Origin of the sequence: Georgenia sp. H159, assembly GCF_035607575.1 — a bacterium.
GTDB lineage: Bacteria > Actinomycetota > Actinomycetes > Actinomycetales > Actinomycetaceae > Oceanitalea.
Genome location: NZ_JAYDZY010000009.1, coordinates 57,167 through 167,315, shown reverse-complemented (window position 1 = coordinate 167,315; position 110,149 = coordinate 57,167). Strand labels below are relative to the sequence as shown.

115 protein-coding genes, 4 tRNA genes and 1 other RNA gene (2 of these 120 cut by a window edge) are annotated in these 110,149 nt (G+C 73.3%); 78 read left to right on the top strand and 42 right to left on the bottom strand.

The genetic code is table 11. From position 1 onward, the window contains the following. The 7 genes from VR894_RS14450 to VR894_RS14420 form a co-directional block, all read left to right on the top strand. On the top strand, nt 1-80 hold the 3' end of the coding sequence (locus VR894_RS14450; RefSeq protein WP_324652634.1) for an LpqB family beta-propeller domain-containing protein. The gene continues 1,636 nt to the left of window position 1, outside the view; 80 of the gene's 1,716 nt are visible here — the last part of the coding sequence; its start codon lies off the left edge, out of view; its stop codon occupies nt 78-80. 149 nt (nt 81-229) lie between these two features. Beyond that, entirely contained in the window at nt 230-1,021 is a 792-nt protein-coding gene (locus tag VR894_RS14445; protein ID WP_324652632.1) for a ComF family protein, read from the top strand. Between the two features lie 152 nt (nt 1,022-1,173). Continuing rightward, complete coding sequence (hpf, locus tag VR894_RS14440; protein WP_324652631.1) at nt 1,174-1,824, top strand: ribosome hibernation-promoting factor, HPF/YfiA family; 651 nt, start codon at nt 1,174-1,176, stop codon at nt 1,822-1,824. Between the two features lie 73 nt (nt 1,825-1,897). Then, a complete protein-coding gene (locus VR894_RS14435; protein ID WP_324652630.1) occupies nt 1,898-3,127 on the top strand; it encodes a winged helix-turn-helix domain-containing protein in 1,230 nt (409 codons plus the stop codon). Between the two features lie 134 nt (nt 3,128-3,261). Then, nucleotides 3,262-6,270: a preprotein translocase subunit SecA gene (secA, locus tag VR894_RS14430; RefSeq protein WP_416380851.1), complete on the top strand. Its 3,009-nt coding sequence runs from the start codon at nt 3,262-3,264 to the stop codon at nt 6,268-6,270. A 176-nt stretch (nt 6,271-6,446) separates the two neighbouring features. Then, nucleotides 6,447-7,634: an LLM class flavin-dependent oxidoreductase gene (locus VR894_RS14425; protein WP_324652626.1), complete on the top strand. Its 1,188-nt coding sequence runs from the start codon at nt 6,447-6,449 to the stop codon at nt 7,632-7,634. Between the two features lie 25 nt (nt 7,635-7,659). Then, complete coding sequence (locus tag VR894_RS14420; RefSeq protein WP_324652624.1) at nt 7,660-8,277, top strand: FMN reductase; 618 nt, start codon at nt 7,660-7,662, stop codon at nt 8,275-8,277. 88 nt (nt 8,278-8,365) lie between these two features. On the opposite strand, the gene VR894_RS14415 is transcribed toward VR894_RS14420, so the two are convergent. Then, nucleotides 8,366-8,851, bottom strand: a complete 486-nt coding sequence (locus VR894_RS14415; RefSeq protein WP_324652622.1) for an Rv3235 family protein — start codon at nt 8,849-8,851, stop codon at nt 8,366-8,368. A gap of 10 nt (nt 8,852-8,861) precedes the next feature. Beyond that, nucleotides 8,862-9,689, bottom strand: a complete 828-nt coding sequence (locus VR894_RS14410) for a LysM peptidoglycan-binding domain-containing protein (RefSeq protein ID WP_324652620.1) — start codon at nt 9,687-9,689, stop codon at nt 8,862-8,864. Between the two features lie 158 nt (nt 9,690-9,847). Here VR894_RS14410 and VR894_RS14405 point away from each other — a divergent pair, with 158 nt between their 5' ends. After that, complete coding sequence (locus tag VR894_RS14405; RefSeq protein ID WP_324652619.1) at nt 9,848-10,357, top strand: DUF2642 domain-containing protein; 510 nt, start codon at nt 9,848-9,850, stop codon at nt 10,355-10,357. Nucleotides 10,358-10,366: 9 nt separating this feature from the next. On the opposite strand, the gene VR894_RS14400 is transcribed toward VR894_RS14405, so the two are convergent. Continuing rightward, the gene (locus VR894_RS14400) at nt 10,367-10,582 is read right to left on the bottom strand and encodes a helix-turn-helix domain-containing protein (RefSeq protein WP_324652617.1); all 216 of its coding nucleotides are present in this window, start codon (nt 10,580-10,582) and stop codon (nt 10,367-10,369) included. Nucleotides 10,583-10,722: 140 nt separating this feature from the next. Between VR894_RS14400 and VR894_RS14395 the strand changes: the two genes are divergently transcribed. From VR894_RS14395 to VR894_RS14385, 3 genes are all read left to right on the top strand, one after another. Beyond that, nucleotides 10,723-11,370, top strand: a complete 648-nt coding sequence (locus VR894_RS14395) for a hypothetical protein (protein ID WP_324652616.1) — start codon at nt 10,723-10,725, stop codon at nt 11,368-11,370. After that, on the top strand, nt 11,367-12,662 hold the full coding sequence (locus VR894_RS14390) for a hypothetical protein (RefSeq protein ID WP_324652615.1): 1,296 nt from the start codon (nt 11,367-11,369) through the stop codon (nt 12,660-12,662). The genes VR894_RS14395 and VR894_RS14390 overlap by 4 nt, the downstream gene beginning before the upstream one ends. Before the next feature lie 90 nt (nt 12,663-12,752). After that, the gene (locus tag VR894_RS14385; RefSeq protein WP_324652613.1) at nt 12,753-13,235 is read left to right on the top strand and encodes a DUF6912 family protein; all 483 of its coding nucleotides are present in this window, start codon (nt 12,753-12,755) and stop codon (nt 13,233-13,235) included. A gap of 24 nt (nt 13,236-13,259) precedes the next feature. Here the strand turns inward: VR894_RS14385 and VR894_RS14380 are convergent, their stop codons facing one another. From VR894_RS14380 to VR894_RS14370, 3 genes are read right to left on the bottom strand one after another with little or no spacing between them, the layout of a single operon-like run. Continuing rightward, on the bottom strand, nt 13,260-16,259 hold the full coding sequence (locus VR894_RS14380; protein ID WP_324652611.1) for an SMC family ATPase: 3,000 nt from the start codon (nt 16,257-16,259) through the stop codon (nt 13,260-13,262). Continuing rightward, nucleotides 16,259-17,491 carry an exonuclease SbcCD subunit D gene (locus tag VR894_RS14375; RefSeq protein ID WP_324652609.1) on the bottom strand — a complete coding sequence of 411 codons (1,233 nt, stop codon included), beginning with the start codon at nt 17,489-17,491 and terminating at the stop codon, nt 16,259-16,261. The genes VR894_RS14380 and VR894_RS14375 overlap by 1 nt, the downstream gene beginning before the upstream one ends. A 54-nt stretch (nt 17,492-17,545) precedes the next feature. Beyond that, a complete protein-coding gene (locus VR894_RS14370) occupies nt 17,546-18,052 on the bottom strand; it encodes a DUF1992 domain-containing protein (protein ID WP_324652607.1) in 507 nt (168 codons plus the stop codon). Between the two features lie 89 nt (nt 18,053-18,141). Between VR894_RS14370 and VR894_RS14365 the strand changes: the two genes are divergently transcribed. Continuing rightward, entirely contained in the window at nt 18,142-18,738 is a 597-nt protein-coding gene (locus tag VR894_RS14365; protein ID WP_324652605.1) for a DUF664 domain-containing protein, read from the top strand. Between the two features lie 233 nt (nt 18,739-18,971). On the opposite strand, the gene VR894_RS14360 is transcribed toward VR894_RS14365, so the two are convergent. From VR894_RS14360 to VR894_RS14340, 5 genes are all read right to left on the bottom strand, one after another. Continuing rightward, nucleotides 18,972-19,712, bottom strand: a complete 741-nt coding sequence (locus VR894_RS14360) for an alpha/beta hydrolase (protein ID WP_324652603.1) — start codon at nt 19,710-19,712, stop codon at nt 18,972-18,974. A gap of 69 nt (nt 19,713-19,781) precedes the next feature. After that, nucleotides 19,782-20,585 (bottom strand): histidinol-phosphatase, encoded by an 804-nt coding sequence (gene hisN / locus VR894_RS14355; RefSeq protein WP_324652601.1) that lies wholly within the window; start codon nt 20,583-20,585, stop codon nt 19,782-19,784. Nucleotides 20,586-20,647: 62 nt separating this feature from the next. After that, nucleotides 20,648-21,691, bottom strand: a complete 1,044-nt coding sequence (gene rsgA, locus VR894_RS14350) for a ribosome small subunit-dependent GTPase A (RefSeq protein ID WP_324652599.1) — start codon at nt 21,689-21,691, stop codon at nt 20,648-20,650. 10 nt (nt 21,692-21,701) lie between these two features. Next, complete coding sequence (gene aroA, locus VR894_RS14345; RefSeq protein ID WP_324652597.1) at nt 21,702-23,039, bottom strand: 3-phosphoshikimate 1-carboxyvinyltransferase; 1,338 nt, start codon at nt 23,037-23,039, stop codon at nt 21,702-21,704. A 58-nt stretch (nt 23,040-23,097) separates the two neighbouring features. Continuing rightward, nucleotides 23,098-23,613: a DoxX family protein gene (locus tag VR894_RS14340; protein ID WP_324652595.1), complete on the bottom strand. Its 516-nt coding sequence runs from the start codon at nt 23,611-23,613 to the stop codon at nt 23,098-23,100. Between the two features lie 203 nt (nt 23,614-23,816). Here VR894_RS14340 and VR894_RS14335 point away from each other — a divergent pair, with 203 nt between their 5' ends. After that, nucleotides 23,817-24,518, top strand: a complete 702-nt coding sequence (locus tag VR894_RS14335; RefSeq protein WP_416380846.1) for a sigma-70 family RNA polymerase sigma factor — start codon at nt 23,817-23,819, stop codon at nt 24,516-24,518. After that, on the top strand, nt 24,515-24,793 hold the full coding sequence (gene rsrA / locus VR894_RS14330) for a mycothiol system anti-sigma-R factor (protein WP_324652593.1): 279 nt from the start codon (nt 24,515-24,517) through the stop codon (nt 24,791-24,793). Before VR894_RS14335 ends, rsrA begins: the two co-directional genes overlap by 4 nt. Before the next feature lie 52 nt (nt 24,794-24,845). Here rsrA and VR894_RS19135 read toward each other — a convergent pair whose 3' ends face one another. After that, on the bottom strand, nt 24,846-24,920 hold the full coding sequence (locus VR894_RS19135) for a 50S ribosomal protein bL37 (protein ID WP_416380850.1): 75 nt from the start codon (nt 24,918-24,920) through the stop codon (nt 24,846-24,848). Between the two features lie 122 nt (nt 24,921-25,042). Here VR894_RS19135 and VR894_RS14325 point away from each other — a divergent pair, with 122 nt between their 5' ends. Further along, a complete protein-coding gene (locus VR894_RS14325) occupies nt 25,043-26,020 on the top strand; it encodes a zinc-binding dehydrogenase (RefSeq protein ID WP_324652592.1) in 978 nt (325 codons plus the stop codon). 7 nt (nt 26,021-26,027) lie between these two features. Here VR894_RS14325 and VR894_RS14320 read toward each other — a convergent pair whose 3' ends face one another. After that, nucleotides 26,028-26,651 carry a hypothetical protein gene (locus VR894_RS14320; RefSeq protein WP_324652591.1) on the bottom strand — a complete coding sequence of 208 codons (624 nt, stop codon included), beginning with the start codon at nt 26,649-26,651 and terminating at the stop codon, nt 26,028-26,030. 224 nt (nt 26,652-26,875) lie between these two features. On the opposite strand from VR894_RS14320, the gene smpB reads away from it, so the two are divergent. From smpB to ssrA, 4 genes are all read left to right on the top strand, one after another. After that, the gene (gene smpB, locus VR894_RS14315; protein WP_324652589.1) at nt 26,876-27,391 is read left to right on the top strand and encodes an SsrA-binding protein SmpB; all 516 of its coding nucleotides are present in this window, start codon (nt 26,876-26,878) and stop codon (nt 27,389-27,391) included. After that, entirely contained in the window at nt 27,388-29,256 is a 1,869-nt protein-coding gene (locus VR894_RS14310; protein ID WP_324652587.1) for a DUF2207 domain-containing protein, read from the top strand. Before smpB ends, VR894_RS14310 begins: the two co-directional genes overlap by 4 nt. A 73-nt stretch (nt 29,257-29,329) precedes the next feature. After that, nucleotides 29,330-29,752 carry a hypothetical protein gene (locus VR894_RS14305; RefSeq protein ID WP_324652586.1) on the top strand — a complete coding sequence of 141 codons (423 nt, stop codon included), beginning with the start codon at nt 29,330-29,332 and terminating at the stop codon, nt 29,750-29,752. Between the two features lie 83 nt (nt 29,753-29,835). Further along, nucleotides 29,836-30,202: a transfer-messenger RNA gene (gene ssrA / locus VR894_RS14300) on the top strand. Nucleotides 30,203-30,268: 66 nt separating this feature from the next. Here the strand turns inward: ssrA and VR894_RS14295 are convergent. Then, nucleotides 30,269-31,144: an alpha/beta hydrolase gene (locus VR894_RS14295; protein ID WP_324652585.1), complete on the bottom strand. Its 876-nt coding sequence runs from the start codon at nt 31,142-31,144 to the stop codon at nt 30,269-30,271. A gap of 138 nt (nt 31,145-31,282) precedes the next feature. On the opposite strand from VR894_RS14295, the gene VR894_RS14290 reads away from it, so the two are divergent. Next, the gene (locus VR894_RS14290; protein ID WP_324652583.1) at nt 31,283-31,987 is read left to right on the top strand and encodes a formylglycine-generating enzyme family protein; all 705 of its coding nucleotides are present in this window, start codon (nt 31,283-31,285) and stop codon (nt 31,985-31,987) included. Here the strand turns inward: VR894_RS14290 and VR894_RS14285 are convergent. Beyond that, a complete protein-coding gene (locus tag VR894_RS14285) occupies nt 31,972-32,556 on the bottom strand; it encodes a GNAT family N-acetyltransferase (RefSeq protein ID WP_324652581.1) in 585 nt (194 codons plus the stop codon). The two genes, VR894_RS14290 and VR894_RS14285, sit on opposite strands and share 16 nt — an antisense overlap. A gap of 61 nt (nt 32,557-32,617) precedes the next feature. Here VR894_RS14285 and VR894_RS14280 point away from each other — a divergent pair, with 61 nt between their 5' ends. Together VR894_RS14280 and VR894_RS14275 are read left to right on the top strand one after the other, a co-directional pair. Next, the gene (locus VR894_RS14280) at nt 32,618-33,496 is read left to right on the top strand and encodes a DUF72 domain-containing protein (protein WP_324652580.1); all 879 of its coding nucleotides are present in this window, start codon (nt 32,618-32,620) and stop codon (nt 33,494-33,496) included. Continuing rightward, a complete protein-coding gene (locus VR894_RS14275; protein ID WP_324652578.1) occupies nt 33,493-33,906 on the top strand; it encodes a pilus assembly protein CpaE in 414 nt (137 codons plus the stop codon). Before VR894_RS14280 ends, VR894_RS14275 begins: the two co-directional genes overlap by 4 nt. 3 nt (nt 33,907-33,909) lie before the next feature. Here VR894_RS14275 and VR894_RS14270 read toward each other — a convergent pair whose 3' ends face one another. Next, nucleotides 33,910-34,692 (bottom strand): DUF1206 domain-containing protein, encoded by a 783-nt coding sequence (locus VR894_RS14270; protein WP_324652577.1) that lies wholly within the window; start codon nt 34,690-34,692, stop codon nt 33,910-33,912. 333 nt (nt 34,693-35,025) lie between these two features. On the opposite strand from VR894_RS14270, the gene VR894_RS14265 reads away from it, so the two are divergent. Beyond that, on the top strand, nt 35,026-35,952 hold the full coding sequence (locus tag VR894_RS14265) for a CAP domain-containing protein (RefSeq protein ID WP_324652575.1): 927 nt from the start codon (nt 35,026-35,028) through the stop codon (nt 35,950-35,952). Nucleotides 35,953-36,134: 182 nt separating this feature from the next. Then, nucleotides 36,135-36,362, top strand: coding sequence for an ECF-type sigma factor (locus VR894_RS14260; protein ID WP_324652573.1), 228 nt, complete (start codon nt 36,135-36,137; stop codon nt 36,360-36,362). Nucleotides 36,363-36,381: 19 nt separating this feature from the next. Here the strand turns inward: VR894_RS14260 and VR894_RS14255 are convergent, their stop codons facing one another. Genes VR894_RS14255 through VR894_RS14245 form a run of 3 tightly spaced genes read right to left on the bottom strand, consistent with a single transcriptional unit; the run spans nt 36,382 to nt 38,629 of the window. After that, nucleotides 36,382-37,416: a Gfo/Idh/MocA family oxidoreductase gene (locus VR894_RS14255; protein WP_324652571.1), complete on the bottom strand. Its 1,035-nt coding sequence runs from the start codon at nt 37,414-37,416 to the stop codon at nt 36,382-36,384. Next, nucleotides 37,416-38,450 carry a Gfo/Idh/MocA family oxidoreductase gene (locus VR894_RS14250; RefSeq protein WP_324652569.1) on the bottom strand — a complete coding sequence of 345 codons (1,035 nt, stop codon included), beginning with the start codon at nt 38,448-38,450 and terminating at the stop codon, nt 37,416-37,418. The genes VR894_RS14255 and VR894_RS14250 overlap by 1 nt, the downstream gene beginning before the upstream one ends. After that, nucleotides 38,447-38,629, bottom strand: coding sequence for a hypothetical protein (locus VR894_RS14245; RefSeq protein ID WP_324652568.1), 183 nt, complete (start codon nt 38,627-38,629; stop codon nt 38,447-38,449). The genes VR894_RS14250 and VR894_RS14245 overlap by 4 nt, the downstream gene beginning before the upstream one ends. A gap of 70 nt (nt 38,630-38,699) precedes the next feature. On the opposite strand from VR894_RS14245, the gene VR894_RS14240 reads away from it, so the two are divergent. The 15 genes from VR894_RS14240 (at nt 38,700) to VR894_RS14170 (ending at nt 52,634) form a co-directional block, all read left to right on the top strand. After that, the gene (locus tag VR894_RS14240) at nt 38,700-38,834 is read left to right on the top strand and encodes a hypothetical protein (protein ID WP_324652567.1); all 135 of its coding nucleotides are present in this window, start codon (nt 38,700-38,702) and stop codon (nt 38,832-38,834) included. A gap of 110 nt (nt 38,835-38,944) precedes the next feature. Continuing rightward, a complete protein-coding gene (locus VR894_RS14235; protein WP_324652564.1) occupies nt 38,945-39,925 on the top strand; it encodes an ROK family protein in 981 nt (326 codons plus the stop codon). A 17-nt stretch (nt 39,926-39,942) separates the two neighbouring features. After that, complete coding sequence (locus VR894_RS14230; RefSeq protein WP_324652562.1) at nt 39,943-40,620, top strand: N-acetylmannosamine-6-phosphate 2-epimerase; 678 nt, start codon at nt 39,943-39,945, stop codon at nt 40,618-40,620. Between the two features lie 98 nt (nt 40,621-40,718). Further along, complete coding sequence (locus VR894_RS14225; protein WP_324652560.1) at nt 40,719-41,423, top strand: NAD(P)H-dependent oxidoreductase; 705 nt, start codon at nt 40,719-40,721, stop codon at nt 41,421-41,423. Nucleotides 41,424-41,582: 159 nt separating this feature from the next. Next, the gene (locus tag VR894_RS14220; RefSeq protein WP_110851969.1) at nt 41,583-41,867 is read left to right on the top strand and encodes an HU family DNA-binding protein; all 285 of its coding nucleotides are present in this window, start codon (nt 41,583-41,585) and stop codon (nt 41,865-41,867) included. A 155-nt stretch (nt 41,868-42,022) separates the two neighbouring features. Then, on the top strand, nt 42,023-42,808 hold the full coding sequence (gene nagB, locus VR894_RS14215) for a glucosamine-6-phosphate deaminase (protein ID WP_324652667.1): 786 nt from the start codon (nt 42,023-42,025) through the stop codon (nt 42,806-42,808). Nucleotides 42,809-42,871: 63 nt separating this feature from the next. After that, a complete protein-coding gene (locus VR894_RS14210; RefSeq protein ID WP_324652556.1) occupies nt 42,872-43,216 on the top strand; it encodes a DUF3039 domain-containing protein in 345 nt (114 codons plus the stop codon). Nucleotides 43,217-43,245: 29 nt separating this feature from the next. Then, nucleotides 43,246-45,051 carry a DEAD/DEAH box helicase gene (locus VR894_RS14205; RefSeq protein ID WP_324652665.1) on the top strand — a complete coding sequence of 602 codons (1,806 nt, stop codon included), beginning with the start codon at nt 43,246-43,248 and terminating at the stop codon, nt 45,049-45,051. A 389-nt stretch (nt 45,052-45,440) separates the two neighbouring features. Then, nucleotides 45,441-46,775 (top strand): nicotinate phosphoribosyltransferase, encoded by a 1,335-nt coding sequence (locus VR894_RS14200; protein WP_324652554.1) that lies wholly within the window; start codon nt 45,441-45,443, stop codon nt 46,773-46,775. Nucleotides 46,776-46,880: 105 nt separating this feature from the next. Then, nucleotides 46,881-47,036: a hypothetical protein gene (locus VR894_RS14195; RefSeq protein WP_324652552.1), complete on the top strand. Its 156-nt coding sequence runs from the start codon at nt 46,881-46,883 to the stop codon at nt 47,034-47,036. Nucleotides 47,037-47,155: 119 nt separating this feature from the next. Next, a complete protein-coding gene (gene clpS / locus VR894_RS14190) occupies nt 47,156-47,461 on the top strand; it encodes an ATP-dependent Clp protease adapter ClpS (RefSeq protein ID WP_324652551.1) in 306 nt (101 codons plus the stop codon). Beyond that, a complete protein-coding gene (locus tag VR894_RS14185; RefSeq protein WP_324652550.1) occupies nt 47,462-48,070 on the top strand; it encodes a DUF2017 family protein in 609 nt (202 codons plus the stop codon). A gap of 17 nt (nt 48,071-48,087) precedes the next feature. Next, entirely contained in the window at nt 48,088-48,912 is an 825-nt protein-coding gene (murI, locus tag VR894_RS14180) for a glutamate racemase (protein WP_324652548.1), read from the top strand. Continuing rightward, the gene (locus tag VR894_RS14175; protein ID WP_324652546.1) at nt 48,909-49,703 is read left to right on the top strand and encodes an MBL fold metallo-hydrolase; all 795 of its coding nucleotides are present in this window, start codon (nt 48,909-48,911) and stop codon (nt 49,701-49,703) included. The genes murI and VR894_RS14175 overlap by 4 nt, the downstream gene beginning before the upstream one ends. Before the next feature lie 258 nt (nt 49,704-49,961). Beyond that, entirely contained in the window at nt 49,962-52,634 is a 2,673-nt protein-coding gene (locus VR894_RS14170; RefSeq protein ID WP_324652545.1) for a phosphoenolpyruvate carboxylase, read from the top strand. Between the two features lie 147 nt (nt 52,635-52,781). Here the strand turns inward: VR894_RS14170 and VR894_RS14165 are convergent, their stop codons facing one another. The 4 genes from VR894_RS14165 to VR894_RS14150 are packed head-to-tail and all read right to left on the bottom strand — an operon-like array spanning nt 52,782 to nt 57,877. Further along, on the bottom strand, nt 52,782-54,350 hold the full coding sequence (locus tag VR894_RS14165) for an ABC transporter ATP-binding protein (RefSeq protein WP_324652544.1): 1,569 nt from the start codon (nt 54,348-54,350) through the stop codon (nt 52,782-52,784). After that, nucleotides 54,347-55,189 carry an ABC transporter permease gene (locus VR894_RS14160; protein ID WP_324652542.1) on the bottom strand — a complete coding sequence of 281 codons (843 nt, stop codon included), beginning with the start codon at nt 55,187-55,189 and terminating at the stop codon, nt 54,347-54,349. Before VR894_RS14160 ends, VR894_RS14165 begins: the two co-directional genes overlap by 4 nt. After that, nucleotides 55,186-56,175 carry an ABC transporter permease gene (locus VR894_RS14155; protein ID WP_324652540.1) on the bottom strand — a complete coding sequence of 330 codons (990 nt, stop codon included), beginning with the start codon at nt 56,173-56,175 and terminating at the stop codon, nt 55,186-55,188. The genes VR894_RS14160 and VR894_RS14155 overlap by 4 nt, the downstream gene beginning before the upstream one ends. 10 nt (nt 56,176-56,185) lie before the next feature. Then, on the bottom strand, nt 56,186-57,877 hold the full coding sequence (locus VR894_RS14150) for an ABC transporter substrate-binding protein (protein ID WP_324652539.1): 1,692 nt from the start codon (nt 57,875-57,877) through the stop codon (nt 56,186-56,188). A gap of 81 nt (nt 57,878-57,958) precedes the next feature. Here VR894_RS14150 and VR894_RS14145 point away from each other — a divergent pair, with 81 nt between their 5' ends. Next, nucleotides 57,959-58,540 (top strand): TetR/AcrR family transcriptional regulator, encoded by a 582-nt coding sequence (locus VR894_RS14145; RefSeq protein ID WP_324652538.1) that lies wholly within the window; start codon nt 57,959-57,961, stop codon nt 58,538-58,540. 425 nt (nt 58,541-58,965) lie between these two features. After that, complete coding sequence (locus VR894_RS14140; RefSeq protein WP_324652536.1) at nt 58,966-59,502, top strand: hypothetical protein; 537 nt, start codon at nt 58,966-58,968, stop codon at nt 59,500-59,502. A 58-nt stretch (nt 59,503-59,560) separates the two neighbouring features. On the opposite strand, the gene VR894_RS14135 is transcribed toward VR894_RS14140, so the two are convergent. Then, complete coding sequence (locus VR894_RS14135; protein WP_324652534.1) at nt 59,561-60,994, bottom strand: lipase maturation factor family protein; 1,434 nt, start codon at nt 60,992-60,994, stop codon at nt 59,561-59,563. Between the two features lie 121 nt (nt 60,995-61,115). Here VR894_RS14135 and VR894_RS14130 point away from each other — a divergent pair, with 121 nt between their 5' ends. The 5 genes from VR894_RS14130 to VR894_RS14110 all read left to right on the top strand — a co-directional run bounded on the left by VR894_RS14130 (nt 61,116) and on the right by VR894_RS14110 (nt 67,207). Next, nucleotides 61,116-62,132, top strand: a complete 1,017-nt coding sequence (locus VR894_RS14130; protein WP_324652532.1) for a LacI family DNA-binding transcriptional regulator — start codon at nt 61,116-61,118, stop codon at nt 62,130-62,132. A gap of 295 nt (nt 62,133-62,427) precedes the next feature. Then, complete coding sequence (locus tag VR894_RS14125; protein ID WP_324652530.1) at nt 62,428-63,738, top strand: ABC transporter substrate-binding protein; 1,311 nt, start codon at nt 62,428-62,430, stop codon at nt 63,736-63,738. A 71-nt stretch (nt 63,739-63,809) separates the two neighbouring features. Continuing rightward, nucleotides 63,810-64,817, top strand: a complete 1,008-nt coding sequence (locus VR894_RS14120; protein ID WP_324652529.1) for a sugar ABC transporter permease — start codon at nt 63,810-63,812, stop codon at nt 64,815-64,817. After that, entirely contained in the window at nt 64,814-65,707 is an 894-nt protein-coding gene (locus tag VR894_RS14115; protein WP_324652527.1) for a carbohydrate ABC transporter permease, read from the top strand. The genes VR894_RS14120 and VR894_RS14115 overlap by 4 nt, the downstream gene beginning before the upstream one ends. Nucleotides 65,708-65,761: 54 nt before the next feature. Continuing rightward, nucleotides 65,762-67,207 carry a GH1 family beta-glucosidase gene (locus VR894_RS14110; RefSeq protein ID WP_324652525.1) on the top strand — a complete coding sequence of 482 codons (1,446 nt, stop codon included), beginning with the start codon at nt 65,762-65,764 and terminating at the stop codon, nt 67,205-67,207. 19 nt (nt 67,208-67,226) lie between these two features. Here the strand turns inward: VR894_RS14110 and VR894_RS14105 are convergent, their stop codons facing one another. Continuing rightward, nucleotides 67,227-67,874 carry a response regulator transcription factor gene (locus tag VR894_RS14105; protein WP_324652523.1) on the bottom strand — a complete coding sequence of 216 codons (648 nt, stop codon included), beginning with the start codon at nt 67,872-67,874 and terminating at the stop codon, nt 67,227-67,229. Continuing rightward, the gene (locus VR894_RS14100; RefSeq protein ID WP_324652521.1) at nt 67,871-69,085 is read right to left on the bottom strand and encodes a sensor histidine kinase; all 1,215 of its coding nucleotides are present in this window, start codon (nt 69,083-69,085) and stop codon (nt 67,871-67,873) included. Before VR894_RS14100 ends, VR894_RS14105 begins: the two co-directional genes overlap by 4 nt. Nucleotides 69,086-69,203: 118 nt before the next feature. Between VR894_RS14100 and VR894_RS14095 the strand changes: the two genes are divergently transcribed. From VR894_RS14095 to VR894_RS14080, 4 genes are all read left to right on the top strand, one after another. Continuing rightward, the gene (locus VR894_RS14095; protein ID WP_324652520.1) at nt 69,204-69,932 is read left to right on the top strand and encodes a GAP family protein; all 729 of its coding nucleotides are present in this window, start codon (nt 69,204-69,206) and stop codon (nt 69,930-69,932) included. Between the two features lie 134 nt (nt 69,933-70,066). After that, nucleotides 70,067-70,837 carry a ribonuclease PH gene (gene rph, locus VR894_RS14090; protein WP_324652519.1) on the top strand — a complete coding sequence of 257 codons (771 nt, stop codon included), beginning with the start codon at nt 70,067-70,069 and terminating at the stop codon, nt 70,835-70,837. Beyond that, nucleotides 70,834-71,460, top strand: a complete 627-nt coding sequence (gene rdgB / locus VR894_RS14085; protein WP_324652517.1) for an RdgB/HAM1 family non-canonical purine NTP pyrophosphatase — start codon at nt 70,834-70,836, stop codon at nt 71,458-71,460. The genes rph and rdgB overlap by 4 nt, the downstream gene beginning before the upstream one ends. 50 nt (nt 71,461-71,510) lie before the next feature. Further along, complete coding sequence (locus VR894_RS14080) at nt 71,511-71,939, top strand: VOC family protein (protein WP_324652515.1); 429 nt, start codon at nt 71,511-71,513, stop codon at nt 71,937-71,939. A gap of 13 nt (nt 71,940-71,952) precedes the next feature. On the opposite strand, the gene VR894_RS14075 is transcribed toward VR894_RS14080, so the two are convergent. The 5 genes from VR894_RS14075 to VR894_RS14055 all read right to left on the bottom strand — a co-directional run bounded on the left by VR894_RS14075 (nt 71,953) and on the right by VR894_RS14055 (nt 73,720). Continuing rightward, nucleotides 71,953-72,393: a DUF3054 domain-containing protein gene (locus VR894_RS14075; RefSeq protein ID WP_324652514.1), complete on the bottom strand. Its 441-nt coding sequence runs from the start codon at nt 72,391-72,393 to the stop codon at nt 71,953-71,955. Beyond that, nucleotides 72,390-72,923 (bottom strand): NUDIX hydrolase family protein, encoded by a 534-nt coding sequence (locus tag VR894_RS14070; protein ID WP_324652513.1) that lies wholly within the window; start codon nt 72,921-72,923, stop codon nt 72,390-72,392. The genes VR894_RS14075 and VR894_RS14070 overlap by 4 nt, the downstream gene beginning before the upstream one ends. A gap of 50 nt (nt 72,924-72,973) precedes the next feature. Beyond that, nucleotides 72,974-73,055, bottom strand: a tRNA-Leu gene (locus VR894_RS14065). Nucleotides 73,056-73,076: 21 nt separating this feature from the next. Next, a complete protein-coding gene (gene bcp / locus VR894_RS14060; RefSeq protein WP_324652511.1) occupies nt 73,077-73,553 on the bottom strand; it encodes a thioredoxin-dependent thiol peroxidase in 477 nt (158 codons plus the stop codon). Nucleotides 73,554-73,644: 91 nt separating this feature from the next. Further along, nucleotides 73,645-73,720, bottom strand: a tRNA-Lys gene (locus VR894_RS14055). Nucleotides 73,721-73,901: 181 nt separating this feature from the next. On the opposite strand from VR894_RS14055, the gene VR894_RS14050 reads away from it, so the two are divergent. The 5 genes from VR894_RS14050 to VR894_RS14030 all read left to right on the top strand — a co-directional run bounded on the left by VR894_RS14050 (nt 73,902) and on the right by VR894_RS14030 (nt 78,187). Further along, entirely contained in the window at nt 73,902-74,816 is a 915-nt protein-coding gene (locus tag VR894_RS14050; protein WP_324652509.1) for a hypothetical protein, read from the top strand. Between the two features lie 385 nt (nt 74,817-75,201). Further along, a complete protein-coding gene (locus VR894_RS14045; protein ID WP_324652507.1) occupies nt 75,202-76,257 on the top strand; it encodes a YeeE/YedE family protein in 1,056 nt (351 codons plus the stop codon). 14 nt (nt 76,258-76,271) lie between these two features. Beyond that, nucleotides 76,272-76,496, top strand: coding sequence for a sulfurtransferase TusA family protein (locus VR894_RS14040; protein WP_324652506.1), 225 nt, complete (start codon nt 76,272-76,274; stop codon nt 76,494-76,496). A gap of 81 nt (nt 76,497-76,577) precedes the next feature. After that, nucleotides 76,578-77,408 (top strand): SDR family oxidoreductase, encoded by an 831-nt coding sequence (locus VR894_RS14035; protein ID WP_324652505.1) that lies wholly within the window; start codon nt 76,578-76,580, stop codon nt 77,406-77,408. A 200-nt stretch (nt 77,409-77,608) separates the two neighbouring features. Continuing rightward, complete coding sequence (locus tag VR894_RS14030) at nt 77,609-78,187, top strand: dihydrofolate reductase family protein (RefSeq protein ID WP_324652504.1); 579 nt, start codon at nt 77,609-77,611, stop codon at nt 78,185-78,187. A 6-nt stretch (nt 78,188-78,193) separates the two neighbouring features. On the opposite strand, the gene VR894_RS14025 is transcribed toward VR894_RS14030, so the two are convergent. Both VR894_RS14025 and VR894_RS14020 read right to left on the bottom strand, forming a co-directional pair. Next, a complete protein-coding gene (locus tag VR894_RS14025) occupies nt 78,194-78,736 on the bottom strand; it encodes a DUF488 domain-containing protein (RefSeq protein ID WP_324652503.1) in 543 nt (180 codons plus the stop codon). Between the two features lie 38 nt (nt 78,737-78,774). Next, nucleotides 78,775-79,101, bottom strand: a complete 327-nt coding sequence (locus VR894_RS14020) for a metalloregulator ArsR/SmtB family transcription factor (protein WP_324652502.1) — start codon at nt 79,099-79,101, stop codon at nt 78,775-78,777. A gap of 16 nt (nt 79,102-79,117) precedes the next feature. Between VR894_RS14020 and VR894_RS14015 the strand changes: the two genes are divergently transcribed. Further along, a complete protein-coding gene (locus VR894_RS14015; protein WP_324652501.1) occupies nt 79,118-79,591 on the top strand; it encodes an SRPBCC family protein in 474 nt (157 codons plus the stop codon). A 38-nt stretch (nt 79,592-79,629) separates the two neighbouring features. Here VR894_RS14015 and VR894_RS14010 read toward each other — a convergent pair whose 3' ends face one another. Then, entirely contained in the window at nt 79,630-81,186 is a 1,557-nt protein-coding gene (locus VR894_RS14010; protein ID WP_324652500.1) for an SDR family oxidoreductase, read from the bottom strand. A 71-nt stretch (nt 81,187-81,257) separates the two neighbouring features. Between VR894_RS14010 and nadE the strand changes: the two genes are divergently transcribed. Then, the gene (gene nadE, locus VR894_RS14005) at nt 81,258-82,103 is read left to right on the top strand and encodes an ammonia-dependent NAD(+) synthetase (protein ID WP_324652498.1); all 846 of its coding nucleotides are present in this window, start codon (nt 81,258-81,260) and stop codon (nt 82,101-82,103) included. A 55-nt stretch (nt 82,104-82,158) separates the two neighbouring features. Here the strand turns inward: nadE and VR894_RS14000 are convergent, their stop codons facing one another. After that, complete coding sequence (locus VR894_RS14000) at nt 82,159-83,106, bottom strand: DUF808 domain-containing protein (RefSeq protein ID WP_324652497.1); 948 nt, start codon at nt 83,104-83,106, stop codon at nt 82,159-82,161. Between the two features lie 141 nt (nt 83,107-83,247). On the opposite strand from VR894_RS14000, the gene VR894_RS13995 reads away from it, so the two are divergent. Next, the gene (locus VR894_RS13995) at nt 83,248-84,306 is read left to right on the top strand and encodes an aldo/keto reductase (RefSeq protein WP_324652495.1); all 1,059 of its coding nucleotides are present in this window, start codon (nt 83,248-83,250) and stop codon (nt 84,304-84,306) included. Nucleotides 84,307-84,378: 72 nt separating this feature from the next. Here VR894_RS13995 and VR894_RS13990 read toward each other — a convergent pair whose 3' ends face one another. Both VR894_RS13990 and VR894_RS13985 read right to left on the bottom strand, forming a co-directional pair. Further along, nucleotides 84,379-86,046, bottom strand: coding sequence for a sodium:solute symporter family protein (locus VR894_RS13990; RefSeq protein WP_324652664.1), 1,668 nt, complete (start codon nt 86,044-86,046; stop codon nt 84,379-84,381). A 5-nt stretch (nt 86,047-86,051) separates the two neighbouring features. Beyond that, on the bottom strand, nt 86,052-86,372 hold the full coding sequence (locus VR894_RS13985; protein WP_324652493.1) for a DUF4212 domain-containing protein: 321 nt from the start codon (nt 86,370-86,372) through the stop codon (nt 86,052-86,054). Nucleotides 86,373-86,634: 262 nt separating this feature from the next. On the opposite strand from VR894_RS13985, the gene VR894_RS13980 reads away from it, so the two are divergent. Genes VR894_RS13980 through VR894_RS13955 form a run of 6 tightly spaced genes read left to right on the top strand, consistent with a single transcriptional unit; the run spans nt 86,635 to nt 92,032 of the window. Continuing rightward, nucleotides 86,635-87,138, top strand: a complete 504-nt coding sequence (locus VR894_RS13980; RefSeq protein ID WP_324652491.1) for a hypothetical protein — start codon at nt 86,635-86,637, stop codon at nt 87,136-87,138. Beyond that, complete coding sequence (locus VR894_RS13975) at nt 87,135-87,461, top strand: hypothetical protein (protein ID WP_324652490.1); 327 nt, start codon at nt 87,135-87,137, stop codon at nt 87,459-87,461. Before VR894_RS13980 ends, VR894_RS13975 begins: the two co-directional genes overlap by 4 nt. Beyond that, nucleotides 87,458-89,089, top strand: coding sequence for a cation acetate symporter (locus VR894_RS13970; RefSeq protein ID WP_324652488.1), 1,632 nt, complete (start codon nt 87,458-87,460; stop codon nt 89,087-89,089). The genes VR894_RS13975 and VR894_RS13970 overlap by 4 nt, the downstream gene beginning before the upstream one ends. After that, nucleotides 89,089-90,420, top strand: a complete 1,332-nt coding sequence (locus VR894_RS13965; protein ID WP_324652487.1) for a histidine kinase — start codon at nt 89,089-89,091, stop codon at nt 90,418-90,420. Before VR894_RS13970 ends, VR894_RS13965 begins: the two co-directional genes overlap by 1 nt. Nucleotides 90,421-90,467: 47 nt before the next feature. Continuing rightward, the gene (locus VR894_RS13960) at nt 90,468-91,283 is read left to right on the top strand and encodes a LytTR family DNA-binding domain-containing protein (RefSeq protein WP_324652486.1); all 816 of its coding nucleotides are present in this window, start codon (nt 90,468-90,470) and stop codon (nt 91,281-91,283) included. 56 nt (nt 91,284-91,339) lie between these two features. After that, on the top strand, nt 91,340-92,032 hold the full coding sequence (locus tag VR894_RS13955; RefSeq protein WP_324652485.1) for a helix-turn-helix transcriptional regulator: 693 nt from the start codon (nt 91,340-91,342) through the stop codon (nt 92,030-92,032). A 25-nt stretch (nt 92,033-92,057) separates the two neighbouring features. On the opposite strand, the gene fdxA is transcribed toward VR894_RS13955, so the two are convergent. Continuing rightward, complete coding sequence (fdxA, locus tag VR894_RS13950) at nt 92,058-92,405, bottom strand: ferredoxin (RefSeq protein ID WP_324652483.1); 348 nt, start codon at nt 92,403-92,405, stop codon at nt 92,058-92,060. 135 nt (nt 92,406-92,540) lie between these two features. Between fdxA and VR894_RS13945 the strand changes: the two genes are divergently transcribed. After that, complete coding sequence (locus VR894_RS13945) at nt 92,541-93,035, top strand: hemerythrin domain-containing protein (RefSeq protein ID WP_324652481.1); 495 nt, start codon at nt 92,541-92,543, stop codon at nt 93,033-93,035. Nucleotides 93,036-93,094: 59 nt separating this feature from the next. Continuing rightward, nucleotides 93,095-94,183, top strand: a complete 1,089-nt coding sequence (locus VR894_RS13940; RefSeq protein WP_324652479.1) for a tellurite resistance/C4-dicarboxylate transporter family protein — start codon at nt 93,095-93,097, stop codon at nt 94,181-94,183. 93 nt (nt 94,184-94,276) lie between these two features. Here the strand turns inward: VR894_RS13940 and VR894_RS13935 are convergent. Then, nucleotides 94,277-94,352: transfer RNA gene (locus VR894_RS13935), tRNA-His, on the bottom strand. A gap of 74 nt (nt 94,353-94,426) precedes the next feature. Next, nucleotides 94,427-95,071 (bottom strand): oligoribonuclease, encoded by a 645-nt coding sequence (orn, locus tag VR894_RS13930; RefSeq protein ID WP_416380849.1) that lies wholly within the window; start codon nt 95,069-95,071, stop codon nt 94,427-94,429. A 217-nt stretch (nt 95,072-95,288) separates the two neighbouring features. Here orn and VR894_RS13925 point away from each other — a divergent pair, with 217 nt between their 5' ends. The 9 genes from VR894_RS13925 to VR894_RS13885 all read left to right on the top strand — a co-directional run bounded on the left by VR894_RS13925 (nt 95,289) and on the right by VR894_RS13885 (nt 105,163). Then, on the top strand, nt 95,289-96,341 hold the full coding sequence (locus tag VR894_RS13925) for a hypothetical protein (protein WP_324652477.1): 1,053 nt from the start codon (nt 95,289-95,291) through the stop codon (nt 96,339-96,341). Then, on the top strand, nt 96,338-97,942 hold the full coding sequence (locus VR894_RS13920; protein ID WP_324652475.1) for a hypothetical protein: 1,605 nt from the start codon (nt 96,338-96,340) through the stop codon (nt 97,940-97,942). The genes VR894_RS13925 and VR894_RS13920 overlap by 4 nt, the downstream gene beginning before the upstream one ends. Next, complete coding sequence (locus VR894_RS13915) at nt 97,939-98,706, top strand: ABC transporter ATP-binding protein (protein ID WP_324652473.1); 768 nt, start codon at nt 97,939-97,941, stop codon at nt 98,704-98,706. The genes VR894_RS13920 and VR894_RS13915 overlap by 4 nt, the downstream gene beginning before the upstream one ends. After that, nucleotides 98,703-99,929, top strand: coding sequence for an ABC transporter permease (locus tag VR894_RS13910; RefSeq protein ID WP_324652471.1), 1,227 nt, complete (start codon nt 98,703-98,705; stop codon nt 99,927-99,929). The genes VR894_RS13915 and VR894_RS13910 overlap by 4 nt, the downstream gene beginning before the upstream one ends. Nucleotides 99,930-100,030: 101 nt before the next feature. After that, on the top strand, nt 100,031-100,720 hold the full coding sequence (locus VR894_RS13905) for a TetR/AcrR family transcriptional regulator (protein WP_324652469.1): 690 nt from the start codon (nt 100,031-100,033) through the stop codon (nt 100,718-100,720). A 16-nt stretch (nt 100,721-100,736) separates the two neighbouring features. Next, on the top strand, nt 100,737-101,666 hold the full coding sequence (locus VR894_RS13900) for an ABC transporter ATP-binding protein (RefSeq protein WP_324652467.1): 930 nt from the start codon (nt 100,737-100,739) through the stop codon (nt 101,664-101,666). Continuing rightward, nucleotides 101,663-103,315 (top strand): polyketide antibiotic transporter, encoded by a 1,653-nt coding sequence (locus VR894_RS13895; RefSeq protein ID WP_324652465.1) that lies wholly within the window; start codon nt 101,663-101,665, stop codon nt 103,313-103,315. Before VR894_RS13900 ends, VR894_RS13895 begins: the two co-directional genes overlap by 4 nt. Nucleotide 103,316: 1 nt before the next feature. Beyond that, complete coding sequence (locus tag VR894_RS13890; protein WP_324652463.1) at nt 103,317-103,841, top strand: DUF1697 domain-containing protein; 525 nt, start codon at nt 103,317-103,319, stop codon at nt 103,839-103,841. A gap of 71 nt (nt 103,842-103,912) precedes the next feature. Beyond that, nucleotides 103,913-105,163 carry an APC family permease gene (locus VR894_RS13885; RefSeq protein ID WP_324652461.1) on the top strand — a complete coding sequence of 417 codons (1,251 nt, stop codon included), beginning with the start codon at nt 103,913-103,915 and terminating at the stop codon, nt 105,161-105,163. Here VR894_RS13885 and VR894_RS13880 read toward each other — a convergent pair. Beyond that, nucleotides 105,158-106,543 carry an MFS transporter gene (locus VR894_RS13880; protein WP_324652459.1) on the bottom strand — a complete coding sequence of 462 codons (1,386 nt, stop codon included), beginning with the start codon at nt 106,541-106,543 and terminating at the stop codon, nt 105,158-105,160. The genes VR894_RS13885 and VR894_RS13880 overlap by 6 nt on opposite strands. A 160-nt stretch (nt 106,544-106,703) precedes the next feature. Between VR894_RS13880 and VR894_RS13875 the strand changes: the two genes are divergently transcribed. Both VR894_RS13875 and VR894_RS13870 read left to right on the top strand, forming a co-directional pair. Then, the gene (locus tag VR894_RS13875) at nt 106,704-108,089 is read left to right on the top strand and encodes an MFS transporter (protein WP_416380848.1); all 1,386 of its coding nucleotides are present in this window, start codon (nt 106,704-106,706) and stop codon (nt 108,087-108,089) included. A gap of 271 nt (nt 108,090-108,360) precedes the next feature. Then, entirely contained in the window at nt 108,361-108,594 is a 234-nt protein-coding gene (locus tag VR894_RS13870) for a hypothetical protein (protein ID WP_324652456.1), read from the top strand. A 49-nt stretch (nt 108,595-108,643) separates the two neighbouring features. Here the strand turns inward: VR894_RS13870 and VR894_RS13865 are convergent. After that, nucleotides 108,644-108,716 (bottom strand) — tRNA-Arg (locus tag VR894_RS13865). A gap of 110 nt (nt 108,717-108,826) precedes the next feature. Here VR894_RS13865 and VR894_RS13860 point away from each other — a divergent pair. Beyond that, nucleotides 108,827-110,149, top strand: partial view of a hypothetical protein gene (locus VR894_RS13860; protein ID WP_324652454.1) — the 5' portion only. It continues 303 nt past the right edge of the window; 1,323 of the gene's 1,626 nt are visible here — the first part of the coding sequence; the start codon lies at nt 108,827-108,829; its stop codon lies beyond the right edge, outside the window.

Below are 110,149 nucleotides of genomic sequence, written 5' to 3'. Positions count from 1 at the left end.
CGGGAGAGCTCTACGAGCGCAACGGCCTGGGCTGGACGCTCGCCGCGACGGACGTCTACGACCCGGCGTACCCGGGCTGAATCCCCTGGCGCGGCCGGGCGCCGCGCGCGACGCGCACCACGACCGTCCCGGCCGTCGGCGCTGCTCCCCAGGCCGGTGCGGAGCCGCCGGCCACTCGTCGTCGGTGGCGGCGCCCACAGTGCGCGGACGGGCGGTGCAGCCTGGGGGCATGCCCGAACGCTCGCCCTCGGCCCGGGCACGGTGGGTCCGTGCGGTCGCCGACGGGCTCTCCCTCGTGCTTCCCACCGACTGTGCGGGCTGTGGGGCGTGGGACGTCGCGGTCTGCCCCGGGTGCCGGGACCTCGTCTCCCTCACCCCGGTCCGCAGCGACCGGGACGCCCCCATGCTCAGTCTCCCGGGCGACGCCGGGCCCCTCCTGCCGGTGTGGTCGCTCGCCGACTACGCCGGACCGGTCCGCGGACTGGTCCTCGCGTGGAAGCGGACGGGCCGCGCGGACGTCGGGCGGGTGCTGCTCGACCGGGCCCGGCGCGGCGCCCAGGTGTGGGCGCACGACCCCGACCTGCTGCTCGACGGTGACGTCGTCGTCATGCCCGCACCGTCGGGGTGGAGGCGACGGACACGCGGGTTGCTCGTCGCCGCTGACCTGGCCGACGCCGTCGCCGCCGGGATCGCAGTGTCCGGGGCGATGGAGGCCGGGCGCAGCGTGCGGTCCGTCGACGCCCTGCGACGGTCCGGTGGACGGGCCCACCAGACCGGGCTCGGGGCGCGCGCCCGCGCCCGCAACCGCACGTCCGGCGTGCGTCTGCTGGCCCCGCCGGGCCGGGAGGACGTCGTCGTGCTCGTCGACGACGTCCTCACCACCGGCGCCACGCTCGCCACCTGCGCACGGGTGCTGACCCGCGCCGGCGCGCGGGTCGCCGGGGCCCTCGTGCTCGCCGCGACGCCGCCTCCGGGGCGCGTGGGACCAACAACGCAGGTCGCCCCGGCGAACGTCGACTAACGTTCGTGTATGGACGCACTCTCGCCCCGCCGACGGACGTCGGGGGCCGGCGAGCTCCGAGGGAAGGAGGTGCCACACCACTTCCTCACCCGCCCGAGCCGGCGGGACGCATGAGAAACCGACCAGGTTTCACTCTCTCTACGGAGGTCACCATGGACATCGCTGTTGTTGCCCGTAACACCGAGGTGGCGGACCGCTTCCGCACCCACCTGGAGGAGAAGCTCCTCAAGGTGGAGCAGCTTGCGCCGCGCGCACACCGCATCGAGGTGGAGATCACCCGCGAGCAGAACCCGCGGTTGGCAGACCGGGCTGAGAAGGTCGAGCTCACGGTGGTTGACCGAGGGCCGATCATCCGCGCCGAGGCGGCTGCGGACGACCGGTACGCGGCGCTCGACCTGGCAACGGCGAAGCTCATCGAGCGTCTCCGGCGCTCGCGTGACCGGCGCAAGAACCACCACCGCCGCGGGGGCCCCACGCCCCCGGCCGCGGTCCCCGACACGCTGGCGGAGCCGGTGGAGGAGGAGCTGCCGCACGCTCCCACCCCGCCGACCGAGCCCGGGGTGGCCGTGGAGGCGCAGCTCGGTGACTCGCCGGTCATCGTCCGGCAGAAGCTCCACGACACCGTGCCGATGAGCATCGACCAGGCCCTGTACGAGATGGAGCTCGTCGGTCACCCGTTCTTCCTCTTCATCGACGAGGAGACCATGCAGCCGTGCGCGGTCTACCACCGGCACGGGTGGACCTACGGCATCATCCGGTTGAACGTCGAGGTGCACGCCGCCCAGCAGGAGGCGACCGCCTGACGACCTCGACGACGGCGGGTCGCGGCTCCGTGGAGCGGTGGCCCGCCGTCGCCGCGTCGGTCGAGCTGCGCCCATGACACGAACGCTGAGCCTCACCCAGGCACGCCGCATCGCGATCGCGGCGCAGGGCCTGGACCGCCCGCGCCCCCCGGTCGTGGTGATGCGGCACGTCAGCGGCACCGTCGAGCGGCTGGGGCTTCTCCAGATCGACTCGGTCAACGTGCTCGCCCGGGCGCACCTGCTCCCGCTCTTCGCGCGCCTGGGGCCCTACGACACCGCGCTCGTCGACCGTGCCGCGGGCCGGGCACCCCGGCGCATCGTCGAGGCCTGGGCGCACGAGGCCTCCTTCGTCCCGGTCACGACCTTCCCGCTCGTCGCTTGGACCCGACGGCGCTGGGCCGGGATGGACCCGGTGGCGCTGGAGGAGCGTCACCCCGGCCTGCTGCGGGCGGTGCGGGACATCGTCGCCGAGCGCGGCCCGCTCACCAGCCGGGCCGTCGAGGCGTACGTCGAGGACCACCACGCCCAGCGCTCCGACGGGTGGGGGTGGCGGTGGAGCGCGGCCAAGGTGGCACTCGAGACCCTCTTCGACGCCGGCGAGCTCACCGCCGCCCGCCGCAACGCGCAGTTCGAACGGGTCTACGACCTCACCGAGCGGGTGCTGCCCCCTCACGTCCGCTCGCTGTCCCCACCGGCGCCCGAGGACGCCACCCGCGAGCTCATCCGCATCGCCGCCCGCGCCCACGGGATCGGCACGGTGCGCTGCTTCGCCGACTACTTCCGGCTCGGCAGCCGCGCCACCCAGCAGGCCGTCACCGAGCTCGTCGACTCCGGTGAGCTGGTGCCCGTCACGGTCACCGGGTGGGACCGCCCCACGTGGCTGCACGTCGGGGCCCGCGTCCCGCGCCGGACGGCGGCCCGGGCCCTGCTCGCCCCCTTCGACCCCCTCGTCTTCGAGCGGCGCCGCCTCCTCGAGCTCTTCGGCATGCACTACCGGATCGGGATCTACACGCCCGCCGACCGGCGCACGCACGGCTACTACGGGCTGCCCTTCCTCCTCGGGGACCAGCTCGTCGGGTGGGTGGACCTCAAGCACGACCGCCGGGCGGGGCGGCTCCTCGTGCGGTCCGCCGTCGCGGAGCAGCCCGCCGGCCGGTCGACGTGGCCCGGGCGTGCCGTCGTCGTCGGGGAGCTGGCCGCAGAGCTCACGACGATGGCGACCTGGCTGGGGGCCGACGCCGTCGTCGTCGCCGACGACGCGGGTGGTGACCTGGCGCGTCCGCTCCGGGCGGAACTCGACTGACTTCGGCGGGCGAGCCAGGACGCTTACGATGGACGGCAGGCGTGCGCGGAGTCTGCGCGCCCGACGCCGTGCAGCGGCGCCGACTGTCGAACCGGGAGTGGAACCGCGTGCGAATCCTCAACAAGATCCTGCGCATGGGCGAGGGGCGGATCCTCAAGCAGCTGTCCGCGATCGCCGACCAGGTCAACGCGTTGGAGGAGACCGTCAGCGGCCTGACCGACGCCGAGCTGCGGGCCGAGACGGACCAGTTCAAGGAGCGACTAGCCGCCGGCGAGACGCTGGAGGAGATCCTGCCGGAGGCCTTCGCCACCGTGCGGGAGGCCGCCCAGCGCACGCTCGGGCAGCGACACTTCGACGTCCAGATCATGGGTGGTGCCGCGCTGCACCTCGGGAACATCGCCGAGATGAAGACCGGTGAGGGAAAGACGCTCGTCGCGACCCTGCCCGCGTACCTCAACGCGCTCACCGGCAAGGGCGTGCACGTCGTCACGGTCAACGACTACCTCGCCGGCTACCAGGCCGAGCTCATGGGGCGCGTCTACCGCTTCCTCGGGCTGACCACCGGTGTCGTGCTCTCCGGCCAGCGGCCCGACGAGCGGCGAGCGCAGTACGCGGCCGACATCACGTACGGCACGAACAACGAGTTCGGCTTCGACTACCTGCGCGACAACATGGCGTGGTCCACCGCCGAGCTCGTCCAGCGTGGCCACAACTTCGCCGTCGTCGACGAGGTCGACTCCATCCTCATCGACGAGGCCCGCACCCCCCTCATCATCTCCGGGCCCGCGTCCGGCGACTCGAACAAGTGGTACGCCGAGTTCGCCCGCCTCGCGACACGCCTCAAGCGCGAGACCGACTACGAGGTCGACGAGAAGAAGCGCAACGTCGGCGTGCTGGAGCCGGGGATCGAGAAGGTCGAGGACTACCTCGGCATCGAGAACCTCTACGAGTCGCTCAACACCCCGCTCATCGGCTTCCTCAACAACGCGCTCAAGGCCAAGGAGCTCTTCAAGCGCGACAAGGACTACATCGTGCAGGACGGTGAGGTCCTCATCGTCGACGAGCACACCGGTCGCGTGCTGGCCGGGCGCCGCTACAGCGAGGGCATGCACCAGGCCATCGAGGCCAAGGAGGGGGTGCAGATCAAGGCGGAGAACCAGACGCTGGCCACGATCACGCTGCAGAACTACTTCCGGCTCTACGACACCCTGTCCGGCATGACCGGTACGGCCGAGACCGAGGCCGCCGAGTTCTCCAGCACGTACTCGATCGGCGTCGTGCCGATCCCGACGAACCGGCCGATGCAGCGCATCGACCAGTCGGACCTCATCTACAAGAACGTCCAGGCGAAGTACAAGGCGATCGTCGAGGACATCGTCGAGCGCCACGCCAAGGGCCAGCCGGTCCTCGTCGGCACGACGAGCGTGGAGAAGTCCGAGGCGCTGTCGGCGCTGCTCAAGCGCAAGGGCGTCCCGCACGAGGTGCTCAACGCGAAGAACCACGCGCGAGAGGCCACCGTCGTGGCCATGGCCGGCCGCAAGGGCGCCGTCACGGTCGCCACCAACATGGCCGGCCGCGGGACCGACATCATGCTGGGCGGCAACGCCGAGCACCTGGCCGTGGAGGCGATGCGTCAGCGCGACCTCGACCCGGAGGAGAACCCGGAGGAGTACGAGGCGGCCTGGCCCGAGGTCCTGGAGCAGGCCAAGCGGTCCGTGGCCGCCGAGCACGAGGAGGTCGTCGAGCTCGGCGGGTTGTACGTCCTCGGCACCGAGCGCCACGAGTCCCGCCGCATCGACAACCAGCTCCGTGGCCGCTCCGGCCGGCAGGGCGACCCGGGTGAGTCCCGGTTCTACCTGTCGATGGAGGACGACCTCATGCGGCTGTTCAACTCCGGGCTCGCCATGCGGGTGATGGACGGCTCCGCCTACCCCGACGACATGCCGCTCGAGGCGAAGATCGTCTCCCGGGGCATCGCCTCCGCGCAGGCGCAGGTCGAGGGGCGCAACTTCGAGATCCGCAAGAACGTCCTCAAGTACGACGACGTCCTCAACCGGCAGCGCACGGTCGTCTACGACGAGCGCCGGCGGGTGCTCGAGGGCGAGGACCTGCAGGAGCAGGTCCAGGGCTTCCTCGACGACGTCGTCGGCTCGCTCGTGCGCGAGTACACGCTGGCGCCGGACTCGGGTGAGTGGGACCTGCACGCGCTGTGGACGGAGCTCAAGGCGCTCTACCCCGTGTCGATCACCGCCGAGGACGTCATCGAGGAGGCCGGCGGCCAGAACCGGCTCACCGCCGAGATGCTCGTCGAGGAGCTGCGCTCCGACATCCACCTCGCCTTCCAGCGCCGCGAGGAGGAGCTGACCCCGGACGTCATGCGCCAGCTCGAGCGGCGCGTCGTGCTCTCCGTGCTCGACCGCAAGTGGCGCGAGCACCTCTACGAGATGGACTATCTCAAGGAGGGCATCGGCCTGCGGGCGATGGGCCAGCGCGACCCGCTCGTGGAGTACCAGCGCGAGGGCTACCAGCTCTTCCAGGCGATGAATGAGGGCATCAAGGAGGAGGCGGTCCAGTACCTGTTCAACCTCGAGGTCAAGGTCCAGCAGCCCGGTGAGCCCGACGGGCAGGCGCCAGCCGGGGTGACGGCCGACGCCGCGGCGCAGACCGCCGCCGGCGCGCGTCTGGGTGCGACGGCCGGGAACGGCCTCGCACGTGACGGCGCGGCGCCTGAGGGTGCGGCGGGTGGCGGTGCCGCTCGCGAGGGCGCGGCAGGCGACGGCGCAGCAGCACAGGACGCGGCCAAGGTCAGCGGCCGGAGGGCGGGTGCCAAGTCGGTGACCGCCAACCGGGGTGGTGGAGCAGAGCTCGCCGCCGCGGCGCGCGAGGCCGCGAAGGCCGAGGACACGCCGTCCGCGTTCGGTGGCGGCCCGCAGATCGTCGGGCTCGACGAGCCGCAGCGGCCCTCGGCGCTGACCTACTCCGCACCGTCGGCCGACGGTGACAACCGCACGACGGTGCGCACCGAGGGTGCCAAGGGCAAGGCCGCCGGGAGCGGTGACGCGGCCGTGGAGGCTGCCGCCTCCGGCAGCGGGAACCGCGAGGCCCGGCGCCGCGCCGCCAAGGCCGCCAAGAAGCGCCGCTGACCCACTGCCCGGCCGCCGGTCCCCACGGGGCCGGCGGCCGAGTCGTTCCCGCCCTGCGGCGCCGGTCCGGCGGTTCGTCCGGGTGAGCCATGCCTCACCGGTCGCGGAATACTCCGTGGCCGGGGCTCGTTAGGGTCGATGTACATGCAAATGCATCGATCTGAGGGGTTGTCTCCATGCAGTTCGGAATCTTCACGGTCAGCGACGTCACGACCGACCCGACGACGGGGCGCACCCCGGACGACACCGAGCGGGTCCGGGCGATGCTCCGGATCGCGGAGCACGCCGACCAGGCGGGGCTGGACGTCTTCGCCACCGGCGAGCACCACAACCCGCCGTTCGTGGCGTCCTCGCCGACGACGATGCTCGGCTACCTCGCCGGTCGGACGAAGAACATCACCCTGTCCACGGCCACCACGCTCATCACGACGAACGACCCGGTGAAGATCGCCGAGGACTACGCGATGCTGCAGATCGTCAGCGAGGGCCGGATGGACCTCATGATGGGTCGCGGCAACACCGGGCCGGTCTACCCGTGGTTCGGCAAGGACATCCGTCAGGGCGTGAGCCTGGCGATCGAGAACTACGCGTTGCTGCGCCGGCTGTGGGAGGAGGAGGTCGTGGACTGGCAGGGCAAGTTCCGCACCCCGCTGCAGGGCTTCACCGCCACGCCCCGCCCGCTCGACGGCGTGCCGCCCTTCGTGTGGCACGGGTCCATCCGTACCCCGGAGATCGCCGAGCAGGCCGCCTACTACGGCGACGGCCTCCTGCACAACAACATCTTCTGGCCCATCGAGCACACCGAGCGCATGGTCCGGTACTACCGCCAGCGCTACGAGCACTACGGCCACGGCCGGGCGGACCAGGCGATCGTCGGGCTCGGCGGCCAGTTCTTCGCCCGGAAGAACTCGCAGGACGCGTGGAACGAGTTCCGCCCGTACTTCGACAACGCACCGGTGTACGGGCACGGGCCCTCGATGGAGGACTTCACCAGCCAGACGCCGCTGACGGTCGGTTCCCCGCAGCAGATCATCGACCGCTACGCGACGATGCGGGAGCACGTGGGCGACTACCAGCGCCAGCTCTTCCTCATCGACCACGCCGGGCTCCCGCTCACGACCGTGCTCGAGCAGATCGACATCCTGGCCGAGGACATCGTGCCGGCCCTGCGCGAGATCAACGAGTCCAGCCGCCCGGCCCACGTGCCCTCCGACCCGCCGAGCCACGCCCAGCGGGTGGCGCAGGCGCGAGCCGACGGCACGGCCGCCGGCCAGCACGTCGCCGGCGAGGACCGCTGGACCGGTCGCACCGCCGAGGACGACGCCGCCGCGACCGCCGCACGCGGCGCCTCTCTCGGCCGCTGAACACGACCCGCAGGAAGGAACCCTCATGAGTACACGCACCATTGCCGTCGTGTCGGCCGGTCTCGGCCGGCCCTCCTCCACCCGCATGCTCGCCGACCGGCTCGCCGGTGCCGCGACCGCGGCGCTGGCCGAGCGCGGCGTCGAGGCGGAGGTCGTGACCTTCGAGCTGCGCGACGTCGCGCACGACGTCACCAACGCCATGCTTACCGGCTTCCCGACCGGTGACCTGCGTGGGGTGCTGGAGACCGTCACGGGTGCCGACGGACTCATCGCCGTCACGCCGATCTTCACGACCAGCTACTCCGGCCTCTTCAAGTCCTTCCTCGACGTCGTCGACAAGGACGCACTCACCGACATGCCGGTGCTCATCGGGGCGACCGGCGGCACGCCGCGCCACTCCCTGGCCACCGAGTACGCGATCCGCCCGGTGTTCACCTACCTGCACGCCGACGTCGTGACGACCGCTGTCTTCGCCGCGACGGACGACTGGGCAGGCGAGGGGGACGACGTCAACCCGCTGCCGAGCCGGATCCGTCGGGCGGGGACCGAGCTGGCGGAGAAGATCGCCGGCCGTCCCGAGTCGGGTGAGGTGCCCGACGAGTTCGCCGACGTCCCGTCGTTCGCGGAGCTGCTCGGCCGCTGACCGGGCGGGAGCACCTCCGGTGAGGCGCCGGCGGCGCTCTGGCGCCGGTGCGGCGTGCGGCCGGGCGTGGCCGGACCAGCACCGGTGGCTACCCGATCTCCAGGGCGGTGGCCCGCCACCGCCCGCGATGGCACTCGACCCGGACGGCCGCCGCCCGGATCCGTACGCCGTCGTGCACGACGACGGCTGCCTCGTGCACTCCCGGCCGGACCTCGCAGCACCGCACCCGGCGCACCCGGGCGCACAGCGCGGGGTCCGGCCGACCGAGCACCCGCACGGCGAGGCCGGCACGCCGGGCGAGCGACTCGTAGAGCTCCGCGCTGAGCCAGCGGGCGAGCTGCGCCGTCGGACGGCTGCCGGTGAGCACCTCGACGGCGGCCCGCGCGAGCGTCGCGGCCCACGGCGCCACCGGGGGAAGGCCGGCGAGGTCGCTCGGTGACGGGTCGACGGCCTCGGCCGGCGTCTCGGCGCTGAAGCGGACCCTGTCCCAGGTGCGGGTGGCATCCGGGCCGCGCGCCGGTGCCGGGGCTGCGGGGCGGACCGCGGGAGGTGCGAGCGTCGTCTGGGCGGTCATGTCGTGTCCTTCAGTCGGGGGCCAGGAGCGTCTGGCCCGGGTGGATGAGGTCGGGGTCCGCGCCGATGACGGTGCGGTTCGTCTGGTACCACCGCGGCCACTCGGCCGCGACCTCCGAGGGAGTCGCGCACCCGCCGAGGTGCGTCGCGGCGATCGCCCACAGCGAGTCGCCCGGGCGCACGACGTGGTGGCCGACGGTGGCCGTGCCCGCGTCGGCAGGCCCGGACCGGACCACCTCGGCGCGGACGGTGTCTGGGCCGGCGGCCGGTGGACGTTCCGTGCCGACGGCCGGCTCGTCCGCGGCGAGCGGCGGGACGGGTGCAGGGCTCCGGGCGGTCGACGGCGAGGTGCCCGCGTCGGTCGCGTCGGGGTCGCCGGGACGGTCTCGCGCAAGGTCCCGCTCGAGGGGGACGAGTCCGGGCCGGAGGTCGAGCGGGACGGCGTCGTCCGACCACGGCGGCGCTGACGGGCTTGCGGGTGCGGGCGGGTCCAGCGCGCCCGCGGCCGCCGGGAGGCCCGCCAGCGCGAGTCCCGCCCCCACACCCACCACTGCGGCGCGGCGCAGGACGGGAGCGCCGACGCGGCCGACGACGGCTCGCAGGCGCCCCGCCGCCGGCCGGGTGAACCTGCTGGGAAGCAGGAGGTCGGCGAGCAGCAGCATGAGGGCGGTGACGCCGTACCAGAGTGCGACCAGCGCCCCGGTGGTCGCCGCTCCAGCCGCCACCACGTCCTCGACGCGGGACGGCGCTCGGCCGAGGATCTCCGCTGCCCAGGTGCCGAGCAACCAGGCGGTGGCCAGGCAGGGCGGTGCGAGGGTGGCGGACCCCAGGATCCACATCGCTCGGCTCCTCGGATGGTGACGCTTGATGCTGTTTGATGACGCTTGATGTGCTGTGGCACACATCGTGCTGCCGCCGCGCCCGCGTGTCCAGTGGGCCGGCGAGGGATGTGGACGGCGCCTGGTCGCGCCCGTCTGGGCGCCACTACCGTGGGGCCATGCGCTGGGAGTCCCTCTTCGACGACCTCGAGAACCAGTTCGCGCAGGCGGCTCGTGCTGTCGACGACGAGGAGGTCCTCGACCTCACCGAGGCCGAGATGGCACAGGTCCCGCTCATCGACCGCCTGCGCGCCCGGCACGGGCAGGACGTCACGCTCCGGCTGGCCGACGGCAGCGACGTCCATGGCACCGTGGTCGACGTCGCGGTCCAGTGGCTGCTCGTCGCCGACGGCTCGCGGCGGGTCCTGGTGCCCGCGGCGTCCGTCGTCGCGGCTCGGTCACTGGGGCACGCGGCCCCCCGGGCGCCCGTGGTCGAGCGGCGGCTGCGCCTGACGCACGTGCTGCGCGCGCTGGCCAGGGAGGGCTCCGCCGTGGTCGTCCGGACGACGGCGGGCGACTACCGCGGGACCATCACGCGCGTCGCGGCCGACCACGTCGACGCCGAGACCGACACCGGCACCACCGTCACCGTGGCCCTCGCGCACGTCCTCGCCGTGCTCACGCCCTGAGCGAGGGCGTCAGTCGGTGGGCTCCTCCGCGCCCGCGACGACCGACCGTGTGCGGGCGTACTGGCGCTGGATGTAGTCCTCGAGGACGACGGCCTCCACGCGCCACATCCCGCGCCCACCGACCTGGATCGCGGGCAGCTCGCCGGACCGGACGAGTGAGCGAGCCTGAGCGACGGAGATCGAGAGCTCTTCGGCGACGTCCGCGAGCGTGAGGAAGCGGGCCATGCCCCACAGTCTCTCACCGCCTGCAGCGCCGTCGCCGCAGGCTGTGCACAACGAGGACGCGGCACATCGCTGTGGAGAACCTGCCCACGACAGGCGCGGAGGGGGCACCATAGGCCCAAGCACGTCGAGGGGGGAGCCCGATGAGCGAGGACGGCGCGCAGCGTCTGCGGCGCCCCGGCTGGCGGGACCCGCGGCTGGGGGTCGGGATCCTGCTCGTCGCTGCCTCGGTCGCGCTCGGCAGCTGGGCGGTCGCCCGGGCGGATCGCACCACCGACGTGCTCGTCGCGGTCGAGGCGCTCACCCCGGGCGACCGGCTCGCCGACGCGGAGCTGCGCGCACAGGCGGTCCGGCCGGACGGGTTGGGCGACACCTACCTCTCCGCCGACGCCGATCTGCCTGGTGATGCGGTCGTCACCCGCGTGGTCGGAGCCGGCGAGCTCGTCCCCGCCGGCGCCGTCGGCAGGGCCGCCGACGTCGACGTGCGCCCCGTCGTGGTCCCGATGAGCGGGACACCGCCGAGCGGGGTGGTCGAGGGTGCCGTCGTCGACCTGTGGCTCACGATGCCCTCGGCGCCGGGGGAGCCGGAGGACGCCGAACCGCAGGCCCCGGAGGTGCTCGCCGAGAGCCTCGTCGTCGCCGACCTGCTCGAGACCGACACCCTGTTCGCGGGAGCGGGAGGGTCGGCTGTGCAGGTCCTCGTGCCCCAGGGTGCCCTGCCCGCGGTGCTCGGTGCGCTCGCGGGCGACGGGGAGATCGTCGTCGTTCCGGTGCCCGGCGGCGGCCCGTGACGACCGGCGTGCTGCTGGCGCTGACGGGGCCCGAGGAGGCGGAGCTCGTCTCGCTGCTCGACGCCCCGGACACCGGGCTGCAGGTGGTACGCCGGTGCGCGGACGTGCCCGAGGTGGTGGCCGCCGGGCTCGCCGGGCTCGGCTCGGTCGCGGTGATCTCGGCCGACCTTGCGGGGGTGGACCGGCCGGTGCTGCGCCGGCTCGCGGGAGCGGGCGTCCGTACCGTCGTCGTGGCGCCCGCGGAGGACGTGGCCCGCTGCCGGGCGCTGGGGGCGTCCGTCGTCACCGAGGCCGAGCTCGGCGCGCGCGAGTGGGCGGGCGTCGTGGGGGACCTGGCCCGCAGCGAGCGTCCCGACGAGCCGGCGGGGCCGCCGCCCGAGACCCCGGCCGAGGACGCGTCGGCTCCGCGGGGTCGCCTCGCCGTCGTGTGGGGGCCGCGTGGCTCTCCGGGGCGGACCACCGTCGCGGTCAACCTCGCCCACGAGCTGTCGGGCCGCGCCCGCACGCTCCTCGTGGACGCGGACACCGAGGCCCCGAGCGTCACCCAGGCGCTCGGCGTCCTCGACGAGACGGCCGGCATCGCGGCCGCGGCGCGACTGGCCGGGGACGGGCGGCTCGACGCCGACGCGCTACGGTCCCTCGCGCGCCGGGTGGGACGAGGTCCGCGGCTGCTCAGCGGCCTCACCCGCGCCGACCGGTGGCGTGAGCTGCCCGCGGCGTCACTCGACGTCGTGTGGGACGGGGCGCGGGCGCTCGCCGAGTGGAGCGTCGTCGACGTCGGTGCCGGGATCGACGACCCCACCGGAGGCTTCGCCGCCGGGGTGGCGCCGAGACGGCACCAGGCGACCCTGTCCGCGCTGGCCGCCGCCGATGTCGTCGTCGTCGTGGGCGCGGCCGAGCCGGTCGGGATGCACCGCCTCGTCATGGCCCTCCAGGAGCTCACCGAGGCGGGGGTGTGCGTGCCTCACGCGCAGCGGATCGTCGTGGTCAACCGGGTGCGTGGCTCCGCTGCGGGGGCGAACCCCGAGCAGGCCGTCATCGAGTCCCTCGCACGCTTCGCCGGGGTCACCGACCCGCTGCTCGTCCCGGACGACCGCCCCGCACACGACCGCGCCGTCCTGCGCGGTGCCGTGCTGGCGGAGGTGGCGCCGGGCAGCCGCTCGCGTGCCGCGGTGCAGGAGCTGGCGGACCGCCTCCTCGGATCTCCGGTGGCGCGCCGACCCGGGCGTGGTCGCCGTCGGGGCGGGCGCCGCACGGCCGCGCCCGCTGGACCGCCGGCAGGGGCCCGGTGACGACCTGCCCACGGGTGGCGGACGTGATCATCGGTCGCTCCTCGGCGCGGGAGGAGGCGGGTTCGGTGTCCGGTGCGGGAGAATGCCGCTATGCGGATCTATCTCCCGGCCACGAGCGCCGACCTCAGCCGACCGGCAGGGGTCCCGCCGCGCTGGGGACACGCCGTGACCGCCGAGTTGCGCCGCGCCCTGCCCGACGAGGAGGAGGAAGCCCTCGAGGCCACCGCCATGATGGCCGCTGCGGACGAGAGCATCGTCCACCTGCGAGCGTCCTCCTCTGCCGTGCCGCGCAGGGTCGTCATCGCCGCCGACATCTCCGAGTCGGCTGTCGTCGTCCCCGAGCGGGCACGCCCGTGGCGGGTGGGTGACGACCAGCTCCCCAGTGCCGTCGACGTCCGGATGACGGTGCCGTGGGCGGACGTGGCGAGCATCCACGTCGACGGTCCGGCGGCCACCGAGGACGTCGCGGCGGCCGTGGACGACGACGACGCGCTCGACCGCGCCGCCGAGCACGACCTGCTCTGGCACGACATCGTCGAGCGAGAGGTGCTGGCGCGCGAGCTCCGGCGGTGACACCGGGCGGCTGCGCGCAGCGGATCAGGCACGCACGGTCAGCGTCGAGGCCCCCGAGGGTGTCCGGCGGACCTCGATGCGCTCGGCGATCCGCTCCTTGAGCTCGCTCACGTGGCTGACGATGCCGACGGCGCGTCCGCCGGCCTGCAGCCGCCCGAGCTCACCCAGCACCCCGTCCAGGGTGTGTGGGTCCAGGGACCCGAAGCCCTCGTCGACGAAGAGCGTGTCGAGCGAGATCCCTCCGGCCTCGCTGGTGACCACGTCCGCGAGCCCGAGGGCCAGGCACAACGAGACGTAGAAGGTCTCACCACCGGACAGGGTGTGCGGGTCGCGGGACGCCTCGGTGACGTGGTCGTGCACGGCGAGACCGAGCCCGGCCTTGCGCGTGCGTCCCTCCCGCTCGTCGATGCGGTGGAGCGCGTACCGGCCGTCGGACATCGCGGCGAGCCGCTCGTTGGCCGCGGCGACGACGTCCTCGAAGCGGCGGAGCAGGACGTAGGTGGACAGCGTGGTGGACCTGGCGTTGCCCTCGCCGGCCGCGGCGAGCTCGCCCATCCGCAGGACCGGTGCGGACTCCTCGGTCACCGTGCGGTGGCGCGTGAGCACACCGACGAGGGAGGACCTGCAGCGGTGCAGGCGGGCGTGTGCGTCGGTGGCACGGCCCGCTGCCTCGGTCGCGGTGATGAGCGCGGCGTGACGCTCCTCGTGCGCGGCCTCGGCCGCCGACACCGCGGGGACCTCCTCGCCCGTGAGGGCGGCGATCGCGGCCTCAGCCAGGCCGTCGCGGACCCGTGAGGTCGCGGTGGCATGGTCCGCGACCTCACGCTCGAGCTCGGCCATCCGCGCGGCCGGCAGCCGGGCGGCGGCCGCCTCGGCGGCGCCGGCGAAGCCGGTGTCCTCCAGGGCCTGCGCGAGCGTGTCCAGCGCCTCCCGCCGGCGTCGGCCGGCCTCGTGCTGCGCCTCGCGGGCGCGGACGAGGCGCTGCGCGACCTCGAGCCGGCCCTCGAGCCGGTGGACCCGCTCGGCGACGCTCGGGGCGTCGGCCGCCGCGCCACGGCAGCGGGCGCGGTCCGCGTCGAGTGATGCCCGGACGCCCCGCAGCTGCTCCGTCACGGTCGCGACGGCGGTGTCCTCCTGGGCGACGCCGTCCCGGAGGCGCTCGGTGTCGGCGTCGAACGCGGCAAGCTCCCGCTGCCGCAGCTCCGCGAGGTGAACGGCCTGACGTGCGTCGGCAAGGTCCTGCTCCGCGACTGCCAGGGCCTCCTCGGCCTCGGTGAGTGTCGCGCCACCGGCGGCGTCATGCGCTGCACGGAGGCGAGCTTGGGCCTGCGCCCGCTCCTCACGGGCGGCGGTGAGGACGCTCTCTGCCTGCTGCCGACGTTCCGCGGCGGCCTCGACGTCCTCGGCGGTGGCGTCCTCGGGGGAGCGGGGCGCGGGCGCGGGGTGCTCCGTGCCGCCGCACACGGAGCAGGGCGACCCGGGCCGCAGCTCGGCCGCGAGACTCCCGGCCATCCCGGCGATCCAGCGTCGACGTACGGCGTGCTCCTCGTCGGCGGCCGTGGTCGCGCCGAGGGCCGCGGCGGCGACGGCGCGCTCGGCCGACTCCAGCTCACCCTGGCGGTGCTCGACCGCGCGGGCGGCATCGCGCACGGCACGGCGGTTCGCGGCCGCGGACTCGGCGGCGGGGACGGTGAGGGCGGCCCGTTGGATGCGGTCCAGTGCCGTGGCGAGCTTCTCCCGCTCGACGGGGCGGGCAGCGAGGTCGAGCCGCCGGCTCGCGAGCGCCGTGCGCCGGGCGCCGAGCGCGTCCTCCTCCTGGTCGAGCGCCACGGCGCGAGCGGCCAACGTCGTCTCGAGCCGGCGGAGGTCGACGAGCCCGCCCAGCTCGGCGGTCAGCTGGTCGCAGACACCCGTGACGTCCGCGAGCTCGAGCTCGCTGAGGTCGGCGTCCGGGCCGGAGGAGGTGGCGCCGCAGATCTCCGCCAGCGCCCGGTCGGCGTCGGCCACCGCGGCCTGCGCCGCCTCGTGGCTGCGCAGCGCACCGGCGGCCTCGGCGGCCCGGCGGGCAGCGGTCAGCTCCTCGCGGCGGGCTGCAACGGCCGCCTCCCGCTCGGCCAGGGTCGCCTGCTCCGCCAGCAGGGAGCGGCGGCGGCGGACACGCTGCTCCAGGTCCCGCTGCGCGTCGAGAACGGCCTGGGCGGCGCGTTCGGCGGCCCGGGCCTCCTCCTTCGAGGCCTCGGCGGTGCGCTCCTCCTCCGCGGCGCGCGCGAGGATCGACGCGGTGACCTCCTCGAGAGTGGCGGCGTCGAGCTCTTCGGCGGCCTGCCGGAGGGTGGGGACGGCGGGGTCCTCCTCGGGCAGCAGCGAGGTGAAGGTCGCGACGGCGGTGGTGACCTCCTGGCACGCGTCGGCCACCGCGCGTCTCGCGGCGCGCGCCATCTCCGTGAGCCTGTCCTGCACCTGCTGGTAGATCGCGGTGCCGAAGACGTCCTGGAGCACGACGGCGCGCTCGTCCGGCTTGGCCCTCAGGAACGTGGCGAAGCGTCCCTGGGGCAGGACGACGGTCTGCGTGAACTGGACCCGGTCGAGGCCCACGATGTGCCGGATCTCCGTGCCGACCTCCTGGGCGGAGGTCGCGAGCGGCTCCCCGCCCTCGTCCGTGGCCGACTCCAGGCGCCAGAGCCGCGCCGTGGCGTTCTGCTTGGTCGTCCCCTCACCGCGTCGCTTGGGACGCTGGAACGCCGGGGTGCGCCGCACCCGGAAGACCCCCGCACCGGTGGAGAAGACGACCTCGATGACCGGTTCGACTCCGCGAGCGTGGGCCGAGGGGAGCCGGTCGTCCCGCGCGGGGCTGCCCAGGGTGCCGTAGAGCCCGAAGGTGATGGCGTCGATGAGGGTCGACTTGCCCGCTCCCGTGGGCCCCTCGAGCAGGAAGAGGCCGCCTGCGGAGAGCTGGTCGATGTCGACCTCGTGCCGCTCCGCGAAAGGCCCGACGGCCTCGAGGGCGAGACGGTGGATGCGCATCAGGCGCTCCTCTCCGCTGCGAGCGCGGTCTCGTACGCCGCTCGCAGCACGGCCGCCTCCGTCGCGCTCGGGGCGGCTCCGGTGACGTCGTGGACGAACTCGGCGGCCACCTCGAGCGGGTCGCGCGCCGCCGTGACGGCGCGCGGGGGGCCTCCGGTGAGGGGCACGGCGGGCCGGTGCTGGACGACGAGCGCGTGCGGGAAGCGCGCCCTCACCCGGGCGTAGAGGTCACGCGGGCGGGCGGAGTCGGTCACGGCCACGCGCACCCAGTCAGCCGCCTGGGCGTCGAAGCGGGCGGAGAGGAGCTCCTCGAGCGTGCCCGTGGCGTCCGAGAGCCGCCGCGGGCACGGCGTGGGCACGAGCTCGACGTGCTCGACACCGTCGGCGCCGAGCTCGAGGAGCACGCTGGACTTGGTGTGGTGCATCTCGGAGAAGGAGTAGGCGAGCGGGGAGCCGGAGTAGCGGGCCAGGGGACCGCGCTGCCCGTCGGTGAGGGCAGGACCGACACGCTGCGGTCCGTGGAGGTGTCCCAGGGCGAGGTAGTCGGGTGCGACGTCGTCGGCGGTTCCCGCGGTGAGCACGGACAGCGGCACCGAGTCCACGCCACCGACCCGGATGTCGCGCTCCGACTCCGAGGCCTCCCCGCCGACGACGAAGGCGTGGGCCATGACGACTGCGGGGCGCCGTGGACCGTCGGCCCGGCGGCGGCCGAGGTCATCCCGCACCCGGCGCATCGCTGCCGCGGCCACCGCCTCGTGGGACCGCGCAGGCAGCGCGGGGTCGCCGTCGTCCTCGGTGGGCGGACCGGCGAGCCGGTGGCGGGTGGTGTCCGGGTCGAGGTAGGGCAGGGCGTAGACGAGCGCGGCGGACCCGCCGTCCGCCGACGCGAGCTCCACGGGGGTCGCGAGGTCCTCGACGCGGGCCCGGACCGTGAGGCGGTCGCGGAAGAGGGGTGCGGCGAATCCCAGGCGGGTGGCGGAGTCGTGGTTCCCGGGGGTGAGGACGACGCGGGTGAGCTCGGTGAGCCTCAGCAGCGCGTCGGTGAGGAGGTCGACGACGACGACGGGCGGGATGGCGCGGTCGTACACGTCACCGGCGACGAGGACGGCGTCGACCTGCTCCGCGCGCACGACCTCGACGAGGTGGTCGAGGAACGCAGCCTGGTGCTCGACCAGGTCCACCCCGTGCAGTGTGCGCCCGAGGTGCCAGTCGGAGGTGTGCAGGATGCGCATGTCCCGACGGTAACCGCGGCCACCGACATCGCCCGGGACGCTGGCGACGGGGTGTCACTCACTGCGACGTGGGGAGCGCCGCCGGCGTCGCCACCACGGGCGCCGGTCACCGGGCCGAGGGGTGGTCCCGTCCTCCGGTGGGGACCCCGGAGCGGCGGCCTCGCGTCCCGCGCGCCACTGGGCGACGACGGCGTCGACGTCGGCCGGTGCGACGGGCAGGACGGGTCCGGAGGGTGTGCGGATCCACGCGGCGACCCGCGCGTTGACCTCACGCACCGCGGCACGCACGGCGTCCTCGTCGCTCAGGTCGCGCACCGTCTCGGGCAGGGCGGCGAGCTCCCGGCGCAGCTGCAGCGCGGGCGGGAGCAGGCCGTCGGTGGGCAGGTCCTCGCTGCGCAGCTTCTGCCGGATCCACCAGTCCTCGTCGAGCGGCCTGTCGAGGCCCGGCAGCGGTTTGCCCGCACCGGGGAGGTTGTCGAAGGCGCCGCGCTCCTCGGCCTCCCTGATGAGCCGGTCGACCCAGGTGTGCACCGGCACGTCCGCCGGCTTGCGGTCGGTCATCCCCCCAGCGTGCCAAGGCGCCCGCGTGCGGGCTAGTGCAACTCCTCGACGAGGACTAGCGTTCGCCCCACCCGGTCGAGGAGGACGTCATGGACCAGGCGCCCTGGGAGCCGCCGCTGGCCGGCACGGAGGCCGAGCACGTGGTGGGCTCGCTCGAGCGGATGCGTGCCAGCTTCCGGTGGAAGGCCGACGGTCTGGACGCCGACCAGCTGCGCCGTCGCGTGCTGCCGACGACGGAGCTCACGGTCGGCGGCCTCCTCAAGCACCTCGCCGTCGTCGAGGACGACACCTTCGCCTGGCGTCTCGCCGGCCACCCGCCCGAGACCTGGCTCCTCGCCCCGGAGGGGCAGGACCCGTCGTCCTGGCAGTTCACCGCGGGCCCCGAGGAGACGGCGCAGGACCTCTACCGGCTGTGGGAGGACGCGGTGGGCAGGTCGCGGGAGCGGCTCCGGGGGGCCCTGGCCGACGGCGGCCTCGACCAGCCCGCCCACCTCGAGCACGAGGACGGCCACCCCAGCCTGCGGCGCCTCGTCCTCGACCTCATCGAGGAGTACGCCCGGCACACCGGGCACCTCGACCTGCTCCGCGAGGCCATCGACGGGCGGGTGGGGGACGACCCCCCGCCGGACTGGCCGATGCTGCCCGCCGACGACGCGGGCACGGCGACCGCGGGAACGGCGGGCTAGTCCGGCGGCGACGGTTGACGGCGCCAGCCCGACGGCGTCGGCCGATCCGGCGGTGCGGCCGGCGGGCTGTCACCCGGTTCGTCGCCCCTTTCGATCGTCCTCCGCCCCTCTGAACACCTCCGGATGAGCGAGATGGGCGACCCACCGGAGATGGCCCTGCTCCACCGGGCGTCCCCGCGCACCGGGTGTCGGCGACCTCGGCGACGGCAGGACGGCAGGACGGCGGGCCGGGCTCAGCTCGTCGGGCGGCCGGCCATGGCGTTGCGTGCGACGTCCGCGATGATCGCGGCCAGCTCGCCGGGCCGTGACCACATCGGCCAGTGGCTCGTCGGGAGGTCCACCCAGGTGATGTCACGGAGCTCGCGGATGCCCGCCAGCCACGCCATGCCCTCCTGCGCCGCGTACTGCTGGTACTCCGCGGCGGAGTAGCTGGTGCAGACGATCGTCGTGGGCACCTCACGCCGGGCGTCGTCGGACAGCGTCACCCCCTCCCGGACGACCGCTCCCGGCTGGGGGACGGCGCGGTCACGGAAGGTCTGCAGCTGCTCCGGGCTGAGGCCGTCGAGGTTCTCCTCGGCACTGAGCTCCTCCCAGTCCAGTGGCATCTCCTCGCCCTGCACCTCGGGGTTCATCGCGCCGACGCCCGGGGCGGTGTCGACGTAGACCATGGCCGCGATCCGGTCGGGGACCCGGTCGCTCACCGCGTACCCGGGGAAGCCCGCGCCGCTGTGGACGACCAGAACCGGCGGGCGCTCGGCCGCCTCGACCGCCTCACGGATCGCCGCGACGTGGTCCTCCATGGTGACGCGGCCGCGGTTTCGGGCATCGGGGGACAGGCCGGGGAGGGTGAGCGCACGGGCCTCGACCCCGGCGTCCCGCAGCTCCTCGACGACCTCGTCCCAGGCCCACGCACCGAGCCAGAAGCCGGGGACGAGGATGACTGGGGCAGGGGCGGTGGGCGCATCGTGCGACATGGCGTCTCCCTCGTCGGCGTGCGTCGAGGGTAGTGCTCGGGTCCCGCCCGCGGCTAGGAGTCGGCGGGGTCAGTCCGCCTGGGCGGTGAGCATCTCCAGCACCTCGTCGTGGAGGGTGCCGTTGGTGACGACGGCGTTGCCGCCGAACGGCCCCGGAGCCCCGTAGAGGCTGGTGAACCGGCCGCCCGCCTCGGTGACGATCGGGACGAGCGCGGCCATGTCGTAGACCTCGAGCTCGGGTTCGGCCGCGAGGTCCACGGCGCCCTCGGCGACGAGCATGTAGGACCAGAAGTCGCCGTACGCGCGGGTGCGCCAGCACCGCTGCGCGAGGTTGAGGAAGGCCCGCAGCCGCCCGGCCTCGGCCCACCCGTCGAGGGAGGAGTAGCTCAGGGAGGCGTCCTCGATACGCGACACGCTGGAGACGTGGAGCTGACGCGCGGTGGACAGCGAGCGGCCGGTCCAGGCCCCGGAGCCAAGGGCCGCCCACCAGCGGCGGCTCAGTGCCGGTGCGGAGACGACACCGAGCACCACCTCGTCGTCCTCGACCAGCGCGATCAGCGTGGCCCAGACCGGGACACCGCGGACGAAGTTCTTCGTCCCGTCGATGGGGTCGATGATCCACTGGCGCTGCGAGTGGCCCGTGGTCCCGAACTCCTCGCCGAGGACGGAGTCGCGGGGACGGGTGCGACGCAGCTGCGACCGGACGATCTCCTCGGCGCTGCGGTCGGCGTCGGAGACGGGCGTGAGGTCGGGCTTGGTCTCCACCACGAGGTCCAGCGCCTGAAACCGCGCCATCGTCTGGGCATCGACCTGGTCGGCGATCACGTGGGCCAGGCGCAGGTCGTCGTCGTACCGAGGCCGGGAAGTGGGCATGGCTGCCACGCTAACCGCGCGGGCACAGCCGGGGCGGGAAGCGCGCCGGGCGCCCGGCGCGCTCAGAACTCCGCGGCGGCGCTCGCCGTCCGGGAGGACAGCAGCCGTCGGAACGACTCCAGGCGCGCCTCGCCCGCGGGTCCGCCGTCGCCGCGTGCCACCCACGCGTCGAGCTCGCAGTCCGGGGAGTCCTCCTCGTGGTCACAGCCGCGCGGGCACTCGGCGGCCACCTCGGCGAGGTCCGGGAACCCGCGCAGCAGGTCGTCGGGGCCGACGTGCGCGAGCCCGAAGGAGCGCACACCCGGGGTGTCGATGACCCAGCCCCCGCCGGGCAGCTCGAGCGCCACCGCCGAGCTCGACGTGTGCCGTCCCCGACCGGTCACCACGTTGACCACGCCGGTGGCCCGGTGCGCTCCCGGGACGAGGGCGTTGATGAGCGTGGACTTCCCCACGCCCGAGTGCCCGACGAGGACCGACTCGTGCCCGGTGACCAGCTCGCGGACGGCGTCGAGGCCGCGGACCTCACCGTCGACGACGGACGTCACCAGGGCCGGGACCTCGAGTGCCGCGTACTGGGCGAGGAAGGGGCCGGCATCGGCGAGGTCGGCCTTGGTGAGCACGAGCACCGGCTGCATGCCGGCGTCGAAGGCCGCCACGAGGCAGCGGTCGACCATGCGCGGTCGCGGCGGCGGGTCGGCGAGCGCCGTGACGATGAGCAGACGGTCCGCGTTCGCGACGATGACCCGCTCGACGCCGGCCGCCTCGCTGTCCTCCGCGGAGCGCCGCAGCGCGGTCGTACGGTCCTCGACGCGCACGATGCGGGCGAGCGAGCCGGGCCGTCCGGTCGTGTCGCCGACGACGCGCACCCGGTCGCCGACGACGACGGCGTTGCGGGCACCGCGGCCCAGCTCGCGCGCCTTCATCGCCGCCAGCCGCATGCCGTCGGCGGTGAGCAGCGTGTACCGGCCGCGGTCGACGGCGAGCACCCGGGCCTCGGTGGCGTCCTCGTGCTGGGGGCGTTGCTTGGTGCGCGGGCGTGAACCGCGCTTGGACGGGCGGACGCGGACGCGTTCGTCGTCGGTGCCGATGTCCCGCTGCCGGCTCATCACCCCGTCCTCAGCCGCGGCGGCCCGTCGCGACCATGTCGGTCCACATCCGGGTGAAGTCCGGCAGCGTCTTGGCCGTCGTGGCGACGTCCACGACCTCGGTCCCCGGGACGCGCAGACCGACGATGGCGCCGAAGGTCGCCATCCGGTGGTCGTGGTAGGTCTCGAGGCGGGCGGGGTGCAGCTGGCCCGGCTCGATCTCCAGCCCGTCCGCCGTCTCCCGTGCGTTCCCCCCGAGGCGGGTGATCTCGGTGACCAGGGCGGCCAGCCGGTCGGTCTCGTGTCCCCGGAGGTGCGCGACGCCGCGCAGCCGGCTCGGTCCGTCGGCGAGCGTGCACAGGGCCGCGATCGTCGGGGTGAGCTCGCCGGCGGCGTGGAGGTCGACGTCCAGGGGACGGATGGAGCCGTTGCCGCTGACCGTCAGCCCTGCCGGGCTCAGCTCGACGGTCGCCCCCATCTGGACGAGCAGGTCCCGCAGGTGGTCACCGGCCTGTGAGGTGCGCGTCGGCCAGTCGGGGACCTGGACCCGGCCGCCCGCCACGAGCGCGGCGGCGAGGAACGGCCCGGCGTTCGACAGGTCCGGCTCGACCGGGACCAGCCCGCCCGCGACGGGACCGGGCTGGACCTGCCAGCGGGCGGGCTCGCCGTCGTCGCCGAGTGTGACGTCGACGACGACGCCGCGCTCGCGCAGGACCTCGACGGTCATCGCGGCGTGCGGCTGGCTGGGCATCGGGCCGACGCGGCGCAGGTCCAGCCCACGCGCGAGGCGGGGAGCGATGAGCAGCAGCCCGGAGACGAACTGGCTGGACGCGCTTGCGTCGACCGTCACGACGCCTCCCGGCAGGCCGCCGGTGCCGTGGACGGTGAAGGGCAGCGTGCCGCGGCCGTCGTCGTCCACCTGCGCGCCGAGGTCACGCAGGGCCTCGATGATCGGACCCATCGGGCGCTTGAGCGCCTGGGGGTCCCCGTCGAAGGTGACGGTCCCGTCGGCGAGCGCCGCGAGCGGCGGCACGAAGCGCATGACGGTCCCCGCGAGGCCGCAGTCGACCCGGGCCGGGCCACGGAGGGGGGCGGGGTCGATGAGAAGGTCCGGCCCGTCGGCGGCCGGTCGGCCGTCTGCGTCGACGTGCTCGACCCGCACCCCGAGGGCACGCAGGGCCTCGACCATGAGCGCCGAGTCGCGCGAGTGCAGGGGGCGGTGCAGCTGGGTGGGCTCGGCGGCCAGCGCAGCGAGCAGCAGGTAGCGGTTGGTCAGCGACTTCGAACCGGGAACCGGGACGACGGCGTCGAGCGGCCCGGACGCTACCGGTGCCGCCCAGGCGATGTCGGACGTGGTCTGGGTTGACATGCCCCCGAGGGTAGCGGGCGGGTCGCTCGGCCCGGACCCCCGGGGCGGGGTGGTCGTGTCAGCCGAGCTTCGCCCTGAGGTCGGCCTTGCTCTCCTTGGCGGCCGCCTTGAGCTCACGCAGGGCCGTCTTGTGGCCGCGGGTATTGGCGGCGCGCCAGGTGAGGGAGGGCTTGCCGTCCCTGTCGAGCCCGGCGATGAGCAGCCCTCCGACGAGGCTGGCCCCGGTGAGCAGGCCGCGCCGCATCTCCTTCTTGCGCTCCTTGCCCGTGGCGGTCCAGAAGGGGTTGTTGACGAGGGTCACCGGCACCGTGACCGCCGCGAGGGTGAGGGCGGCCGACCGCGGGTTGCGGTTGGTGGCCAGCATGAGGCCGGCGAGCGCGGTGATCCCGCCGCTCACGCGGACGAGCAGGCGCGTGTCCGAGGCGATCGAGGGCGGGATCCCGGCCTTCTCGAGGGCGGGCTCCACCTTGCGGAAGCGCTCGACGTGGGAGTCGGGGTGCAGCAGCGCGTCGACTCCGGACGCGACGAACGATGAGGCGAGCAGCGGGCGGGCGAGGCGGCGGGAGATGCTCATGGACCATTGCTACCGCAATCCCGGCCGTGCTGCGAGTGCTGTGGGTCACCCGCCTGCGACGGCCGCGGAGGCGCCCCGCGCCGCGCGCGTGCCGGGGGGACGCGCGCGGCCGTCCGTCGCTCCCACGCCCGGGGCGTCACGCGGTGGCCGGACACGGGAGTGCCCACCGGAATAGCGCGCCCGACCAGTCCGTTGGATCCGGTATGACCTTGCCGCCCCTCGTCCGTGCCGGCGGACCGCCGTCGGCCCGCAGCGCGCACTCCGGCCCGGGCGGACTAGGCTCGTGGGTGATGACCGAGGACCGAGATCTGGAGCGCGCACCCGAGACCGAGAGTGACGCGGACCGAGCGGCGCGCTTCGAGGCCGAGGCGCTGCCGTACCTCGACCAGCTCTACGGCGCCGCGATGCGGATGACACGCAACCCGGCCGACGCGGAGGACCTCGTGCAGGAGGCGTTCACCAAGGCCTTCGCCGCCTTTCACCAGTACCGGCCGGGCACGAACCTCAAGGCCTGGCTGTACCGCATCCTCACGAACACCTTCATCAACACCTACCGCAAGAAGCAGCGTCAGCCCCAGCAGTCGGACGCGGAGAACGTCGAGGACTGGCAGATCCACCGCGCCGCGTCCCACACCTCCACGGGTCTGCGCTCTGCGGAGATGGAGGCGATGGACCGGCTGCCGGACTCCGAGATCCGCGACGCCCTCATGGAGCTGCCCGAGGACTTCCGCATCGCGGTGTATCTCGCCGACGTCGAGGGGTTCGCCTACAAGGAGATCGCCGAGATCATGTCGACCCCCATCGGGACCGTCATGTCGCGGCTGCACCGCGGGCGCCGCCAGCTGCGTGAGCGGCTCGCCGACCACGCCCGGGACCTGGGAATGACAATCGAGGCGACACCGTGACCGACGAGAACCTGGCCGACCCGATCGCCGGCTGCAACTGTGAGGAGCTCCTCGAGCACCTCTTCGAGTTCGTCGACTCGGAGATGACCGACGGAGACCGTGAGCGGCTGCGCCGCCACGTCGAGGAGTGCCCGACCTGCCGCGAGGCCACGGACGCGGAGACCCGCATCCGGGTGCTGCTGCGTCGCTCCTGCCAGGAGGTCGCCCCCACCACCCTGCGGCTGCGCGTCCTCACCCAGATCAGCGTGCTGCGCTCCGGCGGCACGGTGCGCTGACCCCGGGCATGCGAAAGGGCCGGCCTTCCGGCCGACCCTTCCTGTCACGGTCTCAGGCGTTGGGGCGCTTACCGTGGTTCGCGCCGCTCTTGGCGCGTGCCTTGCGCTTGCGTCCGCGCTTGCTCATGTTGGCTCCCGGGGTTGTGCCGTTCCACCCGACGGGTGGGTTCACAGTCTCCTATTCTCGCACACGTGCCGCGTCGGCCGGCACCGGGCGGTGTCGCCGTGCCGGCGTGGCAGGGTAGGGCCATGCTCGCCGCCTACGCCGCCGGCCAGGACGCCTCGGACCCGCTGAGCGGGCTCGTCGTCGCCGACCTCGAGGACCCGGGGCCGCCGCACCCCGACTGGGTTCAGGTCCGTGTCCGCGCGGCAGCGCTCAACCACCACGACCTCTGGTCGTTGCGTGGCGTCGGGCTTCCCGCGGACCGACTGCCCATGGTGCTGGGCTGCGACGCGGCCGGCGTCGACGCCGAGGGCCGCGAGGTCATCGTCCACTCGGTCGTGGGTGACCCGCGGTGGCGCGGGGACGAGACGCTCGACCCCGCACGCACGCTCCTGTCGGAGAAGTACCCGGGAACCCTCGCCGAGACGGTCTGGGTGCCGCCGGGCAACCTGCTGCCCAAGCCGTCGGAGCTGAGCTGGGCGCAGGCCGCGTGCCTGCCCACGGCCTACCTCACCGCCTACCGGCTCCTCTTCCACGCCGCCGAGCTCCGTCCCGGGCAGCGGGTGTTGGTCCAGGGCGCCGGGGGCGGGGTGTCGACCGCCGCCGTCGTGCTCGGCCGGGCCGCCGGCCTGGAGGTGTGGGTGTGCGGACGGGACGCCGACCGGAACCAGCGCGCGCTCGACCTGGGCGCGCACGCCGTGTTCCCGAGCGGCGCGCGGCTGCCCGGACAGGTCGACGCCGTCGTCGAGACGGTGGGGGAGGCGACCTGGGCGCACTCGCTGCGCGTCCTGCGCCCCGGCGGGACGATCGCTGTCGCGGGGGCGACGAGCGGTGCGATGCCTCCCGCCGAGCTCAACAGGGTGTTCTTCCGGAGCGTGCGGGTGGTCGGCTCGACGATGGGCACGTTCGAGGAGCTCCGCCTCGTGGCCGCGCTGCTCGTCGTCTCGGGTGCGCGTCCGGTCGTCGACGACGTGGTCCCGCTCGCGGAGGCAGGCCGCGCCTTCGCACGCCTGGCCGAGGGGGAGGTCTTCGGCAAGCTCGTCCTGGAGGTGGCGGGCAGCTGACCGGCCGTCAGTGCGGGTCGGCGGCCAGACGCAGGACGCCGAGGCCCACGATCGCGGCACCCTGGTAGCAAAAGGTCTGAGCGCCCAGCTGCACCCGGGTGAGGCACCGCGCGCCCCACGTGAGCAGGTGCTCACTGACGAGCTCGCCGTGCCAGCGTGCGGCGTCACCCGCCGCGGGCACGGCCGCGAGGGCTGCATGGGCACGCAGGACGCCGGGCAGGTCCGGCGTCCACCCGCCAGGCAGCAGACCGGCGCCCGCGACCTGCCCGAGCAGACGGCGCAGGGCACGCTCCGCGTCGGCGGGCACCCCGGTGGGGGCGACCGGTGGGCGACTGGGCGGGGCGGCCGACGGCGGGCGGCCGGGAGTGCCGCGGGTCCCCACCGGGGACCAGTCGTGGACCCCGCGGAAGAGCCGGGCGTGGTCCAGCCGGAGCCGGTCGGGGTGCTCGCCGGCGAGCCTGGACTCCTCCAGGAGAGCCACACCGCGTAATGCCTCGGCGTCGTGGATCGGCCACGGGAGGTCCGGGAGCGCCGCGTGGAGAGCGGGGTCCGGTGGCCCCTCGACGAGCTGGGCGAGCGTCGTCGCGGCGCGGCCCACCCGGGCCCGTCCACTGAGCACCTGCTGGCTCATCGCACTCTCCCGACGTCGTCGTCCCCTATCGTCACGCCGCGGCGCGGCGGTGTCCTGGGTCCTACGGCCCTGGCCCTGCGGCGTCGTCGTCAGCGGCACCCGCGTCCCGGTGCCGGCGATATGGCGACGACGGGCGCCCGCCGCTGGACTACGCTGGAACGTCGCAACCCCCGCTGTCTCGCGCCCTCCGGCGCCGAGCCGCTCGTCCCCGAAGGAGCCCACCGGTGTCCCCGACCAAGCCACGCAAGCCCACCGCGGCCGAGAAGGCCAAGGCCGAGGCGGACAAGCGCAGCGTGGTCGCCCGGAACAAGAAGGCCCGCCACGACTACCACATCGACGAGACCATCGAGGCCGGCCTGGCGCTCACCGGCACCGAGGTGAAGTCGCTGCGGATGGGGCGGGCCTCGCTCGTCGACGGCTGGGTCGAGATCGACGGGGGCGAGGCCTGGCTCCAAGGGGTCCACATCCCGGAGTACAGCCAGGGCACGTGGACCAACCACGCGGTGCGCCGCAAGCGCAAGCTGCTCCTCCACCGCACCGAGATCGACAGGCTGGCGGGCAAGAGCCGGGAGAAGGGGCACACCGTCGTCCCGCTCGAGCTGTACTTCATCCGGGGCAAGGCCAAGGTCCTCATCGCGCTGGCCCGCGGCAAGAAGGAGTACGACAAGCGGCACGCGCTGCGCGAGAAGCAGGACGAGCGCGAGGCGCAGCGTGCGATGAGCCTGCGCACCATCAGGTGAGCGCACGGGTCCGTCGCGCCGGGCCCGTCGCCGCGCTGGCCCTGCTGCTGACGGCCCTGCTCCTCCCGCTCGCCGCTCCCGCGTCCGCGGACGACTCGGTCGGTCAGATCAGCCGCATGGACGTGAGCGCCCGCGTCGCGGCCGACGGCGGCGCGGTCCGCGTCGCGCTCGACTTCACCTACGACTTCGGCGACGACGAGGCGCACGGCCCGTTCCTCGTCCTCGCTGAGCTCCAGGAGATCGCCGACGACCCCGACCGCTACCGGAGGACGGCGGTCAGCGACGTGACGGCGGAGTCGCTCACCGACGCACCGGACGACCTGCGTGTGGAGCGGGAGGGCGGCGCCGTCCAGCTGTACATCGGCGACGAGGACGTCGAGGTCACCGGCGTGCACGACTACCGCGTCGCGTACACGGTCGACGGGCTCCTCACCCCCGCCGTCCCCGGCCCGGACGGCACCGTCCGCGACGAGCTGTTCTGGAACGTCGTGGCACCGGGCGGCTTCGACGTCGAGATCCACAACCTCACCGTGGCCGTCACCGGCCCGGCTCCCGCCGCGGCCGCTGCCTGCCACGTGGGGCGCACCGGCTCGGACACGCCGTGTGACGATCCCGGCCGGCCGGGGCGCGAGCGGGTCGACGTCGCGCAGGAGCGGCTGGACGAGGGTGAGGGGCTGAGCGTCGTCGTCGGGTGGCCGGAGGGGACCGTCACCGGTGCCGAGCCCGCGTACCAGCCGCGCCGCACCTGGGCCAACACGATGCAGCTCACCCCGGCCACCGGCGGTGCTGCCGGTGCGCTCGCCGTCCTGGGGGTCGGTGGCGCCGTCGTCTCCGCCACCCGCCGCGGCCGGGACCAGGCCTACCTGGGGACGACGCCGGGGCTGACGCCGGCGTCCGACCGGCCCCACCGTGTGGGTCCCGCTCGCCGGCGCCAGCCGGTCGCCGTCCGCTTCACCCCGCCCGACGACGTCCGGCCGGGTGAGATCGGCACGCTCCACGACGAGGTGGCCGACCCCCGCGACGTCGCGGCCACGCTCGTGGACCTCGCGGTGCGGGGCTTCGTGCGCATCGAGGAGGTCGCACCCGAGAAGCCGGAGGACGACGTCAGCGACTGGCGGATCGTGCCGCTGCGGGACTGGGACGGGCAGCTCGAGCCCTACGAGGCCGACCTCCTCGACCGCGTCCTCGGCGCGGGTCGCGAGCCCGTGACGCTCTCGGAGGCGGCCGAGGAGTACGCCGCGGCGGTCGGCACGACCCAGGAGGCGCTGTACCGGACGGTCACCGAGCACGGGTGGTTCACGGGCAACCCCACCGCGGTGCGGACCCGCTGGGTCGTCGCCGGTGTGGGGCTCCTCGTCCTCGGGCTGGTGACGACCGGCGTGCTCGTGCTGGTGCGCTGGCCGGCGGTGCTCGGCCTGCCGCTCGTCGTCACCGGGCTCGTCGTGGCGTTCGCGTCCGCCGCGGCCCCGGCCCGCACCCCGGCCGGCACCGCCGTGCTCGCGCAGACGCTCGGCTTCCGTCAGTACCTTGCCACCGCCGAGGCCGGCCAGATCCGCTACGAGGAGGGCCAGGACGTCTTCTCCCGCTACCTGCCCTACGCGATGATCTTCGGGCTCACCGAGCGTTGGGCGACGACCCTCGCGGAGGCGGCAGCACGCGGACAGCACGTCGCGGCTCCCGACTGGTACGTCCCGGTCGCCGCCGGCGCGGGCTGGTGGACGAGCCCGGAGGCCTTCACCGGGTCGGTCGGGGCCTTCGCCGACGCCGCGACGTCCGCCGTCACGTCCGCCTCCAGCAGCGGCGGCTCGGGCTTCTCCGGCTCTGTCGGCGGCGGCGCCGGTGGGATGGGCGGGGGCAGCTGGTAGGCACTCCTGCGGAGACGCGGTGGCCGGGCTAGGTTGGATCGTGTCCGACACCGACTCTGCAAGGGGAACGACCATGGGTCTGCCGATCAAGCTCCGCCACGTGCCGCCACGCCTGGCTGCGGGCGCGTTCATCCTCAACTCCGGCCTCAGCAAGCGCGAGCTCGACGAGGAGTCGGCGGCCGGCCTGCAGGGCATGGCGGCCCACGCGTTCCCCCAGCTCAAGGACATGTCCCCGCAGGACTTCGGCAAGCTCGTGTCGACCGGTGAGACGGCCCTCGGCGCCGCGCTCCTCCTGCCCCTGGTGCCGTCGTGGCTCGCCGGGCTCGGGCTCACCGCGTTCTCCACCGGCCTGCTCCGGATGTACCTCAAGCTCCCCGGCATGACCGAGGACGACGGCATCCGGCCCACCTCCGACGGAACCGCCATCGCCAAGGACGTCTTCATGCTCGGCATCGGCCTCGGGCTTGTCCTCGACGCCGTGACGTCGAAGAAGTAGCCGCCGGGAATAGACCTGACCAGGGGCTCGTTGGGACGTATGATGGACCAGCCGGCCCCGGTCGGTGATTGACAACTCAACAGGGGGATGATCGGTTTCGACGACGGTCGTCGTGCCAGAGGAAGCGGGTCGAGGATGCAGAGTTATCTCGATAACGCCCTCTGCAAACCAATAGGTGCCGATTCCAAGCGCACCGACTTCGCACTCGCCGCCTGAGCGAGTCCTGAAGTCCGTCAGCCCGGGCTAGCTCTCGACCCGGTTCCTGGCGTCAGCTAGAGAGCCACTGCTCGCAGCCCTCGTCATCGGGGCTGCGGGGACTTCCAGATGACTGAGCCCGTCAGCGACTTGTCTGCGTGATCGCTGGGGCCGAGAAAATCGCAGCAGACTGCACCCGGAGAAGCTCTGGTTCTGCGCCGTCGGACGCGGGTTCGATTCCCGCCATCTCCACCATCCCCAGCCGAAGGCCGCCTCCTCACGGAGGCGGCCTTCGGCATGTCCGGGCACCCATCGCTGAGCTCAGCCGGCGAGCACCTCCCGCAGACGCGCGGCGAAGGCCTCGGGCTCGCCGGTCTGCCCGAACTCCCCTCCGAGGAAGCCGCCGTGGTTGCTCGGGAAGACCGCGAGGTCCACGCCGAGCTGCTCGGCCAGCGCCGCCGGTGCACGCCACGTCATCGTGTCCTTGCTCTCGATCCCCACCGCGAGCACGAGCCGCACCGGCGCGGCGGCCAGGGCGGCGACGTCGGGCCGGTACCCCGTGATCGCATCCGCGGCGCCGGACAGGAGCGGGTCGTCCCGGGAACCGTCGTCCTCGGCCGGCATGCCGAACATCGCGGGATCGGTCGGCTCGGTGCCGAAGCCGTCGGGGAACTCGCCCTGCCAGGACGTCATCGTGATGAACGCCGCCATGCCCCAGCCCCACCCGCGCTCGTCGTAGGTCTGTCGCACGCGCTGCCACGCGGCCGAGGCGTTCTCCGCGTCCGGGAGGACCGGCAGCATCGGCGGCTCGTGGGCGACGACGGCGCGGACGTCGTCCGGGTGCGTCGCCGCCAGGCACAGGGCCGTCACCGCGCCGCCGCTGGAGCCGAACAGGTCGACCGGCCCGGCGCCGAGGGCCGCGACGAGGCGGTGGACGTCGTCGGCCTGCTGCTCGGGGGTCTGGGTGGTGCTGCCGTCCTGACGGGTGCTGCGGCCCAGGCCGCGCGGGTCGTAGGTGACCACGGTGCGGTCGGCGACGTGGGAAGCGAGGGTGGTGAACCCACTGGCGTCCATCGGCTGGCCGATGAGCAGCAGCGGTGGTGTCCCGTCGGGGGTGGGCAGCGGGCCCCTGACGTCGTACGTCAGCGTCGCGCCGGGGACGTCCAGGGTTCTCGTCTCGGCCGTGGTCGTTGTCATCGCGTCACTCCTTGTCGTGGGCGGCACCTGCCGCTGTGCTCGTGCTGCCTACTGACCGGCGAGGGGAGGCAATGTCATCGGGTGAGTTCGACGGCTCGCCGGCGACCGCCGCCGTCGGGGTCCGGTTACGCTCGGGAGGTGCCGCAGCCCAGCCAGGTCGACGACGGCGTCCGCGACCTGGTCGCCGTACCCGGCGGGCACGTCGAGCTCGCCGACCGGCGTACCGAGACGCGGTGGCGCGTCGCCGTCGCGCCCTTCCTCCTGGGCAGGGTGCCGGTCACCCAGGCCCAGTACCGGCAGGTCCTCGGTGCGTCGCCGAGCATGTCCGACGGCGCGGACCTTCCCGTGGAGACGGTGTCCTGGTTCGACGCCGTGCGGTTCTGCAACGCGCTGTCCGTCGCGGAGGGGCACGAGCCGGCGTACGTCGTCGACGGTGAGGACGTGACCGCCGTCGAGGGGGCGCTCGGGTACCGGCTGCCCCGGGAGGCGGAGTGGGAGCACGCGTGCCGGGCGGGGACGACGACGCCGCGCTACGGCGACCTTGACGAGATCGCCTGGTACGCGGACAACGCCGGTGGCCACGTCCACCCGGTCGCCACCCGGGCGCCCAACGCATGGGGACTGCACGACATGCTCGGCAACGTCTGGGAGTGGTGCGTCGAGCGCTACGACCCGGTCGTCTACGGCGAGTACCGCGTCCTGCGCGGCGGCGGGTGGAGCGACCCGGAGTGGAGCTGCCGTGCCGGCGTGCGACGGCGCAGCCACCCGACGTTCGCCATCGAGGACCTGGGCTTCCGCGTGGCACGGTCACGGGCCGTCGACCGAGGTCAGCCCTCCTCCTGACGGGTGGGCGGGTGCTCGTGGCGCGTCGCGACGTAGCGCAGGACGTCCCGGCGGACGCCCTCGCCCACCTCGTGGTCCCGGAGCAGGAGGTCCCGGACGTATCCGGCGCGTTCGGCCGTGCGGAGCGAGGCGACGTTCCACGGCTCGATGTAGAGCGCTACTCGCGCGAGGCCGGGGAGGCTCCAGCCGAACGCGGTGAGCGCGCGCAGGGCGTCCGCGGCGAGGCCCCTGCCGCGGGCCGAGGGCGCGATCGAGTAGCCCGCCGAGCCGTGCCCGCGCGGGAGCTCACGGAGCCACAGGCCACAGTGGCCCACCGGCGCACGGCTCGCCACGTCGGTGATCGTGAAGGAGAACCCGGCTCCCTCGGCGTGACGTCCCTGCTGGCGACGCACCCAGGCCGCGGCGTCGTCGTCGGTCGCGTTCAGCGGCAGGGTGCCGGTCATCTGCACGTACGGGTCGGTGGAGAGCTCACGGGCCATGGCGACGTCGTCCAGCCGTACCGCGCGCAGCAGGACGGCCCCGTGCTGCGGCGGGATGGCGGGCCACGGCGGGAGAGCTGGTCGTGCCATGCGGCCAGTATCCAGCCGGCCCCACCGGGCGACGTGCCGCACGCCTTCCTAGACTCCCGGCATGGCCGAGGTGCGGATCGGCGTGTCCGGGTGGCGCTACGCGCCCTGGCGCGGGACGTTCTACCCGCGCGGGCTGGCCCAGCGACGGGAGCTCGAGTACATCGGCACGCGGTTCCCGACCGTCGAGCTCAACGGTTCGTTCTACTCCCTGCAGCGGCCCGAGTCCTACCAGCGCTGGCGGGAGAGCACGCCGTCGGGGTTCACCTTCGCCGTCAAGGGCGGCCGGTTCATCACGCACTTCAAGCAGCTTCGCGACGCCCAGCTGCCGCTGGCCAACTTTCTCGCCTCGGGCGTCCTCACGCTCGGTGACCGGCTCGGCCCGCTCCTGTGGCAGCTGCCCGCGCGCCAGCGGCTCGACCTCGACCGCATGGCCGAGTTCCTCGACCTGCTCCCGCACAGCACGGGGCGCGCCGCGGAGCTCGCCGCGGGGCACGACGAGCGGCTCGAAGGCCGGGCGTGGACGGTCACCGACACCGACCGCCCGCTGCGGCACGCCCTGGAGGTGCGGCATGAGAGCTTCGCCGACCCGGCCTTCCGCGACCTGCTCCGGGCCCACGACGTGGCACTCGTCGTCTCCGACGGCGGGGCCACGTGGCCCATCTTCGAGGAGCCGACGTCCCGGCTCGTCTACGTGCGCCTGCACGGTGCGGCGGAGCTGTACGTCAGCGGCTACGACGCCGCCGCGCTGCGGGAGTGGGCCGCCAAGGTGCGGCGGTGGCACGACGCGGGCCACGACGTCGTCGTCTACTTCGACAACGACGCCAAGGTGCGGGCACCGTTCGACGCGCTCGCGCTGCGCGACCTGCTCGGGGACATCGCCGTCGGCCCGGCTGCCGCGGACCTGCGCACCGGCACGGACCTGGGCACACTGGGCGGATGATCAGCGACAGTCTCGCCCGCGAGCTCGAAGACGCCGGCCTACGCTGGGACCCGGCGCCGGGGGACCGGTTCCGGATCAAGGCCGAGGCGCTCTCCGAGGACGTCTTCATCCTGTCCCACATGGTCATCGAGCCGCGGACCTACCCCAGCGGCACGGTCCTCAACTTCAACGGCACCACCGAGTGGGCGCTGGACAACATGTCGAAGGACGACGCCCTGTGGCTGCCGAGGGAGGACCAGCTGCGCGAGTTCCTCGGCGGCACCTTCCGCCGGCTGGAACGGGTCGAGGAGGAGTACGTCGTCACCACGTCCGGCCCGGACGGCGTGGTGCGGACCCACCGGTCGGCCGACGTCGAGGACGCCTACGCGCAGGCACTGCTCGCGCTCGTGCGCCGTGCGGTGGGCGCCTGAGGGTCACACGCGTGCGTACCGCGCCCGGCCGAAGGAGTAGAGGCCGTACGCGGCGATACCCGCGCCGACGGCGGTGAGGAGCACGGTCCCCGCGGGCAGCTCGAGGAGCGAGCGCAGAGCGGCGTCCAGGCCGCCCGCCTCCTCGGGGTCGTTGGTCACCGCGGCGAAGACGAACAGAGCGCCCACCACACCGAGCGCGGCGCCCTTGGCGACGTAGCCGACGCGACCGGCCACGACGACCGCGCGGGGCGGCTGCTCGCGTAGGTCCTCCAGGAACTTCCGGGACCAGCCCTTGACGACGTGGTAGACACCGATGCCGATGATGCCCGCGCCGACGGCCGCCACCGCGACCTGTCCCAGAGGGTGCTGCATGACCGAGGCGGTGAGGCTGTCCGTCCGGTTCTCGCTCCCGCCGCCACCGGTCCTCGTCGCGATGCGCGCGGCCACGCCGGTCAGCACGAGGTACCCCACGCCCTTGCCCGCGCTCTTGACGGTCTCCTTCGTCTCGCCGGCGGTCACCGCCTCCGCCACCTGCCACAGGGCGAGCAGGGCGAAGCCCGCGACCACCACCCACAGCAGCACCGAACCCAACGGGCTTGAGGACAGCTGCTCCAGCGCACCGGTCTGGTCGGCCGACCCCGACGACGTCCCCCAGGCGAGGCCGATCGCGATCCAGCCGAGGATCAGGTGGAGCACGCCGCTCGCGACGTAGCCGAGGCGTGCTCCTGCCTCGACGACGGGATGGTCACCGGTGCGCGCCGCAGCGCCATGGAGGGAGGAGTCCATGGCCACAACCTGGCACCGTTGGGCCCGGGCCGCGAATCATGTGGGGGACGCGTGCGTCCACGACGCCACACGGCGGACGGCCGCGCGGACCCGAGCCGCCGTCGGCGAGGCGGTTGACCTACACGTGTCGCCGGTGAGGCGTTCGCCACGCTGCCGTAATCAAAACGTGACATTGGGTCCGGTGCGGCGCTATGGTCTCAAGGTCCCGCGCCCCCTCCACGCGGGACCCTTGGACGGTTCCCCTCCCGCCGCCGCCCGAGGACGACGACGAAGCGGTGGGAGGGCGCCGGACGCGAGACGCCTCCGGAGCCCAGGGAGTGAGAAGGGTCCGCCGTGACCGAACCTGGTCCGCGCCGCCACCGCACCTCCGTCATCAGTGCCCCCGTCCAGCGACTGCTCGGCGCGCGCGCCCGGGTCGCCCCGAACCTGCAGCGCCGCTACCGCGCCGGGCTGGCCGGTGGCCTCGCCTTCGTCCTCGTCGCCGGCGTGAGCGCCGCTGCGGTCGTCGACGACCCGACGGCTGCGCGAGCAGACCTCTCGGCCCTGGGGCTCGAGGTCGAGCACCCGGCGTCGCCCGGCATCGCCGTGCCGGAGACCGAGGAGCTGGCGTTCGGCGAGCTCGAGGTCGACGTCGAGCTCCCCAAGGACGACGTGTGGCACCTGCGCGAGGTCCAGGTCGCCGCGCGCAACGCCGAGCGCCAGGCGCTGGCGGAGCGCGAGGCCGCGGCCGCCGCCGCCGCGGCGGCCGAGCGTGAACAGCAGGCACAGGCGCAGGCGCAGGCGCAGGCGCAGCCCACCCGCCAGCAGCGGCGCGCGCAGGCCGAGCAGGCGCCTGCGCAGGAGAGCGCACCTCAGCCGCAGGTCGCCTCGGCCGGGTCGGGGGGCGAGCGGGGATCGATCGCCTCCATGGTCAACGGTCTCCGCGCGCAGAACGGGCTGGGTGCCCTGGGGCGCAACGGCACGTTGGACTCGGTGGCGCAGAACTGGGCGGAGTGGATGGCCGCGAACCAGACCCTCCAGCACAACCCGAACTACCGCTCGCAGATCGGCGGCGGCTGGTCGCGCTCCGGGGAGAACATCGTGCGCAACACCGGAGCGCAGTCCTGGTCCTCCGGTGACATCACCTCGTGGATGTTCAACTGGTGGGCCAACTCCGCGCCGCACCGCGCCAACATGCTCAACACCGCCTACTCGCACGTGGGTGTCGGGTACGCGATGGGCTCCGGCGGCCCCTACGCCGTCCTCGTCTTCGGAGGCTAGCGACTCTGCCGCGGGGGTACGGGCGCGCGGCACGCACCGTCCGACCGGTTCGTCCCGGCTCACCGGTCCAGGTGCTGCCGGCTCGGTCGGTTGCGTCCACCTGCCGGCCGTCGTCAACGCAGGTTGACGGCGGGCGGACGTCAACGTAGATTGACGGAGTGGCCCGCCCCGAGGAGGTTTCGATGAGTGCACTCGCCCGTGCCGTCGATGACGACGGTGATCTCTTCGCCGCACTCGACTCACTCGTCCGGCTCCGCCGGGAGGCGGACCAGCGCGAGGCCGTGCTCGTCCGTCGTGCCAGGAGCGAGGGCCTGACGTGGGCCGAGATCGCGTTCCTCCTGGGCGTGTCGAAGCAGGCGGTCCACAAGAAGTACGGCGGCTCCCGGCGCGAGGCGCGCCGACCCGGCTGAGGGGGGTGCGACTCCGAGGTCAGTGGAGCGTGACGACGTCCCCCGTCTCCACCGACCGGTAGGCGGCGTCGATGACGGCGATCGACTGACGGGCGTCGTGCACCGTGTAGTCCGGCACCTCACCGGCCACGAGTGCGTCGACGACGTGCCCGAGGTACAGCTCCAGCGCCACCTGCCCGGCGTCGGCGACCAGCGCTGTTGCGCCGTCGGGCCCGAAGACGTCGACGGCGGGCTTGTCGTCGTCGGCGACGGCGTGGCCGTGGGAGCCGATCAGCCGCAGCGAGCTCGTCGTGGGGGTCGTGCCCGGGGCGTACGGGACCCGCCCGAGCGTGATCGTCGCGGTGACACCCCGGTCGAGCAGCAGGCTGACCACCGCGCTGTCCTCGACGTCGTGGGCGGCGTGCAGGTCGGAGAAGAGCACCCCGGTGAAGGCGTGCACCTCTCGGACGGGCAGACCCGTGAGAAAGGCGACGGCGTCGGTGCAGTAGCCGAGGAAGTTGAGGACCTCGCCACCACCGGACAGGGCCGGGTCGACGACGAGCTCGGGCCGCTCGACCGACGTCGCGACGTGCGTGCCGGAGGCGAGCAGCTCCATGTCGACGTGTCGCGGGAGGCCGACGTGACCGGCGTCGACCCAGGCCCGGGCCCGGCGCAGGGCCGGTGCGTGCGTGCGGTTGACGACCGCGCACACCCGCCCGGTCCGCTCCGTGGCGGTGACCAGGGCGTCGGCGTCGTCGAGGGTCGTCGCGACGGGCTTGTCGACGAGCACGTCGATCCCCGCCAGCAGCGCGGCCAGCGCCAGCCGCGCGTGCCGGGTCGGCGCACCGCACACGACGACGAGGTCGACGAGGGAGGGGTCGAGCACCTCGCCGACGTCCTCCGTGTACCGGACACCGGCGCGGTCGGCGGCCGCGCGGGAGTCGGCACGCACCCAGTCGGGCGCCGAGGGCTCCTCGGCGACGGCGACGAGCTCCACCCGGTCGTCCGCGCCGAGGATGCGCAGGTAGTCCGCCGCGTGCCTCACCGCGGAGAGGACACCGATCCGCAGGGCCATCAGAGCACCTCCTCGACGGGTGCCTGGGCACCGAGGACGGGGTCCCCCTCGATCTCGGTCACGTGGACGCGTCGCCCGGTGACGAGCGAGCGCTGCGCGGCCAGCGCGCCGGCGAGTGCCGCCCGCACCTCGGCGGTGTGCACGACGGGCTCGGCTGCACCGGTGACGACGTCGGCCCAGTGGTCGAGCTGGCTGCGCAGCGCCCCCTCGAGGGAGAGTGGGGCGGGCGTGGCGGCGTCCGAGGACAGCCCGGGCTCCGCCTCGGTCGAGTGCCGCAGCGTCCCCTCGGTCCCGACGAGCACGACGCGGCGGAGCATGTCCCCGCGCCGGCGCAGGGCGTAGCAGAGCTCGAGCGTGGCGAGGGCGCCGTCGGCCGTCCGCAGCTGGACGTGGAAGGAGTCGGGGGAGTCCATGTCGGGGGAGAAGGTGCGCATCCCCCGCGCGAAGACCTCCGTCGGGGCAGAGCCCAGCAGCCAGGTGGCGGCGTCGACGATGTGGGTCCCGTTGTGCACGGGGTGCCCGCCGGAGCGGTCGGGGTCGAGCTGCCAGCTGCGCCAGCCTCCGGGCCAGGCGTGGCCGGTGTACCACGTGATGTGGAGCAGGCGCGGGTCGCCGATGCGCCCGGCCCGCACGGCTGCGCCGAGACGGGCCATCGCGGGCTGGAACCGCACCGTCTGCCCGACCATGAGGCTGGTGCCGGCGGTCGCGGTGACCATGGCGTCGAGGTCCCGCAGGGTGAGCGCCGCCGGCTTGTCGACGTGCACGTGCTTGCCGGCCCGGCCGGCCGCGATGGTCACCGGCGCGTGGCCCGGCGTCGCGTTGACGACGTCGACGGCGTCGACGGCGGGGTCGCCGACGGCCGCGTCGACGTCCGTCGTGGCGCGGGCACCGACGAGACGCGCAAGCTCCTCCGCCCGGGCGAGGTCCGAACCGGCCACCCACCGCACGCGCAGCCGGGGCACGTCCCGCAGGGCGAGGAGGTGCTCACGGGCGAAGGCACCCGTCCCGACGACGGTGACCTCGGCGGCGGTCACCGGTCCGGCCCGCCGCTGGTCCCGGGAGCCGCCGGGGTGCCCGCTCGCGGGCGGGTCCCGTCCAGCGCCCGGAGGATCGGCTCGTCGTGACGGTCGACGGCGTGGACGTCCCAGGAGACAGTCGGCCGCCGTCGGCCGGGTGCGGCCCCCGTCGCCTGTGGCCGGGTGGTGATCGCCATTGATTGACCTTTCGCCAGCGTTGCGTCCACGGTCAACGCACTACGTCAGACATCAGACGTTATCCGTCTCATGGGAGAGAACTCACATCCAGCACCATCCTTCACCCGTTCGCGCCCCCGGCACGCGGTCAGCGTTGCTGCAGTCGTCGTCGACGGCATGCTGCTCCTCGACGCCGTCGACGCGACCGTACCCGCCCGCGTCTGACGGCCGGCCCCGGCCGTGCACCGCCGACCGGGGCGCCGACAGTACAGTTCTCGCCGCGAGCACCGCCCGTGGCCACCCGAGCGAGCTCGCGGTGGACAGAGAGGAACAGCATGAGTGACGTCGTCGTCGGGGTCGACCTCGGAGGCACCAAGACCGCGGCCGCCCTGATCAGCGCCGCGGGCGCGGTGGGCCCGGTGCGGTCCGTGCCGACACCCGCCCAGGACGGCCCCCAGGCGGTGCTCGACACCGTCGCCGGACTCGTCCGTGAGGTCGTCGCCCACGGGGGCCGCCTCACGGCGCCCGACGGCACGACGACGGACGCCGCGCAGCCGGCCACCCTCGCCGGGCTCGGGGTCGGCACCGCGGGCGTCGTAGACGCGACGGCCGGCACGATCCTCTCCGCGACGGACGCGATCCGGGACTGGACCGGCACCGACGTCCGCAGCGGCCTGAGCGCGCGCCTGGCCGACCTCCTGGGTGCCGGGCCGGTCACGGTGGAGAACGACGTCGACTCGCACGCGGGCGGGGAGGCCTGGCTCGGCGCCGCGGCGGGGCTCGACAGCGTCCTCATGGTCGCCGTCGGGACGGGCGTGGGAGGCAGCGTCGTGCTCGGCGGACGTCCGCTGCGCGGGGCCCACCACGTCGCGGGGGAGATGGGGCACATGCCCAGCCCCGACGCGGTTGGCCTTCGGTGCGGCTGCGGCAGGGAGGGACACCTCGAGGCGATCGGCTCGGGCCCCGCCCTGCACCGTCACTACCTGCGGCTGGGCGGCTCGGCGGACGCGCCGGACACCCGAGCCGTGTACGCGCGCGCCGCCTCCGGCGAGGAGCTCGCGCTCCGCGCCGTCGCCGACTCCGCCCGCGCCGTCGGACGCGCCGTCGCGGGGGTCGTCACGGTGCTCGACCCGGCCGCCGTCGTCGTCGGCGGGGGCATGAGCCAGGCCGGTGCGCTGTGGTGGGAGCCGATGGTCGCCGCGGCGCGCGCCGAGCTCATCGAGCCGCTCACCGGCACCCCGATCCGGGCCTCGGCCCTCGGGCCGGTCGCCGCCGTGCTCGGTGCCGCCCGCACCGCGCTCACCCAGACCGCCTGACCACCGGAAGGACCGTCATGTCTCCCGTCCTCGAGCGCCTCCGCGGACGCCTCATCGTCTCCTGCCAGGCCTACCCCGGTGAGCCCCTGCGCGTCCCGGAGGTCATGGAGCGCATGGCCCGCGCCGTCGTCGCCGGCGGCGCCGCCGGCGTCAGGGCCCAGGGGCTGGAGGACATCCGGCTCATCGCCGCCTCCCTCGACGTCCCCGTCACCGGGCTGTGGAAGGACGGGCAGGACCCAGTCTTCATCACCCCCACCCTCGAGCATGCCGTCGCGGTGGCGGACGCGGGCGCGGACATCGTCGCCCTCGACGGCACCCGACGTCCCCGGCCGGACGGGCGGAGCCTCGCGGGGACGATCCGGGCGCTGCGCGAACGCGCCGACGTGCTCGTCATGGCCGACTGCGGCAGCCTCGACGACGCGCTCGCCGCCGAGGACGCCGGCGCGGACGTCGTCGGCACCACGCTCGCCGGGTACACGGGTGAGCGTGAGAAGACCGACGGGCCCGACGTCGAGCTCATCGACCAACTCGTCGCTCGCTGCGAACGTCCCGTCGTCGTCGAGGGGCGGGTGCACACCCCCGACCAGGCGGCGGACGCGATCGCGCGGGGTGCCTTCGCCGTCGTCGTCGGGACCGCGATCACCCACCCCACGACCATCACCAGCTGGTTCCACGCGGCTGTCACGTCGCGGTAGCGCCCGCCCGTCCCGACACGCCCCGTCATGTGCCGGAGGTCCCACGCGCCGGCACACCCGCGTCGCTACCGTGGTGTCTCCCCGGTCCAGGAGCCGCCATGATCCGCCTTGCCGTCCTCAACGCCGCGACGAGCCCGAACCGGCTCGGCAACGCCATCACCGACTGGGCCATCGCCTGCCTCGGCGCCAACCGCGCCTTCGTCATCGACCGCATCGACCTGCGCGACGTCGGGCTGCCCCTGTTCGACGAGCCCGACCTCCCGCGGTACGGCCGCTACCAGCACGAGCACACGCAGCGGTGGTCGGAGCGGATCGCGGCAGCCGACGCCTTCGTCATCGTCAGCCCCGAGTACAACCGCGGCTACTCCGCCCTGCTGAAGAACGCGCTGGACTACCTCGTCCACGAATGGGCCTTCAAGCCGGTCGGCATCGTCAGCTACGGCTCGGGGATGTCCGGCGGTCTGCGCGGGGCCGAGGCGCTGCGCACCGTGCTCGGCGCGCTGCAGATGTACGCGGTCCGCGAGATGGTCGTTGTGCCCTACGTCACCGAGTCGAGCGTGCGGGACGGCAGCCTGCGGGCCTCCGAGGGCATGGTCGAGGGCATCGAGCTCATGATGGACGCCCTCGTGCGGATGGACGCCGCGATGCACCTGCTGCGTGCCCCCGACGAGGAGCTGGGGGACCAGCAGGGGCGGCAGGACGGGCCCGACGACGCCGCGAGCCGCTGGCGGCCGCGGGAGTCCGACACGGAGGACCAGTGGGCCGCGACCACCGACCTGCAACGGCCGCCGGGATTCGTCTGAGAGACGGCAACTCCCTCCCCATCCGTCACAGTCGGGGGCCAAATCCGCGTGGACACGCCGAAAATTCGGCGCGGGAGGGCGACAACACGCGGTGTGACGCCGTAATGTCGGGCGCGTCGTACCCATAAGGGTGCGTACGCCGACTGAGAGAGGGATTCCATGTCCGTCAACCGCACCGAGCTCGTCGCCGCCGTGGCCGAGCGCTCCTCGCTCACCAAGTCCCAGGCCGACGCCGCTCTGTCGGCCCTGCAGGACGTGCTTGTCGAGTCTGTCAGCAAGGGCGAGGCCGTCAAGATCACGGGCCTCCTGGCCGTCGAGCGAGTCGAGCGCGCCGCGCGCACCGGCCGTAACCCGCAGACCGGCGCCGAGATCCAGATCCCCGCCGGCTACGGCGTCAAGATCTCCGCGGGCAGCGCCCTGAAGAAGGCCGTCTCCAACAAGTGACGTCCTAGCGACGACGCACAGGCGGGCAGGACGGTAACGTCCTGCCCGCCTTTCGTCGTCCCCGCCCGGGATCCTGGCGGGACGCCACCGCGCTCGCGGCTAGGCTGGCCGTGGTGCGCCAGCACCCCGAGCCGACGCGAAGGAAGAGGTACCCGGTGGAGGTCGTCATCAAGTCCGGCGCCGAGGAGGCCGCCGTCCCCGCGGCAGACGCCATCGAGCGGCTGCTGGCCGACAAGCCGGACGCCGTCCTCGGCCTCGCCACCGGCTCGAGCCCGCAGGCGCTGTACGACGAGCTCGTGCGCCGGTATGAGGCCGGCCGGATCTCCTTCGCGCGAGCGCGAGGCTTCATGCTCGACGAGTACGTCGGGCTGGACGCCGGCCACCCCGAGCGCTACCGCAACGTCATCGAGCGGGAGCTCGTGGGCCGCGTCGACTTCGCGCCCGACGCCGTCCAGGGACCCGACGGGCTGGCCGACGACCCGCAGGCGGCAGCGGTCGCCTACGAGCAGGCGATCGCCGACGCCGGCGGGGTCGACCTGCAGGTCCTGGGCATCGGCACGAACGGTCACATCGCCTTCAACGAGCCCGGGTCCTCCCTCGCGTCGCGCACCCGGGTGCAGCCGCTCACCGCGCAGACCCGTGAGGACAACGCGCGCTTCTTCGACGACGACGTCGACGCGGTGCCGCCCCTGTGCCTCACCCAGGGCCTGGGCACCATCATGGCGGCCCGCCACCTCGTGCTGCTCGCCTCGGGGACGGGCAAGGCGGCGGCCGTGCGCGAGCTCGTCGAGGGGGCGGTGAGCGCCTCGTGGCCGGCGACGATCATGCAGCACCACCCGCACGCCACGGTGCTGCTGGACGAGGCCGCCGCCAGCCGGCTGGAGCGCGCCGACTACTACCGCGAGGCCTACGCCGCCAAGCCCCAGTGGCAGGGCTTCTAGGGCGACCGACACCACCCATCTCCTGCCGGGACCTGGTCGGTGGGTCGTCCTAGACTGGTCGTCATGAGTTCCACCGAGCCTCCCAGCAGCCCGAGCGAGCCGTCGACGTCGTCGGGAACGAGCGTCCTCGAGCGCGAGGAGCTGCGCGAGCAGGAGCCCGGTGACAACGACCGCTACGCCCACTACGTGAAGAAGGACAAGATCATGTCCTCCGCGGTGTCCGGGCAGCCGGTCGTGGCGCTGTGCGGCAAGGTGTGGACCCCGGGCCGGGACCCCAAGAAGTACCCCGTGTGCCCGATGTGCAAGGAGATCTACGAGAGCATCCAGGGTGGCGGGTCCGGCTCCGGCCGCGGCCGCTTCGGCGGCTTCGGGCGTGGCGGTCGCGACGCCGGCGGAAGCGGAGAGTGAGCGCCGCCAGTCAGCGCCGGCCGGTCACCATCGCCCCGCAGGGCACTCCTGCGGCGGTCTCGACCGCTGCCGCCGAGCACCTCCCGCCCGCCTACCCGGCGCGTGCGGCGTGGGGGACCGCCTCGCGGCTGCGTGCCTGGCAGGCCGAGGCGCTCCAGAGCTACCTCGACGACGACCCGAGGGACTTCCTCGCCGTCGCGACCCCCGGCGCCGGTAAGACGACCTTCGCCCTGCGCGTCGCCACTGAGCTGCTGTCGCGCGGCGAGGTCACGGCGATCACCGTCGTCGCGCCCACCGAGCACCTCAAGGGCCAGTGGGCCGAGGCGGCGGCCCGAGTCGGGATCCAGCTCGACCCGGCCTTCCGCAACGCCCAGGAGCGGCACGGCGCCAGCTTCGACGGGGTGGCCCTCACCTACGCCCAGGTCGCGGCCAACGCCGAGCTGCACAAGCGGCGCACGACGGCCGAGCGCACCCTGGTCATCCTCGACGAGGTCCACCACGGCGGGGACGCGCTGAGTTGGGGCGACGGGATACGCATCGCCTTCGAACCGGCCCGCCGCCGCCTCGCGCTGACCGGGACCCCGTTCCGGTCCGACACGGCCGCGATCCCCTTCGTCAGCTACGAGCGGGATGCGGACGGTGTGCGCCGTTCGCGCGCCGACTACTCCTACGGCTACTCCGACGCCCTGCGGGACGGCGTCGTGCGCCCGGTGATCTTCCTGTCCTACTCGGGGCAGATGCGCTGGCGGACCAGGGCGGGTGACGAGGTCAGCGCCTCGCTCGGGGAGCCGCTGACCAAGGACCTCACCGCCCAGGCGTGGCGCACGGCGCTCGACCCGGCCGGCGACTGGATCCCCGCCGTCCTCGCGGCCGCGGACCGCCGGCTCACCGAGGTCCGCCGGGGCGTCCCCGACGCCGGTGGTCTCGTCATCGCGACCGACCAGACCAAGGCCCGCGCCTACGCCCGCGTCCTGCACGAGGTGACCGGCGAGAAGCCCGTGGTCGTGCTGTCCGACGACGACGGCGCCTCGGCACGCATCGACGAGTTCGCCGCCGGGGAGCAGCGCTGGATGATCGCGGTGCGGATGGTGTCGGAGGGTGTGGACGTGCCGCGCCTCGCCGTCGGCGTGTACGCGACCTCCAGCGCCACCCCGCTGTTCTTCGCTCAGGCCATCGGGCGCTTCGTCCGGGCACGCCGCCGCGGCGAGACCGCCTCGGTCTTCCTGCCGAGCGTGCCGGTGCTGCTCGAGCTCGCCGCGCAGCTCGAGGTGGAGCGCGACCACGCCCTGGACCGGGTCCTCACGTCCGAGGAGAAGGGCGACTTCTTCACACCGGAGGACGCCCTGGTGGCCGCGGCGAACCGGGAGGAGAAGGCGAGCGACGAGCTCATGCTGCCCGGCTTCGAGGCGCTGGACGCCCAGGCGTCCTTCGACCGGGTGCTGTTCGACGGCGGCGAGTTCGGTGCCGGCGCGGAGGTCGGCTCCATCGAGGAGGAGGAGTACCTCGGCCTCCCGGGGCTGCTCGAGCCGGACCAGGTCCACTCGCTGCTCCGCGCGCGCCAGGCCGAGCAGGTCAAGCAGCAGAAGCGGCAGGCGGCCGGCCGCGCCCAGCGTGAGGAGAACGCCGGGATCTCCGACCACAAGCGGCGGGCCGCGCTGCGCAAGGAGCTCTCCAGCCTCGTGTCGGCGTGGTCGCGGCGCAGCAACAAGCCGCACGCCGTCGTCCACACCGAGCTGCGCTCCGCGTGCGGTGGCCCCGAGGTCCCGTTGGCCAGCGTCGAGGAGATCGAGGCGCGCATCGCCACCCTGCGCAACTGGTTCGTCGGCCGCAAGTAGGCCCGCGGGCCACGTAGGCCCGCGGGACCGGGACGAGGGACAGTGCGCGCGGGACGTCAGTGTGACTCGGCAGGCGGGTCAGTCTGACGTGGGCTCCGGGGGGACGGTGCGCGCGGGACGTCAGCTTGACTCGGCAGGCGGGTCAAAGTGACGTCTCGCGACGACAACACCCGCCGTGCCCGCTGCGGGACGGCCGGTGCGAGGCCGGTCAGCCGGTCGCACAGGTGTCGGTCGGCGAGGCGGTGGCCCGGCAGCTCAGCCGAGGTCCCAGAGGCGCCGGTAGTACCGGCGAGTGCCACGACGGCATGGGGGACCGCGACGGGACCCGCAGCATACGGCCGCGGCGGGCGTGCCTGCGCGGGACCGGCGACCTCGCTAGGTTGAGGCCCATGCCACGCACGACCACCGCCCTGCTCACCGACCGCTACGAGCTGACGATGCTGGAGGCGTCCCTGCAGTCCGGCGCCGCGCACCGGGCCAGCGTCTTCGAGGTCTTCTCCCGTCGGCTGTCAGGGGGACGTCGCTACGGCGTGGTCGCCGGCACCGGCCGGGTGCTCGACGCGATCGCCGACTTCACGTTCTCCGCCGCGGAGATCGACTGGCTGCGGAACAACGACATCGTCGGCCCTCAGACCCTGGAGTACCTCGCCGACTACCGGTTCAGCGGTGACGTCCTCGGCTACGGCGAGGGCGAGTGCTTCTTCCCGGGCTCCCCGATCCTCACCGTCAGGGGCACCTTCGCCGAGGCGCTGCTGCTGGAGACCGTCATCCTGTCGGTCCTCAACCACGACTCCGCCGTCGCCGCCGCCGCCTCACGGATGACCACGGCCGCGCACGGCCGGCCGTGCCTGGAGATGGGCGCCCGCCGCACCCACGAGGAGGCCGCCGTCGCGGCCGCGCGCGCCGCCGTCGTCGGCGGGTTCGTCGGCACGAGCGTGCTGGAGGCCGGCCGCTCCTACGGACTGCCCACCATCGGGACCGCCGCCCACTCCTTCACCCTGGTCCACGACGACGAGGAGGCGGCCTTCGACGCCCAGGTCAGGGCCATGGGGCCGGGCACGACGCTGCTCGTCGACACCTACGACGTCGAGCGGGGCGTGGAGCTCGCCGTGGCCGCGGCCCGCCGGCACGGCGGGGAGCTCGGCGCCGTGCGTCTCGACTCCGGCGACCTCGTCGCCCAGGCGTTCACGGTGCGCCGGCAGCTGGACGAGCTGGGAGCGACGACCACGAAGATCACCGTCACCTCCGACCTCGACGAGTACGCCATCGCCGCGCTCGGGGCCGCGCCGGTCGACTCCTACGGCGTCGGCACCCGCCTGGTCACCGGCTCTGGCCACCCGACGGCCGAGCTCGTCTACAAGCTCGTCGAGCGCGAGGGAGCCGACGGCCGGATGGTCGACGTCGCCAAGGCCTCGACGTCCAAGGCCACCGTGGGGGGCTTCAAGGTCGCCGGCCGGGTCTTCGAGAACGGCGTGGCCCAGGAGGAGCTCGTCGTCGGCTGTGACGACGAGGCGACCGGGCTGCGGGTGCTCGAGGAGCACGGCGCACGTCCGCTGCAGCTGCCGCTCGTCCGCCAGGGCGTCATCGCGGACGAGCACCGTGGCGCCGACGCGGTCCGTGCAGGGGCCGAGCGCCACGTCGCCTCCCGCGCCGCGCTGCCCTACGAGGGCTGGCGGCTCAGCGAGGGGGACCCGGCCGTCCCCACGCGGCACGTGCTCGCCTGAACACAGCGCCGGGAAACGGCTCTCGACGTGCGGACCTGAACAAGGTCCGCAACGATTACCTCTACGCCCGGTGCCGCAGAGGTACCGGAAACGAAGGGAGCACCAATGTCCTTGTGGCTGATTCTCATCATCGTCGGTGTCATCATGCTCATCATCGGCGTCGCCGTGGAGGCGGCCCAGATCCTCATCTGGATCGGAGTCGCGATCCTGGTGATCTCGCTCATCATGTCGCTCGTCGGCCGAGGACGAAACAGGGTGTGACGTCACGCGAGCCGGTCTGACCGGCCGCAACCTCCACCGGGGCCCGGCAGGATCGTTCCTGCCGGGCCGCGTCACGTCGAGGCCGCGTGCGCCCGGGGAGGAGTGCATAGGCTGGGAGGATGGTGGCCACGACTCCCGGGCCGGTGGTGACGCCGGACGAGACGCAGCAGCAGGACGTCCGCCCTGCCCGTCCCTGGCGGACCATCGTGTGGAACGACCCGGTCAACCTCATGAGCTACGTGACCTACGTGTTCCGCACGTACTTCGGCTACTCCGAGTCCCGGGCCCGCCAGCTCATGCTCCAGGTGCACAACGACGGACGCGCCGTCGTCGCCGAGGGCGCCCGCGAGAAGATGGAGGTCCACGTGCAGGCGATGCACTCCTACGGGCTGTGGGCCACCCTGGCCCAGGAGGACGAGGGCTGAGTGCGGGCGTTCATCGCGGTTCCCGGCGGGTACGCCTGCGAGCTCGAGCGCGCCGAGCTGCGCATCATCGCCCGGGTCGTGGCCGACACCGCCGAGCTCCTGGGCTCCCCGATCGACGGCGGGGCCGACGACGCCGCCCCCGCCACGCCGTCGTCGTCCGACGACGCCGTGCTCGCCGCCCTCGACTGGGACCCCGCCGCGGGGGACACACCACGCGACCCCGCGCTGGCCCGTCTGCTGCCCCCGGCGAGCGACGACGACGAGCTCGCGTCGGAGATGCGCCGCCTCACCGAGGGCTCGCTGCGCGCGACGAAGGTCGACCAGCTCCGCGTGGTCCACCGCACCCTCGAGGCGAGCACGGGCGTCGTCATCGTCCGGGAGGGCGAGGAGCGCCCCTGGCTGGCCGCGCTCACCGACCTGCGGCTGGTCCTCGCCGCGCGGCTGGGAATCGAGACCGACGACGACGCGGAGCGCGTCTACGAGCGTGCCGGCAGCAGCCGCCCGCAGACGGCCGTCGACGAGCTCGACGCCGCCCTCACCAGCCTCTACGCCGCACTCACGTGGTGGCAGGAGTCACTGCTCGAGGCCATGTCGGGCGCGCGTCCGTGACAGTACGCTCGGACACCGTGAACGACGCACCGATCGGCGTCTTCGACTCAGGTGTCGGAGGCCTCACCGTCGCGCGTGCGATCCTCGACCAGCTGCCTCAGGAGTCGCTGCTCTACATCGGGGACACGGCACACACGCCCTACGGGCCCAAGCCGATCGCCGAGGTCCGCGCCCTCGCGCTGGACGTCATGGACCGGCTCGTCGCCTCCGGCGTCAAGGCCCTGGTCATCGCCTGCAACTCCGCCTCCGCGGCCGTACTCCGCGACGCCCGGGAGCGGTACTTCCACGGAGCCGGTGTGCCGGTCGTGGAGGTCATCCAGCCGGCGGTCCGGCGGGCCGTGGCCGCGACCCGCTCCGGCAGGGTCGGCGTCATCGGCACGCGGGCGACCATCGGGTCCGGCGCCTACCGCGACGCCTTCGCCGCTGCGCCGCACCTGGAGCTCACGATGGCTGCCGCGCCGCGCTTCGTGGAGTTCGTCGAGCGGGGCGTCACCTCCGGGCCCGAGGTGCTCGAGGCTGCCCGCGAGTACCTCGAGCCGGTCCGCGCCGCCGGCGTCGACACCCTGGTTCTGGGGTGCACGCACTACCCGCTGCTCACCGGTGTCATCTCCTACGTCATGGGCGAGGAGGTGACGCTCGTGTCGAGCGCCGAGGAGACCGCGAAGGACACCTACCGGATGCTCGTCGCCCACGACCTCGAGCGCGACCCGGCCGCGTCGGCCCCCAGCCACCGCTTCCTCGCCACCGGCGACGGCGCGAGCTTCTCGCAACTGGCCCGCCGGTTCCTGGGGCCCGAGGTCGACCGCGTCGACAGCGACACCGAGCTGGAGGTCACCGCATGAGGCTGACGATCGTCGGCAGCTCCGGGTCGATGTCCGGGCCGCAGTCGGCCGCTTCCTGTTACCTCGTCCAGGCCGAGGGTCCGGACGGCGAGGGCGCCAGCCGCACGTGGAGCGTCGTCCTGGACCTCGGCTCGGGTGCCTTCGGCGCGCTGCTCCGGCACCTGGACCCCGCCGAGCTCGACGCCGTCGTGCTCAGCCACCTGCACGCCGACCACGTCGTCGACATGTCCGGCCTGGAGGTCTACCGGCGCTACCACCCCGCGGGCGCTCTCGGTCCGGTGCGGGTGCTGGGCCCGGCCGGCACCCCCGAGCGGATCGGGGCGCTGACGATGGAGGACGACCTCTCGGCCCTCGACGCCTCCTTCGCCTTCACCGAGCACGAGGCGGGTCGCGTCGTCGAGGTCGGACCGCTGCGCCTCGAGGTGTTCCCGGTCAACCACCCGGTCCCGGCGTTCGGGGTGCGGGTCAGCGGTCCCGCCGAGGACGGCGCCCGGCAGGTCACACTCGCCTACTCGGGGGACACCGACAGCTGTGACGGGCTTGTCGCGGCGGCGCGCGACGTCGAGCTGTTCCTGTGCGAGGCAGCCTTCCAGGAGGGGCGCGACTCGGTGCGTGACATCCACCTCACCGGGCGTCGTGCGGGCGAGGCCGCGACGCAGGCGGCGGCCCGGTCCCTCGTGCTCACCCACCTGCCGCCGTGGACGGACGCCGAGGTGGTCCGGGCGGAGGCGGCGGAGGCCTACGGCGGCCCCATCGAGCTTGCCGTCCCCGGGGCGACCTGGATCCTGTAACCCCCGAGAGCCGCCACATCGCCGACAGCAGACTTGTTGCCGAGAGCGGACTTGTTGCCGGCATGATCTCGCCGAGCCCCCGAACCGGCCGGGTACGCGCACGGCGCTAGCACCGGAAGCACACAAGCCCTGCACCACACCAGGTGCGGGGCCTTGCCGCGCCGGCTGCAACAACTCCGCTCTCGGCGAGGGAGGGAACACCCGTGCATCTGGTGGACGCCGCGACGCCGCCGGGCCAGGGGTCGTTAACCTGACCCCATGACGCAGACCTCCTCACCGGACGAAGCACGGAGCAACGCTCGACTCGACATGCCCGACGACCTGCGGGCGGACGTCCGCACCCTGGGCGCACTTCTCGGCCAGGTGTTGCGGGAGGACGGCGGGGAGAGCCTGTTCTCCGACGTCGAGCGGCTGCGCGAGCTGGCGATCGGCGCCGTCGAGGACACCGACGGCGACGGCCGGCTGGCCGAGGCGCAGGCACTCATCGACTCCTTCACTCTCGAGCGGGCCGACCAGGTCGCCCGCGCGTTCACCTGCTACTTCCACCTCGTCAACCTCGCCGAGGAGTACCACCGGGTGCGTGCCCTGCGCGCCCGGGAGGACGCCAAGCCGCGGTCCGACGCCCTGGCCGGCGCCTACGAGCAGCTGGCCGCCGAGACCTCCGAGGAGGAGGCCGCGCGCCGCCTCCGGGACATCGAGTTCCACCCCGTGCTCACCGCCCACCCGACCGAGGCCCGCCGCCGGGCCGTCTCCGGCTCCATCCGCCGCATCTCCGAGCTCGTCGCCGAGGCCGACGACCCGCGCCTGGGTGCGAACGGGCGGCTGCGCATCGAGCGCCGGCTGCTCGCCGAGATCGACACCATGTGGCGCACGGCGCACCTGCGCGAGACCAAGCCCTCGCCGGTCGACGAGGTCTACACCGCGATGTCGGTCTTCGAGCAGACCCTCTTCGAGGTCCTCCCGCAGGTCTACCGGCAGGCCGACGACTGGCTGCTGGGAGACGAGCGGGGCCGGTCCGCGCCCCGCGCGACGCCCTTCGTGCGCCTCGGCAGCTGGATCGGCGCCGACCGGGACGGCAACCCCAACGTCACCGCCAAGGTCACCCGTCAGGCGGCCGCCATCGCCGCCGAGCACGTCCTCACCGCACTCGAGCGGGAGACGGCGCGCGTCGGGCTGGCGATGACCCTGGACGAGAAGTCCACACCGCCGTCGGCCGAGCTGCTCGCGCTGTGGGAGGCGCAGCGCCAGCTCTCCGAGGAGGTCACCGCCCAGGTGGCCGCACGTTCCCCTCGCGAGCCCTACCGCCGGGTCATGCTCGTGGCGGCCGCCCGCCTCGCGGCCACCCGTGAGCGGGACGCGGACCTGGCCTACGCCGGTGCCGAGGAGCTGCTCGCCGACCTGCGCACCGTCCAGGACTCGCTGCGGCAGGCCGGTGCGCTGCGCAAGGCGCACGGGGACCTGCAGAACCTCATCTGGCAGGTGGAGTCCTTCGGGTTCCACCTCACCGAGCTCGAGGTCCGCCAGCACTCCAAGGTGCACGCGCAGACCCTGGCGTGGATCGAGGACCCCGAGTCGGTGCCGGACCCGAGCGTCCCGCCCGAGGAGGTCCTCGAGACGTTCCGTGCGATCGCCGCGATCCAGCGCCGGCACGGTGTGGACGCCTGCCGCCGGTACACGGTCTCCTTCACCCGGAGCAGCGAGGACCTCGCGTCCGTGTACCGCCTGGCCGAGCACGCGCTCGGCTCGGCCCAGGCCGCGCCGGTGCTCGACGTCGTCCCCCTGTTCGAGACCTTCGACGACCTCCAGGCCGCGCCCGGCATCCTCGACGAGCTGCTCGAGGTGCCGCAGGTCAAGGCGCGTCTGGAGCAGACCGGACGCCGCATGGAGGTCATGCTCGGCTACTCCGACTCCGCGAAGGACGTCGGTCCGGTGTCCGCGACCCTGGCGATCTACACCGCACAGGAGGAGATCGCCGCGTGGGCCGAGCGCAACGACGTGCGCCTCACGCTCTTCCACGGCAAGGGTGGTGCGCTCGGCCGCGGCGGTGGCCCGGCCAACCGCGCGATCCTCGCCCAGCCGCCGCACTCGGTGGAGGGGCGCTTCAAGCTGACCGAGCAGGGCGAGGTCATCACCGCCCGCTACGGGGACCGCGCCATCGCCGCCCGCCACATCGACCAGGTCGCGGCGGCCACCCTGCTCGCGTCGGCGCCGTCGACAGAGCAGCGCAACGCCGAGGCTGCCGCACGGTTCGCCGAGCTGTCGGCCCGCCTCGACGAGGTGTCCCGCGGCCGGTTCTTCGAGCTCATCCACGCCGAGGGCTTCGCCCCCTGGTTCGCCCAGGTCACCCCGCAGGAGGAGGTCGGTCTGCTGCCGCTCGGCTCGCGGCCGGCCCGCCGGGGCCTGTCGGTGGAGTCACTGGAGGACCTGCGCGCCATCCCGTGGGTCTTCGCGTGGACCCAGGCACGGATCAACCTCACCGGCTGGTTCGGCCTGGGCACCGCCCTCGCCGCGGTCGGGGACATCGAGCAGCTGCGCACCGCCTACCGGGAGTGGCCGCTGTTCAACACCCTCATCGACAACGTCGAGATGTCGCTGGCCAAGACGGACCGCCGCATCGCCGCGCAGTACCTGGAGCTCGGTGACCGCGACGACCTCGCGGCCCTGGTGCTCGAGGAGCTCGACCTCACGACGGACTGGGTGCTGCGCATCACCGGGCACGGCTACCCCCTCGAGGGGCGCCGGGTGCTCGGCCGGGCCGTCCAGCTGCGCAACCCCTACGTCGACGCGCTGTCGCTCATCCAGCTCCGCGCGCTGCGGGCCCTGCGCACCGAGGACGAGGAGGCCCGCTCGGACAAGGAGCTCGCCGAGATCCGCCGGCTGCTCCTGCTCTCGGTCAACGGCATCGCCGCCGGCCTCCAGAACACCGGCTGACGTCGGCGCCGGGGCAACCCCGGAGCCGTGAGCCATCGGGTGGCTCTCGTCGGGCCCGATCCCACGAGAGCCACCCGGTGCTGTCGGGCGGTGCGATCCGGGCCGCCGCGCGGCGGTCGCGGGTCCTGCCGGCGGCACGCGCAGCGGCTACGGAGCCGGTGCCACTGCCTCGAGCAGGGCGCGCGTGAAGGCCGCCCTCGGGTCGCGCCAGACCTGCTCCACCGGCCCCCGCTCCACGACGCGTCCGTCGTGCATGACGGCAACCGTCTGGCACACCTGCCGGACGACCGCGAGGTCGTGGGAGATGAGCACGAGAGCGGTCCCGGTGCGCTCCTGGAGGTCGACGAGCAGGTCGAGGATCGCGGACTGGACGGTGACGTCCAGCGCGGACACCGGCTCGTCCAGCACGAGGACCGCCGGGTCGGCCGCCAGCGCCCGGGCGATCCCGAGGCGTTGGCGCTGACCGCCTGACATCGCCCGCGGCCGGCGGTCCAGCGCCGAGGGGGGCAGCCGCACGAGGTCCAGCAGCTCGGCCGGGGTCCGGCTGCTGCCCGCGACCCTGAGCGACGTCCGCAGGATCCGTCCCGCGTCCCACCGCGGGTCGAAGGAGCCCAGCGGGTCCTGCGGCACGAGCCGCACGAGGTGGCGGCGCGCCCTGCGGCGGCGCTCGGGCACCTCGCTCCACGGCTCGCCGGCGAGCTCGACCCGTCCGGAGTCGGGCTGCTCGGCGGCGACGAGCATCCGCGCGAGCGTGGACTTCCCGCTCCCGGACTCGCCCACGACGCCCAGGGACTCGCCGCGGTGCAGGACGACGTCCACGTCGTCGAGCGCGTTGACGACCCCACCGCCCGGGAGCCGGTAGTGACGGTGCAGACCCGTGGCGCGCAGCACCTCGGCGTCGCCGGGCTCCGGCGCCGTCGCTGCCGACCGTCGTCGTGGTCCGCGGGGGACGGCCGCGAGCAGCGCCCGGGTGACCTCGTGGGCCGGGCGGTCCAGCACCTCGGCCGCGGGCCCCGCCTCGACGACACGGCCGTCGTCGAGCACGACGACGTCGTCGGCCAGCCGGGCCACCGCGCCGAGGTCGTGGCTGACGAGGAGGACGGCCGTGCCCTCGTCGCGGAGCCGGCCGAGCAGCTCCAGCACACCGCGGGCGACGGTGGCGTCCAGGGCGGTGGTGGGCTCGTCCGCGACGAGCAGCTCGGGCCCGGAGACGATCGCGGAGGCGATGAGTGCGCGCTGGCGCATCCCGCCGGAGAGCTCACCGGAGCGCTGGGCGGCGCGGGTGCGCGGGTCGTCGAGCCCGGCGAGGCCGAGCGCCTCGTGCACGCGGCGGCGGCGCTCGGCCCGCCCCACTCCGCGCACCGCGAGCGACTCGCCCACCTCGGCGCCCACGGTGCGGAGCGGGTCGAGCGACTGCAGCGCGTCCTGGAGCACGAAGCCCACCCGGGAGCCGCGCAGCCCCCGCCACGCGCGCTCGTCGGCGCCCGTGACGTCCTGACCCGCGACGATCAGGCGTGTGGCGCGCACCGTGGCCGGTGCGCCGCCCTCCCCGGCGAGCCCGACGACACTGCGCGCGAGGACCGACTTGCCCGCTCCGGACTCCCCGACGACGGCGAGGCACCGTCCCGGCTCGAGGCGCAGGTCCACGTCCCGCAGCACGTCCCCCACACCGGGGAAGGAGACGGTGAGGCCGGCGACGTCGAGGGCCGGGCTCATGCGGGTGCCACCGCGCTCAGCCGCCGGCCGAGCATGGTCAGCGACGCCGCGGTCACCGTGATCGCCAGTCCCGGCGCCACGGTGAGCCACCAGGAGGTGGTGATGTGGAGTCGTCCAGCGTTGAGCATCGCACCCCACTCCGGCGACGGCGGCAGCGCACCGAGCCCGAGGTAGCTCAGCGCCGAGACCCACACGATGGCCTGCCCGATGCCGAGGGTCGCCACGGCGACGAGCGGCCAGACGGTGTTCGGCAGCACGTGGCGCACGAAGACGACGGGGGCGACGACGCCCTCCAGCCGGGCGGCCTGGACGTAGGGGCTCCGCGCCACCGACTGGGCGCGGGCCCGCAGGATGCGGGCGTAGCCGGGTGCGGTCGCCAGGCCGACGGCGAGCACCGACGGCCCCACCCCGGCCCCGAGGACCGCGACGAGCAGCAGCGCGAGCACGAGGCTCGGCAGCGAGAACAGGACCTCGATGACCCGGCTGAGGAGCGCGTCGAGCCACCGCGGGCCCAGGGCCGCACCGAAGCCGAGCAGCACACCGATCGTCAGCCCGATCGCGGTCGCGCCCGCACCCACGCCCAGTGACTGCCCCGCGCCGTGCACCACCCGGGTGTAGACGTCACGCCCGGAGGCGTCGGTGCCGAGGAGTGCGCCCGGTCCGGGCGGGGCGTAGGCGTCCGCCGGTGCCACGGCCGTCGGGTCGCCGGGAGCGAGCAGGTCCGGCCAGAGGGCGGCGAGGAGGACGAGGACGACGACGGCGGCACTCACCACCCCGCCCGGGCCCAGGTCCCGGGCCCAGCGCCGCGCGCGTCCGGCGTCCGTCAGCTGCTGGGTCACGAGACGACCTCGCCCTCGGGCGTGGCCCGCAGGACCTGGACCCGTCCGCGCAGGCGCGGGTCGACGACACGCTCCAGGACGTCGGCCACCGACATGACGACGACGTAGCCGAGCGCGATGACGAGCACGACGCCGATGACGACGGGCACGTCGCGGGCGTGGGTGGCGTCGATGAGCAGGCGCCCCAGGCCCGGGCGCCCGAACAGCGTCTCGACGACGACGGCGCCGGAGAGCAGCGAGCCGAAGGCCCACCCGCTGAGCGCGATGGCGGGCAGGGCGGCGTGCCGCAGCGAGTGCCGCCACAGCACCCGGCGCTCCGAGGCGCCGCGGGTGCGCGCCGTCGTCGCGAACGGCGCGGCGTGCGCCTCCTCCAGCCCGTCGCGCATGACCTGCCCGAGGAAACCGGCCACGGGGACGGCGAGGGTGAGGGCCGGCAGGACGAGCGCGCGCAGGGAGTTGTCGCTGCTCGTCGCGGGCAGCCAGCCGAGCCCGCCCGCGAAGGCCGCGATGAGCACGGCGCCGAGCCAGAAGTGCGGCATCACCGAGGCCACCACCTCCGCCCCGCGGAGCAGCCCGGTGGCGCGCCGCGCCAGGCGCCCGCGGGCCAGCACCGCGACGGTCGCCACGGTGAGCGCGATGACCCAGGCGAGGACCAGGCCCCACGCGGCGAGCACGAGCGTGCCCGTGAGCTGGTCGCCGACGAGCTCGGAGACGGGACGCCGTCGGGCGTAGGAGTCGCCGAGCTGGAAGGTCGCGGTGCGGGCGAGCTGCAGCAGGTACTGGACGAGGAGCGGCTCGTCGAGCGAGTACTCCTCACGGACCCGGGCCACGGCCTCCGGGCTCGCCTGGGAGCCGGGCCCGCCGAGGATTGCCTCGGAGGGGTCGCCGCCGGCGGACCGCAGCGCGAAGAACACCACGGTGGCGACCACCCATGCCACCAGCGCCGCGGCCGCGAGGCGCCCGAGCAGCCAGCGGAGCACGGTCATCGCGGCCCTCTCAGGACGTCAGCCGGGCGTTGACGAACGTGGGCGTGGAGACCGTCCCGAGCGTCGTCACGCCGGTGACGCCGCGGGTGAGGAAGTGGTTCTGCTGGTCGTAGAGCGGCAGGATGTAGTAGCCCTCGAGGACGCGCTGCTGCACCTGCGTGTACAGGTCGGCGCGCTCGTCCGGGTCGGTGATGCGGGCGGCCTCCTCAAGCAGCGCGTCGAGCTCGTCGTCGGTCACCTGGGAGAGGTTGGCGAAGTAGCCGCTCGGTGCGGGCACGGTGCCGTCGGAGTGGTAGAGGATCCGCAGGACGTCCGGCCCGACCTTGGTGTACGGCGCGCTGACCGCCTCATAGGTGTTCTCCCCGCCGCCCTCGGGCGCGGCCAGCGCCCCGTACCAGGCGGACAGGTCGAGCGGGGTGAGGACGACCTCGAAGCCGACCCGCTTGGTGTTGGCCTGGATCTGCTCGAAGAGCGACTGCTCCGCGGCGACGGACTGGTTCGTGCTCACCGGGAAGCGGACGGTGAGGCGCTCGCCGTCCCGCACGCGGTAGCCCTCGTCGTCGACCTCGTCCCAGCCGGCCTCGTCGAGCAGCCGCTCGGCCTCCTCGAGGTCGGTGACGAAGAGCGAGGCGTCGCTGTAGCCCATCGGCTCCACGCTGGACAGCGGGGAGTGGGACCGGGTGGCCACGCCCTGGTAGAGCGTCTCGATGCCCGGGTCGACGTCGGCGGAGTAGACGAACGCCTGACGCACCCGGATGTCGTCGAAGGGGGCCTGGGAGGAGTTGAGCTCGATCCGGTTGACCGACCCGGGCCGGGGTGCGTCGATGTGGGTGATGTCCTCGCCGGCCTCCGCAGCGACGACGGCCTCGGGCTCGGGGTTGTCGATGACGTGCACCTCGCCGGACTGGAGCGCGGCCCAGCGGGTCGCGGGGTCGGGGATGAAACGCCACTCGATGCGCTCGAGGTACGGCGCGCCGTCGTGCTCGGCCTCCGGGCCGTGGCTCGCGTAGTCCTCGTTGCGCTCAAGGACGACGTGCTGCTGGGGGACCCACTCGGCGACGACGAACGGGCCGGTGCCGATCGGCGCGGCGCAGTTCTCGTCCATCCCGCGGGCGATGCCGGCGGGGGACTGCATGGCCGTCCACTGCATGCTCAGCGACTCGAGCAGCGCGGAGTCGGGCTCGGAGAGGTGGAAGCGCACGTGGGTGGCGTCCACCGGCTCCACCTCGGCGATCTTCTGCACGGCGAGGTAACCCGTGGAGGACGCGGTGTCGGGGTCCTGCAGGTGCTCGACGTTGACCTTGACCGCCTCGGCGTCCAGCGGCGTGCCGTCGGTGAAGGTGAGGCCGTCCGCGAGGGTGAGGTCCCAGGTCAGACCGTCCTCGGAGACCTCCCAGTCGGTGGCCAGCCACGGCTGGATCTGACCGTCGGTGTCGCGGCCGACGAGCGGCTCGAGGTACTGGGTGCTGATGAGCGCCTGGGGGTAGTTTCCGCCCACGTGCGGGTCCAGGCAGGTCGGCTCCGCGTCACCCGTGGCGTAGACGAGCGTGCCGCCCTCGACCGGCTCGCCGCTCGCGGCGTCACCGCCACCGTCACCGCCGCCACTCCCGCCGCCGCTGCAGGCGGCGAGAGTGAGGGTGAGCGCTGCGGCGCCGGCGAGGAGGCGTGGGCCACGCCGGACGTTGGTGAGCCTGTCGGCCATGGGAGGACACCGTTCATCGAGTTGTTGGTCTGCGTCCAACAATAACCCGGGCGCGGCGAGGAGGGTCCGTAGGATCGGGGGATGGACGAGGTGCGACGGGTAGGCCGCCCCCGCGCCGCTTCCCGCGAGATCCTCGAGGAAGCGGCGTGCGAGCTCTTCCTCGAGCGGGGCTACGCCGCCACGTCGGTGGCCGACATCACCCAGCGGGCCGGCGTGAGCCGCGCCACCTTCTTCAACTACATCCCCACGAAGAGCGACCTCCTGTGGACCTCCGTCGACGACGCGCTGGACCGGCTCGGGGAAGAGCTCCGCGCCGACGACGGCGATGACCAGGATCCCGCCGGGCAGGCACGCGCCGCGCTGCTCCGCGTCGCTGCCGGGCTGGAGCCCGGGACCGTCGCCCTTGCCTTCGCCAACGCCGAGCCGATGGGCGTCGCCGAGGAGCTGGCCGAGTCGGCCGCCCGCCGGCAGGGCCGCGCCGGTGGGATCATCGCTTCGCACCTGCGGCGCGGCGGGGTGGAGGAGCTGGTCGCCGAGGTGGTCGGGACGGCTCAGGCGGGCGCCTTCCTCGCCGCTCTGCGCGCCTGGTCGCGCTCACCCGTGCCGCGCGCCCCCTTCCCGGAGGTGCTTTCCCGTGCGCTGGGCGCACTGGCCTCCGCCTGACCGGGCGCCGCGCCGCCCAGACGATCCACAGCCCGCGCACTGAGGCGAGGTCCGACCCGGGCACGCGACGAAGGAGCACGAGGTCCTGGCCGACCTACGTGGGGTGATCGCCTGCTCAATGTCGGGGGAGTGTCCCGCAACGCGATCGCCTCGCGGGAACGATGCAGGTCATGCGGCGCACCCCAGATGAAGTGTTCCGTAAGCCCCGTCCGAGAGATCGCCCGGTGACGGCGCGTCATACGGGATTCATCTGTCGTCCCGTGCATGAAACGGTCACGTGCTGGCCCACCCTGCGTGACAGTCTCGGCCGGGAGAGCTGGGTTCAACGGCGTCGTAGGCTGATGAGCACTCGCTCGGAGCACGTCCAGAGGGGTCGTGGTCACCGGCAACGGAGTCCAGGGATGACAGTGACGAAAGGTGAGCGCATGTCCGAGCAAACCGATGCCGGTGCCGACGCGCTCGACGCCGGGGAGCGGGAGCGGCTGGCCGCTGCCCTCGAGGCGCGCTTCGCCGCTCACCTCGAGGCCGCCGCGGCGGCCGTCCGGGACGCTGAGCGGCGCCTGACGGAGGCGCGCGACCGGCTCGCTCGGGCCGAGGAGGCGGCCGCCGTGCAGCCCTACCGGTCCAGCCGCCTCGTGTTCATGCGCGAGACCGTGACGGAGGACGTCGAGGCGCTCGAGCGCAAGACGACCGGCAAGAAGGTCCGGGCCGCCTACCGCTTCCTCCTCGACCGGGCGGTCGAGCTGGCCGCCGGGGAGGTGCAGGGCTTCCATGACGACCTTGCCGCCGCCGAGCACGAGCGGGTCCACGGGGTCGAGGCGTGCCGGGCGGCCGTGGACCGCGCCGATGCGGCACTGGAGGAGGCTCGGGCCATGGAGGAGCGGGTCCGCTCCGCCGAGCGGTCCGCCCGGCAGGGCCTTGCGGTGCTGGTGGACAAGCTCACGGCCTCCCCCGGGCAGTAGGAGCCGGCCGGCTGCTGAGGCCACGGGTCGTCGCGGGCAGACTCGGCCCACCTTCACCTCACGACGGCTCCGAGGACCGCCGCGGCGCGATGAGGCCGCCGATCTCGCGGCGCACCCACCACACACGTTCCCGCCGCAGCTCGTCCCAGGTGCTGTACCGGTAGCGGAAGACCCGGGCGCGCACCCACACCGGCCGCTCACCGTCGAACGGGTCGTCGCGCAGCAGCCGCAGCGTCGCGGGGTCGGCCTCGAGCAGCCGGTCGAGGAACGGCAGGAACCACGACAGCTGTGCCGAGGAGCCGAGGCCGAGGAACCACATCCCCCAGTCGAGACGCAGGTGGTAGGGCGCGTACTGCCGGGGCCGACGGTCGGGCGGGCCCGGCTTGCCGCGGAAGACGTACTCCTCCCAGTCGTCCTCACCGGGGTCCTCCGCGCGGCTCCCCTCGACGACGATCTCGTCCCGCCGCCGGGTGACCGAGCCGAAGGCGCCGTAGGCCCCGACGAGGTGGAAGGGGTTGAACGAGGCGTTCATCCGCTGCTGCCTGGAGACGAGGTTGCGGGCCGGCCACCAGCTGAGCACGAGCAGCACCGCGCCCACCGCGAGAACGACGACGACGAACCACAGCGGCGCCGGACCGTCCGGTGCTGCCGGGACGAGGCCCGGGACCAGCTCGCGGACGACGTCGTCGCCCACGGCTGAGAAGGCGAGCACGATGGTGATCCAGTTGAGCCAGGCGAAGTTGCCCGACAGCACCAGCCACAGCTGGGTGACGACGACGACGGCGGCCGCCCACGTCGCCACAGGTTGTGGCGCGAACAGCAGGACGGGCACGACGAGCTGCGTCACGTGGTTGGCCAGCACCTCCACGCGGTGCAGCGGGCGGGGCAGGTGGTGGAAGAACCAGCTGAGCGGGCCGGGCATCGGCTGGGTCTCGTGGTGGTAGTCCAGCGCGGTGAGGTCACGCCAGGCGGGATCGCCCCGCAGCTTGATGAGTCCCGCCCCGAACTCCACGCGGAACAGCAGCCAGCGGAAGGCGATGAGCGTGACGAGCGAGGTGCCCGTCTGGTCCGAGCCGAGGAAGGCGGCAAGGAAGCCGGCCTCGAGGAGCAGTGACTCCCACCCGAAGCCGTAGAACACCTGGCCGACGTTGACGACCGACAGGTAGAGCCCGTAGAGCACGAGGAGGACGAGCATCGGCACCCACGGCGGCCCTTGCTGCGGGAGGCCGACGACGACAGTGAGCGCGAGCACCACGCCTGCCCACGCCACCACACGGAGCAGGCGGTCGGAGTAGCGCCAGTGGAACAGGCTCGGCGCCGTGCGCGCCGGGACCCAGGCCGTGAAGCGGCGGACGGGGAGGAGCCCGCGATCACCGAGCAGCGCGGGGAACTGCTGCAGCGCCGCGACGAAGGCGACGACGTACAGCAGGGCGACACCCCGCTGCAGCACGAACCGCGCGACCTCGTAGCCGTCGGCGATGAACCAGTCCACCTGCCCGCCTCCTGCCGCCCATCGAACACCGGACGCCACGGCCGTGCATCCGCCGTGGTCGGGGACACCGGCGGGGGTGGGCATACTGTGAGCGACTGTCCACGGTCGACGGGAGGACGCGATGGTCACGAGGCACCCGGCCCCGACCCTCGACACGGTCGCCGAGCGCGCCGGCGTCTCCCGCGCCACGGCCAGCCGCGTCCTCACCGGCGACCCCCGCGTCAGCGACCGTGCCCGTGAGTCGGTACGGCAGGCCGCGGCCGAGCTCTCCTACGTCCCGCGACAGGCGGCACGGTCGCTGGCCACCCGCCGCAGCGACGCCCTGGCCTTCGTCGTCGCGGAGTCGGGGGAGCGGTTCTTCGCCGACCCGTTCTTCGCCAGCGTCCTGCGCGGAGCCCAGGCCGCAGCCGCCGAGCGGCGACGTCAGCTGCTCTTCGTCGTCGTGGCCACGGACGACGACCGCGCCCGGCTCGAGGAGTACGCCGCGGGCGGCCACGTCGACGGCGCGATGTTCCTCTCCGTCCACGGCGACGACCCGCTCCCCGGCCGTGTCGAGCGGCTCGGGGTCCCGGTGGTGCTCGCCGGCCGTCCACCGGGCCGGCGCACCTCGCTGCCCTACGTCACGCCCGACAACGTCACGGGGGGCCGGCTGGCGGCGCAGGCGCTGGTCGCCCGGGGCTGCCGCCACCCGGCGACGATCACCGGCCCCGCGGACATGACCGCCACGAGCGACCGGCTCATCGGCTTCCGTGCCGAGCTCGCCGAGCACGGCATCGACCTGCCGCCGACGCACGTCGCCGGGGGCGACTTCGCCATCGGCGGCGGCTACCGGGCGATGGAGGAGCTGCTGGGCACGGCCACGGACGTCGACGGCGTCTTCGCGGCGAACGACCTCATGGCCGTCGGCGCGATGAGGGCGTTGCGTGACCGCGCTGTGCGGGTGCCGGAGGACGTCGCCGTCGTCGGCTACGACGACGTCCCCATCGCGGCGGACGCCGACCCGCCACTGACGACGGTGCGCCAGCCGCTCGAGGCCATGGGACGGCAGATGGCCCGCATGCTCATCGACCTCGCCGACGGTGGCGAGGCCAGCTCGGTCACGCTCGCCGTCGAGCTCGTCACCCGCCGCTCCGCCTGATCACGCGCGCGGAGGCGGCGACGGCGTCGCCCTGACCGGTCGCCGCCCGGTCGAGACTCCTGCGAACGGTGACCCCGGGCGCGCGATGCCGTCCGCGGAGTCGTGTCAACGCCTTTTCCCCCTCCCGTCTTGACACGGGCGGCTCGGCACGCCACAGTGTGTGGAACGTCATGGGAGCGCTTCCAAAACGACCATGCCGATCCCGCGGGTCCAGAAGGTCCTGGACGTGCGGCCAGGGTCAGGACGATCTGACCCGTACCGAGACCAGCCGGCCCGCGGGCCGCGAGGAGGAACCATGCACACCACACGGAGCAGGTCCGTGGCCGTCGTCGCGGCCATGACGGCGGGCGCGCTGGCGCTGTCCGCCTGCGGGGACGGCGACAGCAGCGACACCCCCGCCGCCGCGGACACGGACGGAAAGACGACCCTCACGGTGGCCCTGTTCGGCACTTTCGGCTACGAGGAGTCGGGTCTGTTCGACCAGTACATGGAGGAGAACCCCGACATCCTCATCGAGTACGAGTCCACGCAGGGCGAGGACAAGTACTGGCCCGCGCTGCAGACCAAGCTCAACTCCGGCAGCGGCACCGCCGACATCCAGGGCATCGAGGTGGCCCGCATCTCCGAGGTCACCGCGAACCAGGCCGACCTGTGGACGGACCTGCGCGAGACCCCGGCCGGTGAGCAGGTCGCCAACTACGTCGAGTGGAAGGCCGAGGCCGCGACGACGGAGGACGGCCGCGTCCTCGGGCTGGGCACCGACATCGGCCCGATGGGGCTGTGCTACCGCTCCGACCTCTTCGAGGAGGCCGGCCTGCCGAGCGACCCCGCCGAGGTGGCGGAGCGGCTGGGCTCGTGGGAGGACTTCCTCGCCCTCGGTGAGGAGTTCAAGGCCGGTGCGCCCGAGGGGACCGCGTTCCACGACTCCGCCGGCGGCCTGTACAACGCCATCGTCTCCACCGAGGAGCAGATCTACCACGACGCGAGCGGCGAGCTCGTCCTCGACAGCAACCCCGCCGTGCGCAACGCCTTCGACCTCGCCGCCCAGGCGGGCCAGGACGGCCTGACCGCCAAGCTCGAGCAGTTCGTCGACCCCAGCTGGGACGGCGGCTTCGGCAGCGGCACCTTCGCCTCCATCGCGTGCCCGTCGTGGATGATCGGCTACATCAAGGGCAAGGCCGGCGACGCCGGCAGCGGACAGTGGAACATCACCACCCTGCCCGGTGGCCAGGGCGGCAACTGGGGCGGCGCCTACCTCGCCATCCCGGAGGCCAGCGAGAACAAGGAGGAGGCCGCCGAGCTCATCGCGTGGCTGACCGACGCCGAGCAGCAGGCCGCGGTCTTCGAGAACGTGGGCAACTTCCCCTCCAACACCGGTGCCATCGAGCTCGTCGGTGACACGACCGACGAGTACTTCAACGGCGCCCCCATCGGTGAGGTCTTCACGACGTCGGCGCAGAACGCCCCGACGCAGATCCTCGGGCCGAACGACGGGATCGCGAAGAACGCCATGGTCCAGGCGCTGCTGTCCGTCGAGGTCAACGGGGTCGCCCCGGACGAGGCCTGGGAGGCCGGCGTCTCCCAGGTGCTCAGCCAGGTCGGCTGAGCACCCGGTGGGGCGGGCCCGCCCGCCCGCCCCACCACCCGCCCCCGTTCCTGCCCTGACGAGAGGCCCCCATGACGTCCACCGTTCCCGTCCGGCCGGCAGCGAGCCCAGCGCCCGCAGAGCCGCCGCCGCGACGCAAGGCCGAGCCGCCTCGGCCCACGCTGCGCTCCCGCATCTTCCGGTGGGAGGCGGTGACGGCGCCGTACGTGTACGTCGCGCCGTTCTTCCTGCTCTTCGCCGCCTTCGGGCTCTTCCCCCTCATCTACACGGTGTGGGTCAGCCTCTACGACTTCCGGCTCAACTCCGAGATGACGTGGGTGGGCCTGGACAACTTCGTCTGGCTCTTCGGCAACGAGAAGTTCTACAACGCGCTGCTCAAGACCTTCACCATCGGTGTCCTGTCGACGGTGCCGCAGCTGGCCATCGCCCTGGGACTGGCGCACCTGCTCAACTACCGGATGCGGGCGCGTAACTTCTTCCGGATCGCGATGATCATGCCGTACGCGACGTCCGTCGCCGCGTCCACCCTCGTCTTCGCGCAGATCTTCGGGCGCGACGGCGGCTTCGCGAACTGGATCCTCTCCCTCATCGGGATGGACGCCATCGACTGGCGCAACGGCAACCTCAGCGCGCAGATCGCCATCGCCGTCATCGTCACGTGGCGGTGGACGGGCTACAACGCCCTCATCTACCTCGCCGGCATGCAGTCGATCTCCTACGACCTGTACGAGGCCGCCTCGCTCGACGGCGCCAGCCGCTGGCAGCAGTTCCGCCACATCACCCTGCCCGGCCTGCGGCCGACGATCCTGTTCACCGTCGTCGTGTCCACCATCGGTGCGACCCAGCTCTTCGGTGAACCGCTGCTCTTCGGCGGGGGGACACCCAACGGCGGTGCGGTCAACCAGTACCAGACGCTCGGGCTGTTCATGTACCAGCAGGGCTGGCAGTTCGGCAGCCTCGGCCGGGCGGCCGCCGTCGCCTGGGTGACCTTCGTGCTCATCGTGCTGCTCGTGGTGCTCAACGCCGCGTTCGTCCGGCTGCGGACCAGCCAGCGCCTCACCGAGGGAGACGACCGATGACGACGATCACCCGGCCCCCCGCGGTCCCCGGCACCCCGGTCGCCGCGCCGAGGCGCAGGCGAGGCGGTGCGGGCGGCAACTCCGCGGGCTGGCTCAGCTACGCCATCCTTGGCGTCACTGCCTTCCTGTTCATTGCGCCGTTCTACTACATGATCGTCGCGGCCAGCCGGCCGATGTCGGAGATGGTCCAGTCACCGCCGCCCCTGACGCCCGGACCGAACCTGTGGGCGAACATCCAGACGGCCCTCGACCAGCAGAACATCGCGCTGGCGATCACCAACTCGGTCATCGTCTCCGGGACGGTCACCGTCGCGACCCTGCTCTTCTGCACGCTCGCCGGGTTCGCCTTCGCCAAGCTGCGCTTCCGGGGCAAGAAGCTGCTGTTCACCGTGACGATCGGGACGATGATGATCCCGCCGACGCTCGGCGTCGTGCCGCTCTACATGGTGATGGCCGAGCTCGACCTCGCGGGGCGCCTGCCGTCGGTCATCCTGCCGACCCTCGTGACCGCCTTCGGGGTGTTCTTCATGCGGCAGTACCTCATGCAGTCGCTGCCCGACGAGCTCATCGAGGCCGCCCGCGTCGACGGCGCCACGTCCCTGCGGACATTCTGGAGCGTCGTCCTGCCCATCGCCCGTCCCGGCATGGCCGTCCTGGGCATGCTCACCTTCATGACGGCCTGGAACGACTTCTTCTGGCCGGTCATCACGCTCAACTCGTCCAACCCGACCGTCCAGGTCGCCCTCAACAACCTCGGCAGCGGCTACGTCCCCGACACGGCGATCATCATGGCCGGCACGCTCGTCGGCACGCTGCCGGTCGTCGTCGTCTTCATGCTGCTCGGGCGTCAGATCGTCAGCGGCATCATGGCCGGCGCCGTCAAGGGCTGACCCCGCAACCACCACCACCGAAGGGAGCAGGGCCACGCGCGCCCTGACCACACCATGAGCATCCAGACCACCATCTCGGCCACCACGCAGCCCTCCGCCGGGCTGCACCTCCCCGAGGGCTTCCTGTGGGGGGCGGCGACGGCGTCCTACCAGATCGAGGGGGCCGCTGCGGCCGACGGCCGCACGACCTCCATCTGGGACACCTTCAGCCACACCCCCGGAAAGGTGCAGGGCGGCGACACCGGTGACGTCGCCGACGACCACTACAACCGCTACCGCGAGGACGTCGCCCTCATGAAGGAGCTGGGGCTGCAGGCCTACCGCTTCTCGATCGCCTGGCCCCGCATCACCCCGCAGGTGACGGCGCACGGCCTGGGACCCGTCAACGAGGCGGGCCTCGACTTCTACTCGCGGCTGCTCGACGAGCTGCTCGAGGCCGGGATCTCACCGGCGGCGACGCTTTACCACTGGGACCTGCCGCAGGCCCTGGAGGACGCGGGCGGCTGGCCGGAGCGGGCGACGGCGGAGCGTTTCGCCGAGTACGCCGGGCTGGTCGCGGCCCGCCTCGGGGACCGCATCGGCACGTTCATCACCCTCAACGAGCCGTGGTGCTCGTCCTACCTGGGCTACGGCAGCGGCGTGCACGCCCCGGGCCGCACCGACCACGCCGCGGTGCTGGCCGCCGTCCACCACCTCAACCTCGGACACGGGCTGGCGGCCGCCGCGATCCGTGCCGAGCGCCCGGAGGCGACGATCGGCCTGACGCTCAACCTCGCGTGGGTGCGGCCGCAGACCGAGGCCCCCGCGGACGTGGCGGCCGCGGAGCGGGTCGACGGGCTGCAGAACCGCGTGTTCCTCGACCCGGTCCTGCGCGGCTCCTACCCGCAGGACATCGTCGAGGCGACCGCGTCGGTGAGCGACTGGTCCTTCGTCAAGGACGGCGACCTCGACCTCATCCACCAGCCCCTCGACGTGCTCGGCGTGAACTACTACAGCCCCACCGTCGTCCGCGCCTACGACGGCGTGGGGGAGCGGGAGGAGGCCGACGGCCACGGGGCCAGCTCGGCGAGCCCGTGGCCTGCGTGCGGGGACATCGAGTTTCCGCAGCAGCCCGGGCCGTACACCGACATGGGCTGGTCCATCGACGCGCGGGGCATGACCGAGCTGCTCGTCCGGATGCACCGCGAGCACCCCGGCCTCGAGCTCATGGTGACGGAGAACGGCGCGGCCTTCCCCGACGTCGTCGGCCCGGACGGGACCATCGACGACACGGACCGCATCGCCTACCTGCGCGACCACATCGAGGCGGTGAGCGACGCCGTGGCGGCCGGTGCCCCGGTGCGCGGCTACTACGTGTGGTCGCTGCTCGACAACTTCGAGTGGGGCTACGGCTACTCCAAGCGCTTCGGCGTCGTCCACGTCGACTACGACACGCAGCAGCGCACGCCCAAGGCCAGCGCCCGCTGGTACCGGGACCTCGTCCGCGCGCACGCGGGCTGAGTGCCGGGACCGGCCTGGCTCAGGCCAGGCCGGCCTCCCGCGCGCGGATCGCGGCCTGCACGCGGGACGTGCACCCGAGCTTCGCCAGCACCCGGGAGACGTGCGTCTTAGCGGTCGCCTCGCTGATCCCCAGGGCTCCGGCGAGGGCCGCGTTCGACAGGCCCTGCCCGAGCGCGGCGAGCACCTCCCGCTCCCGGTCGGTGAGCGCGGCGACGTCCGCCGGCACCTCCGGCTCGACCTGCTCCGGTGTGCGGGCGAAGGTGCTGAGGAGCCGCCGGGTCACCTCGGGGGCGAGCACGCCCTCGCCGGCCGCGACGCGCCGGACCGCGTCGAGCAGGGTCGCGGCGTCGGCGGTCTTGAGCAGGAACCCGGCCGCGCCGGCTCTCAGGGCGCCGAAGACGTACTCGTCGAGGTCGAAGGTGGTGAGGACGAGGACGTCGGCGAGCCTGTCGGTGACGACGGCGCGGGTCGCGGCGATCCCGTCGGTGCCGGGCATGCGGATGTCCATGAGCACGACGTCGGGTCGCAGTGCGCGGGCGTTCGCCACGGCGCTCGCGCCGTCGGCAGCCTCCCCGACGACCGTGACGTCGTCGGCGGACTCAAGAATGAGCCGTAGCCCGGAGCGGATGGCCGCGTGGTCGTCGGCGACGACGACTCGGACGCTCATGGCCTCTCCTTCACGGGGACGGCGGCACGGACGTACCAGCGGTCGGCTGTCCCGCCGGTGCTCAGCGACCCGCCGAGTGCTTCGGCGCGCTCCCTCATGGTGAGCAGGCCCACACCCGACGACGGCGGGACGGGAGCGCCGTCGACGGCCGCGAGTGCCACCCCGTTGGCGACCTCGACCCGCAGGACCGCGTCGGCGAGGGCGACCGTGACGTCGACGTGGGCTCCGTCGCCGTGCTTGAGGGCGTTGGTGAGCGACTCCTGGATGATCCGGAAGGCGGCCTGGTCGACCGCGGCGGGGAGCTCCGGCAGGTCGGCGGGGACGCTGAGCGCCACCTCCATGCCCTGCTCGCGGAGAACGGCGACGAGCGTACCGACCTCCTCAAGCCGCGCGGGTCTGGTCGGGGCCTCGTCGCCGGTGCGGAGGAGGTCGATCATCGACCGCATCTCCCGCAGCGCCGCCACGCTGGAGTGGCGGATGGCGGACAGGGCCTGCCGGTCACGGGCCGCAGCGTCGTCGACCGAGGCTGGACGTGGCGCGGACAGGGCCCCCTCGGAGTGGATGGCGATCGCGGAGAGATGGCTGGCGAGGGCGTCGTGAATGTCACCGGCCATCCGCGTGCGCTCGGCGTGGACGACCTCCTGCTCGCGCATCTCACCGAGCCGGGCGAGGTCGCGTGCGCGTGCGGAGGCGAGCCCGGCGAGCTCGGTCTGCTGACGCACCGAGCGGCCCCACCACAGCGGCGTGCCGAAGACCGCGAAGACGAGGAGCGCCGCGTTGGCGCTGTCCCGCACGTCGCCGGTTACGACGAAGGTCGCGGCCGCACTGCCGGCGACGCCGACGGCGACCGTGATGCCCAGGCGGCGGACGGCGGCCGCACTCGCCCGGAGCGCCGCGGAGTAGATGAGGTCGAGCACCGCGACCATCACGCCGGTGCTGCCGCCGAGGGCGATGTCGACGGCGAAGACCACCAGTCCGGCACCGAGGGTGAGCAGGGGCCACCGCGCCTTGCCGAGCATCACGACGCACGCGGCGGCCAGGGTGAGGACGAAGACCCACCGCTCGGTGTCCGGCCCGGCACGCCACAGGCCGACGAGACCGACGGTGAGGAGGAGCAGGCCGAGGACGAGGGTGCCTGCCGCATCGCTGACCACCCGGGCGCGCTCGGTGCCCCGGACCCGCTCGCGCCACAGCCCCAGCACCTCCTGCATGACCCAATCCCAGCACAGGCACCCGCCGATGGGGTCGCCCGAAGGATGTACGGGCGCCGCGTCGTCGTCGCCCGCTCGGCCGATGACGGTCCGGGCCCCTCGGGGTGAACCTCTCGCCATGACCACGGCCACCGCGGCGACCCTCGCCGTCCTCGCGCTCGTCGACTCGACGAGCTTCGGCACGCTCCTCATCCCGATCTGGTTCCTGCTCACACCCGGGCGGGTCCGCGTCGGCCGGATCCTCGTGTTCCTCGGGACCGTCGCAGGGTTCTACCTGCTCCTCGGCATCGCCCTCGTCGCCGGCGCGGACGCGCTCCTGGGGAACGTCGACGGGCTGCTCGACAACCCGCTCGTCGTGCGGCTCCAGCTGGTGCTCGGCGTCGCGATGCTCGTCGCGAGCTTCCTCATCGGCCGCATGCGCCAGGGCGAGCGGGCCGGGTCGGGCAGGCTGCTGCGCTGGCGTGCGCGGGCCATGGGGACGGAGGCACGGTCCGGCGTGGGAGGCCTCGCCACGCTGGCGCTCGCGGCCGCCGTCCTCGAGGTCGCGACGATGCTGCCCTACCTCGCCGCGACGGGAATCATCGGGTCCTCCGGCCTCGCACTGCCCGCCCGGGTGGGGATGCTGGCCGCCTACTGCGTCGTCATGGTGCTGCCCGCGCTCGTCCTGCTCGGTGGCCGGCTCGCCGTGCAACGGGCCGTGGAGCCGCTGCTCCAGCGCATCGCGGCGTGGATGGAGCGCAGCGGCGGGGAGACGACGGCGTGGATCGTCGGCATCGTCGGCTTCCTCGTCGCCCGCGACGCCGCCGGCCGCCTCCCCGCCCTCACCGCCTTCCTCGACGCCCTGTGACCTACCCGGGCCTCGCCGAAAGCCGGGTCGTGTGCACCGGGACCGCCGCCCGCCTCCCCGGTGCGAGGCGGGGTGTGTGCAGGGCTAGGGTCGAGACGTCGCACGGGGCCGCGTCGAGTGGTTAGCCTGTCCGGATGACCAACACCTCTCCGAGCACCATCGTTCCGCGCGCCGACGGCCGCGCCCCCGACGAGCTCCGCGAGGTCCGGTTCACCCGAAACTGGCTCGACAACGCCGAGGGCAGCGTCCTCGTCGAGTTCGGTGCCACCCGGGTGCTGTGTGTCGCGTCGTTCACCGAGGGGGTGCCGCGCTGGCGCAAGGGATCGGGCGAGGGCTGGGTGACCGCCGAGTACGCCATGCTTCCCCGCTCCACCAACACCCGCAGCGACCGCGAGTCCGTGAAGGGCCGCGTCGGTGGCCGCACGCACGAGATCTCCCGTCTCATCGGCCGCTCCCTGCGCGCCATCATCGACGTCGGCGCGCTGGGCGAGAACACCATCGTGCTCGACTGCGACGTCCTCCAGGCGGACGGCGGGACCCGCACCGCCGCGATCACCGGCGCCTACGTGGCGCTCGCGGACGCCGTCTCGTGGGGGCTGGCGAAGGGCGCCATCAGCAAGCGCAGCACCCCCGTGCTCACCGACTCGGTGGCGGCCGTGAGCGTGGGCATCGTCGGTGGTCAGCCCGTCCTCGACCTGCCCTACGTCGAGGACGTCGCCGCCGAGACGGACATGAACGTCGTCGTGACCGGGTCGGGCGGCTTCGTCGAGGTCCAGGGCACCGCGGAGCGCAAGCCCTTCGAGCGCCACGAGCTCGACGAGCTGCTCGACCTTGCCGTCGCCGGCACCGCGAAGCTCACCGAGCTCCAGCGCGCCGCGCTCGCCGCGCCGCCTGCCGGCCGGTGAGCACCGCCGCAGGGCCCAGGCTCGTCCTCGCCACCCACAACGCGCACAAGATCGGGGAGCTGCGGGCGATCCTCGCCCCGCTCCTGCCCGACCTCGATCCCGCGGCCGTGGTCGGCGCCGCCGACGTCGGCGCTCCGGAGCCCGTCGAGGACGGCGTCACGTTCGCCGAGAACGCGCTGATCAAGGCGCGCGCGCTCACTGCAGCCACGGGGCTGCCGGCGGTGGCAGACGACTCCGGCCTCGCCGTCGACGTCCTCGGCGGCGCACCTGGCATCTTCTCCGCCCGCTGGGCGGGAAAGCACGGCGACGATCGCGCCAACCTGGAGCTGCTGCTCGCCCAGCTCGCCGACGTCCGGGCCGAGCACCGCGGGGCGCGCTTCGTCTGCGCCGCCGCGCTCGTCACCCCCGACGGCGCGGAGGTCGTGGAGACGGGGACCATGCCCGGACGGCTGCTCACCGAACCGCGCGGGACCGGCGGCTTCGGCTACGACCCGATCCTCCAGCCCGACGGCGAGAACCGTTCCGCGGCCGAGCTCAGCGCCGAGGAGAAGAACGCGATCTCCCACCGCGGTGAGGCCTTCCGCGCCCTCGCTCCCCACGTCGTCCGGGTCCTCGGCCGGTAGCGGGAAGCGCAGGCCTGTACCGCTCATCCGGGCCCGGCTACGGTGGGCTGATGGTCAGGCAGTTCCAGGTCACGTTCGACTGTGCCGAGCCGGAGCGCGTCGCGTTGTTCTGGTGCGAGGTCCTCGGTTACGTCCTGCCCCCACCCCCGGACGGCTTCGCGTCGTGGAGCGAGTTCGACCGCTCCCTGCCGCCGGAGCACCAGGGGTCCGCGTTCGCGTGCGTCGACCCGACGGATGTCGGTCCCCGGCTCTTCTTTCAGCGCGTCCCCGAAGGAAAGGTCGCCAAGAACCGGGTGCACCTCGATGTGCGTGCCGGCAGCGGCCTCGTCGGCGCGGAGCGGCTCGCAGTGCTCCGGGAGGAGTCTGCCCGCCTCGTCGCCCTCGGCGCCCGGGAGGTGCGCGTCATGGAGGCCGACGGCGTCGACGAGTCCTGCATCGTCATGCAGGACGTCGAGGGCAACGAGTTCTGCCTCGACTGACCTGGGCAGCCCTTCAGCCGGCCGCGCCCCCGGATCGTCGGCTGACGAGCCACCAGACCAGCCGCCAGCCGAGGAACAGCGCGCCGAGCACGCCCAGTGCCACGAGCACGAAGGGCAGCGCCGTCCCACCGCCGAGGGCAGCGCGCAGCGCCATCCCGCCGGCCCACGTGACCAGCCAGGCGACGACGCCCCCCGGCCACGTCCGCAGCGAGCTCTCCCGGACGAGCACGGTGACGACGAGTCGTGTCACGAGGAACGGCAGCGCGACCTCGACGACGTCGGTGAGCGACCGGCCGCCCTCGTGTGCGCCGCGGCCGAGGTAGGCGAAGAGCACGACGGCGGCCATGTCGAGCAGCATCGCGAGCCCCCGCTCGCCCCAGCGGCCCCGTCCCGGTGCACCGGTGGCGCGGGCGACGTCCAGCCCCTGCGGCCCGGTGCCCGGCTGGATGCTCACGGCAGGCGGCCGACGTGGGCCAGGGCCTGCCGCAGGACCGTGCCGTGGCCGTCGACGAGCTCGGCCTGGACCTCGGGGAGGAGCGCCTCGCGCGGCGTGAACCAGCCGACCTCGAGGGTGTCCTGCTGGGGGTGGCAGTCCCCGTCGACGGGGATGACGTAGGCGAGGGAGACCGCGTGCTGCCGCGGGTCGTGGAAACCCGGTCCCGGCGTCGGGAAGTACTCACCGACGGTGAAGGGCTGGGGGGACATCGGCACGCGCGGCAGGCACAGCGAGCCGAGGTCCTTCTCCACGTGCCGGGCCAGCGCCTCACGCAGGGTCTCGTGGTACAGCACGCGGCCCGAGACGAGGGCCCGCTGGAGACTGCCGTCGGTGACGCGGAGCAGGAGTCCCACCTGCTGCACGTGGCCCGAGGCGTCGACCCGCACCGGGACGATGTCGACGTAGAGCATCGGCACCTGGCGGCGCACCTTCTCCAGGTCCTCCGGCGGCAGCCAGGGGGTGATGTCGTCCGAGGCCAGTCCGCTCATCGCGTTCTCTCCGTGTGTCGCTGGGGTTGCCCGCGCGGGCGTGGTGGTCGTGCGCGAGGCGGGACTCGAACCCGCACGTCCGAGGACACCAGGACCTAAACCTGGCGCGGCTGCCAATTACGCCACTCGCGCGCACCACCACCCTAAACGGTGTCAGTCGACGCCCAGGTCCTTGCGCAGGCGGGCCACGTGGCCGGTCGCCTTGACGTTGTACCTCGCCAGGGTCACGGTGCCGTCCGGGTCGACGACGACGGTCGAGCGGATGAGGCCGGTGTAGGTCTTGCCGTAGTTCGTCTTCTCGCCCCAGGCGCCCCACGCCTCGCTGACCTCGTGCTCCGGGTCGGATGCCAGGGGGAAGGTGAGGGACTCCGCCTCGGCGAACCGGGCCAGCTTGGCCGGCTCGTCGGGGGAGATCCCGACGACGGCGTAGCCGGTGGCCTGCAGCGCCGCGAGGCTGTCGCGGAAGTCGCAGGCCTCGGTCGTGCACCCGGGGGTGGAGGCGGCAGGGTAGAAGTAGACGATGACGCCCCTGTCGGCAGCGGCGCGCAGGTCGGCCAGGCTCACCGTGGAGCCGTCGGCCGTGGTCAGGGCGAAGTCCGGGGCGGTGTCGCCGGCGGTGAGCTGGGGCACGGTTCCTCCTCGATGTCGTCGAGGCACCAGCATCGCACCGAGCGGTCGGGGAACGCGAAAGGCCGCCCCCCGGAGGAGGCGGCCCGTCGACTGGTGCGCCATCTAGGACTTGAACCTAGAACCCACTGATTAAGAGTCAGTTGCTCTGCCAATTGAGCTAATGGCGCGTGCAGCAGTCCCCTACGTTACCACCGTCGGAGGGCGCGGAACATCTCCAGGCACCCGCTCGTGATGAGGATCACGGGGTGGGCGGGCTGTCGGGCGGGCCCGGGCCGTCGGGCGTGGCCGACGAGCGGCGCGGGTCCGCGTGAAGCCGTGCCGTACCGCCCGTTCGGATAGGTTGGGGGTGTGTCGAAGCCACGTGTGACTCTCGCGACCTGCCTGGACCATCCCGGCCTGGACTCCGGTGAGGAGGGCCTGCCGGACGCGCTGGCCGAGCGCGGGATCGACCCGCGCGTGGCCGCCTGGGACGACGAGTCGGTCGACTGGTCGGAGGCGGGAATCGTCGTGCTGCGCTCGGTGCACAACTACGCCGCCCGCCGCCAGGACTTCCTCGAGTGGGCCCGCGGGATCCGCAAGCTGCTCAACAGCGCCGACACCGTGGAGTGGAACACCGACAAGCACTACCTCCAGGAGCTCGGCCGGCGCGGCATGCCGACGATCGACACCGTGTGGCTCGAGCCGGAGCGCAAGCTCTCCAAGCACCAGGTCCACACCCGCTTCCCCTCCCTGGGCGACTTCGTGGTCAAGCCGGCGGTGTCCTCGGGCTCCCGGGACACCGGCCGGTACACCGCGCGGGACGCGACGTCCCGCATGCACGCCATCCAGCACGCCTTCCGGCTGCTGCAGGACGGACGCGCCGCCATGGTGCAGCGGTACGTCGAGTCCGTGGACGAGCGCGGGGAGACCGCGCTGGTCTACCTCAACGGCGTGCTGTCCCACACGGTGGAGAAGGAGCCGATGCTCCTCGGGTCGCAGGCGGCGGCCGACTCCGCGGGTGACGAGGTCGCCGTCGCCCGGGACGCCACCGAGGCGGAGCTGCGCCTCGGGGAGCAGGCGCGCGCCGCGATCCACGGCTACATCAAGTCCCGCATGGGGCGCGACGCCCAGCTGCTCTTCTGCCGTATCGACATGGTCGACGGCGACAACGGCGAGCCCCGCGTCATGGAGGTCTCACTCGTCGACGCCTCCCTCTACCTCGGTGCCGTCGACGGCGCCCTCGACGGCTTCGCCGACGCCATCGCCTCGCGCGCGTTCTGGTAGACCGCAACCGGCCCGCAACTCCCATCCACCCAGCGGACGGCCGACGGCGTCCGTCTCGCTGCCCGGACCGGGCACCTCGTGCGTCCGCGTCCCGTCCTAACGTCCCCGTCACCGTCCGGCACTCGCCGCCGTGACACGAGGGGGGACAAGGATGCGGACCACGTCCATGACACGAGCACTGCCGCTCCGGCTCGACACCACTCGCCGGTGTACCGGCGAGTGTCGGTGACCACGCTCGCCTGAGGGCTCGAGCGACCGACCCCGGCGGTGCGCCGGCCCGTTCGCACCATCGCTGACGCCCGCGTCCCGGGGACGCCTCGCGCCGCGCGCCCCCGTGCGCGCGGCGCCCTGATCTCACTGCAGCACCGTCGCAAAGGAACACCCCATGGTCCTCACCGGACTCGCCGTCGGTGGAGCTCTCGGCTTCGCCATGCAACGGGGGCGCTTCTGCGTCACCGGCGCCTTCCGTGACGTGTGGATCGGGCGCAACACGCGCTGGATCACCGCGTTCCTCATCGTCATCGCCGTCCAGAGCGTCGGCATCTTCGCCCTCGACGCCCTCGGTGTCATCGCGCTCGGGTCGGGCGAGCTCGCGCCCGTCGCCACGATCGTCGGCGCCTTCATCTTCGGCTTCGCGATCGTCCTCGCCGGCGGCTGCGCCACCGGGACCTTCTACCGCTCGAGCGAGGGACTCATCGGCTCCTGGTTCGCGCTCATCTTCTACGCCGGATCGGCCGCCGTCATGAAGTACGGCATCTTCGCCGACCTCACGTCCGCGGCCCGCTCGCAGACCATCGGCCTCACGACCATCCACGAGACGCTCGGCATCTCGCCGTGGTGGCTCGTCGCCGCGCTCGTCCTCGCCGTCGGCTACGCCGCGATCCGCCACCTGGCGGCCGAACCGACGCTCGCCACCCTGCCACCACGCCGCCGCGGCCTGGCCCACCTGCTCTTCGAGAAGCCCTGGCACGCCTTCGGTGCCGCCGTCGTCATCGGGGTCATCGCGATCGTCGCGTGGCCGCTGAGCACGGCAGCGGGCCGACCCTCCGGGCTGGGCATCACGACACCGTCGGCCAACACGGTGACCTTCCTCGTCACCGGGGACATCGAGCTCGTCGACTGGGGGGTCTTTCTCATCCTCGGGATCCTCGTCGGCGCGTTCATCGCCGCCAGGGGCTCGGGGGAGTTCCGCCTCCGCGTCCCCGACGCCACGACGATGGTCCGTTCGATCAGCGGCGGCGTCCTCATGGGCGTCGGTGCCGCGCTCGCCGGCGGCTGCACGATCGGCAACGCCATGGTCAACACGGCCCAGTTCTCCTACCAGGGCTGGCTGTCCTTCGGCTTCATGGTGCTCGGCACCGGCGCCGCCACCCACGTCTTCATCCTGCGCCACCGCCCCACGGGGCAGCGCACCCCGACCCCGTCCCTCGTGGACGCCTGACGAAAGGAACGCTCGTGCCCATCACCCTCCAGACCTCCGGACAGGTCTGCCCCTTCCCGCTCGTCGAGGCGAAGGACGCCATCGCCGGCCTGCCCGACGGCGACCACCTCACCATCACCTTCGACTGCACCCAGGCCACCGACGCGATCCCGCGGTGGGCCGCGCAGGAGGGCTACCCGGTGACCGACTACCGCCGCGTCGGTGACGCGGAGTGGTCGATCACCGTCCAGAAGAAGTAGCAGGGAGGAGGACGACGACGGCGCTCGCCGGGCGCCGTCGTCGTCCTCCCAGGGTGGGTGGCGACCTGGTCTACTGGACGCATGGGCGTCGAGGTCTCACACCTGGCTCGCGACCCGCTGCCGCTGCGGGGGCGGGCAGTTGTCGTCACCGGCGTGAGCCGGCGCGCGGGCATCGGGTACGCCACGGCGAGCCGGCTGGCCGCCTACGGAGCCAGCGTGCTCTGTCACCACTTCGCGCCCCACGACCGCGAGCAGCCGTGGGGAGGCGACGACGTCGACGCCGTGATCGGCGGGGTCCGGGACCACCTCGTCGGGGACGCCCGGGTCGCCGATGTCCACGCGGACCTCGCGGAGCCCGCCGCGCCCGAGTGGGTGATCGAGCGCGCGCACGCGGAGTTCGGGCGGCTCGACGGGCTCGTGTGCAACCAGGCGCTGTCGGGCTCCGACGGGGCCCTCGGCCAGCTCAGTGCCGTCGAGCTGGACCGGCACTGGGCCGTCGACGCGCGCGCCTCGATCCTGCTCGCGCAGGCCTTCGCCACCCGTCACCCGGCCGGGACGCCGGGGTCGATCGTCTTCCTCACCTCGGGCCAGGCGCTCGGTCCGATGCCCGGGGAGGTCGCGTACGCGGCTGCGAAGGCCGCCCTGGCCGGGGTCACGACGACGGTCGCCGACCAGCTGGCCGACCTCGGCATCCGGGTCAACACCGTCAACCCCGGGCCGGTCGACACCGGCTACCTCACCGAGGACGCCTGGCGGGCGGTCGCTGCCAAGTTCCCGTTCGGCCGCTTCGGCGCACCCGACGACCCCGCGCGCCTCATCGCCTGGCTCCTCACCGAGGAGGGCGCCTGGGTGACCGGCCAGGTGATCAGCTCCGAGGGCGGGTTCGGGCGGTGGCGGCACCCGGAGGCATGACGCCGGGTCGTCGCCGGCATGACGGAACCCCGGTGGGGCGCGGGTGTCCGCGGCCCACCGGGCTCCGTGCTGGGGGGTGTCGGGCGGTGGCCGCGACATCCCGTCCCGGGCCTGCCCGGCCTCGTGGCAATAATCCCTCGTCCGGTGCCGAGGGCTCCGGCAGGATGCGGTCGTCCGTCCACCTACCGAGGGAGGAGCCCGTGCGCCGCCTGACCTACTACATCGCCGTGTCCGTCGACGGGCGGATCGCCGGACCTGCCGACGAGGTCGAGTTCTACCCTCAACCCGAGGAGTACACCGCCTGGATGATGGAGGAGTACCCGGACACGCTTCCCACCCACGTCCGCAAGCACCTCGGGCTGGAGGGGCGGCCCAACCGGCACTTCGACACGGTCGTCATGGGTCGCCGCACCTACGAGCCGGCCCTCGCGGTGGGCGTGACGAGCCCGTACGCGCACCTTCGTCAGTACGTCGTCTCGACGAGCCAGGACGAGCTGGACCCCGCCGTCACCGTCGTCCGCGAGGACCCCCTCGCCCTCGTGCGCCGCCTCAAGGCGGAGGAGGGGCCGCTGGACATCTACCTCGCGGGCGGTGCGGCCCTCGCGGGCGCGGTGCTGGCGGAGATCGACCGGTTCGTCGTGAAGCTCTACCCGGTCGTCGCCGGTGCCGGGCACCCGATGTTCACCGCTGCCGGCTTCGCGCCGGCGGAGCTCGAGCTCGCCGACCTGCGCACCTTCGCCAGCGGGAACGTCGTCCTCACCTACGACCGGCGCGGCTGACCACGGTCACGCCCGTGGCGCTCCGTCCCAGACGACGACGCCGTCACTCACCCGGGCGCCCTCGGACGGCTCGTGGAGCCGGACCTCGCCGTCGTGCATGAGGTGGTGGACCGGCAGGTCGAGCCCGAGCGTCGCGACGTCGGCGACGAGGCGCCGGTGGCAGCGCCACCACACCGCCTCGGAGCACATGACGGCGACGCGGGCGTCCCCGCGCGCCTCGTCGGCGACCTCGGCGAGTGCTCGTCCGAAGTCCTCGGTGCGGGTGTATCCGGCGTAGGCGCGGAAGGCGTCGACCTGCCACCACGTGTCCGGCGAGGCGGCGTCCTCGGCCTTGCGCAGGTGACGGCGCCCACCCAGGCGCGGTTCCCAGCGGTAGGCGACACCCGCCTCGGGCAGCCACTGGGCCAGGGTGTCGCGGGCGACGTCCGGGTTGCGGCGGCTCCCGGGGAACCGGCGGATGTCGACGACGAGTGCGACGCGTCGGCCGGTGAGGAGGGATGCGAGGCCGGTGCGGTCGAGCGCGCCGTGGCCGACGGTGAGCAGAGGCATCACCCCATTGTCGGTCGGGCGGAGGCGGAGTGCACGGCTCAGTCGCGGCCGAGGTCCTCGAGCAGCTCCACGGCGGCCCGGGCGTACTCGCCGATCCACCGGTCGTGGATGCGTTTGATGGGCAGGGGAGCGAGAGACAGGTGGCGCTCGCGGCCGACCTTCCGTCCGGTCACGAGCTCGGCGCGCTCGAGGACGCGGAGGTGCTGGAGCACCGTCGTGCGGTCGAGCTCGGAGAAGTGGCCAGCCACATCGCCCGTCGTGCGGGAACCCGCCTTGAGGAGGTCGAGGATGCGGCGACGGGTGGGCGAGGCGAGTGCCTTGAACACGCGATCGTCGTCGGACCCGTTGACGCCCTCGGTTGACATGTTGTAAAAATATCACATGAACACCACCGACCTGACCGAGCTCTCCTTCACCGTCTCGGGGCGCGTCTCGCGCCCGGTCGCCGAGGTCTACGAGGCCGTCGCCGACCCGGCTCAGCTGTCCAGGTACTTCACGACCGGAGGTGCCCGCGGGCGCCTCGAGCCCGGCGCCGAGGTCATCTGGGACTTCCACGACTTCCCCGGCGCCTTCCCCGTGCGGGTCGTCGAGGCCGAGGCGCCGCGGCGCATCGTCATCGAGTGGGACGGGGAGGCCACGACGGACGACCGTGGCGTCACCCGGACCACCTTCGAGTTCGAGCCGGTCGACGACGACGCCCGGACGCTGGTCACCATCACCGAGTCCTCGTGGCGGGCGACCCAGGATGGGGCACGTCACGCCTTCGGCAACTGCGAGGGCTGGACCAGCATGCTCAACGCCCTCAAGGCATGGGTCGAGCACGGCATCAACCTGCGTGAGGGCTTCTACCGGTAGGAGGCCGTCCGCACACGGACGCACGACGGGACTGCTCGCTAGCGCGGCCCCGGGGCGGCTGGGCCCTCGCCCGCCTCACGGCCCTCCGCGGCGCGCAGGATGTTGCGCGCCATCGTCGGGAAGACGAGCACGTGGAACGGCAGGATGGCCCACCAGTAGAGCCGACCGACGATGCCCCGGGGGAAGAAGATCGCCCGCTGCCGGTAGCGTGTGCCGCCGCCCGCCCGCGGGCTCACCGACAGCTCGAGCCAGGCGTTACCCGACGCCCGCATCTCCGAGCGCAGGACGAGCCGGCGCCCGGGGTCGACGGTCTCCACGCGCCACCAGTCCACGTGGTCGTCGACCCGCAGCGTCTCGGGGTCTCTCCTGCCGCGGGCCAGCCCGTAGCCGCCGGCGGCCTGGTCGAGCAGCCCGCGGACCCGCCAGAGGAACGACGCGGAGTACCAGCCGTTGTCCCCGCCGATCCCCTCGACCACGCGCCACACGGCCGCCGGCGAGGCCCGCCCGTCTTGCTCCCGGACGTCGGTGTACACGGTGTGGCCCGCCCAGTCGGGATCGGAGGGCAGCGGGTCGGCGGGGTCGCTCGTCTCCAGGACGTCGCTGTCCCAGGTGTGGGCGACCCGGCCGGAGACCTGCTGGCCGATGGCGCGGCGGCAGGCGTCGCGGTAGGACGTGAGGCCGTCGGGCGGGTCGGGGATGAGCGTGCTGACCGCGTGGTCCTGCGTGACGGCGTCCTCGGCCATCGAGGCGGCCAGGGGCATGGCGAGCCCGCGCGGGATCGGGGTGGTCATCCCGATCCAGAACCCGGAGAGCCGCGGCGCGGGGACCGGCAGGGCGTAGATCCGCCGGGGCCGCAGACCGGCGACCTCGGCGTACTGTGCGAGCATCTCCCTGAACCGCAGCGGCCGGCCGGAGCCGATGTCGAAGGTCCCGTTGACCGGTTCCGGCAGAGCGCTGGCGTGCGCGAGGTAGTACAGCACGTCGCGGATCGCGATCGGTTCGATGAGGTTGTTGAGCCAGCGTGGCCCGGGCATGATCGGCAGCCGCTCGGTGAGGTGGCGGATCATCTCGAAGGAGGCCGAGCCGGACCCGATGACGACGCCCGCCCGCAGGACGAGGGTGGCGACGTCGGACGCGAGCAGGATGCGCCCGACCTGCTCGCGGGAGCGCATGTGGTCGGAGAGCTCGTCGAGCTCCTTGTCCGGGTGCAGGCCGCCGAGGTAGACGACCTGCTGCACGCCCCGGGCCGACGCCGCCTGCGCCACCGTGCGGGCGATCTCGGCCTCGCGCTCGACGAAGTTCCCGCCCCCACCCATCGAGTGGACGAGATAGAGGACGGTGTGCACGTCGGCCATCGCGGCGCGGACCTGCTCGGGGGACTGGAGGTCGGCGGCGACCAGCTCGACGTCGTCGGCCCACGGACGGTCCTCGAGCTTGCGCGGGTCGCGGGCGCCGGCGCGCACGGTGAACCCGGCCGCGAGCAGCTCCGGGACCAGACGGCCGCCCACGTAGCCCGTGGCGCCGGTGACGAGGACCCGCCGACCTCGCCCCTCGGGCAGGGACAGGCCGAGCGGGGACGACGGTCGTGGGCTCATCTGCTCACGCTAGGGCCGGACTCCGCCCGCCGCCTGCGCACGAGCGGGCGGTGGCCACTAGATTGACCCGGATGACGGACAAGCAGCTTCAGTCGGAGATCATCACCGCGCTCGAGGTCGTCGACCCGGACGCCTTCGACGCCGCCGCGGAGGCCGAGCGGCGCATCGAGTTCCTCGCCCGGTACCTCCAGGACACCGGCACCAAGGGCCTCGTCCTCGGCATCAGCGGCGGGGTCGACTCCACCGTCGGCGGGCGGCTGTGTCAGCTCGCCTGCGAGCGGGTGCGGGAGCGGGGCGGCGAGGCCACCTTCGTGGCCGTCCGGCTGCCCTACCGCGTGCAGAAGGACGAGGACGACGCCGTCACGGCGCTGGAGTTCATCGCCGCGGACGTCGTGGAGACCATCGACATCGGGCCGGCCACCGACGGGCTCTGGGACCAGGTCCTGGCGAGCCGGACCCCCGTCACCGACGCCAAGGACGACTACCACAAGGGCAACGTCAAGGCCCGGATGCGGATGGTCGCCCAGTACGCCATCGCCGGGGCCCGGGGGATGCTCGTCGTCGGCACCGACCAGGCGGCCGAGGCGTCGGTCGGCTTCTACACGAAGTACGGGGACGGCGCGGCCGACGTCACTCCGCTGTTCGGCCTGCCCAAGCGCCGCGTGCGCGAGATCGGCGTCCACCTCGGCACCCCGGAGGCGCTGGTGAACAAGGTCCCGACAGCCGACCTGGAGTCCGACAAGCCGCTGCTGCCGGACGAGCAGGCGCTCGGCGTGAGCTACGCCGCGGTCGACGACTACCTCGAGGGCAAGGACGTCTCCGCGGAGGACGAGGCGACCATCGTCGGCTGGTACCGGCGCACAGCGCACAAGCGCGCGCTGCCGGTGACGCCGGACGGCTACCTCGGCGACCGCTGACCGCTGCGAGCCGGCGTCCGTCCGGCTCGTTTCGCCCCCACGACCCCGCCGGTGCTCAGTGGTCGGCGGTCTTCTTGCGCCGGGGGACGAGGTGCATGACCGCGACGACGACGGCGCCGACGAGCAGCCCGACGATCGCGGACGCCAGCGTGTTGACGAGCCAGGTGACGAATGCGCTCAGTGCCCCGAGGCTCCCCGCGACGGCCTCCTCGAGGTGGTGGACGAGGTCGTACGGCGCGTGCCACCCGAGCTCGTCGACCCCGACGAGCAGGATGTGCCCGCCGACCCACAGCATCGCGACGACGCCGACGACGGAGAGCACCGCGAGGACCTTGGGCATTCCCTTGACGAGGAGACGCCCGACGCGCTGGGAGCCGCTCGACTCCCGCTCGGCGAGCCGCAGGCCGATGTCGTCCATCTTCACGATGAGCGCGACGACGCCGTAGACGAGCGCGGTGATGCCGAGGGCGACGACGATGAGGATGAGGGCCCGGTTGAGCAGCGGCTCGTCGGCGACCTCGTTGAGCGAGATGACCATGATCTCGGCGGAGAGGATGAAGTCGGTGCGGATCGCGCCGCTCACCATCGTCTTCTCGTGGTCCTTGCCCTGCGTCGCGGCCGGCCGGGCCGTCTGCTCCTTGTGATGACCGGTGACGTACTCGTAGAGCTTCTCCGCGCCCTCGTAGCTGAGGTACAGGCCGCCGACCATGAGGATCGGTGTGAGCAGCCAGGGCAGGAACTGGCTGAGCAGCAGGATCGCCGGGAGGATGAAGAGCAGCTTGTTGCGCAGCGACCCGGCGGCGATCCGCTTGATCATCGGCAGCTCGCGGTCGGCGGTGAAGCCGTGGACGTAGCGGGGCGTCACCGCGGTGTCGTCGATGACGACGCCGACCGCCTTCGTGCTCGCCCGGCCCGCCGCCGCGCCGATGTCGTCGACGGATGCGGCGGCGATCTTGGCCAGCGCCGCGATGTCGTCGAGGAGGGCGGCGAGTCCAGCAGCCATGGGGTCGTGCCTTCCGTTCGGGCGGGGCGCAGCGCCCCGACGCGTGGTCACCGCGAGCATAAGCGGTGCGGTGCGTGGCGGCGCGAGCGTGGCCGGGAAAGCCGTTGACGCGGCCCGGGGCACGGTGTGCGATGGCGTCCCATGACACAGTCGCACACGAGCACACCGCTCCCGCAGGCTCCCCTCGGGCACGGACCGGTCGTCTCGCGTCTCGCGCTTGGCACGATGACCTTCGGCGCCGAGACCGACGAGGCCGACGCCCACGCCCAGCTCGACGCCTTCGTCGCCGCCGGCGGGACCATGGTCGACACCGCCGACGTCTATGCGGGGGGCGAGTCCGAGCGCATCGTGGGGCGGTGGCTGGCGGACAGGCGGGCCGACGTCGTCCTCGCGACGAAGGGGCGGTTCGCCCCGCCGGCCGGTTCCGCCGGGGCCTCGCGCAGCGCCCTCGTCCGTGCCGTCGACTCCAGCCTCGGGCGGCTCGGGGTCGACGCGGTCGACCTGTACCTCGTGCACGGCTGGGACCCCCTCACCCCGGTCGAGGAGACCCTCGACACGCTGAGCACGCTCGTCCGGGCGGGGAAGATCAAGCACCTCGGCTGGTCCAACGTCACCGGGTGGCAGCTCCAGCGCATCGTCACGACCGCCCGACTGGGCGGCTTCGTCCCGCCGTGCGTGGTCCAGCCCCAGTACAACCTCCTCGACCGTGGCATCGAGCTCGAGGTCATGCCGTGCTGCCTGGAGGAGGAATTGGCACTGACGCCGTGGTCGCCGCTCGGCGGCGGCTGGCTCACCGGGAAGTACACGCGCGAGCAGCGGCCCTCCGGCGCGACGCGGCTGGGGGAGGACCCCGGCCGCGGCGTCGAGGCCTACGACACCCGGAACACCGACCGCACCTGGCGCATCCTCGACGCGCTCACACAGGTCGCGCAGAGCTACGACCGTCCCCTGAGCCACGTCGCCATCGCCTGGCTCCTCGCCCGCCCCGGCGTCGCGTCCGTGCTGCTGGGGGCGCGCACGCTCGAGCAGTTCCTCGGCACCCTCGGCGCCGCCCACCTGGAGCTGCGGCCCTCGGACCTCGAGCTGCTGACGGCGGTCTCGGCGCCCGGACTGCCGCCCTACCCGTACGGGATGATCCAGGACACCTGCGGCGTCGAGCACTGGCGCGCCCTCGGGACGGCGACGACGGCACCCGCGTGACCTTGCCCGAGCCCGGGCTCCACACGGACGGCCCGCCCCGGGGAGCACCGGGGCGGGCCGTTCGTTGCAGGGTCAGGAGACCCGCGCCTTCACCTCCGACGAGGGGTAGCGGATGTGCTCGACCATCTCCTGCACGTGGTGCGACGGGGGCCGGGTCGCCTTCGAGACCACGACGGTCACGACGAAGTTGACCAGGGCACCGATGGCGCCGATGCCCTCCGGTGACACACCGAGGATGTGGTCGTGCGCGCTGAGCCCGAACACCTCCAGCGTGTAGAGCATGTACCCGCCGGTGAACACGAGGCCGGTGAGCATGCCCGCGGCCGCACCCGTCGCGTTGGCCTTCTTCCAGAAGATCCCCAGGATGAGGATCGGGAAGAACGTCGAGGCCGCCAGACCGAAGGCGAAGGCCACCACCTGGGCCACGAACGCCGGTGGGTTCAGCCCGCCGAAGATCGCCACGACGACGGCTCCGGCCATCGCTGCCCGGCCGACGAGCATCTGCTTCTTCTCCGACGCCTGCTCCTTGGAGATCATCCGGAAGTAGACGTCGTGGGAGGTGGCCGAGGAGATGACCAGCAGCAGCCCGGCAGCCGTCGACAGGGCGGCCGCCATGCCACCGGCGGCCATCAGCCCGATGATCGGCGCCGGCAGACCGCCGATCTCCGGGGAGGCGAGGACGAGGATGTCGTTGGAGATGATGAGGTCCGCGCCGGATGCCGCGGAGTTGGAGACGGTCTCGATGAGCCCGTCGCCGTTGTTCAGGGTGACGTAGCCGGCGTCGGCCCACGGGGCGATCCAGCCCGGCAGGTCCTGTGCCGTGGCGCCGTCGACGTCGCGCAGCAGGTTGAGGCTGGTGAAGGCGCCGACCGCCGGTGCGGTCAGGTAGAGCAGCGAGATGAAGAACAGCGCCCAGAAGGCCGAGAACCGCGCGCCCCGCACCGTCTTGGTGGTGTAGAAGCGGATGATGACGTGCGGCAGCCCCGCGGTGCCGAGCATGAGCGACGCGGTGACGAGGAAGACGTCGAGCTGACCGCCGTCGCGCCCGACGAACGCCTCGGTGAACCGGTCCAGCCCGAACTCCACCCGCAGCGCGTCGAGCTCGGCGAGGATGGAGCCGTAGGAGATCTGCGGGATCGGGATGTTGGTCATCTTCTGGGCGACCGCCACGGCCGGGATCAGGTAGGCGGTGATGAGCACGACGTACTGCGCCACCTGGGTGTAGGTGATGCCCTTCATGCCGCCGAGCACCGCGTAGAAGAAGATGACGGCCGCCGCGACGACGACGGCCCACTCGGCGCTCAGCCCCAGGAAGCGGGCGAACACCACACCGCCACCGGTCATCTGACCGACGACGTAGGTGAAGGAGACGACGATGGCGGCCACCGCCGCCACGAAGCGCACCGTGTCGTTGTAGCGCTCGCCGACGAACTCGGGGACGGTGAACTTGCCCCACTTGCGCAGGTACGGCGCCAGGAGCAGGGCGAGCAGCACGTACCCGCCCGTCCAGCCCATGAGGTACACCGAGCCGTCGGAGCCGAGGAAGGCGAGCATGCCCGCCATGCCGATGAAGCTCGCCGCGGACATCCAGTCCGCCGCGATGGCTGCGCCGTTGGCGATGGTCGGCACGCCCTGGGAGGCGACGTAGAACTCCCTGGTCTCCTTCACCCGGGAGCGCCAGGCGATGAAGAGGTAGATGCCGAAGGTGAGGATGAGGAAGAAGGCGGTCCAGAACTGCATGTCGCTCACAGCCGCTCACCGTCCCCGTTCCGCTCCGCGACGCCGAACTCGTCGTCGATCCGGTCCATCCGCAGGGCGTAGATGAGGATGATGGCGAGGAAGGTGAGGATCGACCCCTGCTGGGCGAACCACAGACCCAGGGGGAAGCCGGCGATGACGATGGTGTTGAGCGGCTCGATCAGCAGGATGCCGAAGCCGAACGAGACGGTGAACCAGACGGCCAGCAGGACGACCATCAGCCGCAGGTTCTTCTTCCAGTAGCGGCGGCGCCAGTCGTCCTCCGCCGGAGGCGTGCTGCCTCCCCTGTCGCGTGTCACCTCGGACATTGAGGCTCCCTTCGTTGGTACGCGAGTCGAGCCCAAAGAAACTGCACGAACGGGCGGACCACAACGTCCTGGCGCCTGCCGTTCCGCGGACGGCGGTGAGACGTCGTCGGACGGTCCGTTCCGGCCCGCCAGCGGTCTGGGCGCGGCGCGCGAGCCGCTCATCGTGTCGCCGCGGCCGTTCGTGGCCGGAAAGCCGCCGTTCGTCGGCAGGGACGGACGGGAGGGGCGACGCGTGAGCCGGGGCGCTCCTAGCATGGGCCCCATGAAGACGACGGCGTCGCAGGAGACGATCCCGAAGGGCCTCGCCGGGGTGGCGCTTCGGCTGCGCGAGGGCAGGGCCACCGGCTGGGGTGTGTTCCACCCGGGGAGCTGGTCGATGGCCACCGCCGGGATGATGCTGGTCGTCGCCGCGTTCCTGCCCTGGGTGTACGTGAGCCTGACCCAGGGGATCATCGGGGAGGCCTTCGTCCTGCGTGGCACGGACGGTCCGGGTGTCGTCACCCTGGCCCTGGGTTTCCTCGCCCTCGCCGGGGCCTTCGTGCCGCGGCGCAGGCTCGCGATCGTCCACGCGGCCGTCCCGGGCGTCGTGGTGGCCCTCGTCGTGCTCGTCCAGGCCTGGAACATCGTCACGGCCTCGGTGCAGACGGCCTGGGGGGCCTTCCTGCCCGGCATGGGGGTGGTGCTGGCCGGTGGTGGGGCCGTCATCCTCGTCAGGGTCGCCTGGACGATGGCACGTCACTCGACGGACGTCCCTCGCACGGCGTGAGCGGTGATCCCGAGGTCCAGGACACCCCCGCCGAGGTCGACGCCGCCTTCCGCACCCTGCGCCGGATCGCGGTCACCTACTTCGTCCTCTTCCTCGCGGTCCTGGGGTCCTTCCCCGTCCTGACGATGACGTTGAGCTGGTGGACGGAGTCCCGGCTGCTCGGTGACCTCAGCCCCGCCTACCTGGCCGCCGCCGTCGGGCTCTACGTCGTGTTCGCCGTCATCGGGATCGCTGCCGCCACCCTCACCTCCTCGGTAGAGTCCCGCATGCTCGGTGGGACCTCCACCGACACCACCGACGCAACGGACGCGGAGGCGATGTGAGCCCGACGGCGGTGGTCACGCTGGTGGCCGTCGTGGCGGTCGTGCTCGGGGTCTCGGTCGCGACGCGGCCCCGCAACTCCTCCACGGTGGACTTCTACCTCGCCGGCCAGCGGGTCGGGGTGGTCACCAACTCGTGGGCGATCTGCGGGGACTACCTCTCGGCGGCCTCGTTCCTCGGCGTCGCGGCCGCCGTCTACGTCTCGGGTCTCGACGGCGCCTGGTACGCCGTCGGGTTCGCCGCCGGTTTCGTGCCCGTCCTGCTGTTCGTCGCGGCACCACTGCGACGCTTCGGGGAGTTCTCGCTCGCCGACTTCCTCGGCCGCCGCCTGGAGTCGGACGGCGTCCGGCTGAGCGCCGTCGGCGTCGTCCAGTTGGTGATCCTGTGCTACCTCATCCCGCAGTCGGTGGGTGGCGGGATCACCTGGGAGCTGCTCGTGGGGCACGGGATCCTCGGGTTCTCGCCGTACGCCACCGGCGTGCTGGTCTCCACCGCCGTCGTCGCCGTCGTCGTCGCGTTCGGCGGGATGCGGGGCACGACGTGGAACCAGGCGATCCAGTTCCTCCTCCTCTTCGCGGCGCTGCTGTGGCTGGCGGTCACCGTCACCGTGGACGGGTTCCACCTCGGCGACGTCGAGCCGCTGAGCCGGGACAACGCCGGCGCGCTGGGCGGCCCCGCCGTGACCGGCGGCCCGGAGGCCGGGGAGGGGCGGATCGGGCAGGTGGCGCTGGTCGTCACCCTGGCGATGGGGACCGCCGGGCTGCCGCACGTGATGAACCGGTACTTCACCTCGCCGACGGGCCGCGCGGCACGGACCACCACGCTGTGGGTGCTCGTGCTCGTGGGTGCCTTCTACGCCCTCGCCGTGATGCTCGGCACCGCGGCCAGGGACGTCATCCCCGCCGCCGTCCGTGAGCACCCCTGGCTGGAGGAGCTCACGCGGGACGGGGTGCTGCTCGTCCCCGAGCACGCCCTGCCGGTGCTCGGACGCATCTACGGTGCCGAGGCCGGGCTCGGGCTGGTCGCTGCGGCCGCCCTCATCGCCGCGATGTCCACGGTGGCCGGGCTCCTCCTGGCCTCGGCGGCCACGTGGGGTCATGACGTGTACGAGCGGTACATCAACCCGCGGGCGAGTCAGCGGCAGGCGGTGCGTGCGGGGCGGTTCACCACGCTCGTGGGGGCGGGGCTGGCCGCGACCCTGGCCGTGCTCATGCGACCGGACGGCTTCTCACCGGTCTCGCCCTCGCTGGTGGCCACCATGGTGACCTGGGCCTTCGCCGTCGCGGGTTCCGCCCTCACCCCGGTGGTGGTGCTCTCCATCTGGTGGCGCGGCATGACCGCGGCCGCTGCGACGGCCGGGATGCTCACGGGCGGGTGCCTCGCGATCGCGATGTTCGTGTCCGCAGTCTTCCTGGACCCCTCACCGCTGCGTGACCTCATGTCCGCGCCCACGCTGGTGGCCGCCCCGGTGGCCGTCGTCGTCACGGTCATCGTCTCGCGCCGCACGCACCGGCCACCGGGGACCGGCGCGGCGTGGCTGACGATGCACGGGACGGCGGCGGACCGGCAGGCCGAGCGGCTGGCGCGGATGACGATGGACCGCGGCCGCACGCGGGAGGGGCGGGGCTGATGCGGGGAAGCGTGACGCTCGCCGGCGTCGTCGTCGGTGTCTGGGTGCTGCTGTACGTCGTCACCCAGCTCCTCGTGGACCCGCCGCTGACGGTGCTGCCCACGCTCGCCATCGGCGTCGCGATCACCGTCGCGGTCGTGCTCGGCTACCCCTCGGTCCTCCGTGGCCCCCGCGACGGCGTCTGGGCACGTGGCGCCGGGCGCAGGCGCGACCTCGACCGCGGGGTGCGGGACCTGGCGGCCGCCGGACGTCAGGTCCCGCTCCGCGCGGGACTGACCCCGGACGCCGCCCGGCGCACCTGCGAGCTGCTGCGGCCAGCGCTCTCCGGTGACGCGGTGTCCATCACCGACACCGAGGCGATCCTGGCCTACGTGGGGCCGGGGGAGGACCACCATGTGGCGGGCTCGGTCATGCAGACGTCGGCCGCGCCCCGCACCGTGCGGCAGGGACGCACCCAGGTGGTCCGCGACCGCGCCGGCGTCGGCTGCCGCAAGCCCGACTGCGAGGTGATCTCGGCGGTCATCGCACCGCTCCGCATCGGGCAGCGCGTCGTCGGCACCCTCGGCGTGTACCAGGCGCGTGCCGAGACCCCACCCAAGCGGCTGGTGGAGGACATGGCCAACATGCTCTCGCTGCACCTCGAGCTCGCCGAGCTGGACCGGGAGCGGCGGCTGGCCACCGACGCGCGGCTGGACGCCCTGCGTGCCCAGATCAACCCGCACTTCCTGTTCAACATCCTCAACACGATCGCCTCCAAGGCGCGCACCCGCCCGGAGGAGGCCCGGGAACTCGTGCTGCGGCTCAGCGACTTCTTCCGGTACGCGGTCCGCCAGGAGGGGCACTTCGCGGAGTTCGCCCAGGAGTACTTCTTCGTGCGCACCTACCTGTCCCTGGAGCAGGCCCGCTTCGGCGAGCGGCTGGACATCCGGTACGACATCGACCCCCAGGTGCTCACCTCGCGGGTCCCGGTGCTCACCATCCAGCCCCTCGTGGAGAACGCCGTCAAGCACGGCATCGCCGGGAAGAAGGAGGGCGGCACCGTGCGGCTGCGCGCCCGCGTCGACCCGCTGACCCGCACGGTCCTCATCCGCGTGAGCGACGACGGCGTCGGCATGGACCCCGTGACGCTCGCGGCGCTCGCGGACCAGCACAGCCCGCACCCGCCTGCGGCCGAGGACCTCCCGGTGACCGGTGCCCGGGAGCACGCCGGGGTAGGGCTGCGGAACATCACCGAACGCCTGCACGCCCTCTTCGGCGACCGCTACGACCTGCAGATCTCCACGCCGAGGTCCGGCGGCACCGTGGTCGACCTCTCGGTCCCGCTCCGGTAGCCGCGGTGTCTCACCCGCCGGGCACGTACGCCCCTATGCTGAGCACGATGCAGCCCCGTGCGTTGATCGTCGACGACGAAGCCCCCGCGCGCGAGGAGCTGCGGTACCTCCTCCAGGAGATCGGCCCGGTGGTCGGCGACCGCCTCGTCCAGGTGGTGGGAGAGGCCACCAACGGCGAGGAGGCGCTCGTGCTGCTGAGGTCGCTGGGGTACGACCTCGTGCTGCTGGACATCCGCATGCCGGGGCTCTCCGGGCTCGAGGTCGCCCGTGAGCTGGCCACGCTGCCCCACCGCCCCCAGGTCATCTTCACCACCGCCTACCCCGACCACGCCGTGGACGCGTTCGACCTCGCCGCCGCCGACTACCTGGTCAAGCCCTTCGACGCGGGACGACTACGACGCGCCGTCGAGCGGGCGCTGTCTGCTGGAGGGGAGCGGGCCGGCGGCGAGGGCGCCGAGCCGTCCCAGCCCTCAGCGGAGCCCGCCCGGGCCGCGGCGGGACGCGTGCCGACGCGTTCCCCCGAGAGTGCCGAGCTGGTCCGGATCCCCGTCCAGCACGACGGCCGCACCGTGCTGGTCGCGCGGGACGCGATCGTCTACGCCGCCGCGTCCCGCGGCTACTCCGCCCTCAAGCTCGCCGACGAGACGGTGCTCGTGTCCTTCTCCCTCAACGAGCTCGAGCGGCGGCTGCAGGGCCACTTCTTCCGGGTGCACCGGTCCTACCTCGTCAACCTGCGTCACGTGCGCGAGCTGGTTCCCGACTTCCGCGGCAGCCTGGTCCTGGTGATGAACGACCGCCAGCGCAGCCGGGTGGAGGTCTCACGCCGGCACGCCCGCGAGCTGCGCCAACGGCTGGGGATCTAGCAGCGCCGAGAGGGGGACCCGGACCTGTGCGCGGCCGCCGATGAGATCATGGCCGGGTGAGGCAGAGCCCGGCGAGAGCGAGCGCGGACCGCGCGCGTGCCGCGTCACGCCTGCGGGTGCTGGAGGTGCTCCGCACCTCCGCGTCGGGGTGCCATGTGCAGCAGATCGCGGAGCGCACCAGCCTGCACCCCAACACTGTGCGTTTCCACCTCGAACGCCTGGAGAACGAGGGCCTCGTCTCCCGGCACGTCAGGCGCAGCGGTGACCCCGGGCGTCCACGCCTCGCCTACGTGGCCACCGTTCCCGACGTCGCGGCCGGGCGCCGCCACTTCGGACAGCTGGCGGAGGTGCTTGCCCGGCTCGTCAGTCGGACGAACGAGGATCCGGCTGCCGTGGCAGTGGAGGCAGGAAGGGCGTGGGGTCTGTCGCGCTCGGAGCTGTCCGGCCCGACGCCCGACGGCGCCGCCGCGATCGCCGAGCTGACCGCGACCCTGGACGAGCTCGGGTTCGCTCCCGAGGTCCGCGCCGCCGACGATGAGGGGCACGCCGTCGTCGTGCAGCGCCACTGCCCCTTCCTGGAGGTCGCCGAGTCCCATCAGGACGTCGTGTGCTCCGTCCACCTCGGGCTGATGCGCGGCACCCTCGAAGGGCTCAGCGCGCCGGTCAGCGCCCGACGACTCGTCCCGTTCGCCACCTCAGCCGGTTGCGAGGCTCATCTGGTCGTCGGTGGTGCGCCGCCCGCAGGGTGACGGCGCCGGTCCGCCGACGACGGGGTCAGGGCGCAGGGGCCGCCGGGTGGGACGCGACAAGGTCGGTGTCCGCGCCGACTGCGCCGAGCCGAGCCGCGCCTCCGGGAGACCCGATCGGCTCCCGACGACCGGGGAGGGCCCGATCGAAGAAGCGGGCGTTGTCAGCCAGGAACGGTTCGAACTGCCCGGGGAGGTCGTCCTCGTAGTAGATCGCCTCCACGGGGCAGACCGGCTCGCAGGCGCCGCAGTCCACGCACTCGTCGGGCTGGATGTACAAGGCCCGTTCACCCTCGTAGATGCAGTCCACCGGGCACTCCTCCACGCACGACCGGTCCAGGACGTCGATGCACGGGGCCGCGATCACGTAGGTCATGGATGCTCCTTGTCGGTCGGTCGGTCGGTCGGTCGGTCGGGGAGGCAGACCGCACGTCGAATTAATACTAGTCACAATCGGATAAATGTGAGTAGGGCCCTTGTATTTTTCACGGCGATGCTGGTGAATACTGGTATGAGCGAGACAGCGCACGGGCCCGGCCACGACGACCGCAGTGACGGCCCGGTCCCCCCAGCGGCGCATCACCACCATGCCGACCTGTGGGCCGAGCTCACCTCCCGTGAGGCCGCACTCGTCAACGCGGTGGCCACCGGAGGCGACGACGAGCGTCCACGCCGCGCGCTCGTCGACTTCCTCCGCGAGGACGTCTTCGCGCACCTGCAGACCGAGGAGCTGGTGCTGTACAACGCGGCACGCGGCGTCGGTGCGCACGCCCTGGTCGCCGCGCTCGAGCTGGATCACAAGTCGCTGCTGAGCCTGGTCGAGCACATCGACCAGGCCGCTACGGGACTGGATGCCGCACTCTCCGCCCGGGCGCTGGTGATGCTGTTCGTCCTGCGGATGGAGAAGGAGGAGACGGTGCTGCTTCCCATGCTCGCGGAGGCGGGCCTGGACGTCTCGACCCTGATCGCCGGGCGCCCGGAGATGCTCGGGGCGGACAAGGCCTGAGGCGAGGGAGTGCCGCCTCGACCGACGGCTGCGGCCGGGGCCTTCGCTAGCATCCAGGAGTGGTGACCCACGGCCCCGGTGCGCGGCCGACGACGTCCGACGACGGACTCGCCGGCCGGCTCGCCACGGCCGTCCGGGGCCTCACCCCGGGGTACTTCGCGCTCGTCATGGGCAGTGGCATCGTCTCGGTCGGCATGTTCCTCGAGGGCTTCCACCTCCTGTCGCGCGTGCTGCTCGTCGTCGGCGTCGTGGCGTTCGTCCTCCTCCTGGTGCTCAACGTGTGGCGCCTCGTCGCCTACCGGGCCGCCGTCGTCGACGACCTCAACGACGCGCGGCGGGCGTTCGGCTTCTTCACCCTCATCGCGGGGACGAACGTCCTCGGCGTGCGGCTGGCGATGGACGGCCACTACGGGCTCACCGCGGTCATGCTCGCCGTCTCGGGTCTCGGCTGGTTCGCCCTCGGGTACGTCGTGCCCTGGAGCGCGGTGCTCAGCACCCGGACGCGGCCGGTGGTCGCCCGCGCGAACGGCACGTGGTTCATCTGGGTGGTGGCCAGCCAGTCCGTCGCCGTGGCCGCCGCCACCATCGAGCCGGTCTTCGCCACGGCGCGTGACGGCCTGGCCGTGGTGGCGGTGTTCTCGTGGTCGGTCGGGGTGTTCCTCTACGCAGCCGCGGGGATCTTCGTGTCCCTGCGGATGATGCTCTACGAGCTGCGGCCCGAGGACCTCAACCCGCCCTACTGGGTGTCGATGGGGGCCTGCGCCATCACCGTGGTCGCCGGAGCGCGGATCGTCGAGATGGTGGACGCCCCGATGGTCGCGGCCACCCGCGGCCTCGTCGGAGGCCTGTCCGTGGTCTTCTGGGCGTTCGCCACGTGGCTCATCCCCGCCCTGGTGGCGGCCGGCTGGTGGCGCCACCGCACCCACCGGGTGCCGCTCGAGTACGAGGCCACGCTGTGGAGCATCGTCTTCCCGCTCGGCATGTACGCGGTTGCCGGCATCTACCTGGGGCAGGCCAACCGGCTCCCGCTCGTGGGCGCCATCGGGGGTGCCGAGCTGTGGGTCGCCTTCGCGGCTTGGCTGCTCACGCTGCTGGCGATGCTCCGGCACCTCGTGCGCACGGTGCTCCTCCCGCCGCCGTCGCGGTGACCCACCGGCCCGCACCCGCCGGCGAGGAGCCGAACGGGGACGAGGCCCGAGCCGGACCCCGGATGACTCCGTGGTCGTGGCTCGGGCCTCGTATGGGGTGAGTGACGGGACTTGAACCCGCGACATCCGCGACCACAACGCGGCGCTCTACCAGCTGAGCTACACCCACCATGCGCGCCCCGGCGAGGCGCAGCAGTGACACACTCTAGCCGCTCGACCCGGCCGGTGTGGAATCCGGGGCGCTCAGGGAGCGGTGATGCGTGTCTCACCCGCCGTGGCGGCCGTGGGCGTGCCCGCGGCGAGCTCGGCGATCCTCGTGGCCGTGGAGCTTCGGGCCACCGCCTCCGCCGCGGCCTTGACGGTCGGGGTGTCGGGGCCCTCGCCCGCCGGCCACAGCGCGGCGCGGTAGTACCGCAGCTCGTCGATGCTCTCGAGGATGTCCGCCAGGGCGCGGTGCCCGCCGTTCTTCGCGGGGGAGTGGAAGTAGGCCCGCGGGTACCACCGGCGGGCGAGCTCCTTGATCGAGGAGACGTCGATGATGCGGTAGTGGAGGTGGGCGACGAGCTCGGGCATGTCCCGCTCGAGGAAGGTCCGGTCGGTTCCCACCGAGTTGCCGGCGAGCGGTGCCTTGCGCTCCTCGGGCACCCAGCGGCGCACGTACTCCAGCACCTGCGCCTGCGCGTCGGCCATCGACAGTCCCTGGTCGAGCAGCTCGAGCAGCCCGGACGTCGTGTGCATCGTGCGGACGACGTCACCCATCTGCTCCACCGCGCCCGGCGGCGGCGCGATGACGAGGTCGATCCCGGCGTCGACCGGTCGCAACTCGGAGTCGGTGACGACGACGGCGACCTCGATGAGCGCGTCCCGGCCGAGGTCCAGCCCGGTCATCTCGCAGTCGATCCAGACGATCGCGTCTTTCAGTGGTTGTGCTGGCACCACTCCACTGTAGACGGCGTCCACGGGCAGGTCGTCGCCACCCGTTACCGAATGGTGACCGGGGTGGCGCCAATATCGTCCCTCGGTATGACGCAGCGGGCGCGGCTGCCTCAATACCCTCGGCTGGAGCGGCCCGCAACTCGGCGCGGGCCACGGCTGAGGAGATGCCATGCGCCACCGTCCCGTCGTCGCCGTCTCGGCACTGTTGCTGCTGGCCCTCGGTGCGTGCTCCGGCGAGGCGGCCCCGGCCGACGAGCTCAGCTGGGAGGACAGTCCGCTCAGCAAGGCGTTCGCGCAGTTCTACGGCACCGAGGAGAACCCCGAGGAGTGGGAGCGCCAGGAGGCCGAGCGCCAGCGTGAGGTCGAGGAGATCACCGCGACCTGCATGGCCGAGCAGGGTTTCGAGTATCTCCCCGTGGCCCAGGACCAGGCGGTGACGTACACCGAGGACGAGGACGTCGACACCGCGGAGTGGGCGGAGCAGTACGGGTACGGCATCACGACGGAGCCGTGGGCCGACGAGCAGCCGGCAGAGCCCGCGGAGGAGTGGGTCGACCCGAACGAGGACTACGTCAGCTCGATGTCGCCCTCGGAGCAGGAGGCCTACTTCGCCGCACTGCACGGGGAGCCGACCTTCGCCGAGGGCGACGGTGAGTGGGTCGAGGGCGAGGACATCGCCGAGGAGTACAGCTGGGAGGAGGCGGGCTGCCAGGGCCGGGCCTACCACGAGGTCTACGAGGAGGACGAGGACGCGGCCATGATGGAGGACCCGGCGTTCACCGAGTTCTTCGCCGCCGCGGAGCGACTCTACGAGGACGCCCAGCGTGACCCGCGGGTGACCGAGATCAACGCCGAGTGGGCCGAGTGCATGGCCGACGCCGGGGTGAGCGGGATGACGACGCCCGACGAGGCCTCGACGGCCCTCTACGAGGAGTACGACCGCCTCTACATGGAGGCCGACAGCCAGGTCGACTGGGAGACCATCGACTGGGAGGCGCTCGGCGAGACCGCCGACCCGGTCCGCGAGTACATGGACGAGGCGGGTCTGGATGCGCTGCGTGAACGAGAGATCGCCACGGCCGTCGCCGACCACGCGTGCCAGGAGGAGCTCCAGACGCAGACCCGGTACCTGCAGGTCCAGTTCGACCTCGAGGAGACGTTCGTCGAGACCTACAGCGCCGAGATCGACGCCCTCATCGCCACCTACGGGCAGGAGTCGTGAGCCGCCGGCCCCGGTGGCTCCCCGGGGGCGCGCGGACGGACGACGACGCGCTCGGGGTCGCGGCACTCGGAGCGGGTGACGCACCGGCCGACCCGGACGCGGACCTGCCCGACGACGTCCGCCCTCCACGCGCCAACCGGACGATCATGACGATCGCGGTGACCGCCGTCGTCAGTCTCGGTGCCGGCATCGCAGTGAGCCAGCTCGTCGTCTCGCCGGCCCAGCGGGCCGCCGAGGCCGCTCCGCCCGAGGCCGGCGTCATCACGGTGCCCGTCGAGCAGCGCGAGCTGTCCACCGACCTCACCCTGCGGGGTGACGTGCTCTACGACGACCCCGTCCCGGTCAGCCTGGAGACCGGGGACCTGGGGGGTGCGGCGATCGTCACCGGGCAGGTCCCCGAGGTCGGGGACGTCGTCGAGGCGGGACAAGTGATCCTCGAGATCGCCGGCCGCCCCGTCATCGTGCTGCCGGGTGAGCTCCCGATCTACCGGACGCTGCGCGTGGGCAGCTCCGGCCCGGACGTCGTCCAGCTCAAGGAGGCGCTCGTCGCCCTCGGGCTGAGTCCTGGCGACCCCACCTCGGAGAGCTTCGACGCGGCGACCGCAGCCGCCGTCGACGCCCTGTACGCGCAGAGCGGCTACGCCGCGCCGCGCCCGGAGGAGGGTGCGGAGGAGGCACTGCGCGCCGCCCGGGACACCCAGCGGATGAGCGAGGAGGCGCTGTCCCTGGCGCAGGCCGAGCTCGACCGCGCAGCCGACGGGCTGCCCCGCTCCGAGCGCCTGCGGCACGACACCGCGGTCGCTCGTGCCGAGCGAGCCGTCCAGGCCGCCGTCGACGGTGGCGAGGGCGCCGAGGCCGTCACGCAGGCGCGGGAGGAGCTCGAGCTCGTCCGCGCGGAGCGCGCCGAGGCGCTCGCCAGGCCGGACCTCTCCGCCGAGGTCGCCGCCCGAGACACCGCGGCGCAGGCCCTCGAGGAGGCTCGGGTCGCCGTCGACGAGGCGTGGAGCAGCTCCCGCACACCGTTGCCGGCGGCCGAGATCGTCTACGTCGACACCCTGCCCCGCCGGGTGGACTCGGTCACGGTCGGCCGCGGTGACAGCGTCAGCGGTGAGGCGCTGACCATCTCCGGTGCGACACTTCAGGTGCGCGCCAGCGTGTCCGCCTCCGACATCGAGCTCATCACCGAGGGCATGACCGCCTACTTCTCGGTGGGCGAGGAGCAGCTGGAGGCCACCGTCGGCGAGATCGCGACCCGCCGGCCGGACACCGACCAGGAGGGCGAGGGCGACGGCGACGCGGGCTCGGGTGGCGACCGCCGCGAGATCGTCCTCGTCCCCGGTGAGATCACCGAGGAGCAGCGCGCTGCGATCCTTGGGTCCAACGTCCGGGTGACGATCCCGCTCGAGTCCACGAGCGGCGACGTGCTCGTCGTGCCGGTCGCCGCGCTGACGGCCGGCCCGGGCGGGGAGAGCCGCGTCGAGGTGGACCGTGGCGAGGGCACCGAGATCGTCGTCGTGGAGACCGGTCTGACGGCAGGCGGCTACGTCGAGGTCCGCTCGTCCGAGCTGGCTGCCGGTGACCTCGTGGTGGTCGGCAGATGACCGAGCGGGACCCTGGATCCCCCACCCTCACGGTGGCGGAGGTCCCGCCCGCGGCTGCGTCGGACGGTGCCGGCGGTGAGCCCGCGCTAGCCAGGCCGGTGGTCGACCTCCGGGCGGTGTCGAGGTCCTTCCCCGGCCCGCCCGCCGTCACGGCCCTGCACCCGGCCTCCTTCCAGGCGCGCTCCGGGGAGTACGTGTCGATCGTCGGCCCGTCCGGCTCGGGCAAGTCCACCCTGCTCAACATCCTCGGGCTGCTCGACCGGCCGACGACGGGGGAGTACTGGCTCGACGGCATCCCCACCCACACCGTCGGGGAGCGCGAGCGCACGGCGCTGCGCGGCGGGCTCATCGGCTTCGTGTTCCAGGCCTTCCACCTGCTGCCACACCGCACCGTCCTGGAGAACGTCCTCCTCGCCACGATGTACTCGGGGCTACCGCGCGCCGACCGCCTGCGCCGCTCCTACGCGGCGCTGCAGCGGGTGGGTCTCGAGCACCGGATCGGGTTCCGGCCCACGACGCTCTCGGGCGGTGAACGCCAACGCGTCGCGGTGGCCCGGGCGGTCGTCACCGCGCCCCGGCTGCTGCTCGCCGACGAGCCGACCGGCAACCTCGACACGACGACGTCGGGAGAGGTGCTCGACCTCTTCGACGAGCTCCACGCCGACGGGCTCACCCTGCTCGTCATCACCCACGACGACGCCGTCGCGGCCCGTGCGCAGCGCCGGGTCCGAATCACCGATGGCACGCTGCGGGAGCTGCCATGAGCCGCCGCAACGGCTTCGGGGTACGTGACCTCGTTCGCGAGTCCGGGCACGGCATCGGCGCACGCCCCGGGAAGCTCGCGCTCACGATCCTCGGCACGGTACTGGGCATCGCGGCCCTCGTCGTGACGATCGGCATGGCCCAGACCGGTGGTGGGCAGATCGCCCGCCAGTTCGACGCCGTTGCCGCCACCCAGGCTGTGGTCGCGCCCGGGACGGCGCAGGGCGCGGACGGCTCCAGCCGCTCCCGCACCGCGCTGCCCTGGGACACGCCCGAGCGGCTGGGGCGGCTCAACGGGGTGGAGTCGGTCGCCCTGCTCGCCGACCTCGACGCGGGCGACCGGCGCATCACGTCCGTGCCGCTCGTCGACCCGTCCGCCCCCGCCCAGGTCCAGCCGAGGCTGGTCGCCAGCTCGTCCGAGCTGCTCCCGGCCCTGCGCGGCACGCTCGCCACCGGCCGGATGTTCGACTCGGGGCACGACGCCCGGGGCGACCGGGTGGCGGTCCTGGGGGCCGGTGCCGCGCAGCGGCTGGGCGTCAACCGCGTCGACTCCCAACCCTCCATCTTCATCGGGGAGGACGCCTACACCGTCATCGGCATCGTCTCCGACGTGTCCCGACGGCGCGACGTGCTCGACGCCGTCATCCTGCCGCTGGGTACCGCCCGGGCCGACTTCGGGCTGACGAGCGCGTCCGAGGCACAGGTGAAGATCGCCGTCGGGGCCGGCCCGCTCGTGGCCGAGCAGGCGCCGCTCGCGCTGTCCCCGAACACCCCGGAGAACATCACGGTCCAGGCGCCGGCGGTCGGCAACCGGCTGCAGGAGAACGTGCAGAGCGACGTCAACGCCATCTTCCTCGCCCTCGGTGCCGTCGCCCTGCTGGTCGGCGGGCTCGGGATCGCCAACGTCACCCTCCTCGGGGTCATCGAGCGCGTCGGTGAGATCGGGCTGCGCCGGGCCCTGGGGGCGAGTCGCCGGCAGATCGCCGCGCAGTTCGTCCTCGAGTCGGTGACGATCGGCCTGCTCGGCGGCCTCATCGGCGCGGCCCTGGGCTCCTTCGCGGTGGTCGGCGTGAGCATCGCGCAGGAGTGGACGCCGGTGCTCGACCTCCGGCTGGTCGGCGGCTCGGCGCTGCTCGGTGGCGTCATCGGGCTCGTCGCGGGCGCCTACCCGGCACTCAAGGCGGCGTCCCTGGAACCCGTCGCCGCACTCCGCGGCGGGCTCTGAGCCGCCACCGCCGCCCGTCCCGACCGACCTCGCGCTCGATCGCCACACGCGCCCGCCACGGCTCTGGACATGCGACTGAACGCGCGTATAGCATGTTGAACATGAGTTCAGCCCAGGCCGACCCTGCGGTGCCGGGCAGCCCGCACGGGGCCGGCGAGCTCACCGCTCGCGCGCGGATCCTCCACGCGGCCGTCCGCCGTTTCGCGGCGGACGGCATGGGCGCCCCGCTGCGTGCCATCGCGGCGGATGCCGGCGTCAGCGCGGGCCTGATCATCCACCACTTCGGCTCGGGCGACCGGCTCCGCGATGCCTGCGACAGGCACGTGCTCGCGGTGACGCGGCGCAAGGAGTCGACGCTCGTCGCCGGTGCAGGAGGGGCGGGCGCCATGCTCGCCGAGCTCGCCGAGATCGAGGGGTACGCGCCCGTCATCGGGTACGTCCTGCGCCGGCTGCAGGCCGGGGGCCCGCTCGCCACCCAGCTCGTCGACGACCTTGTCGCCGACGCCGTCGAGTACCTGCGGGCCGGCGAGGAGGCGGGGACCGTCCGCCCCAGCCGTGACCCCGAGGCGCGCGCCCGGTTCATCACCGAGATGGCACTGGGCGCCCTGCTGCTCCAGCTGCCCGCCCAGCGGGAGCGCCTCGACCTCGACGAGCTCTCGGCCTGGTTCCGGTCCTACTCCGATCGGACCATCGGCCCGACTCTCGAGCTCTTCACCGAGGGCGTGCTCACCGACAGCACGCTGCTCGACGCCTACCTCGCCGACCGTGAGGGCCGGCCCCGCGCTCCATGACCGTCCAGGAGACCCCATGTCCGACACCGCCATCTCCGCCCGCGACCTCACGAAGACCTTCGGGGCCACCCGCGCCCTCGACGGCTTCTCGCTGACCGTCCCGAGAGGCCAGGTCACCGGCTTCCTCGGACCCAACGGCTCAGGGAAGTCCACGACCATCCGGATCCTGCTCGGCATGCTGCGTGCCACCTCCGGCACCGCCGAGGTGCTGGGTCGCGACCCGTGGCGTGACGCCGTCGACGTCCACCGCCGGCTCGCCTACGTCCCCGGTGACACGAGCCTGTGGCCGGGCCTCACCGGCGGTGAGGCGATCGACGTCCTCACGCGGCACGAGCGGGGCTCCGCCCACCGCAAGCGCCGCGCCGAGCTGCTCGAGCGCTTCGAGCTGGACCCGACGAAGAAGGCGCGAACCTACTCCAAGGGCAACCGGCAGAAGGTGGCACTCGTCGCCGCGCTCTCCCGCGACGTCGAGCTCTACCTGCTCGACGAGCCGACCTCGGGGCTGGACCCGCTCATGGAGGCCGTCTTCACCGACGAGGTCAGGGCACTGCGGGACGCCGGGCGCACCGTACTGCTCTCCAGCCACATCCTCGCCGAGGTGGAGAAGCTCTGCGACACGGTGACGATCATCCGTGCCGGCCGCGACGTCGAGAGCGGGACGCTGGCCCAGCTGCGCCACCTCACCCGCTCGACCGTCACCGCGACGACGCCCGCGGACCCGTCCCGGCTCGAACGGGCCCCCGGTGTCCACGACGTCACCGTCGACAACGGTCGCCTCCGCTTCGACGTCGACGACACCGCCGTCCGGGGGGTGCTCCCGGTCCTCGCGGACCTCGGCGTCGAGAACCTCACCATCACGCCGCCGTCGTTGGAGGAGCTGTTCCTGCGTCACTACGGTGACGAGCTCCCCGCCCAGGAGGCCCAGGCCGTCGAGGAGGTCCGGTGAGCACCGCGACCCGCACCCGACCGCCCGACTCCACCCAGCGCGCCGTCGGGTCCGAGCCGTTCGCCGGCACCGGCGCGCTGCTGCGGCTCTACCTGCGCGTCTCACGGCGGCAGATCCTCATCTGGGCGCTGGCGTTCCTCGCCCTCGTCGCGTCCTCGGTCGTCGCGCTGGAGGAGACCTACCCGGACGCCGCGGCCCTGCAGGCCCGGGCGTCCCTCATGAACAACCCGGCGGCGGTCATGATGACCGGTCCGGCGTTCGCGCTGGAGGACTACACCTTCGGTGCGATGCTCGCCAACGAGCTGTCCCTGTGGGTCTTCCTGCCCGCGGCGATCATAAGCGTGCTCCTCGCGGTGCGGCACACCCGCGCCGAGGAGGAGTCCGGCCGCCTCGAGGTGCTGCGCTCGCTGCCGGTGGGGCGCTTCGCCCCGGCGGTGGCCGCCGTGCTCACCGTGTCGCTCGCCAACGTGGCCGTGGGTCTCGCGCTGATCGGCGCGCTCGTCGGCACCGGCATGGAGACGGTGGACTCCCTCGCCTTCGGCCTGGCGACGGCGCTCACCGGGCTGGTCTTCGGGGCGCTCGCCGCCGTCGCGGCGCAGGTCACCGAGCACGCTCGCGCTGCCTCGGGGATGGCTCTCGGTGCCATTGCCGTCGCGTTCCTCGTGCGCGGGGTCGGCGACGTCATCGACCGGGAGGGGTCGTGGCTGTCGTGGTTCTCGCCCTTCGCCTGGGCCCAGCAGACCAAGCTCTACGTCGACCTGCGCTGGTGGCCACTCGCCCTCTCGGCGGTGGCGACGGCCGTGCTCCTCACCGTCGGGGTGCTGCTCGCGCGGCGACGCGACCTCGGTGCCGGTCTGCGGCCGGCACGGCCCGGTCCGGCGACCGCGTCCCGCGGGCTGCCGACACCCACGGGCCTCGCCCGCCGGCACGTCACCGGCACCATCGTCGGCTGGGGGATCGGTCTGTTCCTCTTCGCGGTCGCCTTCGGGACGCTCGCGACCGCGCTGGAGGACATGATCGGCGACCTGCCCGACCTCGGGCAGTGGATCGCCCTCGACCTCGACGACCTCACCCGCTCCTTCGCCGCCGTCATGCTCGCCTTCCTCTCCCTCGGGCCGGTGGCGCTCGCCGTCTGGGGCGTCCTGCAGCTGCGCGGTGAGGAGAAGGCCGGCCGCGTCGAGAGCGTCCTGGTCGCCGGCAGCCCGCGCACCGGGCTGCTCGGCGGCTGGCTGGCCGTCGTCACGGTCGGGGTCGTCCTCATGCAGGTGGTGCTCGGGCTGGGCGTCGGGATCGGCGTCGCCGCAGCGACGGGGACGGGCGAGTGGGTCGGGGAGCTGACTGTCGCGTCACTCGCCTACCTGCCCGCGGTCCTGTTCGTCGCCGGGGTCGCCGTGGCGCTCTACGGGCTGCTCCCGCGGGGCGCCGGGCTCGCGTGGGCGCTGGTCGTCTGGGCCTCCGTCGTCGTGTTCCTCGGTGACCTCCTCGACCTGCCGGACTGGGCCCGCGACCTGTCCCCGCTCACGCACGTGCCGATGGTGCCGGACGCCGACCCGCGGGCCCTGCCCCTGGTCGTCATGACGGCCCTGGCGGTGCTCCTCGCGGCGGTGGGAGCGGCGGGCCTGCGCCGCCGGGACGTCGGGAGCGCATGACATGACGCGCTACGTGGCCCTGCTCCGGGGCATCAGCGTCGGCGGCGTGCGGATCACCATGCCCGAGCTCGGGGACACGTTCCGCGGGCTCGGGCTGGAGGCCGTGCGGACCGTGCTCGCCTCCGGCAACGTCGTCTTCGACGCCGACGGCGCGACGACGGCGGACCTCAAGGCTGCCACCGAGCGGGCACTGCGGGACCGCTTCGGTTACGACGCGTGGGTGCACGTGCTGCCGCTCGACGCCGTCCGGGCGATCGTGGCGGACTACCCCTTCGACACGGACGAGGCGGTGCACCACCCGTACGTCGTGTTCTGCGCCGACCCGGGGACGGTCGCCGAGCTCGCCGAGCATGCGCTCGCCGCACCGCACGACGGCGAACGGCTGGCACCCGGAGACGGGGTCGTCTACTGGGAGGCCCCGAAGGGCGGCAGCACGACCACCCCGTTCGCCACGCTCATCGCCAAGGCCCGCTTCAAGCCGCTCGTCACGACCCGCAACCTCCGGACCCTACGCAGGCTCGCCTGACGGTCCCGTCCACCTCCCGGTCGACGTCGGCGTACGGTGGCGGCGTTCGGTCGGGACGGGGAGGGGTGGGCATGGCGAGCTCGCAGGAGCAGCCGGCGAGCCTCGCCCGGCGGCTCGGCACGGGGGACGCCGTCGTCATCGGCCTCGGCTCGATGATCGGAGCCGGCGTCTTCGCGGCCTTCGCGCCGGCCGCCGCCGCCGCGGGCACGGGGCTGCTCCTCGGCCTGGTGGTCGCGGGGGTCATCGCCTATTGCAACGCGACGGCCTCGGCCCAGCTCGCGGCGCAGTACCCCACCTCCGGCGGTACCTACGTCTACGGCCGCGAGCGGCTGGGGGCGTGGCCCGGCTTCCTCGCCGGGTGGTCCTTCGTCGTGGGCAAGACCGCCTCCTGCGCCGCCATGGCGCTCACCTTCGCGGCCTACGCCGCCCCGCCCGGGTGGGCGAGACCCTTCGCGGTGCTCGCCGTCGTCGGCCTCGCGGCCGTGAACTACGTGGGGGTCACCCGGACGGCGGCGCTCGCCCGCGTCCTTGTCGCGGTCGTGCTCCTGATCCTCGTGCTGGCGGTGGCGGCCGGGTTCGGTGGGGCCGGCCGGGGACTCGGGGCCGTCCCCGCCGACCTGTCCTGGTCCGGGACGCTGCAGTCCGCCGGCCTGCTGTTCTTCGCCTTCGCCGGCTACGCGCGGGTCGCGACACTGGGCGAGGAGGTTCGCAACCCCGAGCGTGCGATCCCGCGGGCCATCCTCACCTCCCTGACCGTGGTGCTCGTGCTCTACACCCTCGTCGCCGTCATGCTCCTGCTCGCGCTCGGCCCCGAGCAGCTGGCGGCGGCGGAGGCGCCGGTCGCCGAGGCCGTCGCCGGTACCTGGCTGGTCCCGCTGGTGCGCGCCGGGGCCGCGCTCGCGGCGCTGGGGGCGCTGCTCGCGCTCGTCGCCGGCGTCGGGCGCACCACCCTGGCGATGGCACGCAACGGTGACCTCCCGCGCTGGCTCGGGGCGGTCCACCCCCGGTACCGGGTGCCGCACCGGGCCGAGGTGGTGCTCGCCGTCGTCGTCTCCGGGCTCGTGCTCGTCGCCGACCTGCGGGACGCGATCGGGTTCTCGTCCTTCGGGGTGCTCCTGTACTACGCCGTCGCCAACGCCGCGGCCTTCACCCAGCAGCCGCCGCGACGCCGCTTCCCGCGGCTGCTGCAGGTGGTGGGCATGGTCGGCTGCCTCGTCCTGGCCGCGGCACTGCCGACGACGGCGGTGCTGGGCGGGGTCGTCGTGCTAGCCGTCGGCGCGGGGTACCGGGTGGTGACCCGCCGGGCCGGGTGGGCGTCATGACGGCGGCAGCGGGGGACGGCGCGTCAGGCGGCGGTAGGCCCGGTCCCACCACCGTTCCGTCGCAGGTACGACGACGCGTTCCCGGCGTCCCATCCGCTCGAGGACGTCGGCGCGCACCCCGAGCAGCGTGAGGCTCATCGCGAGCGTCGAGCCGACGGCGAGGACGGCGATGGAGCCCAGCGCCCACCGGTAGTCGAGCTGGCTCGTCACCTCGCCGCCGGACCGCAGGTCCAGGACGAGCCCGACCATGATCGCGGCCACCATGGCCCCGGAGAACCCACCGGCGTTGACGAGCCCGGTGGCGGTGGAGATGCGGACCGGGGCGTTGTAGTCGCGGGCGATGTGGAAGCCGATCTGCGACCCGGGCCCGCCGACGGCGAAGGCGACGAAGGCCGCGGTGACCACCACGGGCGGCGGGTGGCCGTCCGGCCACAGGACCAGGACGGCGACACCGAGGATCCCGGTGAGCGAGATGGCCAGCGCCATCGGGGTGCGCCACGTCGGCCGTCGCCCGGCGAGAGGGCCGACCACGAAGCTGGTGGCCAGCGTCGCCAGCACGTAGAGCGAGAGCTGGGACGCGGCCCGCGCTCCGGTGTAGCCCAGCCCCTCGGTGAGGTAGGGGTAGCCCCACACGAGGGAGATGACCACGCCGGGCGTCATCGTCGCCTGGTGGGTCCAGAAACCCAGTCGCGTCTCGCGGCGCGCCCAGGCGGCGCGGACGTCGGCGACGGCGCGGCGGGTCGGCGCCGGCGCGGCGGTCTGCTCGGGTGCCGTCGGTTCCTCGCGGTACGGAGCGGCGACGGCCGGCCGCAGCAGGAGGAGCGCGTAGACGAGGGAGACCGCGCCGGTGCCCGCGAAGGTCTGCAGCCAGCCGAGGTTGCCGAGGGCGAGAGCCAGCGGGACCGTCGCGGCGAGGTTCCCGGCCATGCCGACGAGCCCGGTGAGCATGGTGAGGACCGCGTAGCGGTGGTGCGGGAACCACATCGCCGCGAGCCGGAGCACGGCGATGAAGACGGCGGCGTCGCCCGTCCCGAGGAGGGCGCGAGCGGCCAGGGCAAGCGGGAAGCTCGTGGCGACCGCGAAGCCGAGCTGGGCGAGCCCCATGACCAGGGTCGCGACGAGCAGCACCCTGCGCGCCCCCCACCGGTCGATGGCGACCCCCGCGGGCACCTGCATGAGCGCGTAGAGCCCGAGCTGCACCATGACGAAGGAACCGAGCTCGGTCGCCGAGATCCCGAGCCGGTCGACGGCTTCGGGGCCGGCGACCCCGAGCGAGGCGCGGTGGAGGAGTGCGAGGAAGTAGACACCGGCACCGGTCGCCCAGACCGCCCAGGGCGAGCGCCGGGCGCTGCTGCCGAAGCGGGAGAGTCGGGACGTCACGGTGTCCCATGGTCTCACCAGTAGCATCAGAGCGCGGAGCAGCGATCTGGAAGGTGGCCTCCCTGAACCCGATGGACGTAGACAGGTGAGCCCGGACCCCACGGGCACGGAGACACCCGACCCCCGACGCTGGCGGATCCTCGCGGTCCTTCTCGTGGCGATGTTCATGTCCCTCGTGGGCGTGAGCATCATCAACGTCGTCCTCCCGTCCATCCAGCGAGGACTGGGCGCCTCGGACTCCGACCTCCAGTGGGTGCTGTCCGGATACGCGTTGACGTTCGGCGTCATCCTGGTGGCGGCCGGACGTGCGGGCGACATCGTGGGGCGCAGGCCGCTGTTCATCGCCGGGGTGGCGATCTTCACGCTTTCCTCCGTCGCGGGCGGCCTGGCGCCGGACCCCATGAGCCTCAACATCGCCCGCTTCGTCCAGGGGCTCGGCTCCGGGCTGCTCAACCCGCAGGTCTTCGGCATGATCCAGCAGTACTTCCGCGGGCCGGAGCGGGGCCGCGCCTACGGGGCCCTGGGCAGCGTCATCGGCGTCTCCGTGGCGATCGGGCCGGTCCTCGGGGGGCTGATCATCCAGCTCGCCGGTGAGGCCCAGGGCTGGCGCTGGACGTTCCTCGTCAATGTGCCGGTCGGGGTGGTGGCGATCGTGCTCGCCGTGCGCTGGTTCCCGCGGCCGGTGCGCGTGCCCCGCAGCGAGGCGGCGCGCGGCGACCGGGACCTCGACCCGGTCGGTGCGGTGCTCCTCGGGCTCGCGGTCCTCGCCGTGCTGCTGCCCTTCGTCGAGCGTGGCCTCGGTGCCCGGGGCTGGCTGCTGCTGCCGGTGGGCGCCGGGCTCGTCGCGCTGTGGGTCTGGTGGGAGCGCAGCTACCGCCGCCGCGGCCGCGCCCCCATGGTGGACCTCGCGCTGTTCCGGATCCGGAGCTTCTCCGTGGGCACGGTGATCGCCGGGACCTACTTCATGGGAGTGACGAGCGTGTGGGTGCTCGTCGCCCTGTACGTGCAGAACGGTCTGGGCCGCAGCGCCCTGGAGGCCGGACTCATCGGGCTGCCGGCGGCGTTGCTGTCCGCGGCCAGCTCGAACTGGGCCGGCCGCCGTGTCTTTCGCCTCGGTCGGCAGATCGTCATCGCGGGGATCTGCATCGCCGTCGTCGGGCTCGGGCTGAGCATCGCCGTCGTCCAGCTCGTCGAGACGGGCGTGCTCAGCGTGTGGTGGATGCTGCTCACCCTAGGCCTCATCGGTACCGCCCAGGGCATGGTCATCACGCCGAACCAGACCCTCACCCTGGGTGAGGTGCCACTGGCGTACTCGGGCAGCGCCGGTGGGGTGCTGCAGACCGCCCAGCGGATCGGGACGGCGATGGGGCTGGCGATCATCACCGCGGTCCTCTTCGCCGTGCTCGAGACCTCCGGGTGGACGGTCGCGATCACGGCCGGGTTCGGGGCGACGGGGCTGCTGCTGCTGGTGACGCTCGCCGTTGCGATGTTCGACCAGCGGGGCGCCCGCGGCGGTGGTCGGACCGGTCGACCGGCACGCGGCTGAGCCGGGGCCCGGGCGTAGGCTCGGGCTGTGACTCGTGGTGCTGGTGGGCGGACGACCCGGCTCCCGCTCGGCCCACCGACCCCGCTGACCCCGTGGTGGGGGATCGCCGGTCGGTGAAGGCGTACGACGCCGAGCCGCTCGACATCGAGCACCTCGCGTCGGCGCTCCGGAGTGCGACTGCGCGGGGCGAGGACGGCGTCCGCGCTCACGCATCGGCGCGTGGACGCTCGCCGGGGCGACCGTCGACGCGCCGTGGCTGGTGCGCTGCCCCGTGGTGGTCATGCTCTGCGCCGACCTCGCGGCGGCGAACGAGGGCTTCGAGGAGCTCGGCACCCGGCACGGCGAGCGTTTCGCGTGTGTGGAGGCGTGCCTCGTCGCGCAGAACCTCTACCTCTGGGCCGCAGGCGCGGGGCTGGCACGGTGTTCGTGGGTGGCCTCGACGAGCCGGCGCTCTCGCGCGTCGCTCGTCCTCTCGTCGCGAGCGGCGAGGAGGTCCTGGGACTGATGCCGCTCGGGCGCCCGCTCGACGCGCGCACCGCCCGCTCGGCGTAGAGCGCCCCCGGCAGGACTCGAACCTGCAACCTACGGATTAGAAGGCCGTTGCTCTATCCATTGAGCTACGGGGGCCGGGCGCCGCCGTCGACGCCAGCGACAACGGTAGTACGTCACACCCACCGACACGCGACACGTGACGTCCACGCTTGGTTTCGTTCCTGCTGACCAGGGAAGATGGGACGGTGCCCGGCAACCTCTCGACCCGCGACGGCGCACCGGCGCGCCACGTGCGGGGCCGGTCGCCCATCCTCGACGTCGTCACCGACCTCCTCGACGACGTCACGTCGGCGCGCTTCCCCCTCGACCTGCCGGGGGCACCGGACCTGCGCGAGCTGAGGGACCGCGTCGAGACCCAGATCGGCGCGCACCTGCTGCCGCGCCTCAAGCGGGAGACGGGACCCGCCGTCGTCGTCCTCGGCGGGTCGACCGGCGCGGGCAAGTCCACGCTCGTCAACTCCGTCGTCGGCCGGGAGGTGACGCCCGCCGGCGTCGTCCGTCCCACGACGACGACACCCGTCCTCGCGGCACGACCGGAGGACACCTGGCTCGTCGCCGAGCACCCGATCACCGAGCTCGCCGACCTCGTCGCCGACGACGGCGTGCCCACCGGGCTGGCCCTCCTCGACGCCCCCGACCTCGACTCGGTGCTCGAAGGCAACCGCACGCTGGCCAACCTGCTCCTCGAGACCGCGGACCTCTGGCTCTTCGTCACCACCGCCGCCCGCTACGGCGACGCCGTGCCGTGGCGGGTCCTGCGCCAGGCCCAGGAGCGGGGGATCACGGTGGCCGTCGTGCTCAACCGGGTGCCTCGACGCGTGCTCTCCGAGGTCCGCGCCGACCTCATGGGCCGGATGACAGGGCTCGGGCTCGGTGAGGCCCCCCTGTTCGTCGTGCAGGACGTCGGGCCGCACGAGGGGCTGCTGCCCGAGCGCGCCGTCGAGCCGGTCCGCACCTGGCTCACCCTGCTCGGGGGACGCAACACCGCCCGCGGGGTCGTGCGCCGGACCACCCAGGGTGTGTGGGGGACGCTGCGGGAGGAGCTGCTGCGGCTGGCCGACGGCATCACCGCGCAGGCGATGGCCGCCGGCACCCTGCGCTCGCGCGCCGAGGGCGCCGCCTCCTCTGCCGGCGAGGCGCTCGTCGCCCGGCTGCGCACCGGTGTGGCGACCCAGGGCGCCCCGACCACCCGCTGGCTGGCCGCCGCCAGCACCGGCGGCGTCCTCGCGCCGTTGACGGGCGACGTCACCCGTGTCCGGCGCGGCTGGCGGGGCAACGCCGTGCGCCTCCGGACCGAGGCGGCCGACGCCATCGGGCGGGAGACCCGGCAGGCACTCCTCCCTCTCGTCGTCGACGCCGCCGCCGAGGCCGCTTCCTCCCTGCGCGGGGAGTGGGCCGAGGAGGACAGGGGAGGGGCGGGTCTCCTGCGCGACGACGACGGTGCACCGGCCGCCACCCGCGAGGACCGGGCCGAGACGGCGCTCTCCGGGTGGGCGAGCAGGACCGAT

Excerpts from the sequence above, each read along its gene's own strand:
- VR894_RS13905 (WP_324652469.1), top strand. The coding sequence starts at position 100,031 with ATGAGTTCAGCCCAGGCCGACCCTGCGGTGCCGGGCAGCCCGCACGGG.
- VR894_RS14145 (WP_324652538.1), top strand. The coding sequence starts at position 57,959 with ATGGACGAGGTGCGACGGGTAGGCCGCCCCCGCGCCGCTTCCCGCGAG.
- rsgA (WP_324652599.1), bottom strand. The coding sequence starts at position 21,691 with ATGAGCCGGCAGCGGGACATCGGCACCGACGACGAACGCGTCCGCGTC.
- VR894_RS14445 (WP_324652632.1), top strand. The coding sequence starts at position 230 with ATGCCCGAACGCTCGCCCTCGGCCCGGGCACGGTGGGTCCGTGCGGTC.
- VR894_RS14010 (WP_324652500.1), bottom strand. The coding sequence starts at position 81,186 with ATGAGCCCACGACCGTCGTCCCCGCTCGGCCTGTCCCTGCCCGAGGGG.
- VR894_RS14255 (WP_324652571.1), bottom strand. The coding sequence starts at position 37,416 with ATGGCCCTGCGGATCGGTGTCCTCTCCGCGGTGAGGCACGCGGCGGAC.
- VR894_RS14320 (WP_324652591.1), bottom strand. The coding sequence starts at position 26,651 with ATGAGCCAGCAGGTGCTCAGTGGACGGGCCCGGGTGGGCCGCGCCGCG.
- VR894_RS14245 (WP_324652568.1), bottom strand. The coding sequence starts at position 38,629 with ATGGCGATCACCACCCGGCCACAGGCGACGGGGGCCGCACCCGGCCGA.
- VR894_RS14110 (WP_324652525.1), top strand. The coding sequence starts at position 65,762 with ATGAGCATCCAGACCACCATCTCGGCCACCACGCAGCCCTCCGCCGGG.
- VR894_RS14275 (WP_324652578.1), top strand. The coding sequence starts at position 33,493 with ATGATCAGCGACAGTCTCGCCCGCGAGCTCGAAGACGCCGGCCTACGC.
- VR894_RS13995 (WP_324652495.1), top strand. The coding sequence starts at position 83,248 with ATGACACAGTCGCACACGAGCACACCGCTCCCGCAGGCTCCCCTCGGG.
- VR894_RS14295 (WP_324652585.1), bottom strand. The coding sequence starts at position 31,144 with ATGACAACGACCACGGCCGAGACGAGAACCCTGGACGTCCCCGGCGCG.
- VR894_RS14150 (WP_324652539.1), bottom strand. The coding sequence starts at position 57,877 with ATGGCCGACAGGCTCACCAACGTCCGGCGTGGCCCACGCCTCCTCGCC.
- VR894_RS14365 (WP_324652605.1), top strand. The coding sequence starts at position 18,142 with ATGGACCAGGCGCCCTGGGAGCCGCCGCTGGCCGGCACGGAGGCCGAG.
- VR894_RS14280 (WP_324652580.1), top strand. The coding sequence starts at position 32,618 with ATGGCCGAGGTGCGGATCGGCGTGTCCGGGTGGCGCTACGCGCCCTGG.
- VR894_RS14155 (WP_324652540.1), bottom strand. The coding sequence starts at position 56,175 with ATGACCGTGCTCCGCTGGCTGCTCGGGCGCCTCGCGGCCGCGGCGCTG.
- VR894_RS14420 (WP_324652624.1), top strand. The coding sequence starts at position 7,660 with ATGAGTACACGCACCATTGCCGTCGTGTCGGCCGGTCTCGGCCGGCCC.
- aroA (WP_324652597.1), bottom strand. The coding sequence starts at position 23,039 with ATGTCAACCCAGACCACGTCCGACATCGCCTGGGCGGCACCGGTAGCG.
- VR894_RS14415 (WP_324652622.1), bottom strand. The coding sequence starts at position 8,851 with ATGACCGCCCAGACGACGCTCGCACCTCCCGCGGTCCGCCCCGCAGCC.
- VR894_RS14130 (WP_324652532.1), top strand. The coding sequence starts at position 61,116 with ATGGTCACGAGGCACCCGGCCCCGACCCTCGACACGGTCGCCGAGCGC.
- VR894_RS14385 (WP_324652613.1), top strand. The coding sequence starts at position 12,753 with ATGCGGATCTATCTCCCGGCCACGAGCGCCGACCTCAGCCGACCGGCA.
- VR894_RS14095 (WP_324652520.1), top strand. The coding sequence starts at position 69,204 with ATGACCACGGCCACCGCGGCGACCCTCGCCGTCCTCGCGCTCGTCGAC.
- VR894_RS14115 (WP_324652527.1), top strand. The coding sequence starts at position 64,814 with ATGACGACGATCACCCGGCCCCCCGCGGTCCCCGGCACCCCGGTCGCC.
- VR894_RS13875 (WP_416380848.1), top strand. The coding sequence starts at position 106,704 with ATGTTCATGTCCCTCGTGGGCGTGAGCATCATCAACGTCGTCCTCCCG.
- VR894_RS14025 (WP_324652503.1), bottom strand. The coding sequence starts at position 78,736 with ATGCCTCTGCTCACCGTCGGCCACGGCGCGCTCGACCGCACCGGCCTC.
- VR894_RS13925 (WP_324652477.1), top strand. The coding sequence starts at position 95,289 with ATGCGCCACCGTCCCGTCGTCGCCGTCTCGGCACTGTTGCTGCTGGCC.
- VR894_RS13910 (WP_324652471.1), top strand. The coding sequence starts at position 98,703 with ATGAGCCGCCGCAACGGCTTCGGGGTACGTGACCTCGTTCGCGAGTCC.
- VR894_RS14370 (WP_324652607.1), bottom strand. The coding sequence starts at position 18,052 with ATGACCGACCGCAAGCCGGCGGACGTGCCGGTGCACACCTGGGTCGAC.
- VR894_RS14020 (WP_324652502.1), bottom strand. The coding sequence starts at position 79,101 with ATGTCAACCGAGGGCGTCAACGGGTCCGACGACGATCGCGTGTTCAAG.
- VR894_RS14260 (WP_324652573.1), top strand. The coding sequence starts at position 36,135 with ATGAGTGCACTCGCCCGTGCCGTCGATGACGACGGTGATCTCTTCGCC.
- VR894_RS14270 (WP_324652577.1), bottom strand. The coding sequence starts at position 34,692 with ATGGACTCCTCCCTCCATGGCGCTGCGGCGCGCACCGGTGACCATCCC.
- VR894_RS13900 (WP_324652467.1), top strand. The coding sequence starts at position 100,737 with ATGTCCGACACCGCCATCTCCGCCCGCGACCTCACGAAGACCTTCGGG.
- VR894_RS14335 (WP_416380846.1), top strand. The coding sequence starts at position 23,817 with ATGACCTTGCCGCCCCTCGTCCGTGCCGGCGGACCGCCGTCGGCCCGC.
- hisN (WP_324652601.1), bottom strand. The coding sequence starts at position 20,585 with ATGCCCACTTCCCGGCCTCGGTACGACGACGACCTGCGCCTGGCCCAC.
- VR894_RS14380 (WP_324652611.1), bottom strand. The coding sequence starts at position 16,259 with ATGCGCATCCACCGTCTCGCCCTCGAGGCCGTCGGGCCTTTCGCGGAG.
- secA (WP_416380851.1), top strand. The coding sequence starts at position 3,262 with ATGGGCGAGGGGCGGATCCTCAAGCAGCTGTCCGCGATCGCCGACCAG.
- VR894_RS14035 (WP_324652505.1), top strand. The coding sequence starts at position 76,578 with ATGGGCGTCGAGGTCTCACACCTGGCTCGCGACCCGCTGCCGCTGCGG.
- VR894_RS14400 (WP_324652617.1), bottom strand. The coding sequence starts at position 10,582 with ATGGCCCGCTTCCTCACGCTCGCGGACGTCGCCGAAGAGCTCTCGATC.
- VR894_RS14375 (WP_324652609.1), bottom strand. The coding sequence starts at position 17,491 with ATGCGCATCCTGCACACCTCCGACTGGCACCTCGGGCGCACACTGCAC.
- VR894_RS13960 (WP_324652486.1), top strand. The coding sequence starts at position 90,468 with ATGCAGCCCCGTGCGTTGATCGTCGACGACGAAGCCCCCGCGCGCGAG.
- hpf (WP_324652631.1), top strand. The coding sequence starts at position 1,174 with ATGGACATCGCTGTTGTTGCCCGTAACACCGAGGTGGCGGACCGCTTC.
- VR894_RS14240 (WP_324652567.1), top strand. The coding sequence starts at position 38,700 with ATGGGAGAGAACTCACATCCAGCACCATCCTTCACCCGTTCGCGCCCC.
- VR894_RS13945 (WP_324652481.1), top strand. The coding sequence starts at position 92,541 with ATGAGCGAGACAGCGCACGGGCCCGGCCACGACGACCGCAGTGACGGC.
- VR894_RS14125 (WP_324652530.1), top strand. The coding sequence starts at position 62,428 with ATGCACACCACACGGAGCAGGTCCGTGGCCGTCGTCGCGGCCATGACG.
- fdxA (WP_324652483.1), bottom strand. The coding sequence starts at position 92,405 with ATGACCTACGTGATCGCGGCCCCGTGCATCGACGTCCTGGACCGGTCG.
- VR894_RS14225 (WP_324652560.1), top strand. The coding sequence starts at position 40,719 with ATGATCCGCCTTGCCGTCCTCAACGCCGCGACGAGCCCGAACCGGCTC.
- VR894_RS14285 (WP_324652581.1), bottom strand. The coding sequence starts at position 32,556 with ATGGCACGACCAGCTCTCCCGCCGTGGCCCGCCATCCCGCCGCAGCAC.
- VR894_RS14220 (WP_110851969.1), top strand. The coding sequence starts at position 41,583 with ATGTCCGTCAACCGCACCGAGCTCGTCGCCGCCGTGGCCGAGCGCTCC.
- VR894_RS14340 (WP_324652595.1), bottom strand. The coding sequence starts at position 23,613 with ATGAGCATCTCCCGCCGCCTCGCCCGCCCGCTGCTCGCCTCATCGTTC.
- VR894_RS14425 (WP_324652626.1), top strand. The coding sequence starts at position 6,447 with ATGCAGTTCGGAATCTTCACGGTCAGCGACGTCACGACCGACCCGACG.
- rph (WP_324652519.1), top strand. The coding sequence starts at position 70,067 with ATGACCAACACCTCTCCGAGCACCATCGTTCCGCGCGCCGACGGCCGC.
- VR894_RS14235 (WP_324652564.1), top strand. The coding sequence starts at position 38,945 with ATGAGTGACGTCGTCGTCGGGGTCGACCTCGGAGGCACCAAGACCGCG.
- VR894_RS14170 (WP_324652545.1), top strand. The coding sequence starts at position 49,962 with ATGACGCAGACCTCCTCACCGGACGAAGCACGGAGCAACGCTCGACTC.
- VR894_RS13980 (WP_324652491.1), top strand. The coding sequence starts at position 86,635 with ATGAAGACGACGGCGTCGCAGGAGACGATCCCGAAGGGCCTCGCCGGG.
- VR894_RS14070 (WP_324652513.1), bottom strand. The coding sequence starts at position 72,923 with ATGAGCGGACTGGCCTCGGACGACATCACCCCCTGGCTGCCGCCGGAG.
- VR894_RS14405 (WP_324652619.1), top strand. The coding sequence starts at position 9,848 with ATGCGCTGGGAGTCCCTCTTCGACGACCTCGAGAACCAGTTCGCGCAG.
- VR894_RS13915 (WP_324652473.1), top strand. The coding sequence starts at position 97,939 with ATGACCGAGCGGGACCCTGGATCCCCCACCCTCACGGTGGCGGAGGTC.
- VR894_RS13885 (WP_324652461.1), top strand. The coding sequence starts at position 103,913 with ATGGCGAGCTCGCAGGAGCAGCCGGCGAGCCTCGCCCGGCGGCTCGGC.
- VR894_RS14200 (WP_324652554.1), top strand. The coding sequence starts at position 45,441 with ATGCCACGCACGACCACCGCCCTGCTCACCGACCGCTACGAGCTGACG.
- VR894_RS14165 (WP_324652544.1), bottom strand. The coding sequence starts at position 54,350 with ATGAGCCCGGCCCTCGACGTCGCCGGCCTCACCGTCTCCTTCCCCGGT.
- clpS (WP_324652551.1), top strand. The coding sequence starts at position 47,156 with ATGGTGGCCACGACTCCCGGGCCGGTGGTGACGCCGGACGAGACGCAG.
- VR894_RS14395 (WP_324652616.1), top strand. The coding sequence starts at position 10,723 with ATGAGCGAGGACGGCGCGCAGCGTCTGCGGCGCCCCGGCTGGCGGGAC.
- VR894_RS13985 (WP_324652493.1), bottom strand. The coding sequence starts at position 86,372 with ATGTCCGAGGTGACACGCGACAGGGGAGGCAGCACGCCTCCGGCGGAG.
- VR894_RS13890 (WP_324652463.1), top strand. The coding sequence starts at position 103,317 with ATGACGCGCTACGTGGCCCTGCTCCGGGGCATCAGCGTCGGCGGCGTG.
- VR894_RS14195 (WP_324652552.1), top strand. The coding sequence starts at position 46,881 with ATGTCCTTGTGGCTGATTCTCATCATCGTCGGTGTCATCATGCTCATC.
- VR894_RS14360 (WP_324652603.1), bottom strand. The coding sequence starts at position 19,712 with ATGTCGCACGATGCGCCCACCGCCCCTGCCCCAGTCATCCTCGTCCCC.
- VR894_RS13990 (WP_324652664.1), bottom strand. The coding sequence starts at position 86,046 with ATGCAGTTCTGGACCGCCTTCTTCCTCATCCTCACCTTCGGCATCTAC.
- VR894_RS14000 (WP_324652497.1), bottom strand. The coding sequence starts at position 83,106 with ATGGCTGCTGGACTCGCCGCCCTCCTCGACGACATCGCGGCGCTGGCC.
- VR894_RS14230 (WP_324652562.1), top strand. The coding sequence starts at position 39,943 with ATGTCTCCCGTCCTCGAGCGCCTCCGCGGACGCCTCATCGTCTCCTGC.
- VR894_RS14120 (WP_324652529.1), top strand. The coding sequence starts at position 63,810 with ATGACGTCCACCGTTCCCGTCCGGCCGGCAGCGAGCCCAGCGCCCGCA.
- VR894_RS14325 (WP_324652592.1), top strand. The coding sequence starts at position 25,043 with ATGCTCGCCGCCTACGCCGCCGGCCAGGACGCCTCGGACCCGCTGAGC.
- VR894_RS14105 (WP_324652523.1), bottom strand. The coding sequence starts at position 67,874 with ATGAGCGTCCGAGTCGTCGTCGCCGACGACCACGCGGCCATCCGCTCC.
- VR894_RS14175 (WP_324652546.1), top strand. The coding sequence starts at position 48,909 with ATGAGGCTGACGATCGTCGGCAGCTCCGGGTCGATGTCCGGGCCGCAG.
- VR894_RS14080 (WP_324652515.1), top strand. The coding sequence starts at position 71,511 with ATGGTCAGGCAGTTCCAGGTCACGTTCGACTGTGCCGAGCCGGAGCGC.
- VR894_RS14305 (WP_324652586.1), top strand. The coding sequence starts at position 29,330 with ATGGGTCTGCCGATCAAGCTCCGCCACGTGCCGCCACGCCTGGCTGCG.
- VR894_RS14410 (WP_324652620.1), bottom strand. The coding sequence starts at position 9,689 with ATGTGGATCCTGGGGTCCGCCACCCTCGCACCGCCCTGCCTGGCCACC.
- nadE (WP_324652498.1), top strand. The coding sequence starts at position 81,258 with ATGACGGACAAGCAGCTTCAGTCGGAGATCATCACCGCGCTCGAGGTC.
- VR894_RS14435 (WP_324652630.1), top strand. The coding sequence starts at position 1,898 with ATGACACGAACGCTGAGCCTCACCCAGGCACGCCGCATCGCGATCGCG.
- VR894_RS14045 (WP_324652507.1), top strand. The coding sequence starts at position 75,202 with ATGGTCCTCACCGGACTCGCCGTCGGTGGAGCTCTCGGCTTCGCCATG.
- orn (WP_416380849.1), bottom strand. The coding sequence starts at position 95,071 with ATGACCGGGCTGGACCTCGGCCGGGACGCGCTCATCGAGGTCGCCGTC.
- VR894_RS13965 (WP_324652487.1), top strand. The coding sequence starts at position 89,089 with ATGCGGGGAAGCGTGACGCTCGCCGGCGTCGTCGTCGGTGTCTGGGTG.
- VR894_RS14100 (WP_324652521.1), bottom strand. The coding sequence starts at position 69,085 with ATGCAGGAGGTGCTGGGGCTGTGGCGCGAGCGGGTCCGGGGCACCGAG.
- VR894_RS14140 (WP_324652536.1), top strand. The coding sequence starts at position 58,966 with ATGTCCGAGCAAACCGATGCCGGTGCCGACGCGCTCGACGCCGGGGAG.
- VR894_RS14210 (WP_324652556.1), top strand. The coding sequence starts at position 42,872 with ATGAGTTCCACCGAGCCTCCCAGCAGCCCGAGCGAGCCGTCGACGTCG.
- VR894_RS14015 (WP_324652501.1), top strand. The coding sequence starts at position 79,118 with ATGAACACCACCGACCTGACCGAGCTCTCCTTCACCGTCTCGGGGCGC.